Annotated in this window: 107 protein-coding genes and 2 pseudogenes; 53 read left to right on the forward strand and 56 right to left on the reverse strand. The window is 72.4% G+C overall.

The annotated features are described in order from the left end of the window. Positions 1-5: 5 nt before the first annotated feature. Positions 6-443, reverse strand: coding sequence for a gamma-glutamylcyclotransferase (locus tag ABZ924_RS00275; protein WP_007266087.1), 438 nt, complete (start codon positions 441-443; stop codon positions 6-8). A gap of 232 nt (positions 444-675) precedes the next feature. Between ABZ924_RS00275 and ABZ924_RS00280 the strand changes: the two genes are divergently transcribed. Both ABZ924_RS00280 and ABZ924_RS00285 read left to right on the forward strand, forming a co-directional pair. Then, positions 676-2,115 (forward strand): NAD(P)H-quinone dehydrogenase, encoded by a 1,440-nt coding sequence (locus ABZ924_RS00280; RefSeq protein ID WP_361901672.1) that lies wholly within the window; start codon positions 676-678, stop codon positions 2,113-2,115. Between the two features lie 197 nt (positions 2,116-2,312). Continuing rightward, positions 2,313-3,260 (forward strand): DeoR/GlpR family DNA-binding transcription regulator, encoded by a 948-nt coding sequence (locus tag ABZ924_RS00285; RefSeq protein ID WP_361901673.1) that lies wholly within the window; start codon positions 2,313-2,315, stop codon positions 3,258-3,260. A 1,634-nt stretch (positions 3,261-4,894) separates the two neighbouring features. On the opposite strand, the gene ABZ924_RS00290 is transcribed toward ABZ924_RS00285, so the two are convergent. Next, complete coding sequence (locus tag ABZ924_RS00290; RefSeq protein WP_361901675.1) at positions 4,895-6,658, reverse strand: biotin carboxylase N-terminal domain-containing protein; 1,764 nt, start codon at positions 6,656-6,658, stop codon at positions 4,895-4,897. 370 nt (positions 6,659-7,028) lie between these two features. Between ABZ924_RS00290 and ABZ924_RS00295 the strand changes: the two genes are divergently transcribed. Beyond that, positions 7,029-7,457 (forward strand): hypothetical protein, encoded by a 429-nt coding sequence (locus ABZ924_RS00295; RefSeq protein WP_361901677.1) that lies wholly within the window; start codon positions 7,029-7,031, stop codon positions 7,455-7,457. On the opposite strand, the gene ABZ924_RS00300 is transcribed toward ABZ924_RS00295, so the two are convergent. The 4 genes from ABZ924_RS00300 to ABZ924_RS00315 form a co-directional block, all read right to left on the reverse strand. Next, complete coding sequence (locus tag ABZ924_RS00300; RefSeq protein ID WP_361901679.1) at positions 7,438-8,061, reverse strand: nucleoside triphosphate pyrophosphatase; 624 nt, start codon at positions 8,059-8,061, stop codon at positions 7,438-7,440. The genes ABZ924_RS00295 and ABZ924_RS00300 overlap by 20 nt on opposite strands. A gap of 21 nt (positions 8,062-8,082) precedes the next feature. Then, complete coding sequence (locus ABZ924_RS00305) at positions 8,083-8,214, reverse strand: hypothetical protein (protein ID WP_361901681.1); 132 nt, start codon at positions 8,212-8,214, stop codon at positions 8,083-8,085. Between the two features lie 125 nt (positions 8,215-8,339). After that, positions 8,340-8,552: an acyl-CoA carboxylase epsilon subunit gene (locus tag ABZ924_RS00310; RefSeq protein ID WP_361902335.1), complete on the reverse strand. Its 213-nt coding sequence runs from the start codon at positions 8,550-8,552 to the stop codon at positions 8,340-8,342. Between the two features lie 20 nt (positions 8,553-8,572). Further along, positions 8,573-10,171, reverse strand: coding sequence for an acyl-CoA carboxylase subunit beta (locus ABZ924_RS00315; protein WP_361901683.1), 1,599 nt, complete (start codon positions 10,169-10,171; stop codon positions 8,573-8,575). 131 nt (positions 10,172-10,302) lie between these two features. On the opposite strand from ABZ924_RS00315, the gene ABZ924_RS00320 reads away from it, so the two are divergent. The 5 genes from ABZ924_RS00320 (at position 10,303) to hutH (ending at position 16,539) form a co-directional block, all read left to right on the forward strand. Next, positions 10,303-11,181: a biotin--[acetyl-CoA-carboxylase] ligase gene (locus tag ABZ924_RS00320; RefSeq protein ID WP_361901685.1), complete on the forward strand. Its 879-nt coding sequence runs from the start codon at positions 10,303-10,305 to the stop codon at positions 11,179-11,181. Between the two features lie 170 nt (positions 11,182-11,351). Continuing rightward, positions 11,352-12,506 carry an adenylate/guanylate cyclase domain-containing protein gene (locus tag ABZ924_RS00325; protein ID WP_361901686.1) on the forward strand — a complete coding sequence of 385 codons (1,155 nt, stop codon included), beginning with the start codon at positions 11,352-11,354 and terminating at the stop codon, positions 12,504-12,506. A 24-nt stretch (positions 12,507-12,530) separates the two neighbouring features. Continuing rightward, positions 12,531-13,325, forward strand: a complete 795-nt coding sequence (locus ABZ924_RS00330) for an enoyl-CoA hydratase-related protein (protein ID WP_361901688.1) — start codon at positions 12,531-12,533, stop codon at positions 13,323-13,325. 420 nt (positions 13,326-13,745) lie between these two features. After that, positions 13,746-14,861: a GGDEF domain-containing protein gene (locus ABZ924_RS00335; protein WP_361901690.1), complete on the forward strand. Its 1,116-nt coding sequence runs from the start codon at positions 13,746-13,748 to the stop codon at positions 14,859-14,861. A gap of 136 nt (positions 14,862-14,997) precedes the next feature. Further along, positions 14,998-16,539 (forward strand): histidine ammonia-lyase, encoded by a 1,542-nt coding sequence (hutH, locus tag ABZ924_RS00340; protein ID WP_361902338.1) that lies wholly within the window; start codon positions 14,998-15,000, stop codon positions 16,537-16,539. A gap of 706 nt (positions 16,540-17,245) precedes the next feature. Here hutH and ABZ924_RS00345 read toward each other — a convergent pair. Beyond that, positions 17,246-17,560: a hypothetical protein gene (locus ABZ924_RS00345; RefSeq protein WP_361901692.1), complete on the reverse strand. Its 315-nt coding sequence runs from the start codon at positions 17,558-17,560 to the stop codon at positions 17,246-17,248. A gap of 146 nt (positions 17,561-17,706) precedes the next feature. Between ABZ924_RS00345 and ABZ924_RS00350 the strand changes: the two genes are divergently transcribed. The 3 genes from ABZ924_RS00350 (at position 17,707) to ABZ924_RS00360 (ending at position 20,567) form a co-directional block, all read left to right on the forward strand. Beyond that, the gene (locus ABZ924_RS00350) at positions 17,707-18,009 is read left to right on the forward strand and encodes a hypothetical protein (RefSeq protein ID WP_361901694.1); all 303 of its coding nucleotides are present in this window, start codon (positions 17,707-17,709) and stop codon (positions 18,007-18,009) included. A gap of 123 nt (positions 18,010-18,132) precedes the next feature. Then, positions 18,133-19,398: an Ig-like domain-containing protein gene (locus ABZ924_RS00355; protein ID WP_361901696.1), complete on the forward strand. Its 1,266-nt coding sequence runs from the start codon at positions 18,133-18,135 to the stop codon at positions 19,396-19,398. A gap of 134 nt (positions 19,399-19,532) precedes the next feature. Beyond that, positions 19,533-20,567, forward strand: coding sequence for a GNAT family N-acetyltransferase (locus ABZ924_RS00360; protein WP_361901697.1), 1,035 nt, complete (start codon positions 19,533-19,535; stop codon positions 20,565-20,567). 41 nt (positions 20,568-20,608) lie between these two features. On the opposite strand, the gene ABZ924_RS00365 is transcribed toward ABZ924_RS00360, so the two are convergent. The 7 genes from ABZ924_RS00365 to ABZ924_RS00395 form a co-directional block, all read right to left on the reverse strand. Then, positions 20,609-21,433, reverse strand: coding sequence for a class I SAM-dependent methyltransferase (locus ABZ924_RS00365; protein WP_361901698.1), 825 nt, complete (start codon positions 21,431-21,433; stop codon positions 20,609-20,611). A 265-nt stretch (positions 21,434-21,698) separates the two neighbouring features. Beyond that, positions 21,699-22,586, reverse strand: a complete 888-nt coding sequence (locus tag ABZ924_RS00370; protein ID WP_361901700.1) for a DUF2637 domain-containing protein — start codon at positions 22,584-22,586, stop codon at positions 21,699-21,701. Then, complete coding sequence (locus tag ABZ924_RS00375; protein ID WP_361901702.1) at positions 22,579-22,827, reverse strand: hypothetical protein; 249 nt, start codon at positions 22,825-22,827, stop codon at positions 22,579-22,581. The genes ABZ924_RS00370 and ABZ924_RS00375 overlap by 8 nt, the downstream gene beginning before the upstream one ends. Before the next feature lie 236 nt (positions 22,828-23,063). Further along, positions 23,064-23,729, reverse strand: coding sequence for a peptide-methionine (S)-S-oxide reductase MsrA (msrA, locus tag ABZ924_RS00380; RefSeq protein ID WP_361901703.1), 666 nt, complete (start codon positions 23,727-23,729; stop codon positions 23,064-23,066). A 108-nt stretch (positions 23,730-23,837) separates the two neighbouring features. Next, positions 23,838-24,998 carry a hypothetical protein gene (locus ABZ924_RS00385; RefSeq protein WP_361901704.1) on the reverse strand — a complete coding sequence of 387 codons (1,161 nt, stop codon included), beginning with the start codon at positions 24,996-24,998 and terminating at the stop codon, positions 23,838-23,840. After that, entirely contained in the window at positions 24,995-26,602 is a 1,608-nt protein-coding gene (locus tag ABZ924_RS00390) for a M48 family metallopeptidase (RefSeq protein WP_361901706.1), read from the reverse strand. Before ABZ924_RS00390 ends, ABZ924_RS00385 begins: the two co-directional genes overlap by 4 nt. Positions 26,603-26,991: 389 nt before the next feature. Beyond that, positions 26,992-28,098, reverse strand: a complete 1,107-nt coding sequence (locus ABZ924_RS00395) for a hypothetical protein (protein ID WP_361901707.1) — start codon at positions 28,096-28,098, stop codon at positions 26,992-26,994. Between the two features lie 91 nt (positions 28,099-28,189). Here ABZ924_RS00395 and ABZ924_RS00400 point away from each other — a divergent pair, with 91 nt between their 5' ends. After that, the gene (locus ABZ924_RS00400; protein ID WP_361901709.1) at positions 28,190-29,347 is read left to right on the forward strand and encodes a cystathionine gamma-synthase; all 1,158 of its coding nucleotides are present in this window, start codon (positions 28,190-28,192) and stop codon (positions 29,345-29,347) included. 34 nt (positions 29,348-29,381) lie between these two features. On the opposite strand, the gene ABZ924_RS00405 is transcribed toward ABZ924_RS00400, so the two are convergent. From ABZ924_RS00405 to ABZ924_RS00415, 3 genes are all read right to left on the reverse strand, one after another. Continuing rightward, complete coding sequence (locus tag ABZ924_RS00405; protein ID WP_361901711.1) at positions 29,382-29,633, reverse strand: hypothetical protein; 252 nt, start codon at positions 29,631-29,633, stop codon at positions 29,382-29,384. Next, positions 29,630-30,097, reverse strand: a complete 468-nt coding sequence (locus ABZ924_RS00410; RefSeq protein ID WP_361901713.1) for a sigma factor-like helix-turn-helix DNA-binding protein — start codon at positions 30,095-30,097, stop codon at positions 29,630-29,632. Before ABZ924_RS00410 ends, ABZ924_RS00405 begins: the two co-directional genes overlap by 4 nt. Before the next feature lie 81 nt (positions 30,098-30,178). Next, entirely contained in the window at positions 30,179-30,700 is a 522-nt protein-coding gene (locus ABZ924_RS00415; RefSeq protein WP_361901715.1) for a MarR family transcriptional regulator, read from the reverse strand. A gap of 278 nt (positions 30,701-30,978) precedes the next feature. Here ABZ924_RS00415 and ilvA point away from each other — a divergent pair, with 278 nt between their 5' ends. Beyond that, complete coding sequence (gene ilvA, locus ABZ924_RS00420) at positions 30,979-32,232, forward strand: threonine ammonia-lyase (protein ID WP_361901716.1); 1,254 nt, start codon at positions 30,979-30,981, stop codon at positions 32,230-32,232. 95 nt (positions 32,233-32,327) lie between these two features. Here ilvA and greA read toward each other — a convergent pair whose 3' ends face one another. Further along, on the reverse strand, positions 32,328-32,825 hold the full coding sequence (gene greA / locus ABZ924_RS00425) for a transcription elongation factor GreA (protein ID WP_361901718.1): 498 nt from the start codon (positions 32,823-32,825) through the stop codon (positions 32,328-32,330). A 200-nt stretch (positions 32,826-33,025) separates the two neighbouring features. After that, positions 33,026-33,502 carry a DUF4307 domain-containing protein gene (locus ABZ924_RS00430; RefSeq protein WP_361901720.1) on the reverse strand — a complete coding sequence of 159 codons (477 nt, stop codon included), beginning with the start codon at positions 33,500-33,502 and terminating at the stop codon, positions 33,026-33,028. A gap of 300 nt (positions 33,503-33,802) precedes the next feature. Between ABZ924_RS00430 and mca the strand changes: the two genes are divergently transcribed. Both mca and ABZ924_RS00440 read left to right on the forward strand, forming a co-directional pair. Next, entirely contained in the window at positions 33,803-34,684 is an 882-nt protein-coding gene (mca, locus tag ABZ924_RS00435; RefSeq protein ID WP_361901722.1) for a mycothiol conjugate amidase Mca, read from the forward strand. Between the two features lie 2 nt (positions 34,685-34,686). Next, positions 34,687-34,911: a hypothetical protein gene (locus tag ABZ924_RS00440; protein ID WP_361901724.1), complete on the forward strand. Its 225-nt coding sequence runs from the start codon at positions 34,687-34,689 to the stop codon at positions 34,909-34,911. Positions 34,912-35,627: 716 nt separating this feature from the next. Here ABZ924_RS00440 and ABZ924_RS00445 read toward each other — a convergent pair. Beyond that, positions 35,628-38,912 carry a tetratricopeptide repeat protein gene (locus ABZ924_RS00445; protein WP_361901726.1) on the reverse strand — a complete coding sequence of 1,095 codons (3,285 nt, stop codon included), beginning with the start codon at positions 38,910-38,912 and terminating at the stop codon, positions 35,628-35,630. 239 nt (positions 38,913-39,151) lie between these two features. On the opposite strand from ABZ924_RS00445, the gene ABZ924_RS00450 reads away from it, so the two are divergent. After that, entirely contained in the window at positions 39,152-39,889 is a 738-nt protein-coding gene (locus tag ABZ924_RS00450; RefSeq protein WP_361901728.1) for a DUF4344 domain-containing metallopeptidase, read from the forward strand. 52 nt (positions 39,890-39,941) lie between these two features. Beyond that, complete coding sequence (locus ABZ924_RS00455) at positions 39,942-40,607, forward strand: hypothetical protein (protein ID WP_361901730.1); 666 nt, start codon at positions 39,942-39,944, stop codon at positions 40,605-40,607. Positions 40,608-40,645: 38 nt separating this feature from the next. On the opposite strand, the gene ABZ924_RS00460 is transcribed toward ABZ924_RS00455, so the two are convergent. Together ABZ924_RS00460 and ABZ924_RS00465 are read right to left on the reverse strand one after the other, a co-directional pair. Beyond that, the gene (locus ABZ924_RS00460; protein WP_361901731.1) at positions 40,646-41,053 is read right to left on the reverse strand and encodes a PIN domain-containing protein; all 408 of its coding nucleotides are present in this window, start codon (positions 41,051-41,053) and stop codon (positions 40,646-40,648) included. Beyond that, the gene (locus ABZ924_RS00465) at positions 41,050-41,352 is read right to left on the reverse strand and encodes a hypothetical protein (protein WP_361901733.1); all 303 of its coding nucleotides are present in this window, start codon (positions 41,350-41,352) and stop codon (positions 41,050-41,052) included. The genes ABZ924_RS00460 and ABZ924_RS00465 overlap by 4 nt, the downstream gene beginning before the upstream one ends. A 244-nt stretch (positions 41,353-41,596) precedes the next feature. Here ABZ924_RS00465 and ABZ924_RS00470 point away from each other — a divergent pair, with 244 nt between their 5' ends. From ABZ924_RS00470 to ABZ924_RS00490, 5 genes are all read left to right on the forward strand, one after another. Then, entirely contained in the window at positions 41,597-43,663 is a 2,067-nt protein-coding gene (locus ABZ924_RS00470) for a thioredoxin domain-containing protein (protein WP_361901735.1), read from the forward strand. Between the two features lie 323 nt (positions 43,664-43,986). Further along, complete coding sequence (locus ABZ924_RS00475; RefSeq protein WP_361902341.1) at positions 43,987-45,339, forward strand: glycosyltransferase; 1,353 nt, start codon at positions 43,987-43,989, stop codon at positions 45,337-45,339. Between the two features lie 128 nt (positions 45,340-45,467). After that, the gene (locus tag ABZ924_RS00480) at positions 45,468-47,051 is read left to right on the forward strand and encodes a phospholipid carrier-dependent glycosyltransferase (protein WP_361902344.1); all 1,584 of its coding nucleotides are present in this window, start codon (positions 45,468-45,470) and stop codon (positions 47,049-47,051) included. A gap of 6 nt (positions 47,052-47,057) precedes the next feature. Continuing rightward, on the forward strand, positions 47,058-48,245 hold the full coding sequence (locus tag ABZ924_RS00485; protein WP_361901736.1) for a glycosyltransferase family 2 protein: 1,188 nt from the start codon (positions 47,058-47,060) through the stop codon (positions 48,243-48,245). 22 nt (positions 48,246-48,267) lie between these two features. After that, the gene (locus ABZ924_RS00490) at positions 48,268-50,706 is read left to right on the forward strand and encodes a galactose oxidase-like domain-containing protein (protein WP_361901737.1); all 2,439 of its coding nucleotides are present in this window, start codon (positions 48,268-48,270) and stop codon (positions 50,704-50,706) included. Between the two features lie 47 nt (positions 50,707-50,753). On the opposite strand, the gene ABZ924_RS00495 is transcribed toward ABZ924_RS00490, so the two are convergent. Next, the gene (locus ABZ924_RS00495; RefSeq protein WP_361901739.1) at positions 50,754-51,365 is read right to left on the reverse strand and encodes a hypothetical protein; all 612 of its coding nucleotides are present in this window, start codon (positions 51,363-51,365) and stop codon (positions 50,754-50,756) included. A gap of 134 nt (positions 51,366-51,499) precedes the next feature. Further along, on the reverse strand, positions 51,500-52,183 hold the full coding sequence (locus ABZ924_RS00500) for a hemolysin III family protein (RefSeq protein ID WP_361901740.1): 684 nt from the start codon (positions 52,181-52,183) through the stop codon (positions 51,500-51,502). Positions 52,184-52,394: 211 nt separating this feature from the next. Between ABZ924_RS00500 and ABZ924_RS00505 the strand changes: the two genes are divergently transcribed. Next, entirely contained in the window at positions 52,395-54,221 is a 1,827-nt protein-coding gene (locus tag ABZ924_RS00505) for a phosphoenolpyruvate carboxykinase (GTP) (protein WP_361901742.1), read from the forward strand. A 149-nt stretch (positions 54,222-54,370) separates the two neighbouring features. Here the strand turns inward: ABZ924_RS00505 and ABZ924_RS00510 are convergent, their stop codons facing one another. From ABZ924_RS00510 to ABZ924_RS00525, 4 genes are all read right to left on the reverse strand, one after another. After that, positions 54,371-55,015 (reverse strand): hypothetical protein, encoded by a 645-nt coding sequence (locus ABZ924_RS00510; protein WP_361901744.1) that lies wholly within the window; start codon positions 55,013-55,015, stop codon positions 54,371-54,373. Then, positions 55,002-56,579 (reverse strand): VWA domain-containing protein, encoded by a 1,578-nt coding sequence (locus tag ABZ924_RS00515; RefSeq protein ID WP_361901746.1) that lies wholly within the window; start codon positions 56,577-56,579, stop codon positions 55,002-55,004. The genes ABZ924_RS00510 and ABZ924_RS00515 overlap by 14 nt, the downstream gene beginning before the upstream one ends. Positions 56,580-56,734: 155 nt before the next feature. Next, positions 56,735-57,943 (reverse strand): toxic anion resistance protein, encoded by a 1,209-nt coding sequence (locus tag ABZ924_RS00520; protein ID WP_361901748.1) that lies wholly within the window; start codon positions 57,941-57,943, stop codon positions 56,735-56,737. A 14-nt stretch (positions 57,944-57,957) separates the two neighbouring features. Then, positions 57,958-59,037 carry a substrate-binding domain-containing protein gene (locus tag ABZ924_RS00525; protein WP_361901749.1) on the reverse strand — a complete coding sequence of 360 codons (1,080 nt, stop codon included), beginning with the start codon at positions 59,035-59,037 and terminating at the stop codon, positions 57,958-57,960. A 137-nt stretch (positions 59,038-59,174) separates the two neighbouring features. Between ABZ924_RS00525 and ABZ924_RS00530 the strand changes: the two genes are divergently transcribed. After that, on the forward strand, positions 59,175-59,636 hold the full coding sequence (locus ABZ924_RS00530; protein WP_361901750.1) for a hypothetical protein: 462 nt from the start codon (positions 59,175-59,177) through the stop codon (positions 59,634-59,636). A 70-nt stretch (positions 59,637-59,706) separates the two neighbouring features. On the opposite strand, the gene ABZ924_RS00535 is transcribed toward ABZ924_RS00530, so the two are convergent. Together ABZ924_RS00535 and ABZ924_RS00540 are read right to left on the reverse strand one after the other, a co-directional pair. After that, positions 59,707-60,123, reverse strand: a complete 417-nt coding sequence (locus ABZ924_RS00535) for a hypothetical protein (protein ID WP_361901751.1) — start codon at positions 60,121-60,123, stop codon at positions 59,707-59,709. Between the two features lie 145 nt (positions 60,124-60,268). After that, a complete protein-coding gene (locus ABZ924_RS00540; protein WP_361901752.1) occupies positions 60,269-61,480 on the reverse strand; it encodes a pyridoxal phosphate-dependent aminotransferase in 1,212 nt (403 codons plus the stop codon). Between the two features lie 257 nt (positions 61,481-61,737). Between ABZ924_RS00540 and ABZ924_RS00545 the strand changes: the two genes are divergently transcribed. Together ABZ924_RS00545 and ABZ924_RS00550 are read left to right on the forward strand one after the other, a co-directional pair. After that, complete coding sequence (locus ABZ924_RS00545; protein WP_361901754.1) at positions 61,738-62,214, forward strand: macro domain-containing protein; 477 nt, start codon at positions 61,738-61,740, stop codon at positions 62,212-62,214. A gap of 211 nt (positions 62,215-62,425) precedes the next feature. Beyond that, on the forward strand, positions 62,426-62,770 hold the full coding sequence (locus ABZ924_RS00550) for a hypothetical protein (protein ID WP_361901756.1): 345 nt from the start codon (positions 62,426-62,428) through the stop codon (positions 62,768-62,770). 2,156 nt (positions 62,771-64,926) lie between these two features. Here ABZ924_RS00550 and ABZ924_RS00555 read toward each other — a convergent pair. The 7 genes from ABZ924_RS00555 to ABZ924_RS00585 form a co-directional block, all read right to left on the reverse strand. Further along, entirely contained in the window at positions 64,927-65,388 is a 462-nt protein-coding gene (locus ABZ924_RS00555; protein ID WP_361901758.1) for a nitroreductase family deazaflavin-dependent oxidoreductase, read from the reverse strand. A gap of 175 nt (positions 65,389-65,563) precedes the next feature. Next, positions 65,564-65,758 (reverse strand): hypothetical protein, encoded by a 195-nt coding sequence (locus ABZ924_RS00560; RefSeq protein WP_361901759.1) that lies wholly within the window; start codon positions 65,756-65,758, stop codon positions 65,564-65,566. Between the two features lie 95 nt (positions 65,759-65,853). After that, positions 65,854-66,858 carry a YdcF family protein gene (locus tag ABZ924_RS00565; RefSeq protein ID WP_361902347.1) on the reverse strand — a complete coding sequence of 335 codons (1,005 nt, stop codon included), beginning with the start codon at positions 66,856-66,858 and terminating at the stop codon, positions 65,854-65,856. Positions 66,859-67,027: 169 nt separating this feature from the next. Beyond that, the gene (locus tag ABZ924_RS00570; RefSeq protein WP_361901761.1) at positions 67,028-68,599 is read right to left on the reverse strand and encodes a D-aminoacylase; all 1,572 of its coding nucleotides are present in this window, start codon (positions 68,597-68,599) and stop codon (positions 67,028-67,030) included. After that, positions 68,599-69,879 carry an alanine racemase gene (locus tag ABZ924_RS00575; protein ID WP_361901762.1) on the reverse strand — a complete coding sequence of 427 codons (1,281 nt, stop codon included), beginning with the start codon at positions 69,877-69,879 and terminating at the stop codon, positions 68,599-68,601. The genes ABZ924_RS00570 and ABZ924_RS00575 overlap by 1 nt, the downstream gene beginning before the upstream one ends. A 218-nt stretch (positions 69,880-70,097) precedes the next feature. Then, positions 70,098-71,435, reverse strand: coding sequence for a M14 family metallopeptidase (locus ABZ924_RS00580; protein WP_361901764.1), 1,338 nt, complete (start codon positions 71,433-71,435; stop codon positions 70,098-70,100). Between the two features lie 125 nt (positions 71,436-71,560). After that, the gene (locus ABZ924_RS00585) at positions 71,561-73,255 is read right to left on the reverse strand and encodes a glycosyl hydrolase family 18 protein (RefSeq protein ID WP_361901766.1); all 1,695 of its coding nucleotides are present in this window, start codon (positions 73,253-73,255) and stop codon (positions 71,561-71,563) included. A gap of 375 nt (positions 73,256-73,630) precedes the next feature. Between ABZ924_RS00585 and ABZ924_RS00590 the strand changes: the two genes are divergently transcribed. The 15 genes from ABZ924_RS00590 (at position 73,631) to ABZ924_RS00660 (ending at position 86,195) form a co-directional block, all read left to right on the forward strand. Continuing rightward, positions 73,631-74,698: a hypothetical protein gene (locus ABZ924_RS00590; protein WP_361901768.1), complete on the forward strand. Its 1,068-nt coding sequence runs from the start codon at positions 73,631-73,633 to the stop codon at positions 74,696-74,698. A 44-nt stretch (positions 74,699-74,742) separates the two neighbouring features. Continuing rightward, positions 74,743-75,444, forward strand: coding sequence for a Flp pilus assembly protein CpaB (gene cpaB / locus ABZ924_RS00595; RefSeq protein ID WP_361901770.1), 702 nt, complete (start codon positions 74,743-74,745; stop codon positions 75,442-75,444). A 7-nt stretch (positions 75,445-75,451) separates the two neighbouring features. Continuing rightward, a complete protein-coding gene (locus ABZ924_RS00600) occupies positions 75,452-76,786 on the forward strand; it encodes an AAA family ATPase (RefSeq protein WP_361901772.1) in 1,335 nt (444 codons plus the stop codon). A 3-nt stretch (positions 76,787-76,789) separates the two neighbouring features. Beyond that, positions 76,790-77,269: a TadE/TadG family type IV pilus assembly protein gene (locus tag ABZ924_RS00605; RefSeq protein WP_361901774.1), complete on the forward strand. Its 480-nt coding sequence runs from the start codon at positions 76,790-76,792 to the stop codon at positions 77,267-77,269. A gap of 1 nt (position 77,270) precedes the next feature. After that, complete coding sequence (locus ABZ924_RS00610; RefSeq protein ID WP_361901775.1) at positions 77,271-77,864, forward strand: TadE/TadG family type IV pilus assembly protein; 594 nt, start codon at positions 77,271-77,273, stop codon at positions 77,862-77,864. Then, positions 77,861-79,198, forward strand: coding sequence for a CpaF family protein (locus tag ABZ924_RS00615; RefSeq protein ID WP_361901777.1), 1,338 nt, complete (start codon positions 77,861-77,863; stop codon positions 79,196-79,198). The genes ABZ924_RS00610 and ABZ924_RS00615 overlap by 4 nt, the downstream gene beginning before the upstream one ends. After that, complete coding sequence (locus tag ABZ924_RS00620) at positions 79,195-80,133, forward strand: type II secretion system F family protein (RefSeq protein ID WP_361901779.1); 939 nt, start codon at positions 79,195-79,197, stop codon at positions 80,131-80,133. The genes ABZ924_RS00615 and ABZ924_RS00620 overlap by 4 nt, the downstream gene beginning before the upstream one ends. A 25-nt stretch (positions 80,134-80,158) precedes the next feature. Beyond that, positions 80,159-81,049: a DUF5936 domain-containing protein gene (locus tag ABZ924_RS00625; protein ID WP_361902350.1), complete on the forward strand. Its 891-nt coding sequence runs from the start codon at positions 80,159-80,161 to the stop codon at positions 81,047-81,049. 6 nt (positions 81,050-81,055) lie between these two features. Further along, complete coding sequence (locus tag ABZ924_RS00630) at positions 81,056-82,357, forward strand: histidine kinase (RefSeq protein WP_361901781.1); 1,302 nt, start codon at positions 81,056-81,058, stop codon at positions 82,355-82,357. Further along, the gene (locus ABZ924_RS00635) at positions 82,357-83,049 is read left to right on the forward strand and encodes a response regulator transcription factor (RefSeq protein WP_361901782.1); all 693 of its coding nucleotides are present in this window, start codon (positions 82,357-82,359) and stop codon (positions 83,047-83,049) included. The genes ABZ924_RS00630 and ABZ924_RS00635 overlap by 1 nt, the downstream gene beginning before the upstream one ends. Before the next feature lie 110 nt (positions 83,050-83,159). Continuing rightward, complete coding sequence (locus ABZ924_RS00640) at positions 83,160-83,357, forward strand: hypothetical protein (RefSeq protein ID WP_361901784.1); 198 nt, start codon at positions 83,160-83,162, stop codon at positions 83,355-83,357. Further along, entirely contained in the window at positions 83,354-84,001 is a 648-nt protein-coding gene (locus ABZ924_RS00645; protein ID WP_361901785.1) for a pilus assembly protein TadG-related protein, read from the forward strand. The genes ABZ924_RS00640 and ABZ924_RS00645 overlap by 4 nt, the downstream gene beginning before the upstream one ends. A gap of 29 nt (positions 84,002-84,030) precedes the next feature. After that, positions 84,031-84,621, forward strand: coding sequence for a hypothetical protein (locus ABZ924_RS00650; protein WP_361901787.1), 591 nt, complete (start codon positions 84,031-84,033; stop codon positions 84,619-84,621). A gap of 4 nt (positions 84,622-84,625) precedes the next feature. Then, positions 84,626-85,282: an OmpA family protein gene (locus ABZ924_RS00655; protein WP_361901789.1), complete on the forward strand. Its 657-nt coding sequence runs from the start codon at positions 84,626-84,628 to the stop codon at positions 85,280-85,282. A gap of 67 nt (positions 85,283-85,349) precedes the next feature. Further along, positions 85,350-86,195 carry a hypothetical protein gene (locus ABZ924_RS00660; protein ID WP_361901791.1) on the forward strand — a complete coding sequence of 282 codons (846 nt, stop codon included), beginning with the start codon at positions 85,350-85,352 and terminating at the stop codon, positions 86,193-86,195. Between the two features lie 49 nt (positions 86,196-86,244). On the opposite strand, the gene ABZ924_RS00665 is transcribed toward ABZ924_RS00660, so the two are convergent. Next, positions 86,245-86,805 (reverse strand): TetR/AcrR family transcriptional regulator, encoded by a 561-nt coding sequence (locus ABZ924_RS00665; RefSeq protein WP_361901792.1) that lies wholly within the window; start codon positions 86,803-86,805, stop codon positions 86,245-86,247. 108 nt (positions 86,806-86,913) lie between these two features. On the opposite strand from ABZ924_RS00665, the gene ABZ924_RS00670 reads away from it, so the two are divergent. Then, positions 86,914-87,330, forward strand: coding sequence for a nuclear transport factor 2 family protein (locus ABZ924_RS00670; RefSeq protein WP_361901794.1), 417 nt, complete (start codon positions 86,914-86,916; stop codon positions 87,328-87,330). A 115-nt stretch (positions 87,331-87,445) separates the two neighbouring features. Next, a complete protein-coding gene (locus tag ABZ924_RS00675; RefSeq protein ID WP_361901796.1) occupies positions 87,446-88,276 on the forward strand; it encodes an alpha/beta hydrolase in 831 nt (276 codons plus the stop codon). 22 nt (positions 88,277-88,298) lie between these two features. Here the strand turns inward: ABZ924_RS00675 and ABZ924_RS00680 are convergent, their stop codons facing one another. The 3 genes from ABZ924_RS00680 to ABZ924_RS00690 form a co-directional block, all read right to left on the reverse strand. Further along, on the reverse strand, positions 88,299-89,024 hold the full coding sequence (locus ABZ924_RS00680; protein WP_361901798.1) for a YafY family protein: 726 nt from the start codon (positions 89,022-89,024) through the stop codon (positions 88,299-88,301). Positions 89,025-89,034: 10 nt separating this feature from the next. After that, a complete protein-coding gene (locus ABZ924_RS00685) occupies positions 89,035-89,973 on the reverse strand; it encodes an alpha/beta hydrolase (RefSeq protein ID WP_361901799.1) in 939 nt (312 codons plus the stop codon). A 161-nt stretch (positions 89,974-90,134) separates the two neighbouring features. Further along, entirely contained in the window at positions 90,135-90,641 is a 507-nt protein-coding gene (locus ABZ924_RS00690; protein WP_361901801.1) for a hypothetical protein, read from the reverse strand. A 436-nt stretch (positions 90,642-91,077) separates the two neighbouring features. Here ABZ924_RS00690 and ABZ924_RS00695 point away from each other — a divergent pair. After that, a pseudogene (locus ABZ924_RS00695) lies at positions 91,078-91,229 on the forward strand (IS5/IS1182 family transposase); the annotation flags it as partial. 23 nt (positions 91,230-91,252) lie between these two features. Here the strand turns inward: ABZ924_RS00695 and ABZ924_RS00700 are convergent. Next, a complete protein-coding gene (locus ABZ924_RS00700; RefSeq protein WP_361901803.1) occupies positions 91,253-91,663 on the reverse strand; it encodes a VOC family protein in 411 nt (136 codons plus the stop codon). Between the two features lie 240 nt (positions 91,664-91,903). Here ABZ924_RS00700 and ABZ924_RS00705 point away from each other — a divergent pair, with 240 nt between their 5' ends. Continuing rightward, positions 91,904-92,419, forward strand: a complete 516-nt coding sequence (locus ABZ924_RS00705) for an RICIN domain-containing protein (protein WP_361901804.1) — start codon at positions 91,904-91,906, stop codon at positions 92,417-92,419. 15 nt (positions 92,420-92,434) lie between these two features. Here ABZ924_RS00705 and ABZ924_RS00710 read toward each other — a convergent pair whose 3' ends face one another. The 9 genes and pseudogenes from ABZ924_RS00710 to ABZ924_RS00750 form a co-directional block, all read right to left on the reverse strand. Then, the gene (locus ABZ924_RS00710) at positions 92,435-93,028 is read right to left on the reverse strand and encodes an MBL fold metallo-hydrolase (protein ID WP_361901805.1); all 594 of its coding nucleotides are present in this window, start codon (positions 93,026-93,028) and stop codon (positions 92,435-92,437) included. A 93-nt stretch (positions 93,029-93,121) separates the two neighbouring features. Next, the gene (locus tag ABZ924_RS00715; protein WP_361901807.1) at positions 93,122-93,796 is read right to left on the reverse strand and encodes a contact-dependent growth inhibition system immunity protein; all 675 of its coding nucleotides are present in this window, start codon (positions 93,794-93,796) and stop codon (positions 93,122-93,124) included. A gap of 12 nt (positions 93,797-93,808) precedes the next feature. Further along, positions 93,809-94,108 carry an RNase A-like domain-containing protein gene (locus ABZ924_RS00720; protein ID WP_361901809.1) on the reverse strand — a complete coding sequence of 100 codons (300 nt, stop codon included), beginning with the start codon at positions 94,106-94,108 and terminating at the stop codon, positions 93,809-93,811. A 31-nt stretch (positions 94,109-94,139) separates the two neighbouring features. Then, positions 94,140-94,718: a hypothetical protein gene (locus ABZ924_RS00725; RefSeq protein WP_361901811.1), complete on the reverse strand. Its 579-nt coding sequence runs from the start codon at positions 94,716-94,718 to the stop codon at positions 94,140-94,142. Between the two features lie 16 nt (positions 94,719-94,734). Beyond that, positions 94,735-95,310 (reverse strand): hypothetical protein, encoded by a 576-nt coding sequence (locus ABZ924_RS00730; RefSeq protein WP_361901813.1) that lies wholly within the window; start codon positions 95,308-95,310, stop codon positions 94,735-94,737. An 11-nt stretch (positions 95,311-95,321) separates the two neighbouring features. Beyond that, a complete protein-coding gene (locus tag ABZ924_RS00735) occupies positions 95,322-97,031 on the reverse strand; it encodes an RNase A-like domain-containing protein (RefSeq protein WP_361901815.1) in 1,710 nt (569 codons plus the stop codon). Continuing rightward, the gene (locus ABZ924_RS00740) at positions 97,031-97,336 is read right to left on the reverse strand and encodes a WXG100 family type VII secretion target (protein ID WP_361901817.1); all 306 of its coding nucleotides are present in this window, start codon (positions 97,334-97,336) and stop codon (positions 97,031-97,033) included. Before ABZ924_RS00740 ends, ABZ924_RS00735 begins: the two co-directional genes overlap by 1 nt. Before the next feature lie 28 nt (positions 97,337-97,364). Continuing rightward, positions 97,365-97,781 (reverse strand): WXG100 family type VII secretion target, encoded by a 417-nt coding sequence (locus ABZ924_RS00745; RefSeq protein WP_361901818.1) that lies wholly within the window; start codon positions 97,779-97,781, stop codon positions 97,365-97,367. A 196-nt stretch (positions 97,782-97,977) separates the two neighbouring features. Beyond that, positions 97,978-98,176, reverse strand: a pseudogene (locus ABZ924_RS00750) (hypothetical protein). A 118-nt stretch (positions 98,177-98,294) separates the two neighbouring features. On the opposite strand from ABZ924_RS00750, the gene ABZ924_RS00755 reads away from it, so the two are divergent. Continuing rightward, positions 98,295-98,795: a S1 RNA-binding domain-containing protein gene (locus ABZ924_RS00755; protein WP_361901820.1), complete on the forward strand. Its 501-nt coding sequence runs from the start codon at positions 98,295-98,297 to the stop codon at positions 98,793-98,795. Here ABZ924_RS00755 and ABZ924_RS00760 read toward each other — a convergent pair. Then, the gene (locus ABZ924_RS00760) at positions 98,792-98,989 is read right to left on the reverse strand and encodes a hypothetical protein (RefSeq protein WP_361901823.1); all 198 of its coding nucleotides are present in this window, start codon (positions 98,987-98,989) and stop codon (positions 98,792-98,794) included. The two genes, ABZ924_RS00755 and ABZ924_RS00760, sit on opposite strands and share 4 nt — an antisense overlap. Before the next feature lie 8 nt (positions 98,990-98,997). Beyond that, complete coding sequence (locus ABZ924_RS00765) at positions 98,998-99,849, reverse strand: helix-turn-helix transcriptional regulator (RefSeq protein ID WP_361901826.1); 852 nt, start codon at positions 99,847-99,849, stop codon at positions 98,998-99,000. A gap of 352 nt (positions 99,850-100,201) precedes the next feature. Between ABZ924_RS00765 and ABZ924_RS00770 the strand changes: the two genes are divergently transcribed. Both ABZ924_RS00770 and ABZ924_RS00775 read left to right on the forward strand, forming a co-directional pair. Further along, positions 100,202-100,636 (forward strand): ATP-binding protein, encoded by a 435-nt coding sequence (locus ABZ924_RS00770; protein ID WP_361901828.1) that lies wholly within the window; start codon positions 100,202-100,204, stop codon positions 100,634-100,636. 119 nt (positions 100,637-100,755) lie between these two features. Next, positions 100,756-101,322 (forward strand): DUF4352 domain-containing protein, encoded by a 567-nt coding sequence (locus ABZ924_RS00775; protein ID WP_361901830.1) that lies wholly within the window; start codon positions 100,756-100,758, stop codon positions 101,320-101,322. 83 nt (positions 101,323-101,405) lie between these two features. On the opposite strand, the gene ABZ924_RS00780 is transcribed toward ABZ924_RS00775, so the two are convergent. Beyond that, positions 101,406-101,984: a helix-turn-helix domain-containing protein gene (locus ABZ924_RS00780; RefSeq protein WP_361901833.1), complete on the reverse strand. Its 579-nt coding sequence runs from the start codon at positions 101,982-101,984 to the stop codon at positions 101,406-101,408. Between the two features lie 121 nt (positions 101,985-102,105). Between ABZ924_RS00780 and ABZ924_RS00785 the strand changes: the two genes are divergently transcribed. Beyond that, on the forward strand, positions 102,106-103,686 hold the full coding sequence (locus tag ABZ924_RS00785; RefSeq protein ID WP_361901836.1) for an MDR family MFS transporter: 1,581 nt from the start codon (positions 102,106-102,108) through the stop codon (positions 103,684-103,686). A gap of 92 nt (positions 103,687-103,778) precedes the next feature. Here ABZ924_RS00785 and ABZ924_RS00790 read toward each other — a convergent pair whose 3' ends face one another. Further along, the gene (locus ABZ924_RS00790) at positions 103,779-105,635 is read right to left on the reverse strand and encodes a CAP domain-containing protein (RefSeq protein ID WP_361901838.1); all 1,857 of its coding nucleotides are present in this window, start codon (positions 105,633-105,635) and stop codon (positions 103,779-103,781) included. 445 nt (positions 105,636-106,080) lie between these two features. Between ABZ924_RS00790 and ABZ924_RS00795 the strand changes: the two genes are divergently transcribed. From ABZ924_RS00795 to ABZ924_RS00805, 3 genes are all read left to right on the forward strand, one after another. Beyond that, complete coding sequence (locus ABZ924_RS00795; RefSeq protein WP_361902353.1) at positions 106,081-107,031, forward strand: polysaccharide deacetylase family protein; 951 nt, start codon at positions 106,081-106,083, stop codon at positions 107,029-107,031. A 221-nt stretch (positions 107,032-107,252) separates the two neighbouring features. After that, on the forward strand, positions 107,253-108,017 hold the full coding sequence (locus ABZ924_RS00800) for a fibronectin type III domain-containing protein (protein ID WP_361901841.1): 765 nt from the start codon (positions 107,253-107,255) through the stop codon (positions 108,015-108,017). A gap of 83 nt (positions 108,018-108,100) precedes the next feature. Then, the gene (locus ABZ924_RS00805; RefSeq protein WP_361901844.1) at positions 108,101-108,424 is read left to right on the forward strand and encodes a nuclear transport factor 2 family protein; all 324 of its coding nucleotides are present in this window, start codon (positions 108,101-108,103) and stop codon (positions 108,422-108,424) included. A gap of 26 nt (positions 108,425-108,450) precedes the next feature. Here ABZ924_RS00805 and ABZ924_RS00810 read toward each other — a convergent pair whose 3' ends face one another. Continuing rightward, positions 108,451-109,608, reverse strand: a complete 1,158-nt coding sequence (locus tag ABZ924_RS00810) for a serine hydrolase domain-containing protein (RefSeq protein ID WP_361901847.1) — start codon at positions 109,606-109,608, stop codon at positions 108,451-108,453. A gap of 147 nt (positions 109,609-109,755) precedes the next feature. Between ABZ924_RS00810 and ABZ924_RS00815 the strand changes: the two genes are divergently transcribed. Further along, positions 109,756-110,388, forward strand: coding sequence for a hypothetical protein (locus ABZ924_RS00815; protein ID WP_361901849.1), 633 nt, complete (start codon positions 109,756-109,758; stop codon positions 110,386-110,388). Positions 110,389-110,437: the final 49 nt, after the last annotated feature.

Here is a 110,437-nt window from a genome sequence, read left to right on the forward strand (position 1 = left end):
GCGGCTCAGCAGGGGCGCTTGCGCAGTTCCATCACGTAGTCGTGCGGAGCGCCCGCGGACTCGGCTGCGTCGGCGATCTCACCCAGGTAGCGCGCCGAGGGCAGGCCGCCCTCGTAGCCGTTGAGGACGTAGCACCAGGCCGCCTCCTCGCCGTCCAGGGTGTGGACCCGGATGCGCATCCGGCGGTAGATGTCGAGGCCGACGCCCTCCCACCGGTCCATCGAGTCCTCGTCCAGCGGCGCGATGTCGTACAGGGCGACGAAGACCTGCTGGCGGGGCGCCTCGACGATGGTCGCGAGGGCGCCCTCCCAGCCCATCTGCTCGCCGCCGAAGGTCAGCCGCCAGTCGTTGATCCAGCCCGTTCCGCGCAGCGGCGAATGCGGGGCGCGGCGCGTCATCAGCCGCGGGTCGAGGTTGCCGGCGTACGCGGCGTAGAGCGACATGGAGTCGAGGGTACGGGAGGGGCGGCCCGGGACGCGTGCCCGGTGGGTGTACCCCCGGACGGAGTCCTCGCGGGGACCGGTGGAGGGACGTCCGCGGGGTGGCCCCGGGACCGGGGGAGAAGCACCTTGAAGCGTGCGGGACAATGGAGCACGGAATGCATCCCCCGGGGAGACCCCCCGGAAGCCCCGGCCGGGGCGGCGCTCGGCCGGGTAGACGTGAGGCGGAGTTTTCGTGACCCGGATCGTGATCATCGGCGGCGGACCCGGCGGGTATGAGGCGGCCCTCGTGGGGGCCCAGCTCGGCGCGGAGGTGACCGTCGTCGACTGCGACGGCCTCGGCGGCGCCTCGGTCCTGACCGACTGCGTGCCCTCCAAGACGCTCATCGCGACCGCCGAGGTCATGACGAACTTCGACTCCTCCTACGAGGAGCTCGGCATCGTCGTCGCCGACGACACCCCGCCGATCGAGCAGGCCGCCCGCATCATCGGCGTGGACCTCGGCAAGGTGAACCGGCGCGTCAAGCGCCTCGCGCTCGCCCAGTCGCACGACATCACCGCCTCCGTCACCCGGGCCGGCGCCCGCGTCATCCGCGGCCGCGGGCGGCTCGGCGGCCCGCAGGGCATCGACGGCACCCGCGACGTCATCGTCACGGCGGCCGACGGCACGGAGCAGATCCTCACCGCCGAGTGCGTGCTGATCGCCACCGGCGGCACCCCGCGCGAGATCCCCGACGCGATGCCCGACGGCGAGCGCATCCTGAACTGGACCCAGGTCTACGACCTCGACGAGCTCCCCGAGGAGCTCATCGTGGTCGGCTCCGGCGTCACCGGCGCCGAGTTCGCCGGCGCCTACCAGGCCCTCGGCTCGCGCGTCACGCTGATCTCCTCCCGCGACCGCGTGCTGCCGGGCGAGGACCCGGACGCCGCCGCCGTCCTGGAGGACGTCTTCCGCCGCCGCGGGATGAACGTGATCGGCCGCTCCCGCGCCGAGTCCGCCAAGCGCGTCGGCGACCGCGTCGAGGTCACCCTCTCCGACGGCCGCGTCGTCACCGGCACCCACTGCCTGATGGCGGTCGGCGCCGTCCCGAACACCCGGGGCATGAACCTGGAGGAGTCCGGGGTCAAGCTCAAGGAGTCCGGCCACATCTGGACCGACAAGGTCTCGCGCACCTCCTCGCCCGGCGTGTACGCGGCCGGCGACGTGACGGGCGTCTTCGCGCTCGCCTCGGTGGCGGCCATGCAGGGCCGCATCGCGATGTACCACTTCCTCGGCGACGCGGTGACCCCGCTGAACCTCAAGACGGTCTCCTCGAACGTCTTCACCGACCCCGAGATCGCCACCGTCGGCTACACGCAGGCCGACGTCGACGCCGGCCGGATCGACGCCCGCGTGGTGAAGCTGCCGCTGCTGCGCAACGCCCGCGCCAAGATGCAGGGCATCCGGGACGGCTTCGTGAAGCTGTTCTGCCGTCCGGGTACGGGCATCGTGGTGGGCGGCGTGGTCGTCTCCCCGCGCGCGAGCGAACTGATCCACCCCATCTCGATCGCGGTCGACAACAACCTGACCGTCGAGCAGATCGCAAACGCGTTCACGGTGTACCCCTCGCTGTCGGGTTCGATCGCCGAGGTGGCGCGCCAGCTGCACACCCGCAAGGCGGCCGGCGAGGCCTGAGCCGGGCCGGTCCGCCGACAACCTTCCTGCTGGCCAGGAGAGTTGGGGCGGGGTGCGGGCGGACTGCGGGCGAAGGGCGGGATGTTCACGTCCTCGCCCCGCCGCGTATACCACTTGGCACCCCGCCTTATGGACAACTTCGGTATTCCGGCGCAAGGAGCTGAAACCAGACGGTCGCCCGGGTTACTGTCAGTTTCGTGTTCGCTGCAGAACGTCGCCAGTTGATTCTCGAAATGGTGCGGGCCAACGGAGCGGTGTCGCTCCGGGAGCTCGCCCGCGTCGTCCAGACCTCCGAAGTGACCGTACGTCGGGACGTGCGGGCACTGGAGGCAGAAGGACTCCTCGACCGCCGGCACGGCGGTGCGGTACTGCCCGGAGGTTTCACGCGGGAATCCGGGTTTCCGCAAAAGTCCCATCTCGCGACGGCGGAGAAGACCGCCATCGCCGACGTGGCGGCGGGCCTCGTGGAGGAAGGCGAGGCCGTCGTCGTCGGTGCGGGCACCACGACCCAGGAGCTGGCCCGACGGCTGGCCCGGGTGCCGGGCCTGACCGTCGTCACCAACTCCCTCCTGGTCGCCCAGGCGTTGGCCCACGCCAACCGCGTCGAGGTCGTCATGACCGGCGGCACCCTGCGCGGCTCGAACTACGCGCTCGTCGGCAGCGGGGCCGAGCAGTCCCTCCAAGGCCTGCGCGTCTCCCGCGCCTTCCTGTCGGGCAGCGGCCTGACGGCGGAACGGGGCCTCTCGACGTCCAACATGCTGTCCGCCAGCGTGGACCGGGCCCTGGTCCAGGCCGCGGCCGAGGTGGTGGTCCTGGCGGACCACACCAAGCTCGGCACGGACACGATGTTCCAGACGGTCCCGACGGACGTCATGACCCGCCTGGTCACCGACGAGCCCCCCGCGCACGACGACCGCGCGGCCACGGAGCTCCAGGCCCTGGCGGACCAGGGCGTCCAGATCACGGTGGCGGGCACCGCCTCCACCGGCCCGTTGGACGCCATGCAGAGCCGCCGCCCCCGCCGCGAGGCCCCCCTCCCGGTCCAACGCCGCGGCACCCCCACCCCGCAACTCCGCAGCGCCCCCGCCTCCCTCCTGGACCCCCAACAGGACCGCCCCCGAGTAGCCGACCTCCGCCGCCGCTAGCCCTCTCCGGCCCGCGGGCCGGAGAGGCGGCGGGCTCCGGGCTCAGCCCTGCTTCCCCCAGGGCGCTCCGCAACCAGTCGAGCGGCCCCTGCCCAAGAAGTTCATCGGCCAGCCGCTGCCGTTTCTGATTCCGGTTGTGTTGGCGGTTCCGTTGTCGTTGCCGGCCGCTGCGCGGAGCCGTTCCCCTCCCCGCCCCTTCCCGAAACCGGGCTCCGCCCGGACCCGTTCCGCCTCAAACGCCGGCGGGGCTGGGACGGCCACGGCGGGTTTGGGACGGCCACGGCGGGTCTGGGACGGCCCCGGCGGGGCTGGAAGGCCCGGGCGCTCCGTGCCTGGTGCGCTCAAACGCGCGCGGGCTAGAACGGGCAGGGTTCCCCGGGCGGGATCGGAGAAGGGCTGGGGGTTTCCCGTCAGTCCCATCGTCCTTCCGTGTCGTGACGGCCTGTCAAGGGCGCTCCCTACGGTCGCGTCGCTTCGCGATCGCCTACGGCGCCCCTTGACAGACCGCCCCGCCACGGAAAAACGAAGACTGCCGGGAACCCCCCAGAGGAACGGCACGGTCCATGGACAAGGGACGGCCGGATCACAGATGAGGCGGGCGCCCGGGGTTCGCCCATCCGCACCGCCCGCGGAAGAGACCGGCCCCCGCAGACCCTCACGCGCCAGATCGCTACGCGCTCCTCTCGGCTCGGCGTCCTGCGGTCGTCCGTGGCTGGTACCCGCAGCAAATGACGACCAGCAGCCCATCCGGGCCCCGAAAGGCCCCAAGGAGAGCAGCGCTGCGCTCCATTGCGCCTGGGCTGCTCCGGAGGCTTCCCGGTCGTCATCAGGTGCGGACATCAGCCCCCGTGCCGACCCCAGTGTCGGCGGCGGACGGGCCGCGGACGCCAAGAGAGCGGGAGCACGTAGCGATCCGGTGCGCCTGGGTGCTCCGACGGCCTTCCAGTCGTCGTCTGGTGCGGGTATCAGCCCCCGGACGGGCCGCAGACGCTGAGCCGAGAAGAGCGCGTAGCGATCTGGCGCGTGAGCGGCTCCGGGGCCGGGTGGGAAACGGGGCCGGATGCCCGGTGCGGCGAGGCCCGGCCCCCCGTCTGGTCTCTGACGGGGGCGCTCCTCTGTTCGTAGACCCGTGCCGTCCTTTTGGGGGTTTCCCGGCAGTCTTTGTCTTTCCGTGGCGGGACGGCCTGTCAAGGGTCGCCGGAGGCGATCGCGTAGCGACGCGACCGAAGGGAGCGCCCTTGACAGGCCGGCCCGACGCGGAAGGACGATGAGACTGACGGGAAACCCCCAAGGCCTCCCTGATCCCGGTCGGGCGGAACCCCGCTACCCCCCGACCCCGCTTCACCCGGTGATGCGGGTGGCCACAAGTGCCGGAAAGCCTGCTCAGCGCCGTTCCACCCGCTCCCTTCCGCCGGTACTCCAGCCCCGGCGGAGGTCCCGCTCAGGCTGGGCGAGTGATCCGCACCGTGGTGCTCGACGTGGGGGAGACCTCACGCGCGACGACCGCTGACCCGGTCCGCTGCCGGGAGCGGATCCGCCTCTGACGTCCAACGCCGAACGCCGAACGCCGAACGCCGAACGCCGAACGCCGGCGGCTGGGGGTCCAGCCGCCGGCGTTCGGGGTGTTCGGGACGTCAGTCCTTGATCTCGCAGATCGTGGCGCCCGACGTGAGCGAGGCACCGACCTCGGCCGTCAGGCCGACGATCGTGCCCGAGCGGTGGGCGTTCAGCGGCTGCTCCATCTTCATGGCCTCCAGGACCACGACGAGGTCGCCCTCGTTGACCTGCTGGCCCTCCTCGACCGCGACCTTCACGATCGTGCCCTGCATCGGCGAGGCCAGCGTGTCGCCCGAGGCGGCCGGGCCGGACTTCTTCGCCGCGCGGCGCTTCGGCTTCGCGCCGCCCGCGGCGGCCGTCCGGGCCAGGGTCATGCCCAGGGAGGACGGGAGGGAGACCTCCAGGCGCTTGCCGCCGACCTCGACGACGACCGTCTCGCGGCCCGGCTCCTCCTCGGCCTCGTCCGCGGCGGGGGCGGCGAAGGCCGGGATCTCGTTGACGAACTCCGTCTCGATCCAGCGGGTGTGGACCTTGAACGGGGTGCCGTCGGTCGGGGCGAACGCCGGGTCCCTCACCACAGCACGGTGGAAGGGGATGGCCGTGGCCATGCCCTCGACCTCGAACTCCTCCAGCGCACGGGCGGCGCGCTGCAGGGCCTGCTCACGGGTGGCACCGGTGACGATCAGCTTGGCCAGCAGGGAGTCCCACGCCGGGCCGATGACCGAGCCGGACTCCACGCCCGCGTCCAGGCGGACACCGGGGCCGGACGGCGCGTTGAACTTGGTGACGGTGCCGGGCGCGGGCAGGAAGTTGCGGCCCGGGTCCTCGCCGTTGATGCGGAACTCGAAGGAGTGGCCGCGCAGCACCGGGTCGCCGTAGCCGAGCTCCTCGCCGTCGGCGATGCGGAACATCTCGCGGACCAGGTCGATGCCGGCGACCTCCTCGGTCACCGGGTGCTCGACCTGGAGGCGGGTGTTGACCTCGAGGAAGGAGATCGTCCCGTCGACGCCGACCAGGAACTCGACCGTGCCGGCGCCGACGTAGCCGGCCTCCTTCAGGATCGCCTTCGAGGCGGCGTACAGCTCGGCGTTCTGCTCCGCGGAGAGGAACGGCGCCGGGGCCTCCTCGACCAGCTTCTGGTGGCGGCGCTGCAGCGAGCAGTCACGGGTGGAGACGACGACCACGTTGCCGTGGGAGTCGGCCAGGCACTGGGTCTCGACGTGCCGCGGCTTGTCGAGGTAGCGCTCGACGAAGCACTCGCCGCGCCCGAAGGCGGCGACCGCCTCGCGCACCGCGGAGTCGTAGAGCTCCGGCACCTCCTCCAGGGTGCGGGCGACCTTCAGGCCGCGGCCGCCGCCGCCGAAGGCGGCCTTGATCGCGATCGGCAGGCCGTGCTCCTTGGCGAAGGCGACGACCTCCTCGGCGCCCGAGACCGGGTCCGGGGTGCCGGCGACCAGCGGGGCGCCGGCGCGCTGCGCGATGTGGCGGGCGGCGACCTTGTCGCCGAGGTCGCGGATGGCCTGCGGCGGCGGGCCGATCCAGGTCAGGCCCGCGTCGATGACGGCCTGCGCGAATTCGGCGTTCTCGGAGAGGAAGCCGTATCCGGGGTGGATGGCGTCCGCGCCGGAATCGGCGGCGGCCTGCAGGACCTTGGAGATGTCCAGGTAGCTGGCGGCCGGGGTGTCACCGCCCAACGCGAAAGCTTCGTCGGCCGCGCGGACGTGCAGGGCGTCCCGGTCCGGATCGGCGTAGACGGCTACGCTCCCGATTCCGGCATCCCGGCAGGCCCGAGCAACGCGGACAGCGATTTCGCCACGGTTGGCGATGAGCACCTTGCGCACGATGGCTCCCTCCTTGAAACAAGCTGAGTTTAGGGACTGCCCACACGGCCTTTCGACCCTTCCCTAGAGGTGACCTTGCCCACACGGAGTGTGATTCGAGTCCGCCTCGATCGAGGAAAGGCCAAGTGGCGCCCCAGGTCAGGGGGATCCCCGACTGCACAGTAACCCCGTCAGGTAGCCACGGTCTCTGTGCGGCAGGTCAGCGGCCCCCGGCGATTCTTTGTCGATTCCCTACGAACGGCCCACACATTCTTTGCGGGATCGCCGACCGGGGCACCCCCTATAACGAAGCGGTGCACACCCCTTGTCCGTACGTTTACCCGTTAGTAGCCTCCACGACGTCGAACACACGTGGGAGGGGTGGGGCCTCGTGGACGTCGTGCTGCGCAGGGCCGTGGCGGGCCTGGCCTCCGCCGTGGTCGCCGCCGAGGCGCTGCTGCTCGCCCTGGTGCACTTCGTGCTGGGGCGGACCACGCGCAACCAGTCGATGTCGGTCGCGGGCGCCGATCCGGCTGTCATGTCCCTGGCCACGTACGCCATGGGGGCGGCCATCGCCGCGTTCCTGCTCCTGTGCGCGGTCCTGCTCGCCGTGACCGCCGTACGGGACCGGCCGCCCGGCGGCTTCGCCCGCGTCGTGATCGTCACCGCCGCCGTCACCCACGGGGTGCTCGGCGCCCTCGCCGCCGCCCTGGTCGGCTGGGGCGCCTTCGCGGCGACCATGCTGATCCTGTGCCTGCTCGTGCTGACCCTGGCGCTGCACGCGGCCGAGGGGAATTGGCTCAAGCCCACAAGTCGGTGATCGACACGCCCAGTTCGGCCAGCAGCGAGCGCAGCAGCGGCATCGACAGCCCGATGACGTTGCCGTGGTCCCCGTCGATGCCCTCGATGAACGGGGCCGACAGCCCGTCCAGGGTGAACGCCCCGGCCACGTGCAGCGGCTCGCCGCTCGCCACGTACGCCGCCACCTCCGCGTCCGTCGGCTCGCCGAAGCGGACCGTGGTCGAGGCCGTGGCCGAAACCCGCCGCCCCGTCGCCGTGTCGACCACGCAGTGCCCGGTGCGCAGCACGCCGGCCCGCCCGCGCATCGCCTTCCAGCGGGCCGTGGCCTCCTCGGCGTCCGCCGGCTTGCCCAGCGCCTCGCCGTCGAGCTCCAGCACCGAGTCGCAGCCGATCACCAGGGCGCCCGCGGCCTCGTCCAGGGTCGCCACGACCGCCGCCTTGGCCTCGGCCAGCGCCAGGGCCAGCTCGGCCGGGGAGTCCGCCGTGACGGAGTCCTCGTCGAAGTTGCTGACGATCACGTGCGGGGCCAGCCCGGCCTGCCGCAGCAGGTTCAGCCGGGCGGGGGAGGCGGAGGCGAGGACGAGCGCGCGGGCGGGGGCCTGGGAGGCCTGGGCAGCAGTCATGCCCGCCATCGTAGGCGCGGATCAGAAGCCCACGCCCAGGACGTAGACGACCACCAGCATCGCGAGCACGACCACCACGGTCATCCGACGGACCATCGCCTGCGCGTCGCGCATGTCCTTCGGCGGCTCGTTCTCAGGGTCTGACCACAGCATGCCCCGATCCTGGCCCCGGGGACGGCTGCGGCGCCTGAGTACGGGTACTCAGGCGCCGCGGTGGTTTCACGCCGTTTCCGGAACCGTTGCCGGCACCGTTTCCGGCACCGGTCACGCCGCCGTGCTCAGCTCTGGCCGGGCCAGTACGTACGGGCCCACGCCCTCGGCCCCGGCTGCGGCACCGTCCGCCGCGCCACGCGGCCCGGGGCCGCCCACGCGTCGGCCGGCCGCGGAGCGCCCGACGGTGCCGAGGCCAGCACCGCCGCGCGCGCTTGGACCACCGCCAGTGCGGCGGCCAGCTCCTCGGGGGTCGGATTCCCCTTGACGACCTTGATCACCACAGGACTGACCTCCCGGACTAGAGGGGGATGTTGCCGTGCTTCTTCGGCGGGAGGGATTCCCGCTTGGTGCGCAGCTGACGCAGAGCCTTGACGATGTGCGCCCGGGTCTCCGACGGCATGCTCACCGCGTCGATGTAGCCGCGCTCGGCGGCGGTGTACGGGTTGAGCAGCGTGTCCTCGTACTCGGCGATGAGCCGGGCCCGCACGGCCTCGACGTCCTCGCCGGCGGCCTCCGCCTCCGCCAGGGTGCGGCGGTGCAGGATGTTGACCGCGCCCTGCGCGCCCATGACGGCGATCTGGGCGGTCGGCCAGGCCAGGTTGAGGTCGGCGCCGAGGTGCTTGGAGCCCATGACGTCGTAGGCGCCGCCGAAGGCCTTGCGGGTGATGACGGTGATCAGCGGCACGGTGGCCTCGGCGTAGGCGTAGATCAGCTTCGCGCCGCGCCGGATGATGCCGTTGTACTCCTGGTCGGTGCCCGGCAGGAAGCCCGGCACGTCCACGAAGGTCAGCACCGGGACGTTGAAGGCGTCGCAGGTCCGCACGAAGCGGGCGGCCTTCTCGGAGGCGTTGATGTCCAGGCAGCCGGCGAACTGCATCGGCTGGTTGGCCACGATGCCGACCGGGTGGCCCTCGACGCGGCCGAAGCCGGTGAGGATGTTCGGGGCGAACATCGACTGCGTCTCGAGGAACTCGCCGTCGTCGAGGACGTGCTCGATCACCGTGTGCATGTCGTACGGCTGGTTCGCGCTGTCCGGGATCAGCACGTCGAGCTCGCGGTCCGCGTCGGAGACCTCGGTGTCGGCCTCCTCCGGGAAGGCCGGCGGCTCCGAGAGGTTGTTCGACGGCAGGTAGGCCAGCAGGGACTTGACGTACTCGATGGCGTCCTTCTCGTCCCCGGCCATGTGGTGGGCCACGCCCGAGGTGGAGTTGTGCGTGCGGGCGCCGCCCAGCTCCTCGAAGCCGACGTCCTCGCCGGTGACCGTCTTGATGACGTCCGGGCCGGTGATGAACATGTGCGAGGTCTGGTCGACCATGACCGTGAAGTCGGTGATGGCCGGGGAATACACGGCGCCGCCCGCGCAGGGGCCCACGATCAGGCTGATCTGCGGGATCACGCCGGAGGCGTGCACGTTGCGGCGGAAGATCTCGCCGTACATGCCGAGCGCGCTGACGCCCTCCTGGATGCGGGCGCCGCCGGAGTCGTTGATGCCGACGAGCGGGCAGCCGGTCTTCAGCGCGAAGTCCATCACCTTCATGATCTTCTGGCCGTAGACCTCGCCGAGGGCGCCGCCGAAGACGGTGAAGTCCTGGGAGAAGACCGCCACCGGGCGGCCGTCGACCGTGCCGTAGCCGGTGACGACGCCGTCGCCGTAGGGGCGGGTCTTCTCCAGGCCGAAGTTGGTGGAGCGGTGCCGGGCGAACTCGTCCAGCTCCACGAAAGAGCCCTCGTCCAGCAGCAGGGCCACCCGCTCGCGCGCCGTCAGCTTGCCCTTGGCGTGCTGCTTCTCCACCGCCCGCGCGGACCCCGCGTGGGTGGCTTCGTCGATACGGCGCTGCAGATCTGCGATCTTCCCCGCGGTGGTGTGGATGTCGATCGGCTCTGACGGTTGTGACATCGGGGTCGCGGCTCCCTGTGTGGTGTCAACTGCCTGGTCAATTGATTGACTACTGCTGGCTACTCGTGCGTAGCGTATCGGCGGGCATGGCGCTCGGCAGTGCGGCGTTTGACACACCTAATCTGGGTTGCATGACGCCATCCGATGCTTCAGGAGAGGCTTCCTCCGGAGCCTCCGCGAACCGCTGGTCCGACCTCGACCGGCCGCCGCTCAACGCCGGTGCGCTGCGCCAGGCGCTCGTCACCGACGGAGGTCTGTGGACCTCCCTGGAAGTCGTCCCCGCCACCGGGTCCACCAACACCGATCTCGCCGCCCGGGCCGCGGAGCTGCCTGAGGGGGCCGTGCTCGTCGCCGAGGAGCAGACCGCCGGGCGCGGGCGCCTGGAGCGCAGCTGGGTCGCGCCCGCCCGGTCCGGGCTGTTCTTCTCCGTGCTGTTCAAGCCCGGCGGGGCCGTGCCGCAGGAGCAGTGGGGCTGGCTGACCCTGCTGGCCGGGGTGGCCACGGCGGCCGGGGTCTCGCGCGCGGCGGGCGTGGACACCGCCCTCAAGTGGCCCAACGACCTGCTGGTCACCGTGGAAGGCCAGGAGCGCAAGGCCGGCGGCATCCTCGCCGAGCGCGTCGCCGACGGCATCGTCATCGGGATCGGGCTCAACGTCAGCCTGACGGAGCAGGAGCTGCCCGTCCCCGAAGCCGGCTCCCTGCTCCTGGCGAAGGCCGCGGTGACGGACCGCGAGCCCCTGCTGAAGGCCGTACTGCGCTCCCTGGAGCAGTGGTACGGCACCTGGCGGGCGGCCGGCGGCGACCCCGCCGCCAGCGGCCTGCAGGAGGCGTACGCGGCGGAGTGCGCCACCCTCGGCCGGCACGTACGGGCCGAGCTGCCCGGCGGCCGCACCCTCACCGGGACGGCCGAAGCCGTGGACGCGGACGGGCGGCTCGTCGTACGGACCGCCGAGGACGCCCACGAGGCCGTCGGAGCCGGGGACGTGGTGCACCTGCGCTCGGTCCGCTAGCGGCGGCGCCCCGGGCGCCGGGACCGGCCCGGGGCTCCCGCGGAGGGCAGAGGTCGCAGGACTGGGGAGTGAGCTACGGCACACCTGCCGTATGGTTTAGGCGATCCCGGTCCTCACGGCGATCACCGGTTCGCCAGGGCAGTGCGCACGGAATGGACAGGAGGCGGCCCTTGACCGTCGACGACTCAAAGTCCAGCGCGTCCGCCCACGGGCACAGCGGCCCGGGCACGCCGATCGGGCGCGACCAGCACACTCCCCACCACGAGGTGGACCACACGGCCCAGCCGACGGCGGACCCGCTCGCCATCCGGCTGGAGCAGCTGATCCTCGGTGCGGAGCGCCGGTACACCCCGTTCCAGGCGGCCCGCAGCGCGGGCGTGTCCATGGAGCTGGCCTCCCGCTTCTGGCGGGCCATGGGCTTCGCCGACATCGGCCAGGCCCGGGCCCTGACGGAGGCGGACGTCCTGGCGCTGCGCCGGCTCGCCGGCCTGGTGGAGGCGGGGCTGCTGAGCGAGCCCATGGCGGTGCAGGTGGCCCGCTCCACCGGGCAGACCACCGCCCGACTGGCCGAATGGCAGATCGATTCCTTCCTGGAGGGGCTGACCGAGCCGCCGGAGCCGGGCATGACCCGTACGGAGGTCACGTACCCGCTGGTCGAGCTGCTGCTGCCGGAGCTGGAGGAGTTCCTCGTCTACGTGTGGCGGCGGCAGCTCGCGGCCGCCACCGGGCGGGTGGTGCAGGCCGCGGACGACGAGGAGATGGTCGACCGGCGCCTGGCGGTGGGCTTCGCCGACCTGGTGGGCTTCACCCGGCTCACCCGCCGGCTGGAGGAGGAGCAGCTCGGAGAGCTGGTCGAGTCCTTCGAGACCACCTCCGCGGACCTGGTCGCCGCGCACGGCGGCCGACTGATCAAGACCCTCGGAGACGAGGTGCTGTACGTCGCGGACGACGCGGCGACGGCGGCCGAGATCGCGCTGCGGCTGATCGAGACGATGGAGGCCGACCCGCAGATGCCGGAGCTGCGCGTCGGCATCGCCTTCGGGACCGTGACGACCCGGATGGGCGATGTCTTCGGCACCACGGTCAACCTGGCCAGCCGCCTGACCTCCATAGCCCCCAAGGACGCGGTGCTGGTCGACGGCGCCATGGCCGAGGAACTCGGGCGCATGGGTGCGGCGCCGGTGTCGGAGAAGGAGGCCGCGGCCGAGGAGGGCGGCGGCTCGTACCGCTTCGCGCTCCAGCCGATGTGGCAGCGGCCGGTGCGCGGGCTGGGTGTCGTGGAGCCCTGGTCGCTGACGCGGCGGAAGCCTAAGATCCCCGGGTAACGTTCGTTAACCGGGAGGGTTCCTGTGTCGGTGGAGTCGGAGTTCGTCAGCGTACGTCGGCACGGTGAGGACGGGGTCGTCGAGCTGGCCCTGGACCGGCCCAAGGCGATGAACGCGGTGTCCACGGACATGGCGCGGGCCATCGGCGCGGCCTGCGCCGAGCTGGCGGCGGACCACTCGGTCCGGGTGGTCGTGCTCACCTCGACCGCGGAGCGGGCCTTCTGCGTCGGCGCCGACCTCAAGGAGCGCAACTCCTTCTCCGACGCCGAGCTGCTGCGCCAGCGGCCCACCACGCGCGGTGCGTACGGGGGCGTGCTGGAGCTGCCGATGCCGACGATCGCGGCGGTGCACGGCTTCGCCCTCGGCGGCGGCTTCGAGCTGGCCCTGGCCTGCGACGTCATCGTGGCGGACGAGACGGCTGTGGTCGGCCTGCCCGAGGTGTCCGTCGGCGTCATCCCGGGCGGCGGCGGCACGCAGCTGCTGCCGCGGCGCGTGGGCGCGGCCCGCGCGGCCGAGCTGATCTTCACGGCGCGCCGGGTGGAGGCGGCCGAGGCGCTGTCCCTGGGCCTGGTGGACTCCGTGGTCCCGGCCGGCACGGACCGGGACGAGGCGCTGGCGCTGGCCGCCCGGATGGCGGCGAACTCCCCCGTGGGACTGCGGGCGGCCAAGCGGGCGCTTCGGCTGGGGCACGGCATGGACCTCGCGGCGGGCCTGGAGATCGAGGACGCCGCGTGGCGGACGGTGGCCTTCTCCGGCGACCGCGCGGAGGGTGTAGCGGCGTTCAACGAAAAGCGCCGGCCGAACTGGCCGGGGGTCTGACCCCGGCCGGCCGCCGGCCGCCTGCTGCTGCCGCTGCGCGGAGCGAATCCCCTCCCCGCCCCTTCTCCCCCAGCTACCGCTGGGAGGTGCCCCCAGAAACCGTGGCCTGCGGCCCCGGCCCCGCCTGGGGCTCCGCCCCAGACCCCGCGCCTCAAACGCCGGCGGGGCTGGAATTGCCGCGCAGCGGCAAAATCCAGCCCGCGCGGCGTTTGAGCGCACCGGGCGCGGAGCGCACGGAACCGGGTCCGGGCGGAGCCCGCCACGCGGCGGAGCCGCAAATCCGGCACAGCGGGAAGGGGCGGGGAGGGGAACGGCTCCGCGCAGCGGCAGCGGACCCGCGGCAGCCGCAGCCGCGGCGGCGGGCCGCCCGGTATCGCGCCTGCTGTCTCCGAATCGGGCGAAACTCCCTAACCTGGGGTGATGGGAGTCGACGGACGGCTGCGAGCCGTCGTGGGCCTGGCCCAGGCCATGGCCGCCGCGGTCGCGCCGCAGGACAGCGTGCGCGCGGCCGCGCGCGGAGCCCGGCTGGCCATGGACGGCTCGTTCGCCGCCATCTCCGCCTGGGAGCGCGAGCGGGGCCGGCTGAGGGTGCTCGTCAACGAGGGAGAGCGCCGGGCCGACGAGGCCGAGTTCCCCGAGGACGAGTCCTACCCCGTGCACGACTTCCCCGAGATCACCGAGTTCCTGCACGAGCGGTGGGTCGGCGGCGCCGGCCCGCACGCCTGGGTCGAGAGCGCCGGCGGCGGCCGGCCCGGGCGGCGCGGCGAGCAGCTGCGCCGCCGCGGCCGCGGCACCTGCGTCGTCGCGCCGATCGTGCTCAGCGGGCGGGCGTGGGGCGAGCTGTACGTGGCCCGCGACGACGGCCTGCCCGACTTCGACGACGACGACGCCGAGTTCGCGGCCGTCCTGGCCGCCGTCATCGCGGCCGGGCTCGCCCAGAACGACCGGCTGGAGGAGGCCCGGCGGCTCGCCTTCACCGACCCGCTGACCGGGCTGGCCAACCGGCGCGCCGTCGACATGCGACTCGACGAGGCCCTGGAGGAGCATCGCCGGGCCGAGGCCGTCGTCAGCCTGGTCGTGTGCGACCTCAACGGCCTCAAGCGGGTCAACGACACCCTCGGCCACGCCACCGGCGACCGGCTGCTGGAGCGCTTCGGGTCCGTGCTCAGCCTGTGCGGGGCCATGCTGCCCGGCGCGCTCGCCGCCCGGCTCGGCGGCGACGAGTTCTGCCTGGTCAGCGTGGGGCCCGCCGCCGACGAGGTGGTACGGGTGACCGAGGAGCTGTGCCGGCGGGCCGCCGGGCTGGAGCTGGGCGAGGGGGTGGCCTGCGGGGTCGCCTCGACCGGGGACCCGATCGGCCCCGTGAAGTCCTCCCGGCGGCTGTTCCGGCTGGCCGACGCCGCCCAGTACAAGGCCAAGGCGGCGCGCTCGGCGGGGCCCGTCGTCGCCGGCCGGGACACCGCGGTGGTGCGCCTCGCCGACGCCGCGCAGCAGGAGGCGCCGGGCGAGCGGCGCCGCTTCCGGGGCCGGGCATAGGCGCCGCCGGGGCCGTGCAGGGCCGTGCAGGCCGCACGGGGGCGGTCCGGGGGCGGTGCGTGCGCTGCGTAACAGGTGCTCGTGAAAGTCGCTAGTGACATGAAGCGATTCAGTCCGTAGGGTGCTGAATATGGATATGCACACTGTCGTGGTGGGGACGTCCGGGACCACCGCCGAGGACGTCATCGCCGTCGCCCGCGGCAACGCGCGGGTCCAGCTGTCCCCCGAGGCCCTCGACGCCCTCGCCCGCTCCCGCGCGATCGTCGACTCCCTCGCCGCCAAGCCCGAGCCCGTCTACGGGGTGTCCACGGGGTTCGGCGCCCTGGCCTCCCGGCACATCAGCCCCGAGCTGCGCGCCCAGCTCCAGCGCAACATCGTCCGCTCGCACGCCGCCGGCATGGGCCCGCGCGTCGAGCGCGAGGTCGTGCGCGCCCTGATGTTCCTGCGCCTGAAGACCGTCGCCTCCGGTCACACCGGCGTCCGCCCGTCCGTCGCGCAGACCATGGCCGACGTGCTCAACGCGGGCATCACGCCCGTCGTCCACGAGTACGGCTCCCTCGGCTGCTCCGGGGACCTCGCCCCGCTCTCGCACTGTGCGCTCACCCTGATGGGCGAAGGCGATGCCGAGGGCCCCGACGGGGTCGTCCGGCCCGCCGGCGAGCTGCTCGCCGAGGCCGGCATCGAGCCCGTCGAGCTGCGCGAGAAGGAGGGCCTCGCCCTCCTCAACGGCACCGACGGCATGCTCGGCATGCTGGTCATGGCCCTTGCCGACCTCGGCAGGCTGTACACCTCCGCCGACATCACCGCGGCCCTGACGCTCGAGGCCCTGCTCGGCACCGAGAAGGTCCTCGCGCCCGAGCTGCACGCCATCCGCCCCCACCCCGGCCAGGGCGCCTCCGCCGCCAACATGGCCGCCGTCCTGAAGGGATCCGGGCTCACCGGACACTTCCAGGAGGAGTCCGCCCCGCGCGTGCAGGACGCCTACTCGGTGCGCTGCGCCCCGCAGGTCGCCGGCGCCGGGCGCGACACCCTTGCGCACGCCGCCCTCGTCGCCTCCCGCGAGCTGGCCTCCGCCGTCGACAACCCGGTCGTCCTGCCCGACGGCCGCGTGGAGTCCAACGGCAACTTCCACGGCGCCCCCGTCGCCTACGTGCTGGACTTCCTCGCCATCGCGGCCGCCGACCTCGGCTCCATCGCCGAGCGGCGCACCGACCGGCTGCTCGACAAGAACCGCAGCCACGGCCTGCCGCCGTTCCTCGCCGAGGACGCCGGCGTCGACTCCGGCCTGATGATCGCCCAGTACACGCAGGCCGCGCTGGTCAGCGAGATGAAGCGGCTCGCCGTGCCGGCCTCCGCGGACTCCATCCCCTCCTCCGCCATGCAGGAGGACCACGTCTCGATGGGCTGGTCCGCGGCGCGCAAGCTCCGCACCGCCATCGACAACCTGACCCGGATCATCGCGATCGAGCTGTACGCGGCCACCCGGGCCATCGAGCTGCGGCACGGGCTGACCGCCGCCCCGGCCAGCCTTGCCGCGATCGCGGGTACCCGGGAGGCCGGCGTGGCGGGTCCGGGGCCGGACCGCTTCCTCGCGCCCGACCTGGCCGCCGCCGATGCCTTCGTCCGCTCGGGCGGCCTCGTCACCGCGGTCGAGTCCGTGACGGGCCCGCTGGCCTGACGACCCCCCGCCTCGCTCCGCCTGGGGCCGCCTCCGGGAACCTCCCCGGAGGCGGCCCTCCGCCGTATGCGGGCCGCGCGGCCTGTCCGTCGGCCTCGCCAGCCCTCCCGCCGCAGCTCCCGCTTTCGAAGCGGGGGGTGGGCATTTGCAGCCTCGCCGGCGTTTGAGGCGCGGGGTTTGGGGCGGCGCCCCAGGGAACCCGGCTCCGCCGGGCACCGGGCTCTGCCCGGACCCTCCCCCAGACTCCGTCCGGGAGACCCCCACTCAAACGCCGGCGAGGCTGGATGTGCCGGACTCCCGCTACAGACGTCGGCGGGTCATGGATTGGCCGAGCCCCGGCTCAGGTGGCGGCGGAGCCGGCCGGGCTTCTGGGGCTCCGCCCCAGGCCCCGCGCCTCAAGCGCCGGCGGGGCTGAGATTGCCGGGCTCCGGCTTCGAACGCGTTGGCGGCTGGATGTGCCGGACCCCCGGCGCAGGTGGGGGGGGATGGATTGGCCGAGCCCCCGGGCCGGAGGCGGCGGAGCCGGCTGGGCTTCTGGGGCGCCGCCGCAGGCCCCGCGCCTCAAGCGCCGGCGGGGCTCGTTTTGCCGGCCTCCGGGCACGGGCGTCGGCGGAGTCGGCTGCGTTGAGATTGCCGGACTCCCGCTTCGAACGCGTCGGCGGCTGGATGCGCCGCCCCCCCGCTTCGGAGGGCGGCGGGGGCCGGGTCAGGCGTCGTGGGAGTGGCGGACCGAGAAGGTTACCGAGGCCGCGCCCACGATCAGGCAGGCGGTGCCGGCCAGCAGGTACGGCGTGGTGTCGATGCCGCCGGTGTCCGCGAGGCCGAGCACCGGCTCGTCGGAGGTCCCCGTCTCCTGCCCGCCCGCGTCGGCGGCGCCCGAGCCGGCGGTGTTCGCCGCGGCGGGCGCGCCGCGCCCGGCGGAGTCCTCGGGCGCGGTGGCGTTGGCCGAGGGCACGAACCACAGGGCGGCGAGCAGGGTGGTCGCCCCGAGAGCGGTGAGCAGCGGTCGGCGTGCGGTCACGGTGCGATCCCCCTTGCGGAAGCAGCGAATTGGCCGTGTGCGGTGATGCTACGGAAAGGGGCGGGTCGTGGGAAAGTCGGGGCCGGTTCGGGCTTACTCTCCGTCGTATGAACCCTTCTGACACATCACGATATGTACGGCTCCGCGTGGATTTGGTGCTGGAGGTGCCGGACGCCGAGGCCCTGACGGGCGCCGCCCTCGAGCACATCGACGCCGACGAGTTCATGCCGGACGAGGAGCGCAGCCACGCCGAGGCCGCCGTCCGGGAGGACGAATCGGAAGCCCTCGCGTACCTCGTGGACCCCACGGACCTGGTGGCGGAGATCCCCGGAGTGGAGCTCGTACAGGCCTCCTGGAGCAGCGAGCCCGTGGAATACGACCCCGAGTCGCTCGAATGGGACCTCGAAGAGGAAGATGGAGGCTTCGACAGGGAGACCGACAACGCCTGACCGTGGGGTTGCCCACATTCAAACGGAATGTGGAACCGACCGGGCCGTCAATGCGTTGACTGGGGCGAGGCAGGGGGCGTTTTCCCCCTGCCCGGGGACGTGCCCCGGGGGGTTCAGGCAACGATGGAGTGGCGTGTGAGGACGGACAGCAGGCGGCGGCGCAGGTCGATGGCGGCCATATCAGCCGTGCTCGGTGGCGTACTGATGCTCACGGCGTGTAACGGCGGCGGCGACGACAAGGCGAAGGGCGGGGACTCCGGAAAGTCCCAGTCGGACGTCGATGCGGCCGCCGCCAAGGACGCTTCGAAGGCCAAGATAACGATCACGCCGAAGGACGGCGCGACCAACGTCGGCCTGGACTCCACCGCCGTCAGCGTCGCCGAGGGCACCCTCACCGGCGTGGAGCTGAAGACCTCCGAGGGCGCGGCGGTCGCCGGCAAGATAGCCGGCGACGGCAAGAGCTGGAAGCCGGACGCCCCGCTGAAGCGCTCCACGAAGTACGCGCTGGCGGCCACCGCGAAGGACGCGAGCGGCAAGGAGGCCCACGAGAACGCCTCCTTCACCACCGTCTCCCCGGAGAACAGCTTCATCGGCTCGTTCGTTCCGGAGGACGGCCAGACCGTCGGCGTCGGTATGCCGGTCTCGATCACCTTCAACAAGCCGATCAAGGACAAGAAGGCGGTCCAGGCCGCGATCAGCGTCACCTCCAGCTCGAACCAGGAGATCGTCGGCCACTGGTTCGGCGAGCAGCGGCTCGACTTCCGGCCCGAGCAGTACTGGCAGGCCAACTCCACCGTCACCCTGAAGATGACGCTGGACGGCGTGCAGGGCGCCCCGGGCGTCCAGGGCGTGCAGAACCGCACCGCCACCTTCAAGATCGGCCGCAGCCAGGTCTCCACCGTCGACGCCAAGACGAAGAAGATGACCGTCACGCGCGACGGCCAGGTCCTCAAGACCATCCCGATCTCGGCCGGCTCCCCGGCGAACCCGACGTACAACGGGCAGATGGTGATCTCCGAGAAGTTCAAGGAGACCCGGATGGACGGCTCCACCGTCGGCTTCACCGGCAGTGACGGCAAGGGCGAGTACGACATCAAGGACGTCCCGCACGCGATGCGGCTGTCCACCTCCGGCACCTTCATCCACGGCAACTACTGGGGATCGGACTCGATCTTCGGCAGCGTGAACACCAGCCACGGCTGCGTCGGCCTCAACGACGTCAAGGGCGCGGGCGACCCGGACCAGCCGGCGGCCTGGTTCTTCGACAACACGCTCATCGGCGACGTCGTCACGGTGGTCAACTCCCCGGACAAGACCATCAAGCCGGACAACGGCCTCAACGGCTGGAACATGAGCTGGGCGGAGTGGAAGGCCGGCTCGGCCGCCTGACCCCCGGTGCGAACCGAACCCCGATCGGACGGCGGGGAGCCCGAAGCGGCTCCCCGCCGTCCGGCGTTTCCGGGGGCGCAGGGGGGCCGGAAAGTGCGGGGCGCGCCCGGCGCGCCGCGGCCAGGGTCCCGATCATGACCCTTCCGAGCAGCGCCCCCGCGGCGATACGCGCCCTCACCCCGCCCCCGTCCGACGCCGAGGCGGACGCCTGGCGGGATGTTCTGGCCGCCGTGCAGGCCGCCGACCTGCCGCAGCTGCCGCCGCCGTCCCGGGTGGAGGTGTCCGGCCGGATCCAGGCGGCGCCGACCCGCGGCCGCGCCGCGCTCTGGGCCGCCGAGGCCGGTGCCGCGGGTGCCGCCGGCGACGGTGCCGCCCGTGACCGTGCGGCCGGGATGCTCGGGGTCGCCGGGCTGCTCCTGTTCAGCGACGAGGGCAACCGGCACACCGCCTTCCTCGACGTCCTGGCCGTACGCCCCGGGGCGCGCCGGCAGGGCCACGGCACGGCCCTGTGGCAGCGGGTCCGCGAGGCGCTGCTCGCCGACGGCCGGAGCTCGGTCTCCGCCGTGGTCGATCTCGGCGGCCCCGGCCAGGCCTTCGCCGAGTCCCTCGGCTTCACCGAGGCGCTGCGGATGGCGTGGTACGTCCAGGACGTGACCGCCCCCGGGCCGGAGCAGGTACCGCTGCCCCCCGGCTACACGCTGCCGTGCTGGCCCGGACTGGTCCCCGACGCCTGGGCCGAGGCCGCCGCCACCGCGCACGGCGCCATGGAGGACGCCCCGAGCGGAGAGACCGACGAGCTGATCGAGACCTGGACGGCGGGGCGCCTGCACGCCGCCCAGCAGCTGATCCTGGACCGCGGCGGCGCGATCACCACCGTCGCCGCCGCCACCCCGCAGGGCGAGGTCGCCGCGTACACCGAGCTCGTCCTGCCGGACCCCGACGGCCCGCGCGCCATCCAGTACGACACGGTCGTCGTCCCCGGCCACCGCGGCCGCGGCCTCGGCCGCGCGGTCAAGCTCCGCATGCTCGCCGAGGCGGCGGCCCGCCACCCCGCCCTGCGCACCATCGCCACGACCGTCGCCGACGACAACGCCCCGATGCGCGCGGTCAACGAGACGCTCGGCTACCGCCGCGAGCGCGCCGCGGCGGTCTTCCAGCTGAAGCTGTAGCCGCCGGATCCGCTGAACCCGCGCCCGGTGCTGAGGCGGCCTCAGGGCCTCGTGGCCACCAGGGAGTAGAGGAACGGCAGGTGCGTCTGCCCGAACGGGAAGCGGTGCCTGCCGTCCTCGCCCCGGGGCAGCAGCCCCCGGCCGTCGGTGTCGGCTTCGGTGTGCTCGCCGAGGTGCGCGAGGACCAGTCCGGCCCCGGCGGCCGCTGTCACGATCTCCCCGAGGGAGTGCGGGTACTGCACCGCCTCGCGCGCCTCGACGCGCAGCTCGGGATCGGCGTACGTTCCGGTCACCGGTTCCCGCAGGGCCGCCCCGCCGCCGTACGGCCAGTCCGCGACGAGCGGCTCGTAGGAGGCGAAGACCTGGAACAGCGGGTGCAGGTCGACCAGGAGCAGCCGGCCGCCGGGCCGCAGTGCCATGGCCGCACCCCGCATCCAGGCGTCCGGGTCCCCGATCCAGCACAGCACCCCGTACGTGGCCACCGCCAGGTCGAACCGGCCGGCGAGGGAGGCCGGCAGGGCCTGGGTGTCCGCCTCGACGAACTCCGCGGCCAGGCCGGCGCGGGCCGCGAGCTCCCGGGCCCGGTGCACGGCCACGGGGGAGAAGTCCACCCCCGTCACCCGTGCTCCGAGCCGGGCCCAGCTCAGGGTGTCCATGCCGAAGTGGCACTGCAGGTGCAGCAGGTCCAGCCCCCGCACCTCGCCGGCCAGCTCCCGCTCGAGCCCGAGCAGGGTCTGCCGCCCGGCGAGGAACCCCTCGACGTCGTAGAACCGGTCCCCGGGGGTGGTCCCGTGCACCCGGGCCCGCTCGTCCCACACCGCCCGGTTGAGCGCTCCCGCACTGCCGCCTTGCCCCTTGCTGTCCATTCGGCCCAGTGTGCCGACCGCCCCGCCGACGGTCGACCGGGTTTCGGCCCACCCCGCAAGGGCGGCGTCAAGGATCCCGCCGACCGTGAAGATCGCGATCAATTGCCTGAGTATTAGGCCACTCGGGTGATGAGCGCCTTGCTAAATGGATCTTGTCTGGGAAAGAATTCGGAGACATCGGGGAGATCCTTCCTTGACAGGGGAAATCTGTGGCTGTAGCTGCTGAGGAGGGTGGGGTGCGGGGGAAGGGTTTCTCGGGTTTCCTTCAGAACGGCCGCCTGCTCCTCGGAATCGTCGGCCTGTTCGCCTGCGGGGCGGAAGGCGGGGCGGAGGGTTGGATGCGGGGGAGCGCGGTGCGGTGGCGGGGGCTGTTCTTCCGGGGCGGTTTGGTCAAAGTGATGAGGCGGACCAGTTGGTGAAAACAGGCGAGTGACGCCATCTGCGGCAATGCGGCGGCGGCTTCGTCGGTCAGGGTTCTGGGCGCTTGGGCCAGACACAGCAGGACTGCGGTGCCCGAGAAGGTGAGGACCACGAGCCAGGAGTGAAGTGCCCGGCGTTGGTGAAGGGCGGCGCGCAGGATGGACAGGGAGGCGACGGCCCACGGACCGTAGACGAGCAGCGGCCACCAGTCGGCCACGTACGCGGGAGTGCGCAGCTCGGCGATCCGGTGCAGCGGTTCGTAGGCGATGATGCCGCCGAACAGACTGACCAGGGTCACCAGGGCAGCGGCGAGCGTGGCGATGGAGAAGCTGGTCGTCTGTAGCCAGTCGATGACCCATCGCCGTGTTCTGCGGCGCCGGCGGGGCGGGAGGTGCCTCCCCGTCAGTCCGATCGGTGCGATCGTGTCGAGATCCTCACGCGCGAACGGATCGCCGGCTGTCGGCCCGTCGGGGTGGAGGCCGTAGGGGCTCGGCTGCTGTCGCAGAGGCGGGCTGTTGTACTCGGCCGCCATGGTCTCCTGGAGCAGGAAGCCCAGTTCCTCTTCCGGGGTCGGCGACATCTGCGGGATCCCGCCCGGTCGGCCCGGTCCGGGGCGGTCGGGGTCGCCGGGGAGCGTGTCGTAGTGCCCCGTGGGACGCCACGCCTCCGCGCTCGTGGCTGCGTAGAACTCTTCGGGGCTCGTGAAGGGCTCGCCGCTGTGGAAGTCACGCATTTCCGGGAATCCTCACCCCGGCATGGGTCGCCGCCGGTGTCTGAACGATCCTGTTCCAGCAGCGTCGAAAATCGCTCTCGATGCGGTCCATCGCCTCCATGAACTGCTCCAGGGCGGTCGCGGTGGGCGCGGACCGTTCCAGGGGAACGACGTAATTCCCGTCCCAGGGCTCTCCGCTTCCGCCCGTGATCGGCACGGTGGAGAAATCGGCATGTACGTCTGCAGCGATCCTGTCCGTCATATGCCAGATAACGTCGCCGTTGGCAGCGGGATGTGCGGCATACGGGTGAGGTCGATGCTCCGATCGGGGGAGTGCGCGGGATTAAATCTGCTCTACGGATGTCAGCCAGCGACAATCCCCGGCAAATCCCCCCCTCTATTTATCATTTTCTCTTCGCGGCGGGACGGTCCGGGACCGACGGGCTCTCGCCCGGTGAAGCGGCGATGGTTCGATCCCGGACGCTGGGCCGCGGCGGCTCAGGAGTCGGCGCGGGCCACACCGATCGGGCAGGAGACGCCCGTGCCGCCGATACCGCAGTAGCCGGCCGGGTTCTTGTCCAGGTACTGCTGGTGGTACGCCTCGGCGGGCCAGAAGGGGCGGTCCGCGGCCGGCAGGACAGCCGTGGTGATCGGGCCGTAGCCCGAGGAGGTCAGCACCCGCTGGTAGGCGTCGCGGGAGGCCTCGGCCGCGGACTGCTGGGCGGGGGAGTGCGTGTAGACCGCCGAGCGGTACTGGGTGCCCACGTCATTGCCCTGGCGGAAGCCCTGCGTGGGGTCGTGGGACTCCCAGAAGAGCTTCAGCAGCGCGTCGTACGAGACCTGTGCCGGGTCGAAGACCACGCGGACGACCTCCGTATGGCCGGTCAGCCCCGAGCACACCTCCTCGTACGTCGGGTTCTCGGTGTGGCCGCCCTGGTAGCCGACCAGCGTGGTCCACACCCCGGGGGTCTGCCAGAACTTCCGCTCCGCGCCCCAGAAACAGCCCAGCCCGAAGTCCGCGACGTCCAGGTGCTCCGGGTAGGGGCCGGCGAGGGGGTTGCCGAGGACCGTGTGCTCGGGCGGCAGGGAGAACAGGGGCTCCGGACGGCCCTTCAGGGCCTCCTCGGCGGTGGGCAGCTCGGGCGTGCGGCGGAACGGGAACATGGATCGATCGCCTCCTTGGGGTAGGAGGGATAACGGTCGGGGGCGGGGGAGGATTCCCGCCCCCGCCCCCGCCCCCGGCTCGGCCCCCGACGCCGACCGGAGCGCCCGCTACTGCGACTGCAGCGTCACGCGGACCGCCCAGTCGCGCGCGTACAGGTACCGCTGCTTCGGCCGTCCCGCGTACGACCACGGCACCGCGCCGATGTAGCCGTCGATGTGGCGGAACTGCTCGACCGCCTCCGCGTCCCGGTCCTGCCAGAACAGCATCCACGCCAGCATGTGCCGCAGCCTGACCGCCCGCCGGTCGTCCGGCGCGGCCGCGGCCAGGTCGGCGAGGGCGGCGTCGACGGCCGCGACGACCTCCGGCTCCTTGTAGTACTCCTCCGCCCGCAGCTCCTTGACCCACGCCTCGTTCTCGAAGTGCGCGATCAGCGGCAGCAGGGACAGCAGCTCGCCCGGCTCCGCGCCGTCGGCCGCCGTGCGGGCGAAGCCGAGGGCCAGCTCGTGCGAGCCGCGCCACTTCGCCGCCCAGTACTGCAGGGCGCTGGTGTGCGCGCACAGCAGCTTCGGGGCGCGCTCGGTGATCTGCGCCCACAGCTCCTCGTACTGCTCGTGCGGATAGCCCAGCCCCATGGCGATGGGCTGCTCGACCATGTACGGCACCGGGTCCGCCGGGTCGGCGACCTCCTGCGCCTCCTGCGCGGTGCGGCGCGCGGTGAGCAGCAGGTCGTGGAAGAGCCGGAACTGCTCCTGCGTGGTGCGGGCCCCGGACTGGCTGCCGCGCACGTTCCACGCCACCAGGACCGCGGTGTCCGCGTCGACGAGCGCCGCGGTCGGATCGCCCGGCCGGGCCGCCTTCCAGGCCAGCAGCCAGGCGTCGTCCTCGGCGGCCGCCTCGGCGAGGTCGCGGACCCGCGACCAGCGCTCCTCCCAGTCCTTGCCGGCGGCGGCGATCCAGTCGGCGCCCGCCTCCCAGTCGCCGGCCCGGACGGCCGCCAGCGCGGCCTGCTGCCCGGGCAGTACGGGCTGGCCGTGCTCGGTGTCGAGGTCGGCCTCCCCGACGAAGCCGAGCGCGACGACCGCGGCGGCCTTCTCGGCCTCGGCCTGCTCCTCGAGGGCGGCCGTACGGGCCTTGGTGGCCGCGGTCTCGGCCTCCAGGGCGTCCGAGGCGGCGTTCAGCCTGCGCGCCTTGCGGATGAAGTACATGCCGCGCAGCAGTTTCCAGGCACCCGCGAGCAGCAGGACGCCGAAGACGATGAGACCGATCACGGGGCGAGCACCAGCTTCCGCAGCGGCTCGGTGTCGCACTGGTCGGCCGTGGCCGCCTCCAGCGCGGACTTCAGCTGCTGTTCGAAGTCGTCGGAGGGGTAGCGCAGGGCCGCGGAGTCCGACCAGGACAGTTCCCAGCGGGCGCTGTCGCGGGCGGTGAGCTCGACGGTGACCAGCTGGTTCAGGGCCCGCCGGACCACCGGGCGGGCGAACTCGCGGGCGGTGCGGCCGCTGGCCGCGGCCGCCTCCTCGGACTTCGGGAAGCGGTCGGCCACGCGCCAGCGCAGCGCCGGGTCGGCGTCGACGGCGTCCAGGACGGCGCCCAGGCCGCGGGCCGGGTCGGCGCCCTCGGCGGTGAAGGCCGCGCGGATCTCCTCGGAGCCCTGGGAGACGTACCGGGTCATGCTCAGGTGGACGAGCTCGGGCCAGTCCACCCGCGTCAGGGCGAGCGCCTGCGGGGTGAGCACCGCCTGCTCCAGCGCGGCCTGCGCGGCCTCGGGCGCCGACAGCAGCGCCAGCGCCGGGCGGGCGGCCTGAGCGCCGCGGCCGTCGTCGGGCAGGGCCTCGATGCGGGCGACGCGTTCGGCGAGCGCGGGGTGGGAGTCGTACGGCTCGGTGGGCTCGGTCGGCAGGTCGCGGCGCAGCTCGTCCAGCTCCGCGCGGCGGGCGTCGAGGAGGCGGCGCAGCCCGCCGAAGACCTCGCCGGGCGGGGGCAGGAGCTCCGCGCCGACGCCGAGGGTGGCGTAGGAGTCCATGTAGAACTCGTGGGCCGGGCCCAGCGCGTTGAGCTCGCGCAGCGCGGAGGCTGCGGAGTCCCGGCCGGCGACCTCGACGGAGGCCAGGTCGGCGGCGAGCTCCTGGCGGCGGGCGGAGGAGAGGGTGGCCCGCTGGTAGAAGTTCCCGTACGCCACGTAGATCTTGGCCATGGCCCGGTACGTGGCGCCCTGCCCGCTGGTGTCGATCTCCTGGGCGGTCTTGCCCTTGGCGAGGCGCTGGGCGGCCTTCTTCTCCTGGCGGGCGCGCTCCTTGGCCACCTTGGCGTCGGCGCGCTCGTGGAAGTGGCGGATGGTGCGGATGAGCTGGGCGCGGCCGCGGGCGATCAGCGGGGTGAGGCGGGTGTCGAAGTTGGCGTAGTGGCCCATCTCGTGGGCGAGCACGGCGCGCAGCTGCATCTCGTCGAAGCCGGTCATCAGCGGCAGGCCGATGTAGAGGCGGCGGGTGCCGGGGAGCAGGCCGAGCATCCGCGCGTCCTCGCCGACGGCCGCGTTCACGTCGGCGATCAGGACGATCTCGTCGGGGGCGCGGGTGCCGACCTGCGCGGCGACCTCGCGGACGGCCTGCCACAGGGCGGGCTCCTGCGCCTCCGTCACCGGCACGCCGGGGACCGGGTCGCCCTTGGGGGTGCGCAGCATGAACATGCCGCGGACGATCGGGAAGGCGAGGACGGCGGTGACGGCGACCAGCTTGGCGGCGGCGAAGCCGTGGAGGCCGGCGGCGATGATGCCGATGTCGGCGGCCGCCAGGAGGGCGATCAGGACGACGCCGAGCAGATAGAAGCCTGCGAGCAGGACGAGGGCGCGCAGCGCGCGCAGTGAAGCGCCCATGTAGGACAGATCCCCCCGGGGATGACGGTGGTGCGGGTGCAGGTGCGGTGTGCGGTGGTTCACCGGTCGGCCGAGCGGCCACCGGGGGATCATGCGTCCTCCCGGTCACTTACGGCAACCTTATGCGGGGGGCCTGGCCCGATCCGGCCCCGCGCCCGGGCCGTCCGGCCGCTGCCGCTGCCCGCTGGCCGCTGCGCGGAGCCGATTCCCCACCCCGCCCCTTCCCGAAACCGGGGGTTCCGCCCCCAGACCCCCGCGCCTCGAACGCCGGCGGGGCTGAATTCAGCCCCGCCGGCGTTTGAGGCGAAACAGGTCCGGGCGGAGCCCGGTTTCGGGAAGGGGCGGGGTGGGGAACGGGTCCGCGCAGCGGCGGACGGCGGCGGCCGGGGTCAGTTCGGGAGGGTGGCCGGGGAGCCGCCGTTGGCTTCGTAGCCGGCCACGGCCAGGGCGCGGTAGACCGCGTACTGGGCGGCCGGGTCCTCGGCGGTCGACCACGGCAGGGCCCCGACGCACCCGTCAACGTGCCGGACCTGCTCCATGGCCTCCGCCCACCGCCCCATCCCCACCAGGAACCACAGCAGCAGATGCCGCACGTGGGCCAGCATCGGATCGTCGGCCCGAGCCGTACGCACCGCGTACATCGCCCCCTGCACCGCCCGCGTCACCACCGCGCTCTCCCAGAAGTTGGTCAGCACCACCTCCGGGATGTGCGCGTACACCGCGAACAGCGGCAGCGCCGCCAGCAGCGAGCCCCGCGGCGCCCGGGCCGCCGCCGCGTGCGCGAACGCGTCGGCCTTCTCCCGCGAGCCGTGCCACGACTCGCACCAGTAGTGCAGGGCCGCCAGGTGCGCGCCCATGTGGTTCGGCGCGACGTCGATGACCTTCGCCCAGAGCTCGTCGAACTCCGCCTCCGGGTAGGCCAGGCCCCGTGCCACCGCCAGCTCCGTGATGTACGGGACCGGGTCGCCCGGCGCCAGCAGCGCCGCCCTGCGGCAGGCCTCGCGGGCCTCCTCCAGGATGATCCGGTGGTCCTCGGAGCCGACGCCGCCCGACTGCCGCCACGCCTGCTGCACCAGCAGCTCCGCGTGCACCTGCGCCCCGCCCGCGTCCTTGCCGGCCTCCAGCCGCCACGCCTTCAGCCACGGCGCGCCCACCCCGGGCCGCTCCACCAGCTCCAGCGCCGCGGCCCCGCCGAAGGCCTGGACCCGCTGCCAGCGCAGCTCGCCCTCCTTCGCGGTGCCGGCCAGCAGCTGCGAGGCGGCCTGCCAGCGCCCGCTGCTCTGCACGGCGGTGAGGGCGTCCATCAGGTCCTGGTCGGGTCCGGGAACCCGGATGTCGAGCTCCTCCTGCAGGGCGAAGCCGTACGCCGCCGGGTCGGCCGCGTCGGGGCTGTCGGGGGCGGCCAGGCGGATGCCGCCGCCGCGCCGGCGCCGTATCAGCGGACCGAGGGCGGCCACGAGCAGGCCCATCGCGATCAGGAACCAGAGAATCTCCATGCCCACAAGCGAACCAGACGCACCCGCGCAAAGGCCAATGCCCGCGCCCCGTGGGCAACCACCCCGGGCCTGCGGGGATTAGGCTCTGCCCATGAGCGACGACAGCCACGAGCACCAGAGCTTCGAGACCCGCGCGATCCACGCGGGCAACACCGCGGACCCGCTGACCGGCGCGGTCGTGCCCCCGATCTACCAGGTGTCCACGTACAAGCAGGACGGCGTCGGCGGACTGCGCGGCGGATACGAGTACAGCCGCAGCGCCAACCCGACCCGCACCGCCCTGGAGGAGAACCTCGCGGCGCTGGAGGGCGGCCGCCGCGGCCTGGCCTTCGCGTCGGGGCTCGCGGCCGAGGACTGCCTGCTGCGCACGCTGCTCGCGCCGGGCGACCACGTGGTCATCCCGAACGACGCCTACGGCGGCACCTTCCGCCTCTTCGCGAAGGTCGTCTCCCGCTGGGGCGTGGAGTGGTCGGTGGCCGACACCTCCGACCCGGAGTCGGTGCGGGCCGCGCTGACCCCGAAGACGAAGGTCATCTGGGTGGAGACCCCCTCCAACCCGCTGCTCGGCATCACCGACATCGCCGTCGTCGCCGACATCGCGCGCACGGCCGGCGCCAAGCTGGTCGTCGACAACACCTTCGCCTCGCCGTACCTCCAGCAGCCGCTGGCCCTCGGCGCGGACGTCGTCGTGCACTCGCTGACGAAGTACATGGGCGGCCACTCCGACGTCGTCGGCGGCGCCCTGGTCACGGCCGACGCGGCGCTCGGCGAGGAGCTGGCCTACCACCAGAACGCGATGGGCGCGGTCGCCGGCCCCTTCGACTCCTGGATCGTGCTGCGCGGCATCAAGACCCTGGCCGTCCGCATGGACCGGCACGCGGAGAACGCGGCGAAGATCGCCGACATGCTGACCCGCCACCCCAAGGTGCACAAGGTCCTCTACCCGGGCCTGGCCGAGCACCCCGGCCACGAGATCGCCGCCAAGCAGATGCGCAACTTCGGCGGCATGATCTCCTTCCAGGTCACCGGCGGCGAGGAGGCGGCGGTCGAGGTCTGCAACCGCGCCAAGCTGTTCACCCTCGGTGAGTCCCTGGGCGGCGTGGAGTCCCTGATCGAGCACCCGGGCCGCATGACGCACGCCTCGGTGGCCGGCTCGGCCCTGGAGGTCCCCGCGGACCTGGTCCGCCTCTCGGTCGGCATCGAGAACGCCGACGACCTGCTGGCCGACCTGACCCAGGCCCTCGGCTAGTCGCTCGTACGGGACCGGCCGCCGGGCGGTGGACCTACCAGCCCTCCAGGGGCGGGGAGACCTCGCTCGGCGGCACCTCCCAGGGGCGGGTCAGCGAGGCCCACACCGCGAAGGCCACCGCGGCCGCGAACAGCAGCGTCCACCCGGCCCGGCGCCACGCCCGCCGGCGGCGCAGCAGCCGCGTCCCGCGGGCCGCGGCGGCCGCCGCCAGCCCCGCCGGGACCACCGGGTGCGGGCCCTCCATCAGCCGCCGGACCCGGTCCTCCTTGCGGTCCGGGACGCTCATGCGGCATCCCGGGCGCGCATCGCGTCCACCGCCCGGGCGCACAGCTGCCGCACCCGCTCGACCGGCAGCCCCAGCTGGGCGGCCGCGACCTCCTCGGCGACGCCCTCGTACACGCACAGCACCAGCACGAGCCGCTCCAGCGGGCCGAGCGGCGCGAGGATCCCGCGGCCGCCGTGGTGGCGCCAGCCGGTGCGGGCGAAGGCGGCGCACAGCTCCTGGCGGGTGTGGTCGTAGGGGTCGTCGCCGCGCAGCCGGCGCCAGTCGGCGTACGTACGGGCCAGCGCGCCCGCCAGCAGCCGGCGGGCCGCGGGGCAGTCGGCACCCGGGCGGGCACCCGCCCCGGCTCCGGAGCCGGCACGGGGCCCGTCCTCGGCCGTCAGCAGGACCGCGACGTGCAGCAGCCGCCCCGCCGCGCCCGCGACGAAGGCCTCGAACTCGGCGTAGGGCCCCGCTCGGTGGTCCACAGGCCACATAGTGCGGCCAGGGGCACCGCCCCGGTCAAGGGGTCGGACGGCCCCGCGTCCGCCCTGCGTCCCTGCGGCCGCTCAGGAGGCGGGGCCCGCCTCGGCGACGGTGCCCATCAGCTCCGACAGGGAGCTGTTGAACCGGGTCAGCAGCCCGGTGAACGACTCGCGCTCCACCTCGCTCCAGCCCTCGGTGACCCGGGCCATCAGCTCGCGCCGCGAGAGGCGGACCTCCTCCAGCCGGGCCAGCCCGCGCGGGGACAGCGCCAGGACCACGGCCCGCCCGTCCTCCGGGTGCGAGGTCCGCTTGACCAGGCCGGTGTCGACCAGCGGTGCGACCTGCCGGGTCACGGTGGAGGAGTCGATGCCCATGCCGCAGGCGAGGGCCTTGACGCCCATCGGGCCTTCCAGGTCGAGCCGGTTCAGCAGCAGGTACGCGGCGCGGTCCATCGAGTTGCGGGCCTGGCCGACCCCGCCCAGGCGGGTCTGCTCGGCGCGGCGCGCGAAAACGGCCACCTGGTGCTGGAGCGCGTCCAGGAGACCGGCTTCGGCAGGCGCCTCGGCCGCCGTGGGCAGGTCGGAATTGGCCGGGTTGGAAGGCATGGCCGTGAGCTCTCTTCGCGTGGGGCCGACAGGGATTGGGGGACAGAGTACGCGGCCCCGACCCGGCTCGTACGCCGCGTAGGAGAACTGATACGACCGGTCCGGATCTGCCGCGGACCCGGTCCGTACCAAGCTCCCGGGCCCGTCCCGGATGGCGGGATTTCGCCCCTCCCGGAGCGCCCGGAAAGCTCCTGGAGCCGGTGGTGCGGGTGGGACCGGTGGAGCCGGTGGGGCCCGCGCCGTGCTTCGCGCCACGTGCGGCCTGCGAGACTGGCGGCATGAGCTACCGCGTGCCCCAGCCCGTCCCGCAGGTCATCCTCGACGACGTCCGGGGAGCACAGAAGATGCTGTCGGGCGTCTCCCGGGTGACCCCGATGGAGGGCAGCAGGCACCTCTCCGCCCTGGTCGGCTCCCCGGTCCACCTCAAGTGCGAGAACCTCCAGCGCACCGGCTCCTTCAAGCTGCGCGGCGCGTACGTGCGCATCGCCGGCCTGCGCCCCGAGCAGCGGGCCGCCGGCGTCGTCGCCGCCAGCGCCGGCAACCACGCGCAGGGCGTGGCCCTGGCCTCCTCCCTGCTCGGCGTGCACTCCACCGTCTTCATGCCGGTCGGGGCTCCGCTGCCGAAGGTCGCGGCCACCCGGGAGTACGGAGCCGAGGTACGGCTGCACGGCCAAGTCGTCGACGAGACCCTCGCGGCCGCCGAGGACTACGCGGACCGCACCGGCGCGGTGTTCATCCACCCCTTCGACCACCGCGACATCATCGCGGGCCAGGGCACGGTGGGCCTGGAGATCCTCGAGCAGTGCCCGGAGGTGCGCACCATCCTCGTCGGGATCGGCGGCGGCGGCCTCGCGGCGGGCATCGCCACCGCCGTCAAGGCGCTGCGCCCGGACGTGCAGGTGGTCGGGGTGCAGGCGGCGGGCGCGGCCGCGTACCCGCCCTCCCTCAAGGCCGGCCACCCCGTCTCGATCGACGGCCCCGCCACCATGGCGGACGGCATCCGCGTCGGCCGCCCCGGCGACGTCCCCTTCCAGATCATCGGCGAGCTCGTCGACGACGTCCGCACCGTCTCCGAGGACGCCCTCTCCAGCGCGCTGCTGCTGTGCCTGGAGCGGGCCAAGCTGGTCGTCGAGCCGGCCGGCGCCAGCACCGTGGCCGCCCTGCTGAGCGAGCCCGAGCGGTACGGCGGCGGCCCGGTCGTCGCCGTCCTGTCCGGCGGGAACGTCGACCCGCTGCTGCTCCAGCGGATCCTGCGCCACGGCATGGCCGCGGCGGGCCGCTACCTGTCGCTGCGGCTGCGGGTGGCCGACCGGCCGGGGGCGCTGGCGGGGCTGCTGGGCGTTCTGTCGGTGGTCGACGCGAACGTGCTGGACGTGAGCCACGTACGGACCGACCCGCGCCTGGGCCTGACCGAGGTCGAGGTGGAACTGCACCTGGAGACCAAGGGCCGCGAGCACTGCACGGAGGTCGCCCGCGCCCTGCACGCCGCGGGATACACGGTCATGGGCGGCCAGGAGGACGGGCGCGGATAGGCCCGGCAGGCCCGTGCTGCGCGCTGCCCGTAACGGCGGAGCCCCCTGCCGGATCGCTCCGGCAGGGGGCTCCGCCCGCGTTCGGTCAGGGGTGATCAGCCGGTGAAGGGCTTGACGTCGAGGATCCGGACGGACGCCTTCTTGCCGTTCGGCAGCTCGTACTCGGCGTCCTCGCCGATCTTCTTGCCCATCACGCCCGAGCCCAGCGGGGACTGCGGGGAGTAGGTCTCGAAGTCCGCCGACGCGTACTCGCGGGAGGCGAGCAGGAAGGACATCGTGTCGTCCTCGTCGCCGTCGAAGGCGATCGTGACGACGGTGCCCGGGGCGACCTCGCCGTCGGCCGCGGGGGCGGTGCCGACCTTGGCGTTCTCCAGCAGCTGCGTCAGCTGGCGGACGCGCAGCTCCTGCTTGCCCTGCTCCTCCTTGGCCGCGTGGTAACCGCCGTTCTCGCGCAGGTCGCCCTCCTCGCGGGCGGCTGCGATCTTGGTGGCGATCTCCGTGCGTGCGGGACCAGAGAGGTAGTCCAGCTCGGCCTTCAGCTGGTCGTACGCCGCCTGGGTCAGCCAGGTGACGCTCTCGCTCGTCTGGGTCACGGGTGCTCCTCGTCGGTACAGGGGACTACTTGGCCGCCGGTGGCGGGCGAAACCACGAGCCTAACAATTCGGGAAGAAAAGGGGGAGGACACCATGTGTATGAAGTGTGTCATCGGGCCCGTGAGCAGGAAAGGGACAAGATTGCCGACGGGGGTGTCGGCTGGTTCCCGACAGCTCGGGATCCCCGGGGATCCGGGGTGTCAGCCGGCCGAGCCGGGCGAGCCGGCCGAGCCGGCCGAGCCGGCCGAGCCGGCCGAGCCGGCCGAGCCGGGCGAGCCGGCGGGCTGGCAGCCGACCAGCTCGATCATCGTCGCGCGTCCGGTCGTCTTCAGCGACACCATTTCGTCCACGCGCGACGCGCGCTGCGCGAACGTGAAGTCCGCGCGGCCCACCTCGGCGTGGTCGCGGTCCTGGGAGATCAGGGTGCAGACCCCGGTCACCCCGGCGTCCTTGCGTACCTCCAGGTGTACCTTCACCTCGGCGTCCGAGACCACCTGGAACTTGATCACCTCGGCGCTGACGCTCTGACCTGCGACGTAGTCCCAGCCGATCCAGCCGACCACGGCCAGTAGGCCGACGCCGAGCACCGAGCCGACGATCTTCAGCCTGCGGTCCGCGCGCGCGTCCGCCGACCGGCCGTACCGGCCCTCGGGCAGTCCCTCGCGCACCGTGCTCATGATCGTTCCTTCCGGGAGGGCCGGGATCGTCGTTCCCGGTCCGGTCGCCTGCTCACTGGAGCATGACATGCCCCCCGCGCCGGCCGGCAACCGGACCGCCCCGGCCGTGCTCCGTCACCCGCTCGGGTGGGACGGGAGGATCTCGGCCGGCCGCGAGGAGGTACGGCAAAGGCCCGGGCGGCCCGTAGGGCCGTGGGGCAGCGTGAGCGAGGAATCCCCCCTCGTCGTCGGTTGTTGGGGGGAGGAGTCAATATAGAAGCCCGTCCGCCTGTCGTGTGGCATATCAAAGAGGATCCTGTCTTGACCGAGCAGCTTCGACTGATGGCCGTCCATGCCCACCCCGACGACGAGTCGAGCAAGGGCGCGGCCACCATGGCCAAGTACGTGTCCGAGGGGGTGCCCGTCCTGGTCGTGACCTGTACCGGCGGCGAGCGGGGCTCGATCCTCAACCCCAAGCTCCAGGGTGACAAGTACATCGAGGAGAACATCCACGAGGTCCGCGCCAAGGAGATGGACGAGGCGCGCCAGATCCTCGGCATCGAGCAGGAGTGGCTCGGCTACGTCGACTCCGGCCTGCCCGAGGGCGACCCGCTGCCGCCGCTGCCGGAGGGCTGCTTCGCGCTGGAGGACGTCGACGAGGCGGCCGGCCGCCTGGTGAAGAAGATCCGCGCCTTCCGGCCGCAGGTCATCACCACGTACGACGAGAACGGCGGGTACCCGCACCCCGACCACATCATGACCCACAAGATCACGATGGTGGCCTTCGACGGGGCGGCCGACACCGAGAAGTACCCGGAGGCCGAGTTCGGCCCGGCGTACCAGCCGCAGAAGCTGTACTACAACCAGGGCTTCAACAAGCCGCGCACCATCGCCCTGCACGAGGCGCTGCTCTCGCGCGGCATGGAGTCCCCCTACGGGGAGTGGCTGGAGCGGTGGAAGGAGTTCGAGCGCACCGAGCGGACCCTGACCACGCACATCCCGTGCTCGGAGTTCTTCGAGATCCGCGACAAGGCGCTGATCGCGCACCGTACGCAGATCGACCCGGACGGGGGCTGGTTCCGCGTCCCGATGGAGATCCAGAAGGAGGTCTGGCCGACGGAGGAGTACGAGCTCGCCAAGTCGCTCGTCGACACCTCCCTCCCCGAGTCCGACCTCTTTGCGGGCATCCGGGAGAATGCGTAGCCATGAGCGCTACTCAGGCAGCACTGGCCCAGGTCCTTCCGCTGGCGGGTGACACCTTCGACAAGAACAAGGTGACCCCTGGACTGCTGGGGTTCATCGTGTTCGCGGCCCTTGCCCTTGGGGTGTGGGGGCTGATGAAGTCCATGAACCGGCACATGGGCCGGGTCGACTTCCAGGAGGCCCCGGACCCGGCGGCGGGTGCCGCCGACCCGACCACCTCGGCCTGACCGGGGCGGCCCCGGCCGCCACGATCCCGGCCCCGGCCCGCCAGGCGGCACCCCGCCGGGCGGGCCCCCGGCATACCCCGGCCCGTCCCGGCTGTGCCTCGGCCCCCGTGGCCGCCGGGAGGCTCCCGCCTGCCCCGTTCCCGGGCCGGTCCCTGCCATTGCCGCTGCGCGGAGCTGTCCCCTCCCCGCCCCTTCTCCCCCAGCTACCGCTGGGAGGTGCCCCCAGAAACAGTGGCCTGCGGCCCCGGCCCCGCTCCGCCTCAATCGCCGGCGCGGCTCAAAGATCGGGGCTCCGCCCCGGACCCCGCGCCTCAAACGCCGGCGAGGCTGGAGGGTGCCGGCTGCGCTGGATAGTGCCAGCAGGGCTGGATGGTGCGGGCGGAGCTGGAGGTGTCGGCGGGGCTGGGTGGTACCGGCGGGCTGGAATTGCCGCGAAGCGGCAAAATCCAGCCCGCGCGGCGTTTGAGCGCACCGGACGCGGAGCGCCCGGGTCTTTCAGCCCCGCCGGCGTTTGAGGCGCGGGGGTCCGGGGGCGGAGCCCCCGATCTTTGAGCCGCGCCGGCGAGTGAGGCGGAGCGGGGGCCGGGGCCGCAGGCCACTGTTTCTGGGGGCACCTCCCAGCGGTAGCTGGGGGAGACGGGGCGGGGAGGGGACAGGCTCCGCGCAGCGGGCAGAAGGTGGCGGCCGGAGGCGGCCGGCGTGGCGGGCGGGCTGTGTTAGGGGCGGGGTGGCATGGGGACGCCCATGGTTTCGCGGGACCGGAGGGTCGGGGTCAGGCCCAGGCGCCACGCCTGCCAGCCCTCGCCGGGGTCGACACCCCGGGCCAGGACCACCGCGTAGGCGTCCAGCCCGTCCTCCAGGCGGCCGTCCCGCATCGGATGCGGCGCACCGGCGAGGCGGCCCAGCTCGGCCCGGGCCTCCTCCGCACCCCCGCCCCCCGGCACCGCGTACGGCAGCAGCGTGCACCGCAGGAACCGCGCCCAGTCCTCCCCCCGCCGGTCCCCGTACGAGATGAACAGCCGGGCCGCCTCCTCGCACAGTCCCAGCGCCTGCGAGACCCGGTCGTTGCCCGCGTCCACCACCGCCAGCTCCAGGCAGGTCCACGCCTCCCCGTGGGCGAGCCCGATCCGCCGGAAGTCGGCCCGGGCGTCCACGAGCAGCTGCCGGGCGAAGCCGGAGTTCTTCAGGTTGCCGGTCTGTGCGGCCCGCTGGTCGCGGGTCACCCGGCCCGAGTGGTGCCGGGCGTACGCCAGCCCGTATACGTCCCGCATCCGCGAGAACATCGTCCGGGCCCGCTCCAGTTCCCGTACCGCCTGATCGCGCTCGCCCCGCTCCTCCAGCGCCTGCCCGAGGTAGTACAGGGTCCACGCCTCGCCGCGGGCGTCCTCCGCCTCCCGGTGCCGGGCCAGCGCCTCCCGCAGCCGCTCCAGCGCCGGCTCCGGGTCGCCGTCCACCACCCGGGCCCGGCCCAGCTGGGTCAGGGCCCACGCCTCGCCGCGGTCGTCGCGCGTGCGCCCGTACAGCTCGAGGGCGAGCCGCAGCTCCGCCTCCGCCCGCGGCACCTCGCCGAGCCGCAGGTACACCTGGCCCAGCTGGAAGTGCGCCCACGCCTCGCCGTGCACGCTCTCGCTCTCGCGGTGCAGTTCCAGCGACTGCTCCAGCAGCTGCATCGCCTCCGCCAGGTGCGCCCGGTCCCGCTCGACCGCCGCCAGGGCGTGCAGCCCCCAGGCCCGGTCGCCGGCCAGCTTGTCCGGCTCCTGGAGGGCCAGCGCCTCCCGGATCCGGGCCGCCGCCTCCGGCAGCTGGCCCTGGTGGTGCAGGGTGATGCCGAGGGAGATCAGCGCCATGCCGGCGCCCGCGTCCTGCTGCGCCTCGCGGTACTGGTCGACCACCGAGGACAGGGTGGTGCGGGCCTTGTCCAGCTCGCCGAGCTGGCGGGCCGCGATGCCCGTGCGCCACTGCACCGAGCGGACCAGGCGGCCTTGGCCCGGCCGGCCCTGCCCGGCGCGGGCGGCCTCCACGGCCTGGGTGAGCTCGTTGATCTCGCCGAGCCGGTACAGGTCACCGCGCAGCAGGCAGAAGTCGCACAGCGCGCCCAGCAGGTCCAGCACCGCCTGCTGGTCGACGTCGTCATGCGAGTGCCGCAGGGCCGCCGTGATGAAGCTCGACTCCTCGTCCAGCCAGCGCAGCGCCGCGTCCAGCGAGACGAAGCCGTGTCCGCCGAAGTGGTTCGCCCGGGTCGACGTCTTCCCGTCGACCATCCGGATCACGGAGTCCGCGAGCTGCGCGTAGTTGCGGATCAGGCGGCCGTGCGCCGCCGAGGCCTCGGCCCGGTCCTCGTCCGCGGCGAGCCGCGCCGCCGCGTACGAGCGCACCGCGTCGTGCATCCGGAACCGCTCCCCGCGTACGAGGTCCAGCAGGCCGGCGCCGGCCAGCTCGTGCAGCAGCCGCCCGGCCTCCACCCGGTCCGCGTCGATCAGCGCGGCCGCCGCCGACGGGCCGAGGGAGGCCCGCCCGGCCAGCGTGAGCCGCCGCAGCAGGCGCCGCCGTTCCTCGGGCAGCCTCGCATAGGCGGCCCCGAGGGCCCGCTCGACGACACCGCCGCCGGGCGGGGCCGGGTCGTCGGCCTGCACCGCGGCCCCCGCCAGCGGAGCCAGCGCCCGCAGGGCCAGGGGGAGGCCGCCGGCCAGGGGCAGGAGCTCCCGCAGGGCGGTGTCGTCGGAGGCGGGGGCCGGGGCTGCCGCGGCGCCCGGCGCGCTCCCGGCCGGGCTCTCGGCGGCCGCCGCCGCCCGGACCAGCTCCGCCGCCTCCGGGTCGGCCAGCGGCTCCACCGGCAGCTGGTGGACCCAGGCCGGCGCCCCCGGCAGCTCCAGCGGCTCCCGGGCCGTGACCAGCACCAGGCTCTCGGACCGCTCCGGCACCAGCATCCGGACCTGCTCCGCGTCCGCCGCGTCGTCCAGCACCACCGTCACCGGCAGCCCCTGCAGGTGCTGGTGGTACAGCTCGCCCAGGCGCCGTACCTGCTGCTCCGCCGACGCCCCCTCGCGGAACAGCAGCTGCTCGCGGGGCGCGCCGAGCCGGTTCAGCAGGTGCAGCAGCGCCTCCCGGGTCGGCAGCGGGGCCTCGCCGCCGAGGGCGCCGCCGCGCAGGTCCACCACGCACGCGCCGCGGAACTGGTCCTTCAGCGCGTCCGCCGCCCGCAGGGCCAGCGCGGTGCGGCCCACCCCGGGCTCCCCGTGCAGCACCACGACCACGGGCCGGGTCTCCGTGCTGGCCCGGGCGGCCTGCACCCACTGCGCGATCCGGGTCAGCTCGGCGCGCCGGCCGGTGAAGGGGGCGGTCGGCTGCGGCAGGTGCGCGAAGGACTGCTCCAGCACGCTGCGCCGCCGGGCCTCCGTGCTGCGGTCGCCGCCGCGCAGCACCGGCCCGCCGCCCGGCGGCCGCCCCGGCTGGCGCGGCAGCCTGGCCGCGGCGGCCACGGCCCGCTGCTGCTCCAGGAACGGCCGTACGCCGCGGACCTCCAGCGCCGTCAGCCACTGCAGCCTCAGCTGCTCCGGCCCGCCCGGGCGGCCGCGCTCACCGGCCCGGCGGTTCGCGGCGGGCAGGTGCAGGGCGGTCACCTTGGCGACGGTGGCCGCCGCCCCGGCGACGCCGGTGACGGCGCCCGCGGCCAGTGCCGTGCCCGTGGACACGCCCAGCGACAGGTCGGCGCCGACCGCCGCGGCCGCCGCGACCGCGGTCACCAGCAGCGCGGCCGAGGTGTTCTGCCGCCGGAAGGCCTCGCCGAGGGATTCCTCGCCGGCGTCGGCATCGTCCAGGGCCCGTACGTACGCCTCGTACTCCTCGGCGGCGCTCGCGGCGAGCGCGTCCAGCGCCTGGAGCCCGCGTGCCAGCAGCGCCGCCCTGTCGACCGGCACACCCGTCCCGGCAGCCCGCTGGGCCTCCTCGTCCACGGCCCGCTCCAGCAGTCGCTCGGCCTCACCGCGATGGCTGTCCCGCATCGGCATCCCCCTCAAGAGAGCTCCGGCACCGTGCCCCAAGTGTGGGGCGGGACGTGCGTGAGCGCGAGCGAACTTGAGCTAGATCAGAGGGAGTTGACCCCTCTTCGGGCGTCCGCGTGCATATATGTGCGTTCTAGCCTGGCGGAATGAGCCGACACAGCAGACACCGCCCGCACGGCCGACACAGCCGATACGGCCGACACCGGGGAACCCTCCTTCTGCGCACGGCCGTTCTGTCGATGGCGCTGGCCGTCTCGGCCGCCGCCTGCACCGAGTCGTCCCCGTCCCCGTCGCCGTCCCCCTCGGCCCGCGGCTTCGCCGTCCGCCGCACCGAGCCGGACGGCCCGGCCGACGCCGCGGAGGCCCGCCTCCTGCAGGACCGCCGCCTGCCCGAGGCCGTGGCCGCCGCCCTGAACGACCACCTCGACCTCCCGCACCGCGTGACCGTCGTCGCCCTCTCCTGCGCCGGCGAGGGCTCCGGCTACGACCCCGCCACCCGCCGCATCGAGCTCTGCTACGACGACCTCGCCGAGGACCGGGAGCTGTTCGCGTCGGCCGGCCGCGCCCCGGCCGATGACGAGGTGGCCGCGGTGGCCGCCGAAACCCTCTACCACGAGGCCGGCCACGCCCTCGTCGACCTCCTCGGCCTGCCCGTCGGCGGCGACCGCGCCGAGGAGGACGCCGCCGACCGGTTCGCGGCCCTGATGCTGCTGCGCGAGGGCCCGGAGGGCGAGCGCAGGCTACGCACCGCCGCCGAGGCGTACGAGCTCACGGCCGCCGCCGAAGGCCCCGGCGGCCGAGGGCGCGACGAGCACGCGCCGCCCGCCGAGCGCGCCGCCGCGCACCTGTGCCTGCTGTACGGTGCGGCCGCCGGCCGCCATCCCGACCTGGCGGCCCGTACGCAGGGTTGCGCTCCCGACTGGCCCGCGGTGCAGGAGGAGTGGGCGCGCCTGCTGGGGCCGGTGGTGCGTCGCTGACCTCCCGTAGACTCCCGTTTTCAAGATCCAATTGCATGCCCCGGGGGACCTGGTGACGGTACGAGAGATACGCGCGGCGGCCAGGATGGTCGGGCGCCGCACCGCCCTGCGCTACCTCGCGCTCGGAGCCGGCGCGGCACTGGTGTCCGCCTGCACGGGCAAGGACAAGCCCGCCCCCGGCCCCGCCTCCGCGACCGCGACCGCGGCCCCGGGCCCGGCCCTGGCCACCGGGTCCGCTTCGCCCTCCGCCACCGCCCCGCCCTCCGCCTCTCCCGCCTCCGGCGTCGTCGGCCGAGCCTTCGCCGAGTTCGTCAAGGGCGCCTGGACCATCAGCTCCACCCTCCCCGGCGGCGACACCGGCGCCGGCCGCAAGGACACCGGCCGGGCCTCCGTGAACCCGGACGGCACCTGGACCATCGTCTGGACCGGCGTCAACGGCACCTGGAGCGGCCGCTGGTCCCTGCACCGCGGCCGCCTGGACCTCCAGGTCCTCACCGGCCCCAAGCACCTCACCGACCCCGACATCTCCACCTCCTTCGCCGAGAAGGTCCCCGACACCGTGGACGGCCCGGCCTCGCAGCTCCTGAACTGGTTCCCGATGGGCGCCCAGGACGTCTTCGGCCACCTGGACGTCGCCTACAACGGCAAGGACCAGCTGCGCATCCACCACCTCGACCTGCGCGGCAACCTCTCGATCCACATGTGCACCCGCGCCTGACCCCCCGGTCAGTTCGGCCACTTGGCGGCCCCGAGCCGTCACACGTCTTTGACGGTGACCCGATCCCCGCACAGCCTCGACCAGTCGTCACGGTCGGACGTCAGGACGAGGACGGGCGCTGGAGAGCGCAGAGCCAGTGCCGCCACCAGCGCATCGATGGCGTACTCGTGGCCGTGCAGCCCGCCGGCGTCCCGCAGCAACTGCACGGCGGTCAAGGAGTCCGCCTGGCTGACGGGCTCGACCTGCAACCGGGAGAGGACCCACCTCATCCGCGCGAAGTCCGTCTTGCCGTGTACCGCTTCGACCACGGTCAAGGCGGAAACGAGAACCACTACCCCAGCCCGTCTGGCGGCCTCGATACGGGCCACCATCCTGCGCTCGCCGCCCAGGAGCAGAGAGAGCGCCTGGGAGTCGAGTACCAAGGAGCGGGCGGGTGCTTCCTTCACGCAGCATCCCGCCCCGAGCCGGGCCGGTCCGCTCCGTCCCGTCCGGATTCGTCGGGCTCGGCATTCTCGAAGAGTTCGCGCCGCGCAGCCTCGATCTCCTCTTCGGTGAGAACGCCGTGCTCCGCCTCGTGCTCGGCCACGATCTCCGCAAGGCCGTCCATGGCGAGCTGATGCCGGACGGCTTCGGTGATGTAGCCGGAAACCCCCCGGCGCCCTGCGCGCGAGCGGATCTCGGCCACGAGGTCGGTGGGCATGGAAACGGAGATGTTCTCGGTCGTCCCAGCTCGTGTCGGCTTCACCTCACCAGAGTACGACAACGTCTATTACAACATCCGGGTTTCCACGCATCTCCCTTCCCCCGTCTCTTCCGCGTCTTTGCCCGGTCGCTGTGCCACCCCGGACAGGCCGCGCCCCCGCGGTCCGGGGCCGCGCCGCCGCGCATCGCACTCGGCGCAGCCAGGGTGGGCCGCGTGGTCGATCCCGCCGGTGGAGACCGTGTGGCGCAGCATGACGGGCTCGCGGCACCTGAGCGAGGATGGCTCCATGCCGAACCGCCTCGCGAACGAGACCTCGCCCTATCTCCTCCAGCACGCCGACAACCCCGTCGACTGGTGGCCCTGGTCGCCGGAGGCGTTCGCCGAGGCCCGCGAGCGCGGGGTGCCCGTGCTGCTCAGCGTCGGCTACAGCAGCTGCCACTGGTGCCACGTCATGGCGCACGAGTCCTTCGAGGACGAGCTCGCCGCCGCGTACATGAACGAGCACTTCGTGAACATCAAGGTGGACCGCGAGGAGCGGCCCGACGTCGACGCCGTCTACATGGAGGCCGTCCAGGCCGCCACCGGCCAGGGCGGCTGGCCCATGACCGTGTTCCTCACCCCCGACGCCGAGCCCTTCTACTTCGGCACCTACTTCCCGCCGGAGCCCCGGCACGGGATGCCGTCCTTCCTGCAGGTCCTGGAGGGCGTGCGGACCGCCTGGGCGGGCCGCCGCGAGGAGGTGGCCGAGGTCGCGCAGCGGATCGTACGGGACCTGGCCGGGCGGCAGCTGGACTACGGCCGGGCCGGCAGCCCCGGCCCCGAGGAGCTCGCGCAGGCGCTGCTCGGGCTGACCCGGGAGTACGACGCCGTGCGCGGCGGGTTCGGCGGGGCGCCGAAGTTCCCCCCGTCGATGGTTCTGGAGTTCCTGCTGCGCCACCACGCCCGCACCGGGGCCGAGGGCGCCCTGCAGATGGCCGCCGACACCTGCGAGGCCATGGCCCGCGGCGGCATCTACGACCAGCTCGGCGGCGGCTTCGCCCGCTACTCCGTGGACCGCGAGTGGGTCGTCCCGCACTTCGAGAAGATGCTCTACGACAACGCCCTGCTGTGCCGCCTCTACGCGCACCTGTGGCGGGCCACCGGCTCGGACCTCGCCCGGCGCGTCGCGCTGGAGACCGCCGACTTCATGGTGCGCGACCTGCGCACCGCCGAGGGCGGCTTCGCCTCCGCGCTCGACGCCGACAGCGAGGACCCCGACACCGGCAAGCCGGTGGAGGGCGCCTACTACGCGTGGACGCCCGCTCAGCTGGGCGAGGTGCTCGGGGAGGCCGACGGGGCGCTGGCGGCCGCGTACTTCGGGGTGACCGAGGACGGCACCTTCGAACACGGCCGCTCCGTGCTCCAGCTGCCCCAGGACGGGCCGGTCGTGGACGCCGAGCGGATCGCGGACATCCGGCGGCGGCTGCTGGACGCGCGCGCCGAGCGGCCCGCGCCCGGCCGCGACGACAAGGTCGTCGCCGCCTGGAACGGCCTGGCCATCGCCGCCCTCGCCGAGTGCGGGGCCTACTTCGACCGGCCCGACCTGGTCGAGCGGGCCACCGAGGCCGCCGACCTGCTGGTGCGGGTCCACTTCGATGCGGAGGCCGGCCGGGCACCGCGGCTCGGCCGGACCAGCAAGGACGGCCGGGCCGGCGCGAACGCCGGGGTGCTGGAGGACTACGGGGACGTCGCCGAGGGCTTCCTCGCGCTGGCGTCCGTGACCGGCGAGGGGGTCTGGCTGGAATTCGCCGGCTTCCTCGTCGACCTCGTCCTGGACCGGTTCACCGCCGAGGACGGCTCCCTCTACGACACCGCGCACGACGCCGAGCAGCTCATCCGCCGCCCCCAGGACCCCACCGACACCGCGGCCCCCTCCGGCTGGACGGCCGCCGCCGGGGCGCTGCTGTCGTACGCGGCGCACACCGGCTCCGAGGCCCACCGTACGGCGGCCGAGCGGGCGCTCGGGGTGGTCCACGCGCTCGGCCCGCGCGTGCCCCGCTTCATCGGGCACGGGCTCGCGGTCGCCGAGGCGCTGCTGGACGGGCCGCGGGAGGTGGCCGTGGTGGGCCACCCGGACGATCCGGCGCGGGCGCAGCTGCACCGGGCCGCGTTGCTGGGGACGGCTCCCGGGGCGGTGGTGGCGGTCGGGCTGCCGCAGGCGGCGGACGGCAGCGGCGGCGAGTTCCCCCTTTTGGCCGAGCGCACCCTGGTACGCGACCTTCCCACGGCGTATGTGTGTCGGCATTTCGTCTGCGCGCGGCCTACGACGGATCCGGTCGAGCTCGCCGAGCAGTTGGGTGGGGTTCGCCCCTGATTCCGGTGGAGTAGCGTCAATTCCGGTTACCGGTGCGGCACTTGGGAAACGCGTTTTTCATTCGAGCGGCTCCTGAGTGTCATGTTCACTGCCTAGTCTCATGGCTTCGGGAGCCACGGGGGGTGGCTCCGAGACGGCGCACCGGGGGGGGTGCGCCCGAGGGGGAAGCAGGGGCAGGCGGGCCGGGGGGCCGGCCTGATCCCCTGGGGGGTCGGCCGAGCGCGCCGCGGTGCGCTCTCGGCCGCATGGCTGTGGGGGGCAGTGTGGACACCTCTGTGTTCGTTTCCGCGTTCGTCGCCGTGCTGTCGGTCGCGCTGTTCTGGATGGCCGCCTTCACCCTGTGGTGGCAGATGCACGCCTGGCGCACGCCCGAGACGCTGGCCTCGACCCGCTTCGACCGGCCCGACGGCGAGGGCCGCCTCGCCTTCTCGCTGCTCCTGCCCGCCCGGCACGAGCAGGCCGTGCTCCGGCACACCATCGACCGGCTGCTGGAATCGACCCACACCGACTACGAGGTCATCGTCATCGTCGGCCACGACGACCCCGGCACCGCCGCCGTCGCCGAGGCCGCCGCCGCCCGGGCGCCCGAGCGCGTCCGGGTCGTCGTCGACCACAACGAGACCAAGAACAAGCCCAAGGCCCTCAACACCGCCCTCCCGCACTGCCGCGGCGACGTCGTCGGGGTCTTCGACGCCGAGGACCAGGTCCACCCCGAGCTGCTCGCCCACGTCGACCACGCCTTCCGCGCCACCGGCGCCGACGTGGTCCAGGGCGGGGTCCAGCTCATCAACTTCCACTCCAGCTGGTACAGCCTGCGCAACTGCCTGGAGTACTTCTTCTGGTTCCGCTCCCGGCTGCACCTGCACGCGGAGAAGGGGTTCATCCCGCTCGGCGGGAACACCGTCTTCGTCCGCACCGACGTGCTGCGCGAGGCCGGCGGCTGGGACCAGAACTGCCTGGCGGAGGACTGCGACCTGGGCGTGCGGCTGTCGTCGGCCGGCAAGAAGGTGGTCGTCGCGTACGACTCCGACATGGTCACCCGCGAGGAGACGCCCGGCTCGCTGCTGAGCCTGCTCAAGCAGCGCACCCGCTGGAACCAGGGCTTCCTGCAGGTCTACCGGAAGAAGGACTGGCAGCAGCTGCCCGGCCGCGGGCAGCGCTGGCTGGCCCGCTACACGCTGATGACCCCGTTCATGCAGGCGGCGACCGGGGTGATCATCCCGGTCAACGCCGCCGTCGCCCTCTTCCTCGACGTGCCCGTCGGCATTGCGATCATCACCTTCCTGCCGATGATCACCGCGATGGTCACCTTCGTCTTCGAGATCGTCGGGCTGCACGACTTCGGCCGCCAGTACGGGCTGCGCATCCGCCCCGTGCACTACGCCAAGCTCATCGCCGGCGGGCCCTTCTACCAGGTGATGCTGGCCGGCGCGGCGATCCGCGCGGTCTGGCGCGAGCAGCGCGGCCGCAACGAGTGGGAGCTGACCAGCCATACGGGGGCCCACCTGGCCGAGGTCCCCGCCGCGGATGCGGGCGCCACCGCCGCCCCGGCCGCGGCCGCCGCCGCCCCGGCCGCCGCCGGCGCCCTGGCCGCCCCGACCGCCGCGGTCTCCGCGCCCCCCGCAGCCTCCCTTGCCACCGCGTCCACCGCGAGCCGAGAGGAAAGCCACCCGTGACCGCCACCCTGCACCCGGCCGCGGATCCCCATACCGGCACGGCAGCCGCCGGCCCCACCGCCACCGACCCCACCGCCGCCGCCACCACCGAGCCCCGCGTCCCCGCCCCCCGCCGCGGCGGCCTCGGGGTGCGGCCCGCGCCGGCCCGGCCGCCGGTCCGCTTCCGCTCCTCCCGTCCCGACCTGCTGCTCTGCGGCGCCCTGCTGCTCGTGATCATCGCCGTACAGGGCTGGAACATCACCGACTTCCCGACACTGAGCGACGACGAGGGCACCTACCTCGCCCAGGCCTGGGCCGTCCAGCAGGGCGAGGGACTGGCCCACTACACCTACTGGTACGACCACCCGCCGCTCGGCTGGATCCAGATCGCGGCCCTGACCTACCTGCCGTCCCTCGTCGCGCCCGACTGGATGACCGTCGCGCCGATGCGCGTGTCGATGCTCGCCGTGTCCGCCGCGAGCTCGGTGCTGCTCTACGTCCTCGCGCGCCGCCTGTGGCTGCCGCGCTGGGCGTCCGGGCTCGCCATGGCCCTGTTCGGGCTCTCACCGCTCTCCGTGGTCCTGCAGCGGGAGATCTTCCTCGACAACATCGCCGTGATGTGGATGCTGCTGGCGTTCTGCCTGGCCGCCTCCCCGCGCCGGCACCTGTGGCACCACTTCGCGTCCGGACTGGCCGCCGCCACCGCCGTCCTGACCAAGGAGACGATGCTGGTGGTGCTGCCGGCGCTGCTGGTGACGATGTGGCGCCACAGCCACCCCGACACCCGCAAGTTCGCCGTCACCGGAGCCGTCACCGCCTGCGCCCTGATCGGACTCTCGTACCCCCTGTACGCCCTGCTCAACAGCGAACTCCTGCCCGGCGCCGGACACGTCTCCCTCCTCGACGGCATCACCTACCAGATGAGCCGCCCCGGCTCCGGCTTCCTCCTCACACCCGGCTCCGGCTCGAACGGCGTCCTGCGCTCCTGGCTCTACTACGACACCGTCCTGCCGCTCGGCGGACTGGCCGGCGCCCTCCTGCTCCTCGCCGTCCTCCGGCGCTCCGTCACCGCCCGCGCCCTGGCCGGCCCGGCGCTGGCCGCCGCCCTCCTCGCCGCCGTCGCCCTGCGCCCCTCCGGCTACCTGCCGGCGATGTACGTGATCCAGGCGCTGCCGTTCCTCGCGCTGGTCCTCGCCGCCGCGGCGGCCGCCGTCGCCCACGCCGTACTGCGCCGCCGCCGCGGACCCGCCGAGCGCCGGGCCCTCACGTACGGGCGCCGGCTGCTGCTCGGCGCCCTCGCCGTCGCGGCCGCCGCGTACGTCCTGCCGCGCTGGTACGAGGGCGACCGCACCGCGCTCACGGCCGACGCCAACGCCCCGTACCGGCAGGCCGCGGCCTGGCTCGGGCACGAGGTCCCCGACCCGGCGCACACCCGGGTCCTGCTCGACGACGCCCTGTGGCTGGACGCCGTCCACCACGGCTACGAGCCCGGCCTCGGCGCGATCTGGTTCTACAAAGCGGACCTCGACCCGGCGGTCACCAGGACCCTCCCGCACGGCTGGCGCGACATCGACTACGTCGTCTCCTCGCCCACCGTCCGCCGCGACGCCCGCGACCTGCCGAACGTCCGGGCGGCGCTGGAGCATTCGACGGCCGTGGCCGTCTTCGGCTCCGGCGAGGACCGCATCGAGATCCGCCGGACCGACTCCGCCGACCGCCCGAACGGGAGCTGACCCCGCATGACCGACCTGGCCACGTCCCACGTGCGGCAGCCGGCGGAGGAACCCGCCCGCGGCAGCGTCACCCTGATCATCCCGACCTTCAACGAGGCCGCGAACATAGGTGAACTGCTCTCCCGGCTCGCCGACTCCCTCCCCGCCGGCCCGCCCTGCGAGGTCCTCTTCGTCGACGACTCCACGGACGACACCCCGGCCGTGATCGAGAAGGCCGCACCGGCCTGCCCCTTCCCGGTCGCGGTCCTGCACCGGGAGACCGCGCGCGGCGGCCTCGGCGGCGCCGTCGTCGAGGGCATCGCCCGCGCGGAGACCGACTGGATCGTCGTCATGGACGCCGACCTCCAGCACCCGCCCCACCTGGTGCCCGAACTCGTCGGCGAGGGCGAGCGCACCGGCGCCGAACTCGTCGTGGCCTCCCGCTACCTGCCGGGCGGCAGCCGCGCCGGCCTCGCCGGCAGCTACCGCGTTGCCGTCTCGCGCGGCGCGACCTGGCTGGCCAAAGGCCTCTTCCCGCGCGCCCTGCGCGGGATCAGCGACCCGATGAGCGGCTTCTTCGCGATGCGCCGCCGGGTCGTGGCCGCCGACGCCCTCAAACCCCTCGGCTACAAGATCCTGCTGGAGCTGGCCGTGCGCTCCCGCCCCGCGAAGGTCGCCGAGGTGCCGTTCGTCTTCCAGGACCGCCATGCCGGCGCCTCCAAGTCCAGCGCCCGCGAGGGCGTGCGGTTCCTCGCCCACCTCGCCGCGCTGCGGTCCGCGACCCCACTGGCCCGGATGATCGGCTTCGGGCTGATCGGGCTCTCCGGCTTCGTCCCGAACCTGCTCGCGCTGTGGCTGCTCACCCACGCCGGGCTGCACTACCTGCCCGCCGAGATCGCCGCCAACCAGGCCGGCGTGCTGTGGAACTTCCTCCTCATCGAGCTGCTGCTCTTCCGCGACCGGCGCCGGCACCGGCACTGGGCGGACCGCCTAGGCCGCTTCGCCCTGCTCGCCAACGCCGACCTGCTGCTGCGCATCCCGCTGATCGCCCTGTTCGTCGACCGGTTCGCCATGGCCGTGCTGCCCGCCACCGCGCTCGCCCTGGTCACCACCTTCGTCCTGCGGTTCGCGGCCACCGAGGCCCTCGTCTACCTGCCGCGAAGGTCCTCCCGTACCGCCGGCACCTCCCGTACCCCGTACACCACCAGGAGTTGAGCCGCACAGAAGGGAAACGTCCATGCCACGCTCCATTCGGCGGCGGGCCGCCCTGGCCGCCGTCGGGGCGATGACCGCGGGCCTGCTGCTGACCGCACCGCAGCAGGCCACCGCCGGACCGCCCAACCTGCTCACCAACCCCGGATTCGAGACCGCCGGCGCGCCCGGCGCCGACATGCCGTCCTGCTGGGAGAAGTCCGGCTGGGGCGACAACGACTTCTCCTTCACCACCGTCGCCGACGCCCACAGCGGCACCAAGGCCATGCGGGTCTCCCTCACCCGCCGGGTGACCGGCGACCGCAAGGCCCTGGTCACCGAAAACGCCACCTGCGCCCCGACCGTCGTACCGGGCAAGCAGTACGACCTGTCCGCCTGGTACAAGTCGGACACCCCGGACGTGTCGGTGACCGTCTTCCGGCACGACACCACCGCCGGCTGGCAGTACTGGACCGACCTGCAGAACCCGCCGGTCAGCGCCGGCTGGGCGCGCACCGAGGTGCGCACGCCCGCCGTCCCGCCGAACACCGACAAGATCACCTGGGGGCTGTCCGTCTACGGCACGGGCACGCTGACCACCGACGACTACGCCGTCGAGGAGGTCGGCGCGGTCCCGCCGCAGCCCGGCTGCACCGGCACCCCGCAGGAGTGCGCCAAGGGCGCCTGGGAGGTGATCCCGGCGAAGAACCCGGTCCGCTCGATGCACGCCGTCGTCCTGAATGGGGGCACCTCCCAGACGGAGTCTGGGGGAGGCAAGGTGCTGCTCATCGCGGGCTCCGGCAACGACATCTCCCAGTTCAACGCCGGCACCTTCACCTCGGCCGTGTACGACCCCGCGACCGGTAGTTTCAAGACGATCCCGACGCCGGTCGACATGTTCTGCTCCGGCCACGTGCAGCTCTCGGACGGCCGGGTCCTGGTGATGAGCGGCAACAAGGGCTACCCGTCCGCCGACGGCAAGATCGGCTACCAGGGGCTGAAGGACTCGTACCTCTTCGACCCGGCGACCGAGACGTACACGAAGACCAACGACATGAACGGCGGGCACTGGTACCCGTCGGCGACGGTCCTCGGCAACGGCGACGTGATCTCCTTCGGCGGCCTGAAGGAGGACTCCACGGGCAACGTCACCGCGGAGAAGTTCTCGGCGGCGCAGGGCAAGTGGCTGCCGATGAACGAGGTCAACCAGACCTGGTCGTACTGGGGCCTGTACCCGTCGATGATCCTCATGCAGGACGGGCGGCTCTTCTACTCCGGCAGCCACACCTTCGGCAACGGCACCCAGGGCAGCGGCGCCTCGATCTACGACTACGGCGCGAACACGATCACCGACGTGCCCGGCCTGCGCAAGAAGGACGAGCGCGACGAGTCGGCGAGCGTGCTGCTGCCGCCCGCACAGGACCAGCGGGTGCTCACCGTGGGCGGCGGCAACAACGAGACCAACCCGGCGGCGAACCGGCTGACCGACCTGATCGACCTCAAGGCCGCGAACCCCTCCTACCGGGCCGGCCCGGACCTCCCGCAGGGCCTGGTCGACACCGGCGCCGGCAAGCGCCCGCAGGCCGGAGCCGAGGGCAAGATGTACGTCTCGGCCGTCCTGCTGCCCGACGGCAAGGTGCTGGAGACCGGCGGCGGACTCCACGACCGGGCCGACCCGGTGTACGAGGCCTCCTTCTTCGACCCGGTGACCGACACCTACCAGGCGGGCCTGCCGTCCGACCCGATCCCGCGGACGTACCACTCGGGGGCCTTCCTGCTGCCCGACGGGCGCGTGATGACGGTCGGCGACAACCCGGGCAACGGCACGTACAACCACAACGTGTCGATCTACACGCCGCCGTACCTGTTCAAGGGCCCGCGCCCGAAGCTGACCTCGGTGATCGACACGCAGTGGGTGTACGGGGACACGCAGCGGATCACCGTGGACCGGCCGATCGCCAAGGCGGAGCTGATCCGCCCGGCGGCGGTCACCCACTCCTCGGACCCCAACCAGCGGTTCGTGGACCTGCCGATGACGGTGGTCAACAACACCACCGTCGACCTCAACGTCACCAGCAACCCCAACCTGGCGCCGCCCGGCTGGTACATGCTCTTCGGGGTCGACGCGAACGGCATCCCGTCGGTGGCCACCTGGGTGCACCTCGGCGGCCCCTCGGCCCTCGCCGCCACCGGGCAGGAGCCCTCGCCGCACGTCCACGACTTCGCCGACGCCCCGCAGGCGGCGCCGAAGCAGAACCCGCAGCGCCGGGACTCCGTCCCGGTCGCCCCGAGCACCGCCGGCTGCGACCGCCACTACGGCACCGTCAACCAGTGCGTCCCGACGGCCTTCCCGGCGGAGGTGAAGGACACCACCGAGGCCCGCTGCGACTGGCTGGCCGCCCATCACTACCCGGCGCGGATGAAGGTCCACGGCAGCGACCCGCTCCGCCTGGACCCGGACCACGACGGCCGCGCCTGCGGCTAGCAGCAGGGGAGCAGTGGCCAGGCCCGGCCCGTGTCACGTCATGGACGTCACGGGCCGGTCTTGGGCAGGCAGTTCTTCCGGTACGCCTCGTCGTAGGCGGTGTCGTAGCCGACGCGGTAGCCGTTCTGGAAGGCGATGACGAGCGGGTCGGTGCCCGGGGTCAGGTTGGCGTTGGGCCGGGTGTTGTTGCAGGACTTGGCGTCCTGCGCGCCCAGGGTCTCACCGGACTGTTTGCCCAGTGCGAACATGCTCTCCTGCGTCTGCTGCGTGCCCGGGGGCGGCGGCGGGGGCTTCGGCGGCGTCTGCTTGCCGGCGCAGTTCTTGTTGTACGCGGCCGCGTACGCCGTGTCGTAGCCGTACTTCCAGCCCGCGATCTTCCCCTGCTCGAAGACCGTGGGCTTGACCGGGGCCAGCGGCATCGTCCGCCGCGCGCAGAAGGGCTGGCTGCCGTCCACCATGCCGGCGGCGCGGCCCTGCCGCACACCCTCGCGGCAGCCCAGGGTGTACTGGTCGGTCTTGGTGGACAGCTGGTGGCAGATCGTGGGGACGGCCGCCGCGCCGGTGCCCGCCGCGGCGTCCGCGGCCGCCGCGGCGGGCACCGGCGCAAGAGCCAGGATCATGCAGGGAGCGAGCAGGGCCCGGTGCTGCCGGGGCTTCATGACGTACCCTCCGGGACTTCGGTGATCTTCCCCGAGCCGGCCGACTGGCGGACCTTCCCCCGTTCGACGGTACGCCGGGCCGCCCCGGCCCGCGCGGGCGCGCCGACCGGGCCGGCCGCACGGCCTTGCGCTCCCTAGTGCTGGTAGGCGGCGAGCGAGATGCCGACGTAGTGGGCGACGAACGCCGCGAGGGTCAGGGAGTGGAAGACCTCGTGGAAGCCGAAGAAGCGGGGCGAGGGGTTGGGCCGCTTGATCCCGTAGATGACCCCGCCCGCGCTGTACAGCAGGCCCCCGACGATCACCAGGACGAGCACGGCGATGCCGCCGGTGCGCAGGAAGTCGGGCAGGAAGAAGACCGCCGCCCAGCCCATCGCTATGTAGCAGGGCGTGTAGAGCCAGCGCGGGGCGCCGACCCAGAAGACGCGGAAGGCGATCCCGGCCGCGGCCGCGATCCACACGGCCCACAGCAGCGTCCGTCCGGTGGAGGGCGGGAGCAGGAGCACCGTCAGCGGGGTATAGGTCCCCGCGATGATGAGGAAGATGTTGGCGTGGTCGAGCCGGCGCAGGATGGCCTCGCCCCGCGGGCCCCAGGTGCCGCGGTGGTACACGGCGCTGACACCGAAGAGCAGGCAGGCCGTGAGGACGTACACCCCGCAGGCGACGCGCGCCTTGGTCGATTCGGTGAAGGCCATCAGCGCCAGGCCGGCGACGACCACGGCGGGGAACATCCCGGTGTGCAGCCAGCCGCGCATGAGCGGCTTGGCCTCCGGCGCGGCGGCGGCCGGTACGGCTGCGGCGTCAGAAGTCATGGGCGCCATGCTACCTACGGGTCCGTAGGTTTCCGTTAGTGCGCTTTACGGAAGATTGACGGGAGTGGCGATGCTCACGTGAGAGGCCCCCTGGACATATGCGCACATGCACCGGATGATCAGATGAGTGCGGTCGGCACCGGATGAGCGGAGCGCGAAGCGTCCGGGTCGCAGCCCCCACGGGGCATACACCAAACAAACCCCTCAACAAGGAGCAATCGTGGCGCGCGACAACGCGGCTCCCACCACCGTCCCGACGAACCACCAGGCGCTGATCGCCTGGGTTGACGAGATCGCAGCGATCACCCAGCCCGACAGCATCGTGTGGTGCGACGGTTCCGAGGCGGAGTACGAGCGCCTGTGCGAGGAGCTCGTCGCCAAGGGAACGTTCAAGAAGCTCGACGAGACCAAGCGCCCGAACTCGTACTACGCCGCCTCCGACCCCTCCGACGTCGCGCGCGTCGAGGACCGGACCTTCATCTGCTCCGAGAAGGAAGAGGACGCGGGCCCGACCAACCACTGGAAGGCCCCGGCGGAGATGAGGGACATCTTCACCGGCGAGAAGGGGATCTTCCGCGGCTCCATGAAGGGCCGGACGATGTACGTCGTCCCGTTCTGCATGGGCCCCCTCGGCTCCGAGCTTTCCGCGATCGGCGTCGAGATCACCGACTCCGCCTACGTCGCGGTCGCCATGCGCACCATGACCCGCATGGGCAAGGCCGTCCTCGACGAGCTCGGCACCGACGGCTTCTTCGTCAAGGCCGTCCACACCCTCGGCGCTCCGCTCGCCGAGGGCCAGGCCGACGTGCCGTGGCCCTGCAACACCACCAAGTACATCTCGCACTTCCCCGAGACCCGCGAGATCTGGTCCTACGGCTCCGGCTACGGCGGCAACGCCCTGCTCGGCAAGAAGTGCTACGCCCTGCGCATCGCGTCCGTCATGGCCCGCGACGAGGGCTGGCTCGCCGAGCACATGCTGATCCTCAAGCTCACCCCGCCGCAGGGTGAGGCCAAGTACGTGGCGGCCGCGTTCCCGTCCGCCTGTGGCAAGACCAACCTCGCCATGCTGGAGCCCACGATCCCCGGCTGGACGGTCGAGACCATCGGCGACGACATCGCCTGGATGCGCTTCGGCGAGGACGGCCGCCTCTACGCGATCAACCCGGAGGCCGGCTTCTTCGGCGTCGCCCCCGGCACCGGCGAGCACACCAACGCCAACGCCATGAAGACGATGTACGCCAACACCGTCTTCACCAACGTCGCGCTCACCCCCGACGGCGGCGATGTGTGGTGGGAGGGCATGACCGAGGAGCCCCCCGCCCACCTCATCGACTGGAAGGGCAACGCCTGGACCCCGGAGTCCGAGACTCCGGCCGCCCACCCCAACGCCCGCTTCGCCGTCCCGGCCGCCCAGTGCCCGACGATCGCCCCCGAGTGGGAGGACCCCAAGGGCGTCCCGATCTCCGCGATCCTCTTCGGCGGCCGCCGCGCCTCCGCCGTCCCGCTGGTCACCGAGTCCTTCGACTGGAACCACGGCGTCTTCATCGGCTCGAACATCGCCTCCGAGAAGACCGCCGCCGCCGAGGGCAAGGTCGGCGAGCTGCGCCGCGACCCGTTCGCCATGCTGCCGTTCTGCGGCTACAACATGGGCGACTACATGGCCCACTGGATCAAGGTCGGTGCCTCCGCGGACCAGGCCAAGCTCCCGAAGATCTACTACGTGAACTGGTTCCGCAAGAACGACGCGGGCAAGTTCGTCTGGCCCGGCTTCGGCGAGAACAGCCGCGTCCTGAAGTGGATCGTCGGCCGCCTCGACGGCACCGCCGAGGGCGTCGAGACCCCCATCGGCATCCTGCCGACCAAGGCCGCCCTCGACCTCGACGGCCTCGAGATCGCCGACGCGGACCTCGACTTCCTCCTCACCGTCGACAAGGAGGTCTGGCGCGAGGAGGCCGCCCTGGTCCCCGAGCACCTCAACACCTACGGCGACCACACTCCCAAGGAGCTGTGGGACCAGTACCACGCGCTCGTCGAGCGCCTGGGCTGAGCCGGCCGCCCCTTCACGGGGCACCCCGTCAAGGGGCGGGCCCTGAAGAAGGGCCGATGAACGTGGGAGTCCCCGACCAAGCGATTCCCACCGCTGTGGGAGCCCCCGACCAAGCGGCGCCCACCGCAGCCACGGCCTGACACCCCTGGTCAGGAGCGTCCGCGCTCCTCCAGGTAGGTCGTGTGCGTCTGCTGGCGGCGGGCCTCCGTCTCACGGAGGTCCGCCGCCACGCGTTCCGCCTCCTCGTGCAGCAGCGCCAGCTGCCGCTCCAGGTGCCCCTCCGGCGACTCCCCGCCCGGCGTGATCCGCGTCCACCAGCGGGTCCGGTTGTACGTGTCCACGCACTCCGGCACGTCCACCACGATCGCCCGCGACAGCGCGTGCACCGCCTCCGCCTCGCCGGCCAGCACCTCGGCCACCCACCCCGGCTCCAGCAGGGCCCCGTACAGCTCGAGCAGTTCCGCGAGGCGGCCCTCGGCCGGAGCCGGCAGCTCCACCTCCGCCAGGTACTCCTTCAACCGCCCGAACCGCTCGCGCACCTCGTCCAGCCGGTCGGTCGGGTTCCCGGGCGGCGGCGGCGCGGGCGGCTCCGGCGGGGCGAGCAGCGCCCCCGCGCCGTACAGCCCGGCCACGACCGCCGGCCACCAGGTGCCGGCGGCCCCCGTCAGGGTCAGCCCCACTCCGGCCACGCCGCAGGCACAACCAGCCAGGTTCTTCTTCGACTCCAGGTACCGCAGGGCCGCGCTCTTCGACGCCGCCCGCTCCCGGCCCCTGCTCGCTCTACTGGTAGCCACGGATCTCCTCGAAGGCCCCCCGGAGCGACCCGTTGCCGCCCGTCGCGTCGAAGAGCCGCCCGCCGGTCACCTCCGTGATCCGGCTGAGCTCCTTGCGGTCGGAGTCGCCGAAGACGACCGCGAAGACCGGCGTGTGCTTCTGCGCCTCCGGCAGGCCCGCGTAGAACGTCTCGAAGTCCTTCGCCCGGTCCCCGCTCTCCCCGTCCGTCATCAGCACGATCGAGGTGAACGCGTCCGCGTTGCCCTTGCCCAGGTGCTCGTACGCCGCCTTCAGGCTCGCGTACACCGCCGTGCCCCCGTCGGGCGACAGCGACTTCACGTCCCCGCGGATCGCGTCCAGCGCCGGCTGCGGATTGCCCGGCTCGACGACGTGCGTCAGCACCTTCTTCACCTTGTCCCCGAACGGCAGCAAGGTCACCTCCTCGCGGTCCCGGAACCGCTGCCCGGGCCCCGAACTCCCCGTGCCCGTCAGCTCGGTGAGCGCGTCGCGCAGCCGGCCGATCCGGTTCTCCTCCGCCATCGAACCCGAGGTGTCCAGCACGTACACCGTCCGCGAGGGCCTGCGCAGCTCGTTCTCGTAGCTCGCCAGCAGCCCGTCCGCGACCGGCCGGGTCCCCGGGAACGGCAGCTCGCGCCGCTTCTCCGCGTTCAGCCCGGCCGCGGGCGCCACCCCGGCCGCGACCGGCCGGCGCAGCGTCCGCTCCGTGATCGCCTTCTGCGCCTCGCCGCCCCGCAGCCAGTCCGTCAGGGCCCGCCCCGACTCGCGCGCCCCGGCGGGCGCCGAGGTCAGCAGCGTCAGCGGGTAGTGCGCGGTGACCACGCCGTCGCGCGGCCGGATCACCGTCAGGTTCGTCTTCGCGTCCCGGTTCATCGACAGCAGCACGGACTCGTAGTTGATCAGCGCGTCCACGTCGCCGCGCTTGGTGTACGCGGTCGCGAGCCAGCCGGAGGAGCCCGACGTCAGCCGCTGCCCGGCGAAGAACTGCTTCAGCTTCGGCTGGGCCCCCTGCACGTCCGCGTCCGTCAGCGCCGCCTGCGCGCCCGAGAGCCCCGACGCCACCGACACCAGCGCCGAGAAACCCGAGTTGGACCGCACCGGGTCGGTCATCCCGTACGTCAGCTTTCCCGCAGCCACCGCCTCGTGCACGGCCGACCAGGTCACCTCCTCGGGCTTCCAGCCGAGCCGGGCCAGCGCGTCGGGCCGCACACCCAGCGCGACCGGCGAGGACATCACCGGAGTCTCACTGCTGAGCTTCCCGGCGGCCTCGGGCCGCAGCCGCAGGTAGTCGTTGGAGGACAGCCAGATCGCGTCGTACTTGCCGTCGGCCCTGCCGGAGGCAACCTGCTCGGCCGCATCCAGCGTCCCCGACCAGGTCAACTCGACACTCACCCCGGTGGCGGCCTTCGCCGACTTGAGCACCGGCTCCATGTCGGCGAGCTCACTGGACGCCAGCACCCGCAGCTTGCCGTCCTGGTACTTCGACTCGCTGGGCTTGGCAGACCCGTCGGACGTACACCCCGCCACCCCCACCAGGGACAGGAACGCGAGAGACGACGCCAGCAATCTCAGCCTCGCCGACAATCTCAGCCTCGCCGGCGTTTGAGGCGTTGGGGGTACCCCCAGCGGTAGCTGGGGGAGGGTCCGGGGGCGGAGCCCCCGGTTTCGGGAAGGGGCGGGGCGGGGAGAAGCTCCGCGCAGCGGCCACCAACCGGCACGGCTCACAGCGCACCCCCGTCCAGCACCCCGCCGGAGGCACGGGTACGCGCCAGGTACGACGACGCCGCCTCCAGCTCCCCCGTCAGGGACTCCACGGTCGCCGCCATGCTCTCGGCGGCCTGCACCTTGAACGAGTCGATCGCGTCCAGCGTCCGGTAGATCTGCGCGAACGCCGCCCGCAACGTCTCCGCCCCCACCGCCGGATCGGCGGCGATCCGCTGGACCTCCCCGCTCTGCGAGGCCAGCATCTCCGCGTTGCCCCGGATCAGCTCCTCGGTCGTCGACCGCAGCGCCCCCACCTGCTCGACCACCCGCCGCTGGTTGTCCAGCGCCGAGGCCAGCATGACCGCGATCCGCAGCGCCGACACCGTGGTCGTCGCCGCCCGGTCCACGCCCCTGATCAGCTCGTCGTTGGTGCGCCGGACCACGTCCATCGCCAGATAGCCCTGCGCGCACACCGCCAGCTGGGTCAGCAGGTCCTGGTGCTTCTGCCGGACCGGGAAGAGCAGGTCGGCGCGGAGCGCGTCGGCCGCCTCCGGGTCCGTGGCGGAGGCTTGCGCGATCCGCTGCTCCACGGCCGCGTCCAGGGCCTCGGTGAGCACCGCGTACTCCTGGAGCCGGGCCATGGTCTCCCACAGCCGGGTCCGCTCGGTGTGCAGGGCCGCGTTGTCGCGGCGCAGCTCGTCCTGGCCGCCGCGCAGGGCGCCCACGATCCGGTTGAGGGTGGTCTGGGAGGAGGCGTACTTCGCCACGTGGTCGCGGAACCGGTTGCCGCCCGGCAGCTTCGCCAGCAGCTTGCGGGCCCCCTTGGCGGGGGTGTCCCGCGGGTCGAGGTCCTCGACGGTGCGCCGCAGCTCGACCAGCGAGCCCGCCACCCGGGCCTGGGCGTCGCCGCCCCCGCCCGGGCCGCCGGAGCCGGAGGGGCCGAGGGCGCGCACGGCCCGCTCCAGCATCCGGTTGGACTGTTGGGCGGCGGTGCGCATGTCGGCGGCGCCGAGCGCGGTGATCTCGCCGATGCGGCCGGCGAACTCGGGGGAGCGGGCGTCGATCCAGGCCAGGGCGTCGACGTACTCCCCGGCCCGGCGGGCCATCTCGTCGCGGACCCCGTCCTCGAGCGGGACCAGTCCGGCGGCCTGCTCCCGCTTCACGGCGGGCACGGGCTCGGGTGCGTTGAGGACGAGCGGGCCGTCCTCGGGAGGTGACAGTGTCATCGGTGGTGGTCCCCCTAGCCCTTGGCGCGCTCGGCCAGCGCCATGAGGATCTTGACGGTGGGTGCGCTGACCTGGCGGATGCCGGTCAGCTCCGGGTTGAGGTAGGCGCCGTGCGCGGCGGTCGCGGCGGTGAACTCGGGCACGCCGTCCTGCGGCCGGAACCCGTGCTTGACCGCGAGTGCGCGCAGCTTGGGGTCGGTGGCCAGCAGGGTGCCGAGCTCCCTGGCGCTCTCCTTGATCGGGACGAAGGTGTGCGGGGAGTTGACGGTGGTGTCCGGGTAGAGGACGACCATGTCGCCGGGGGCCTGCTTCTGCTGGACCAGGGCCGCCACCTGGGACTCGTACGCGAGGATGAGCGGTTCGCCGCTGCCGCTGATGAAGGCCCGGAACGGGTCGTCGGTGCTCGGCTCCAGGGCGCCCTGGACGGAGATCAGCTTCCGCATCAGGGGCGCGGTCCGCTCGATCGCCGCGTCGTCGGCGACGACCTTGTTGTCGTTGGCGACGTTGGAGGTGGCGGCGAGGAACAGCGCGCCGGAGTTGGAGGTGGCCGGGTCGGTGGTCTTGATGAACACGGTCCCGGTGAGCTCCGCGTACGGGGCGGAGCCGGGCAGCTGCTGCCAGGTGCGGTCCTCGCCGGCGGCCTTGAGGTAGGGGCCCATGAGCAGGGTCCCGGAGTTCTTGCCGGTCATCTTCACCAGGCCGCCGTCGGCGAGGACCTTGGCGGCGTTGGCGCGGGCGATGACGACGAGCGGGGAGAAGAAGGGCTTGGCGGTCTGCGCGCCCTTCACCCCGGCCGCGGCCTCGATCTCCGCCGCCGGCTCGCTGCTGCCCGGGAAGGCGAAGTCGTACTTGTCCAGGGCGAGTCGGTCCATCGCCCAGGAGCCGGAGGTCTCGGTCTGTACGGTGTAGCCCTTGTCCTTCAGGGCCTTGACGACGTCGGGATCGCGGAAGTACTCGGACTTCTCCGATCCGATCACGCCATGCACGGTCTTCGTTGCCGTGCCCCCGGTCCCGCCATCTCCTCGGAACGCGACGATGTAGATCACACCGCCGAGGAGGAGGACGGCCAGGGCGATTGCCAGGATGCGTCTCACGGGGGCAGCCTGCTCACGGAAACCCACATTCCACGGCGAGTTGGGTGAACGCCGGGTGACCAAGCGGTCCCACTTCGAAATGCCGTATGAATCGGCGGGTGCTGGCAGCGGGGGCGGCGGGCCGCCAGGATCGTGGCATGGCCGTGAGCGTGAGCGGGAGCGTGGGCGCGTTGAGGTGGCAGGGCTGGCTGGTCGGGCTGGTGGCCCTGGCCGCCGGGCTCGTGTTCGCCCCGTTGGGTCTGTACGTGTGGGCCAGCGGCGGCCCGGGCGGGGCGGGGGCGGCCGGAGCCGGTCCTCCGCGGGCCGCGGTGGAGGACGTACGGGTCAGCGGGTGCCGGGTCGATCCGGTGAGCCGGCGCGTGGTCGCCGCCGTGGAGGTGGCGGGCCGGCCCGGGGGCGTCGGCGCGTACGTCGTCACGGTGGAGTTCCGTGAGAAGGCCGAGGCGGCCCCGGGCGAGCGGGCGGCCCAGGCGCTGGTGAAGGTCCCGGGCGTCGCCCCGGGTGCCACGGAGCGCGGCGAGGCCGTCGGCCCGGTCTGGCCGGCGGCGACGGTGCCGTGGTGCGGCGTGGCGGGGGCGGAGTTCGAGCGGGCGCCGTGACGCGGGCGCAGGCCGGCCGCCCCGGCATGGCGCCCGGTCCGGAGCCTCCGCGGCCCCGGACCGGGGCCGGTCAGAGGCTGCCGGTCGGCTTCGGCAAGGCCAAGGCGGCGGCGTGCGCGTCCATGCGCTCGGCGGCGAGGATCGCGACGGTGGTGTCGGCGCGGGACGCGGCCACGACCAGCGCCCGGCCGGCGAGGTCGTGGGCCCGCTGGTGCAGCTTGGCGGGGTCCGCGGCCGCGGCGTGCGGCGCACGGGCGGGCTCGCTGCCACGCAGGCGCGCCACCTCGGCGGCGATGCGCGCGGCGGCACCGTCGAGGCCCAGCTCGTCGGTGACCGTGAGCAGGGCCGACAGGTGCCCCGCGAGCTGCATGTCCAGCGCCTCGGCGCGGCTGCTGTGCGGGTACCCGCCGGAGTGGTCGGCGTGATGGTCGGAGTGGCGGCCGCCCACACGGTGGACGGCCGGCTTGGTCCGGATCGGCTCGTACATAGGTGGCCTCCTGCGTGTCAGGAGACCATCCTACATTGGATTCGTTCTAAAGTTGTGCTTGATCTTGACTTGAGTCAGGTTGGAGCCCCGCTCGCGGCGGGCGCCGGGTCGCTGACGGCGCGGCTCTACGGCTGGCCGTACGGCTCTACGGCTGGCCGTACCCGTCCAGGAACTTCCCGATGCGTGTCACCGCGTCCGCCAGGTCCTTCGCGTTCGGCAGCGTCACGATGCGGAAGTGGTCCGGCTCGTGCCAGTTGAAGCCCGTACCGTGCACCACCATGATCTTCTCGGCGCGCAGGAGGTCCAGGACCATCTGGCGGTCGTCCTTGATCTTGTAGACGGCCGGGTCGAGCTTCGGGAACAGGTACAGCGCACCCTTCGGCTTCACGCAGGTGACGCCGGGGATCTGCGTCAGCAGGTCGTACGCGGTGTCGCGCTGCTCCAGCAGCCGGCCGCCCGGCAGCACCAGGTCCTCGATCGACTGCCGGCCGCCGAGGGCCGTCGCGACGGCGTGCTGCGAGGGCATGTTGGCGCACAGGCGCATGTTGGCCAGGATCGTCAGGCCCTCGATGTACGAGGCCGCGTGCTTCTTCGGGCCGCAGACCGCCATCCAGCCGGACCGGTACCCGGCGACGCGGTAGTTCTTGGACAGCCCGCTGAAGGTGAGGGTCAGCAGGTCCGGCGCGATCACGGCGGTGTTCGTGTGCGTGGCGCCGTCGTAGAGGATCCGGTCGTAGATCTCGTCGGAGCAGACGATCAGGTTGTGGCGGCGGGCGATGTCCGTCAGGCCGCGCAGCATCTCGTCGTCGTAGACGGCGCCGGTCGGGTTGTTCGGGTTGATGATCACGATCGCGCGGGTGCGGTCGGTGATCTTGCGCTCGATGTCGGCGAGGTCGGGCATCCAGTCGGACTGCTCGTCGCACCGGTAGTGCACGGCGGTGCCGCCGGCGAGGTTCACGGAGGCGGTCCACAGCGGGTAGTCCGGCGCCGGGACGAGCACCTCGTCGCCGTCGTCGAGCAGCGCCTGCATCGACATCTGGATCAGCTCGGAAACGCCGTTGCCGAGGTAGATGTCCTCGACGTCCAGGTCGATGCCCTTGGTCTGGTAGTGCTGCATGACCGCGCGGCGCGCGGAGAGCAGCCCCTTCGCGTCCCCGTAGCCGTGGGCGTTGCCCAGGTTGCGGAGCATGTCCTCGAGGATCTCCGGCGGGCACTCGAAGCCGAAGGCCGCGGGGTTGCCGGTGTTCAGCTTGAGGATGCGATGACCTGCTGCTTCGAGTCGCATGGCCTCTTCGAGCACGGGGCCGCGGATCTCGTAGCAGACATTGGCGAGTTTTGTTGACTGGATCACCTGCATGACGGGAGCTTACGGGCCTGGCGGCGGGCCCGCTGCGGTTTCCCGGCCGTGCCCGGGGAGGTGAAATGCCCCGATTCGCGGGATGGGAGGGTGGCGGCACGGTCCACCCTTGGAAACGGGTGCCGAGCCTGGCCCCGACCTGCGGAATCGTTGGGGTGCGGAGGGTGAGCGTCCGGTCGGTGTTGCGCTCGTCACCTCGGCTGGGGAGCGGGGCGGGGCGGCCGGGGAGTGTCAGTGGCCCTGCCTACCGTGGGCGGATGACACCGCTGCAGATCATCAAAGGGGACGCGACGAGTCCGCAGGCCAAGGGGCCGAAGATCATCGCCCATGTCTGCAACGACATCGGCGGCTGGGGCAAGGGCTTCGTCCTCGCCCTCTCGAAACGCTGGCCCGAGCCCGAGGCCGACTACCGGGCCTGGCACCGGGGGCGCGCCGGCAACGACTTCGGGCTGGGCGCGGTCCGGCTGGTCCGGGTCCGACCGGACACCTGGGTCGCCAACATGGTCGGCCAGCGCGGCATACGCACCGGCAGCGCCGGCGTCCCGATCCGCTACGACGCGGTGGAACGCTGCCTGGCCGCCCTCGCCGACCACGCCGTCGAGCTGGATGCCTCCGTCCACATGCCACGCATCGGCTGCGGCCTGGCGGGCGGCAAGTGGTCCCGCATCGAACCGCTGATCAGGGGGGCGCTGTGCGAGCGGGGGGTGGCGGTGACGGTGTACGACCACGGGTGAGGGGGCCTGGGGATGCGGGGGCTTGGGGATGTGGGGCCTGGGGCTTGGGGACGTGGGGGCTTGGGGTACGTGGCGGCTTGGGGCCGTGGGGGTTGCTCCGTTCAGGCGACGGCGGATCGATTCGGCAGGGGCAGGCCAGTGACCCGGAAGGCGGTGCGCCGGAAAGGTGGCTCCCACACGTTGTTGCTCCTTGTGAAGGGATTCCCTTTCCATGCGTTTTCGCAATGCCGCCGTCGCCGCCTTCGGCGCGCTGACCCTCGCCCTGGCCATCCCCGCCTCCGCGACCGCGGCCACGGGTAACTTCTACTACCTGTACAGCGGCCTGGACGGCCGCCCGCAGGTCGGCGTACTGGAGAACCCGGCCGGCGGGGAGTGCCACACCCTGCCCGAGGTCGCGGACCCGGACGCCAGCTCCCCGGCCCACTCGCCGCGCAACCTGACCAACTCGACGGCGGTGGTCTTCACCGAGCCCGACTGCACGGGCGACTACTACTCCCTCCGCCCGGGCGGCCGCGCAAGCGAACGCCTCCTCCTCCGCTCGGTCGTCTTCGGCTGAGCGCACCGGCTGGCGGCGGGCCCCCGGGCCGGGGCCGGCGGGGGGCTGGCCGGGGCTTCGGGGGGCGGGGGACCGGGCAGGGCGGGACGACTCGGCCGGCCGACCGGAGGCCGAGGGGGCGGCCGTTCCCGGGACGGGACCGGCTGGTCGGGCGGGGGCTGGGAGCGGGCCCGAGGGGCGGGGGCGCGTCTGCTGGGCGGGGGCCTCGTGGGAACGGGGTCACGGTGGGGCGGGGTCGGGGAGTGTCCGGGGGCTTCCCGGCCGCCCATTGTCCTTTCGGTTCGCGCCGGCCCGTCAAGGGCGCTCCTTCGTCGCGTCGCTTCGCGATGTCGCTACGCTCCACCCTTGACAGGCCGACACGAACCGAAATGCCAAAGAGCTGCCGGGAAGCCCCCGAAGGATGGCCAGGGGGTCAAGTCCAGCCCCCACCCTCGTCAGAGAGACCGATCGGGGTCCCGATGTGCAGAATCCTTCCTCCCCGCATTACCACCCCCGCCCGGCACCGGGCACGCGGGAAGGGGCTCCAACCTGCACGCGACTTCAATGAGACGGCTGCCAGGAGCGGGGAGCGCCCCAAATCGCTACGCGCTCCTCTCTTCTCGGCGTCCGGCCGCCGTCTTGGGCTGGTAGCGCACCAGTTCGCTACACGGTCCCGCACGTCTCAGCGTCCGACGGCCGTCTGGGGCTGGTGGGCGCGACAGATCGCTACGTGGCCCTGCTCGTCTCGGCGGCTGACGGCCACCTGTGGCCGGTAGGCGCGACAGATCGCTACACGGTCACTCACGTCTCGGCGGCAGACGACCGTCCGTGGCCGGTGCGCGCATCCGACCGCTACGTGCTGCCTCTTGCTTGGCGTCTGGCCGCCGTCTGGAGCTGTGACGTGGCGGATTGCGTCAGTGCGACACCCGGTCTGGCGGCTGGCCGCCGCCGTCTTGGCCTCATTTGTCGCGCGCCAACTTCCAGCGGACGGTTGGTCGCTGTGGTGAGCGCGCTTGTGCGGCCTCTTGGCGGCTCTTTGGGCGCGGACCGGAGCCGGACGCCGAACTGGCTGATGTGGGCAGCGGTCTGTTGCGCCCTGGCCGCCGTCGGCGGGCAGACGCTGAGGTAGAGGAGCCGCTTGTGTCGTTCGCGGCTTGTGTTTGGCCCCGTACCGGAGCGAGACGTCAATCGGATCGCTGTGGGCAGCGGTCTGTCGCGCCGACAGGGGGCGGACGCCGAGATGTCGGCAGCAGGCGGCGGCCTGACGGGCCCACCAGCCACGGACGGCCGCGAGAGAAGCGGCAGCACGCAGCGATCTGGGGCGTCTCCAGCCACGGACGGTCGTTTGCCGCCGAGAAGTGAGGGATCCAGCGGCGATCTGGTGCACTACCAGCCCTGGACGGCCGTCGGACGCTGAGATGTGGGAGGCCGTATAGCGATCTGTCGCGTCTACCAGCCCCAGGCGGCCGTCGGACGCCGAGAGGAGCAGGGCCACGTAGCGATCTGTCGCGTCTACCAGCCCCAGACGGCCGTCGGACGCCGAGACGTGCGGGACCGTGTAGCGAACTGGTGCGCTACCAGCCCCAGACGACGGCCGGACGCCGAGAAATGAGGAGCGCGTAGCGATCTGGGGCGCTCCCCGCTCCCGGCAGCCATTTTCTCGATGTTTGGTGCAGGGTGGAGCCCCTCGGCTGCGGAGAGGGCCCTTTCAGCGGGCCTTGGGGGCTTGGCTTCCCGCATGCCCGGTGCCGGGCGGGGTGGTGATGTGGGGAGGAAGGATTCTGCACATCGGGACCCGGGCTGCCCTCTCTGACGAGAGTGGAGGCTGGACTTGACCCCCTGGCCATCCTTCGGGGGCTTCCCGGCAGCTCTTTGGCATTTCGGGGTGGGACGGCGGGTCAAGGGTGGCCGAAGGCCATCGCGCAGCGACGCGACCGCAGGGAGCGCCCTTGACGCGCCGGCCCGCACCGAAAGGACAATGGGCGGCCGGGACGCCCCCGGACACTCCCCGACCCCGCCCCACCGTGACCCCGTTCCTGCGAGGCACCGGCCAGCCTTCCCCGGCCCGGCTCCGGGCAGGACCTCCGCTGTCCCCGCCCCGCCCCGCGCCGCCCCGGTCCCGCCCGGCCGAGCCCCGCCCTTTGGGCCCTGCCCCGGCCCGGCCCGCCGCCCCGCCGCTAGCGGTCCGGCCCCGCGCCGCGGTCCAGGATCACCACCGGGATCGTGCGGGGGGACTCCGACTGGTAGTCGTCGAAGGCGGGCCACAGGGCGGTCAGGGCCGGCCAGTACGCCTCGCGCTCGTGCGGGGTGGCCGTGCGGGCCTCGGCGCAGCAGACCGTGCGGCCGATCTGGACCCGGACCTCGGGGTGTGCCGTCAGGTGGCGGTACCAGCAGGGGTGCTCCGGGGCGCCCCAGGCCGCCGCCGCGACGACCAGCCTGCGCTCGTCCTCGGTGTAGATCAGCGGGGTGCGGGCGGTGCGGCCCGTCGCGCGGTCCAAGGTGGTGAGGAGGAGCGTGGGCACGCCGTGCCAGAGGTGGCCGTCCTCTCCGCCGGTCCGCACGTAGTCGCGTACGTGGTCTCGCGCGAGGGGCGGCGCCGGGTCGGCGGGGTGGTCCCAGTCGATGGTGATCGTCTGCATGCTGCCTCCGAGTAACGACCCCCCGGAGGCTTAACGATCCTTCATCCGATCCGGATGCGGCCCCCGCGACACGTCGCGGTACGGCGGATCGTCGCCCCGATCGCGTGCGGGCGGCCGGCCGCTGCGAGTACGGCCGGCCGCCCGGTGGACACTGCCGGTGACCTCGCCCCCTGCCTTACGGGAGGAAGCGCTCGATGACCCTCGGGCCTTCCTTCTCGATCAGTTGCCGGGCCTTCTCGACCCGCTCCGGAGTCGGGTCGGCGCCCGTCGCCATGACGAGGTCCTCGGGGTCGTAAGCCCGCTCGCCGCCCGTGAACAGCTTGGACGACGGAGTGACGGTCTCACGCTGCTGGTCCGATTCACTTCCCATCGGTTACCTCCTGCGTAGGTCCCCCCAGTGCCCCCATACTCCGGCGCCTTCCCCATGAACGCATGTCGGCACACCGAACCCGGCCCGCCGGCGCGCTACGCCGCCAGCGCGCCCAGGACCGCCAGTACGGCGATGGTGGCGCAGACGGTCAGGTTGACCGCCCTGTGCTCCCAGAACACCGCGACGAACTCGCGGATCGTCGCGCTCGGCCAGAAGTAGCGGGCGGTCGCCGAGCCCAGCACCTGGCCGTTCACCCCGGCCCTGCGGGCCGTCATCGCCGCGCGGAAGGCGTGGAAGTTGTTGGTGACGACGACGCACCGGTAGTCCGGGTCGGCGGCCTCCATGATCGCGCGGCTGAACTCGAGGTTCTCCCGCGTCGTGCGGGAGCGGTCCTCCAGCACGATCTGCTCCCGCGGCACCCCCGACGCGATCAGCCAGTCGGCCATCGCCCGCGCCTCCGACAGCTTCTCGTCCGACCCCCGTCCCCCCGAGGCCAGCAGCAGCGGCACCCGGCCGCCGCGCGCCGCCTGCACGTCCTGGATCTGCCGGCCCTTCGCCAGCCGGGACGCCAGCAGCGGCGGCACCCGCTCGCCGTCGATCAGGCCCGAGCCCAGCACCACCACGTAGTCCACGTCCCCGCGGACCCGGATCCGCCCGTACAGGAACGCGTACGCGAGGAAGCAGAGGAAGAGGAACGAGACGTAGCCGACGAGCAGGACCAGCCCCGCGGCGAGGGTGTCCATGGCCCGCGAGCCGTGGCCGGCCACGGTGAGGACCAGGGCGATCAGGGCGAAGATCCCGATGCCGGCGGCGAGGGAGAGGAGGTTGGTGGGGCTGCGCCCCTCCTTGCGGACCATGGTCAGGCCGTTGCCGATCAGGAAGCAGCCCAGCGCGAGCGTGCCGAGCACCGGTACGAGGAGGACCAGCGCCCAGGCGGTGATCGCGAGCGGCCCGGGCAGCGCCGGTATCAGGAACAGCACCCCGAGCGAGGCGGATATGAGGGTCAGCCCCAGCAGGACCGCGTTGCGGAAGCGCCTGCGGTCGGCCCGGACGCTCACCAGGAAGAGGACGAGGAGTACGGCGGCGGGCAGGAACGGGATCGCGATCACGCAGCCATCGTAGGGAGACGGCCCGTCAGGGCGGGAGCGTCCCGCCACATCGGCGGCCCGACGCGCCCGCCCCGTCGGCAGCCCAACCCGCGGGGCACCGGCGGGAGATGGCGACGCCGTCGGCCACCGGCGGGAGATGCCGGCGCGCCCCGCCGCCCCCTCACCGCCCCCCGTGCCGCGTCCTGCGGATGGCGCGGCCCGCCAGGGTGTTCGTGCGGCGGCCGTCGTGCATGACGAAGCGGCCGTCGATCAGGACGTGCGGGATGCCGGCCGGCAGGGTGCGCGGGTTGTCGTACGTGGCCCCGGCCGCCACCGTCGCCGGGTCGAACAGGACGAGGTCGGCGCGGTGGCCCACCCGCACCAGGCCCCGGTCCGGCAGCCGCAGCCGGGCCGCCGGGCGGCCCGCCAGGTGGGCCACGCACTCCTCCAGCGAGAGCACGCGGAGCTCGCGCACGTACCGGCCGAGGTAGTGCGGGAAGGTGCCGTACGCCCGCGGGTGCGGCTTCGCGCCCTGCAGGATCCCGTCGGAGCCGCCGGTGTGGGCGGGGTGGCGGATGACGGCCCGGACGTTCTCCTCGTGCCCGACGTGCTGCAGGACGGTCGTCCCGAGCCGGTCCGCCAGGAGCAGCCGCCGGGCGGCCTCCCAGTCCCGCAGCCGGGTGCCCGCGTACGCGCCGAGCGCCGGGTCCGCCGTGCCCGAGACCTCCACGGCCGTCCAGTCGACGGGGACGCCGTGGCAGCCGTCGGACCCGGTCACCTCCAGCGCGTGCCGGATCCGCTCCGCCTCGGCGTCGTCGCGCAGCCGCGCCAGGGCCGCGTCCGGGCCGCCCTCGCCGGCCCAGCTCGGCAGCAGCGCCGCGAGGGTCGTGCAGCCGGGGGTGTACGGGTAGGTGTCGAGGGTGATGTCGGCGCCGCCGGCCAGCGCCGTGTCGAGCAGGGCGAGCAGCTCGGGGGCCCGGCCCTGGTTCTCGGGGAAGTTCAAGGTGGCGTGCGCGAGGTGCAGCGCGCAGCCCGCCTCCCGCGCCACGGCGACCATCTCGGCGTACGCGGCGAGCGCCCCGCGCCCGTACGAGCGGTGGTGGGGGCAGTAGTAGCCGCCGTAGGCGGCCACCACGCGGCACAGCTCCGTCAGCTCGGCGCCGGAGGCGTACGCGCCGGGGGTGTAGGTGAGCCCCGAGGACATCCCGACCGCGCCCTGTGCGAGCCCCTCGGCGACGAGCGCGCGCATCCGGTCGAGCTCGGCCGGCGTCGCGGGCCGGTCGCCCCAGCCGACCGCGTACGCGCGTACGGTGCCCTGCGGGACGAGGTAGGCGGCGTTGACGGCGATGCCGGCGCTATCGAGCCGGTCGAGGTAGCCGCCGACGCTGCGCCAGGTGAAGTCGGCGTCCTCGCCGGGGCCGTTCCAGCCGGTGATGGCCGCCCGCACGCCCGCCAGGGTGCGGTCGTCGACCGGCGCGTACGAGAGCCCGTCCTGGCCGAGGACCTCCAGGGTGATCCCCTGGGCCGCCTTCGCGCTGTGGTCCGGGTCGCGCAGCAGGGCCAGGTCGCTGTGGGCGTGCATGTCGACGAAGCCGGGGGCCAGCGCCAGGCCGTGCGCGTCGAGGGTGCGCCGCCCGCCGCTGCGGATCCGGCCGATCTCGGCGATCCGGCCCTCGTGGACGCCCACGTCGGCGGTGTACGAGGGCCCGCCCGTGCCGTCGACGACGCGGGCTCCCCGTAGCACCAGGTCCATCAGAAGAAGGTGCGCACGAACTCGGTGACGGTGCCGTCGGCCTCCACGACCGGGATCAGCGGCCACTTCTCGAAGATGGTGCAGGGGTGGGACATGCCGAGCGCGACCCAGTCGCCGACGTCGACCGCGTCGGCGGAGTCGGTCTCCAGCCAGGCGTGCTGGTCGGACAGCTTCACCACGCGCACTCCCTCGGCGGGCCGCTCCTCGCCGGTCAGGGCGTCGCGGACCAGCTCGGCCTCGGGCAGGCCGAGGTCGTAGGCGACGTCGCGCTTGCCGGCGTTGACGAAGGCCTGGGTGGGCGAGGGCCGGGAGACCACCTGGGTCCACAGCCGGAACGCCGGCCGCAGCCCGCCCTCCTGCGGGATCCGGTTGAAGGGGGTGAGGCGGGTGTACCAGCCGTGGTCGTGGGAGACGTACGCGCCGGAGCGCAGCAGCCGCAGCGTGGGCCGGGACAGCTCCGGCAGCTCGGCGAAGACGTCGGCGACGGCGTCGAACCAGGCGGAGCCGCCCGCGCTGACGATGATCTCCTCGAGGTCGGGGCCGAAGCGGCCGGCCTTGTCGAACTCGACGGCCAGGGCGGTCATCCGGCGCAGGTAGGCGTGGACGGACTCCGGGTTCGCGTCCGGCACCTCGGCCTCGTATCCGGCGATGCCGACCAGGCGCAGGGCGGTGGCGTCGGCGACGGCGTCGGCGACCGCCCGGCAGTCGTCGTCGCTGCGGGCGCCGGTGCGGGCGCCCTCGCCGGCGCCGAGCTCGATCACGACGTCGAGGACCGCGGAGTGGTCGCGAAGGGCCCGGTCCATGAGGTGGACGCCGCGTACGGAGTCCACGTAGCAGACGAACCGGAAGTCGGGGTCCGCGGCGAGCTCCTCGGCGACCCAAGCCAGGGCGGCGGGGTCGACGAGCTCGTTGGCGAGGAAGATCCGCTGGATGCCGAAGGCGCGGTAGACGCGGGCCTGGTGGGGGACGGCGGCGGTGATGCCCCAGGCGCCGTGCTCCAGCTGGCGCTCGAACAGCTGCGGCGCCATGCAGGTCTTGCCGTGCGGGGCGAAGGCCAGGTGGTGCCGGGCGGCGTACTCGCCGAGGGCGGTGAGGTTGTGCTCCAGCGCCTCGGCGTCGAGGGTCAGGACGGGGGTGGTGAAGCCGCCGGTGTGCAGGTTCCGGTGCTGGGCCGCGAGGGCGCCCACCGTGAGGGCGGCGCGCTCGGCGTCCGGGGGCAGGCCCTTGAATCGGTGGTCTACCGGCTCGTCGGCGAGCCTGCGGACGGCGTCGCTGCCCATGCGGATCCTCCTCGTATTGCGTTGCATCGCACCGTTGCGTTGATTGTCCGCAACGTCCGTTGCGGGTGGTGCTGGTGCTTCTGCTGTCTAACATCCGCGATGACGACGGGTCAACGTGCCGCGGTTGCAGGCGAGGACAGGGTGTGAGCCACTCGGTGGAGCGGGGCGCCCCCCTGGTGGCGGGGGCGCCCCGGTGTCGCGCGTCCTCTAGGCGGCGGCTACGAGCAGTACTGGGCCGCCTTGCCGATGGAGCGGTACATGCAGTCCGCGTTCTCCAGCAGCTGGAGAACGGCGTCGCGGTTGCGTGCGGTCTCGCGGTCGATGACCTCGTCGGGCGGGTAGAAGCCGCCTCCGCCGCCGGTGTCGGACGGGTACATCTCGAAGGTGTAGGCGAAGATCTTCTGGTTGCCCCACAGCCAGTCGTCGATGGTGCCGTCGGTGATGTACAGGTCGCTGGACTGCTCCGGCGTGTAGCCGTTGCTGTTGGCCATGCTCGTGCCGATGGTCTTGTACACGGCGAGGTCGTCGGCGGTCATGCCGGGCGCCGTGTCGTTGTAGGTCCACCCGAACGGCCACAGCACCAGTTCGCTGTAGGTGTGGAAGTCGATGGCGGCGGTGATCTGCTGCTTGCCGCCGACGACGCGGCTGCGGACGAAGTCCGAGACGACCTTCACCTCGGGCGCGGACTCGGGGGCCGAGCCGCGGTAGGTCTCGGAGCTCTTGCTGCCGCTGGAGCCGCCGCAGCAGCCCCACTTGTAGTTCCAGTTGCGGTTCTCGTCGGTGCCGTACGAGGAGGAGCCGGAGTTCGGCTGCCGGTTCTTGCGCCAGGAGCGGTAGGAGCCGGTGGCGATGTCGTACTCGCCGCCGTCCGGGTTGAGGTCGGGGACGACCCAGATCTCGCGGCTGTTGACGAGGTTGGTGATGCGGGAGTCGGTGCCGTACTTGGAGCCGAACTCGTTGAGCAGGTAGAGCGCCATCTCGACGGTCAGGTGCTCGCGGGCGTGCTGGTGGTGGGTGAAGAGGACCTCGGGCTCGTTCTCGTCCGTCGCGACGTTGTCGCTGATCTTGATGGCGACGATGTCGCGGCCCTGGTACGACTTGCCGATCACCTTCTTGCTCATGATCGAGGGGTACTGGGCGATGCGCTGGTCGATCTCGGCGCTCGCCTCCGCGTAGTTGTGGTACTTCGAGTCCGCGGACGGGAAGTCCATCGGGTTCGCCACGACCCCCCGTTCGGAGCGGTCCGGCGGGCCGGGCAGGGCGGTCAGCTTGTACCCGAGCCCGCGCAGGGTCCTGGCCTGCTGTGCGTCGGCGCTGACGACGACCGAGCGGGCGTCGACCTCGTCGATGGAGACACCCGTACGGAGCAGGGCGGTTCGCTCGGCCGGGGTGGCCGGGCCCTTGATCTCGTACTGGGCGGTCGTGTCGTCGAGGGTGGCCGTCGAGGGGGTGGGCGGCGGGGCCGCCGTCGCGCTGAGGCCGTAGGCGGGTGCGCCGAGAGCGAGAGCGAGCAGGGCCGCCGTGACGGCGGCCCTGCGTCGTGTGTGGAGCCGCATGCGTTCTCCTGGGTGGGGAGTGTGGGGGTAGCCGTGCGGACGCGCACAGCGTGCTCTTATGGCATGTCCCGGTCAAGGGCCGGAATTCGGCCAGATTCCGCGAAGGCCACCCCCACACGTACCGCCTACGGCAGGCTGTGAACCTTCGGACCCACCGCGTTGGACCAAGCGTTCCCCGCCTTGGCGTCCCAGTTGGTCGACCAGGTCATCGCCCCGCGCAGCCCCGGCCAGGTCCGCGCCGGCTTGAAGGACCCGCAGTTCACGCCCCTGGCCAGGCAGTCGAGGGCGTTGTTCACGACGGCCGGCGGTACGTAGCCGCTGCCCGCGCCGCTCGGCGAGGCCGGCACGCCGATGCCCACCTGCGAGGGATCGAGGCCGCCCTCCAGTTGGATGCAGGCCAGCGCGGTGAGGAAGTCCACCGAGCCCTGGGAGTAGACCTTGCCGTCGCAGCCGTTCATCGAGCCGCTGTTGTAGTACTGCATGTTGACGACGGTGAGGATGTCCTTGACGTTCAGGGCCGTCTTGAAGTAGCCGCCCTGCGTCGACTGCATGTCGATCGTCTGCGGGGCCATCGTGAGGACGAGCGAGGGGCCCGCCTTCGCCGACAGCGCGCGCAGCGCCTGGGTCATGTAGGTCGGGTCGAGGCCGTTCTCCAGGTCGATGTCGATGCCGGCGAAGCCGTACTCCTGCATCAGCGCGTACGCCGAGTTCGCCAGGTTCGCCGCGGAGGCCGAGTCGTTCACCGTGATGGTGCCCTTCTCGCCGCCGATCGAGAGGACGACGGACTTGCCGGCCGCCTTCTTCGCGGCGATGTCCGCCTTGAACTGCGCGACGGTGTAGCCGCCGAGTCCGGCCGAGTCGAGGGTGAAGGAGATCGCGCCGGGCGTGGCGGTGGCGTCGGCGAAGGAGACGGCGATGATGTCGTACTGCGACGGGACGTCGGAGATCTTCTGGACGGTCGCGCCGTTGTTGAAGTTCTGCCAGTAGCCGGTCAGGGCGTGCTTGGGCACGGCCGGGTTCGGGTTCGGGTTGCCGCCGCCGGTCGTGGTGCCGGTCACCGGGGCGGACTTCGGGCCCTCGCCCGCCGCGTTGTACGCGCTCACCTGGAAGGAGTACGAGGTGGAGGCGGCCAGCCCGGTGATCCGGGCGGGCGGGGCGGTCACGGTCTGGACGCGGACGCCGTCCTGGTGGACGTAGTAGCCCGCGGCCCCGCTGACCGCGTTCCACGAAAGGGTGAGGGCGTCCGCGCTCTGGCCGGAAACGGCGGCGCCGGCCGGGGCGCCGGGGAGCGAGGGGCCGGGGTCGGTGGGGCCGCCGCCGTCCGGGCCGAAGACGCTGAACTCATCCACGGTGTAGGCCGGCTGGCCGTACCAGCCGTGGGTCCAGACCGTGACCTGGGTGGTGTTCGGGCCGGTGGTGAAGGTCGTGAGGAGCTTCTGCCAGCCGCCGCCCGAGCCGGGGGTCCAGGTGGACACGTCCTGGGTGCCGGTCCCGGTCGCGCCGAGGTACACGTAACTGCCCTGGACCTGCGTGCTGAGGGTGTACGTCGAGTTCGGCTTGACCGTGACGGTCTGGCTGCACTGCGCGTTGTCCTGGCCCGCCGGAGCGGCCCGCAGGGCGGCGGCCCCGGCGTAGACCGGTGAGGGGACGACGGCGCCGCTGCCGGAGCTGCAGTTCCAGTGCACGAGGCCGGACTCGAAGCCGCCGTTGCGGGCGACGTTGATGTCGGCGGCCTCTGCGGTGCCGGTGGCCAGGGCGGTCAGGCCGCCGGCGGTGAGCGTCGCCGCGCCGAGCAGGGCGAGGGAGCGTATGCGGTTCACGTGGGCTCCGTGGGGGGAGGAGGTGGGGAGAGGGAGCGGGGAGGTGAGGGGTGCTCAAGAGGGGTCGGGGCCGTGGGGGGTGGCGTGTGGGGGACCCCGCAGACAAGTTGGTCCAGACCAATCCTGGTGTCAATACTCTTTGCAATCTGGCTTGAACTGATCGGTCGTCCGATCCCGGATGTCCGGGTTTTCCGCAACCTGTGACATGTGCTCCTGGCACAGGAATTCCCAAGGCCCTGACTCCTCGGCAGGGACGCGGATATGGTTCCGGTGCAAGGGGGAAGCGCGCGAGGCGTTTGCGGTCGCGCAGGGTGTGCGCGTACGCGGCGACCGCGTGAACGTGTGTGGCGTACGGGGTGAACAGGGGGATTCGCTGTGCCGATCGCCATTGCCGTCACCAGCGCCGATCTGGTGCTGCCGGCCCCTGACCGGCACACACCGCCGGCCGCCGTCATCGGCCCGCCCGGGCAGCTCGACCTCGAAGGCGCCCTCACCGAGACCAGCGCCCTGCTGGAGCGCCACGGCCACGTCCTGGCCGTCGTCCCGCCCTGGCTGCCGCCCGCCACCGTCCGCCGGATGCACACCGTGCGCGCCATCCTGGAAACCGACCGGATCGCGCTCCTCGACGTCGACCTGCCGCCCCTGGCCACCGCCCTGCTGGTACGCCAGCTGCGCCAGCTCAGCGTCTGCGACTTCAGCCCCGGCGTCGTCGCCGCGTCCGCCCGCCTGCTGTCGCACTACATCCACGCCGGGGCCCTGCTCGGCTCGGTCGCCAAGCTCGACCGGGTCCCGGTCGGACTGAAGGCGCACGCCCGCTCCTGGTCGCCGAGCGCCCAGTTCGCCGTCCTGGCGCACCCGACGCCCGCGGTGCTGCGGCTGACGGGCGGGAGCGGGAGCGGGGGCGTGAGCGCGGGTGCGGGCTCGGGCGCGGGGGCCGGCGCGGGCGGACGGGCCGCCCGCGGGGGCCGGGGCGGCCGGGGCAGCCACGGCGGGCGCGGGCGCGGGTCGCGCGGGGCCGCGGGTACGGCGCTCGCGGCCGGCGCCGGCGGCGCGGGCGGCGCGCTGGACGGGCTGCCGCCCGGGCCCGCCTTCGCCACCCACCTCACCTTCGCGCGCGGCCAGCTCGCCTCCGACTGGGTGACTGCCGAACTGGCCCCCGCCTGGCAGGTCCAGGGCGTCATGGAGAACCCGCTCCCGGCCGACTCGCCCTCCTGGTGGGCCACGCCCAAGCTCGTGGAGTTCGCCGCCGGCATCCCGGACCTGTCCGTCCTCTACCAGCTGGTCGCCTCCGTACGCCGCGACGAGTGCCGATGGTGCGGCCTCGAACTCATCGGCGATCGGTGCGGCTTCTGCTCCGCACCCCTCACCGCGCCGCCCGCCGCAGCGCCGCCGCCGACCGGGGACGCGGCCGCAGGCACCTCCCGCACGCGCGCAAGACACTGACCGACCGGCCCGAACGAACGAAGAACGGCGAGGTAGTACGGCACATGAACTCACGCCAGCGCCGCGGCGTCATCCTGCTGCTCCTGTCGGTCCTGTGCGCCCTCGCGGCGTTCGGCGGGGTCGTCGTGGTGATCGGCGACGTCAACTCCAAGGTCGGGGCCGAGGTCGTCGCGTACCGGGCCAAGGCCGACATCGCCCCGTACAGCCCGCTGTCCGCCGGCCAGTTCGAGGAGGTCAGCATCCCCAAGCGGTGGCTGTCCGGCACCGCCGTCACCGACCTCGGCGCCCTCAAGGACAAGATCGCACTGACCACCCTGCGCAAGGGCTCGCTGCTCCAGTCGGACATGTTCGTCGACAGGCCGCAGCTCCAGCCCGGGGAGCAGGAGATCGCCATCATGATCGACGCGGCGACGGGCGTGGCCGGCAAGATCTACTCGGGGGCCAAGGTCAACATCATCGCCACCTTCAAGGGCGCCAAGGAGTCCGACCCGGCGCGGTCGGTGATCATCGTGGCCAATGCGCGAGTCCTCAACGTCGGCAAGCTCACCGCCCTCGACAAGGACAGCGACCGCAAGGGCCCGGCCGAGGTCGTGCCGATCACCTTCGCCCTGAACACCAAGGACACCCAGCGCGTCGCGTACGCCGAGTCCTTTGCGGAGCACGTACGCCTGGCCCTGGTGGCCCCCGGCACCGACTCCGCGCCCAGCGCGGGCGACCGCACGTACACCCTCGACGGGGACAAGTGAGGCCCGGATGACCACCCGAATCCTCCCCGCGGCCGGCGACCCGGACGCCGCCCGCGCCATCTCCTCCCTCATCGGCCAGCTCCCCGACGCCGAGCCGGCCGCGCCCGTCCCCGACTCCACCACCCTGCTCGACACCCTCGCGCGGCTCGCCGCCGACTCGGTCGACGAGCTGCCCGAGGTGGTCCTCGTCCACGAGCGGATCGGGCCGGTGCCCGCCCTCGACCTGATCCGCGAGGTCGCGCTCCGCTTCCCGGCGGTGGGCGTCGTGCTGCTGTCCTCCGACACGGGCCCCGCGCTGTTCTCCGCCGCGATGGACTCCGGTGCCCGCGGGCTGATCGGGCTGCCGCCCTCCTACGAGGAGCTCGCCGCCCGCGTCCAGGCCGCCGCCCAGTGGTCCGCGGGCGTACGCCGCCACCTGGGGCGCTCCGCCGACGTGTTCACCGGGCCCGGCGGGCGGGTCGTCACCGTCGCCGGGGCCAAGGGCGGGGTCGGCACCACCTTCGCCGCGGTGCAGTTCGCGCTGGCCGCGGCCGCGGCGGGCCGGCGCACCGCGCTGGTCGACATGGACCTCCAGGCCGGCGACGTCGGCTCGTACCTCGACGTGCAGTTCCGGCGGTCCATCGCCGACCTCGCCGGAATCCAGGACATCTCCCCGCGGGTCCTGCAGGACGCCGTGTACGACGACCGGACCGGGCTCGCCCTGCTGCTGGCCCCCGCCGACGGCGAACGCGGCGAGGAGGTCGACGACCGGGCCGCCCGGCACGTCGTCGGGGCCCTGCGCAGCCGGTACGAGCTCGTCGTCATCGACTGCGGCACCCAGGTGACCGGCGCGAACGCGGCCGCGGTGGAGATGGCCGACGTCGCCGTGCTGGTCACCACGCCGGACGTGGTCGCGGTACGGGCCGCCAAGCGGATGGTCCGGATGTGGGAGCGGCTCCAGGTCCGCAAGGCCGAGGACACCGCGCTGGTCGTCAACCGCTGGAGCAAGCACACCGAGATCCAGCCCGCGCTGATCGAGAAGATCACCAAGACGCGGGTGGCGCGGACCCCGGTCCCGGCGGCCTTCAAGGAACTCCAGGGGGTCGTCGACGCGGGGCGCGTGCAGGACCTCGACAACCGCTCCACGGTGAAGCAGGCGCTGTGGACGGTGGCCGGGGAGCTGGGCCTGCTGGCGGCGCGGGAGGAGCCGGCGGCGGCCGCCGCGTCCCTCCCGGGCGGGGGTGCGGGAAGCCCCGGCGCGGCCCTCGCGGTGCGCGCGGCCGGCCCCGTGGCCCGACTCCGCCGCGGCGGCGGCGACCGCGGCGCCGCCGGCCCGTGGCTGCGCCGCGGCCGGGAGGGCTGAGCGGTGCCGCCCGCGAGCAGAGCCGCCCGCCGCGGCCCGGGCGGCCGGGGCGCCCGCCGCGGCCCGGGCGGCCGGGGCGCCCGCCGCGGCCCGGGCCCGCGGGGCGTTCGCCGCGGCCAGGACCTGGCGGCCGCCCCGGGGGACCGCGGCCAGGTCGCCCTGGAGTTCGTCGGGATGGTCCCGCTGATCCTGCTGCTGATCGCGGCGGTCTGGGAGTGCGTCCTGATCGGCTACGCCTTCTCCCTGGCGGGCAACGCCGCGGACGAGGCGGCCCGCGCGGGCGCGGTCAAGGGCGACGGTGCGTGCGCGTCCGCCGCGGCCGAGCACATCGGCGGGGCCTGGACCATGTCCGCCGAGTGCGGCGAGGCGGGCCCGCTCTACAAGGCCACGGTCAAGCTCAACGTCCCGGTGTTCTACCCGGGCCTGGACATCGGCGTCCCCATCACGGGCACGGCCGGCGCGGCGATGGAGAGGGAGGACTGAGATGCCCCACACCCCACCCGTGCCCGGCTTCCCGCCCGGCCGCGGCGCCCCTGCGGACCCGGCCCGCGTGCCCGGCCCGACCGCTGCGCCCGGCTCTCCTTCCGCGCCCGGAGCCGCCGTCGGGCCGGCTCCGTGTTCCCTGCCGGAAGCCGAGCGCCGTGGCGCGGGCGGCCGGGACCGGGTTCAGCTGGTGCAGGGCGGCGCGGATCGCCGGCAACGCCTCGCGGGTCTGCTGCGCTCCGCGCACCGGGACCGCGGGCAGGTGGCGCTCGAGTACATCGGGTTCATTCCGATCCTGCTGTTCGTCGCGCTCTGTGCGATCCAGCTCGGCTGGGTCGCGTACGTGCACGAGCAGGCGGATACGGCTGCGCGGACCGCCGCGCGGGCGGAGGCCCGTAAGCGGGGGTCGGGAGAGGCGGCCGGGCGGGCCGCGGTGCGGGCCGGCCTCGACGCGGACGTCACGGTCGATCCCGGCCGGGACGCGGTCACCGCCACCGTGCGCATCAAGATCAAGTCCATCGTCCCCGGGCTCGGCCTCGACGACGCCACGCGGACCGCCATCATGCCCAACGACGACCCGGAGGTCGGACCATGAGCCTGCGTTCCCGGGTCGCAAGCCCGGACGACCGGCACAGCCCCCGCGAGGACGGCCGCCTGGTGTCCTCGTACCGCGCCAAGCTGCTGGAGGAGATCGACCTCGCCGAGATGTCCGCCCTCGCCCCCGCCGAACGGCGCAGCCGGCTGGAGCGGGTGCTCGGGCACATCATCAGCCGCGAGGGCCCGGTCCTGTCCACCGTCGAGCGGGCCCAGCTGATCCGCCGCGTCGTGGACGAGGCCCTCGGCCTCGGCGTGCTCGAACCGCTCCTGGAGGACGCCTCGATCTCCGAGATCATGGTCAACGGCCCCGACCAGATCTTCGTCGAGCGGGCCGGGCGCGTCGAGCAGCTCCCCCTCCGCTTCGCCTCGCACGAGCAGCTCATGCAGACCATCGAGCGCATCGTCTCCACCGTCAACCGCCGCGTCGACGAGGCCAACCCGATGGTCGACGCCCGCCTGCCCAGCGGAGAGCGCGTCAACGTCATCATCCCGCCGCTCTCGCTCACCGGCGCGACCCTCACCATCCGCCGCTTCCCCCGCGCCTTCACCCTCCACGAGATGATCGGCCTCGGCTCGCTGGACGAGCAGATGCTCCTGCTCCTGTCCGGCCTGGTCCAGTCGAAGATGAACCTGATCGTCTCCGGCGCCACCGGCACCGGCAAGACCACCCTCCTCAACGCCCTCTCCGGCCTCATCCCGGAGGGCGAACGCATCATCACCATCGAGGACTCCGCCGAGCTCCAGCTCCAGCAGGCCCACGTCATCCGGCTCGAATCCCGCCCGCCCAACGTCGAGGGCAAGGGCCAGATCACCATCCGCGACCTCGTCCGCAACAGCCTGCGCATGCGCCCCGACCGCATCATCGTCGGCGAGGTCCGCGGCGGCGAGACCCTCGACATGCTCCAGGCCATGTCCACCGGCCACGACGGCTCCCTCGCCACCGTCCACGCCAACAGCGCCGAGGACGCCCTGATGCGCCTGCAGACCCTCGCCTCCATGTCCGAGGTCGAGGTCCCCTTCGAGGCGCTGCAGGACCAGATCAACAGCGCCGTCAACGTCGTCGTCCAGCTGACCCGGTTCGGCGACGGCTCCCGCCGCGTCACCGAGATCGCCATCCTCGACTCCCACGGCCGCGAACCCTTCCGCATCACCACCGTCTGCCGCTTCGCCGCCCGGCCCATGGGCGCCGACGGCCGCGTCCACGGCCGCTTCGAGTACTTCCCGCTGCCGCGCCGCATCGCGGACCGCCTCTACATGAACAACCAGCCGATCCCGCAGGCCTTCGGCGTCGCCGTGTCGGACGCCCAGCTCGCCACCCGGACAGCCCTGTGAACCCCATCGTCCTCCTCACCCTCGGCGCCACCCTGCTGGCCTGCGTCCTCGTCATCGCGGGCGTGCACGTGTACATGGCCGGCCGGGCGCAGCGCGCCGCCCTCATCGAACGCCTCGTCACCGACGGCGCCCCCGAGCCCGCCGGCCGTCGGCGCCGCTTCCCCGGCGTCGACCGCCGCCTGCGCAGGACCGCGCTCGGCAAGCGGATCGAGGTCAAGCTGGCCGTGACCGGCCTGGACCTCACCCCGGGCGAGTTCTTCGTCTACATGCTGATGGCGGTGGCCGGCATATGGCTGGTGGCCGCCAGCTTCCTCGCCCCCTTCTTCGGCCCCGTCGCCGGCCTGGTCGGCCTGTGGGCGGCCAACGCCTTCCTCAACTGGCAGCGGGCCCGGCGCACCGAGCGGTTCATCAACCAGCTCCCCGAGCTCGCCCGCATCCTCGCCAACGCCACCCAGGCCGGGCTGGCCCTGCGCACGGCCATCGCCATAGCGGCCGAGGAGCTCGAGGCACCGGCCGGCGAGGAACTGTCCCGGGTCGCCGACCGGCTCGCCGTCGGCCACTCCATCGAGGAGTCCCTCGGCGAGATCGCCGAACGGCTCCCGTCCCGCGAGCTCGTCGTCCTCGTCTCGACGCTCGTGCTGTCCGCGCGGGCGGGCGGCGAACTCGTCGGCTCCCTGCGGAACCTGACGGTCACCCTGGAGCAGCGCAAGGAGACCCGGCGCGAGATCCGCACCCAGCTGTCCCAGGTGACCGTGACCGCGTACCTCGTGCCGGCCATCGGGCTCGGCTCGCTGCTCCTGGTGAACCTGATGATGCCCGGCGCGCTGGACCGGATGACCGGCGCGTTCCTCGGCCAGACGGCGGTGCTGGTCGCGCTCGGCCTCTTCACCCTGGGGTTCGTCCTGATCCGCCGCCTGTCGAAGATCGACGTCTGAGGGGGCGGGGACCGACGTGACCGTACTGGCTCTGGGCCTGGCCCTCGCCGTGGGACTCTCCGTCCTCGGCATCTTCCACGGCATCCGCCTCTACCGCGCCGAGACCAAGCTGCCGAGCGACCTCGCGCTCGCCCTGGAGGTCGGCGCCACCCGCACCACCGCCGTCGGCTCCGCCGTCGACCGCCTCGGCATCCGCTGGGCGCCGCTGGTGCTGCGCCTGATGGGCCCCGACCGGGTGGCCCGCAAACGCCGCCAGATCGACATGGCCGGCAACCCGGCCGGCCTCACCATCGACCGCTACGCGGCGCGCCGCGCGGTGTACGGGTTCCTCGGCGGGCTCGGCGCCTTCGCCATGCTGCTCAACGGGCAGCTCGTGCCGGCCCTGCTGATGGTCGCGTTCGGGCTGTTCTGGATCGAGGTCGGGCTGTGGTCGGCGATCCGGATCCGCCGCGACCACATCGAGCGGACCCTGCCCGACTTCCTGGACGTCCTCGCCGTCGTGGTCAGCGCCGGGCTCGGCTTCCGGCAGGCGCTGGACCGGGTGGCGGGCAAGTACGAGGGCCCCTGGTCGGACGAGATCCGCATCACGCTGCAGCAGATGGACATGGGCGTCAGCCGCCGCCAGGCCTTCGACGAGCTGCGCCGGCGCAACGACTCCGAGCAGGTCGCCCAGTTCGTGACCGCGCTGCAGCAGGGCGAGGAGCTCGGCTCCCCGATCGTGGACACGCTGATCGCCATCGCCGAGGACATGCGCCGCACCGACGCGCAGAACGCGCGGCGCCGGGCCGCCCGCGCCGTGCCCAAGGCCACCTTCGCGGTGACCATGTTCATGCTGCCGGGCACGCTGATCCTGCTGGTGTGCGGGTTCGTGTACGGGGCCGACGTCGACTTCGGCGCGATGCTCGGGGGCGGGTGAGCAGCCATGGCTGTACTGGACACGGGCGCCGTCGGGGCGGGCGCGCCGGCGCGGCTCCGGCGGGGGCCGGGCGCGGCGCGGACGCGAGCGCGGGCGGGTCTCGGGGCCGGGGACTCCCTCACCCTGCGGGTGAACGCGCTGCAGTCCCTCTGCCGGCGGGTCTTCGCCTTCCGGATGGTGATGATCGGGCTCGGCGCCCCGCTGGCCCTCGCCGGGACCGCGCGCGGCGGCCCCACGTACCTCGTGGCCGGGGCGATCCTGCTGACCTTCATGTGCTCGTACGCCCTCTTCCGCGACTGGGAGCGCTTCGGGCCGCTGCTGCTGCGCCACCGGTGGCTGCTGGCCTGCGACATGGTGCTGAGCGGGCTGCTGCTGGTCACGGCCGGGCCCGCATCCCCGCTCGGCTTCGTCTCCCTGTGCACGCCGCTGCTGGCCGGGCTGGTGTACGGCTGGCGCGGCTCGGCGGTGTACGCGGCCCTGCAGGCGGTCGCGGTGGCGGCGCTGCCCGGCGGGGCCCTGACCCTGCCGGTGCTGTGCCTGGTGGCCGGCGCGGCCGGATCCTCCCTGCGCGACCTGCTGTTCCGCTTCGGGGCGGCGAGCCAGGCCCTGACCGAGGCGCGGGCGCGGCTCGCGGTGGCCGAGGCGGTGCGCGGTGAACGGGACCGGCTGGCCCGCGAGATGCACGACTCGGTGTCGAAGACCCTGCACGGCCTGGCCCTGGCCGCCGACGCCCTGGCGCGCACCGCCGACCCGGCCGCCGTACGGGCGCAGGCCGAGCTGCTGTCCGGGGCGGCCCGCCGGGCGGTCGCGGAGTCCCGCGAGCTCCTGACCGACCTGCGGCGCGACGTCGAGGCGCCGGGGGTGTCGCTGGCGGGGGAGCTGCGGCGGCTGGTGGCGGGGGATGCGGAGCTGACCATCCGCGGGACCCTGCCGGTGGTCCCGGCCCCGGTGGCCCGCCAACTGCTGGCGGTGGCCGCGGAGGCCCTGGAGAACGCCCGCCGCCACGCGGGGGCGACGCGGATGACGGTGACGGCGTCGGCGTCGGCGTCGGCTGAGGCGTCGGCTGAGGCGGGCGCGGGGCACCTCACCCTCACGGTCGACGACGACGGCCGCGGCCTGCCGCCCCACGGCTCGGCCGCCGACCTGCGGGCGGTCGTCGCCACGGGCCGCTTCGGGCTGCTCGGCATGACGGAACGCGCCGCCGCCATCGGGGCCCGCCTGCACATCGGCCCGCGCCCGGACGGCCCCGGCACCCGCGTCCGCCTGGACCTCCCGCTCGCGGCCCTGACCCCGGAAGGGAGCCCCTGATGCCCCCGCTGCCGCTCCGCGTCCTGATCGCCGACGACAACCCCGTCGTCCGGGCGGGCCTGGCCGCCCTGCTCGCCACCTCGGGGGACATCGAGGTCGCGGCCCAGGCGTCCGACGGCCGCGAGGCCATCGGCCTGACCCGCCGCCACGCCCCGGACGTGGTCCTGCTGGACGTCCGGATGCCGGGCGTGGACGGCATCTCGGCCCTGCCGCACCTGGTCCGGCTGGCGCCGGTCCTGATGCTGACGTACAGCCAGGAGCCGGAAGCGGTCCGCGAGTCCCTCCTGCTGGGCGCGGGCGGCTACCTGGTGCACGGCGAGTTCACGCCGGACGAGCTGGTCCGGGCGGTCCACGACGCCCGCGAGGGCCGGCCCCACTTCACCCCGACGGCGGCGAGCACACTGCTCGCGGAACTCCGCACCTCTTCGCAACCGCAACGAACTGTGGCACAGTCTCCTGAGCGGCTGCACAACTCTGTTCTCTTCGGCCTGAGTTCCAGGGAGGTGGAGGTCATGGATCTGATCGCGTCCGGGATGAGCAACCAGCAGATCGCCGCCGCCTGCTTCATCAGCGAGAAGACGGTGAAGAACCACATCAACCGCATCTTCGCCAAGCTCCAGAGCACCAGCCGCAGCGAGGCGATAGCGCGCTGGCTGGGAACCGCCCGTCCGGGGGTGACGGGACATGGCTAGACGCAGTGCGCAGTGGGTCCGTATTTGGGTCCCGGGACCCTTGGTAACGACCGGTGACTCCCCGTACGGTCCGCAAATCGACAGCGGCACCGGACCGGGAGGGACCCCTCATGAAGCAGAGCACCCTGGCGCGGATGCGGAAGCGCTACGAGGCCACGGGCCGCGACCGCGGCCAGACGGCGTTCGAGTACCTCGGGATCATCCTGGTGGTCGTGGTGATCATCGGCGCCATTGTCGGCACGGGCATCGGTCAGGCCATCACCAACCGGATTGCCACTGCGGTTACATCGATCACCGCGGGGAAGTGATCCGGCGCAGGCTGCGGGACGATCGCGGTCAGGCGTTTCCGATCTACGCGGTCGCGATCGTCGGCCTGCTCTTCGCCGCTCTGGCGTTCTTCGTCGTGGGTCAGGCGGGCGTCACGCGCAGCAATGCGCAGGGTGCGGCTGATGCGGCTGCCCTTGCGGCCGCCGGTGAAGCCAGGGACAACGCCTTTCTGGGGCTCGACTTGCTCAGCCTCAAGCCCGCTGACTGGACGAAGCTCGTCGACGGTGACCTTCTCACCGGGAAAGGGGCATGCGGAAAGGCTGACGAGTTCGCCGCCTTGAACGATGCCACCGCGCAGTGCGAGGCAACCATCCCCCTGGTCACCGTCACGGTGCAAACGAAGGGGTCCGTCGGGCGATCGGTCGTGCCGGGCACGGAGAACGTTCACGGCAAGGCCACCGCCAAGGCGCGGATCAAGCCTCGGTGCTCCCTGCGGTCGGCACCGGTATCCACCCCGCCCGCCCAGACGCCGAATCCGACGCCGGCCCCGAGCCCGAGCCCCTCATCGGGCGCGGGAGGCGTCACGTTCGTCTGCGACGGGAAGCCTCTCACCTTGGATCCGGCGAAACCGGGCCCGCTGACCAACTTGGCGAGGGCGCTCTTCACGGTTCGACTGGTCGACTGACACGTACGCGAGAAAAGGAAGCTGCATAGATGAGCACTCGGCACTCGGCGAAGATCCGCGGGGGAGCGACTGCCGCAGTTGCGGTCGTTTTTGCGATCACGGTGGCGGGTTGCGGTGGAACGGGCGACGACAAGCCCAAGGCGGCCGGGAATCCGCCGTCCTCGAAGTCACAGGCGGACACGTCCAAGCCGCAGGCGCCGGGCGACAGCCCCAAGCCTTCCCCGACGGAGGTGCTGGCCACGGTCAATGGCGAGGCGGGCATGACGCTCACCGTCAATTCGGCGGTCCGTGATGCAGGCGGCTTCCTCACGGTCAGTGGGCAGCTGAAGAACACCGGCAGCCAGGCGTTCGCCAGCACTGCAGCCTGGCGCGGCAATGAACTCAACGGCAGTGGAGCCTCGGTTGCAGGCGTCACGCTCGTCGACAAAGCCGGCAAGAAGCGGTACTACGTGCTGCGGGATACCGAAGGCAGGTGCCTGTGCACCACCGGGCTGACCGTCATCGATGCCGGGCAGTCGGTGCCGTTCTTCGCGCAGTTCCCCGTACCGCCGGCGAGTACGAATCAGGTGGACTTCAACCTGCCCACGTTCGCCACGGCCACCATCAAAATTTCCGGGTGACCCCATGACAAAACGCCACCGCGTAACCGCCGCGACAGCCGTCGCCGGGCTCGTCATTGCCGGCGCCCAACTCCTCGGGGCGACGAGCGCCCACGCCGACGACGTGAAGCCCTCCGTACCCCCCGGCACCGAGCCCTCCGCCGCGGCCCCCGTGCCCATCGACTCCAAGGCTCCCGGGCTCAAGATCCCCCAGGGCGGGACCCTGGCGCCCATCAAGGTGCTCGACATCGCCGAGGTCGTCGAGGACCTCGGCGGTGAGCAGCGCCGTCAGGAGACCAACCAGACGGTCATGATGGCGCTGCAGTCCGAGGTGCTGTTCCCGGAGAACAGCGCGGTGTTCAACGCCGCCGCAGCCGCCCGCATCCAGGCCATCGCCCAGGAGATCAACACCCAGAAGGCCACCCGCATCCGCGTCTTCGGCTTCACCGACGACCAGGGCAGCTACGAGCACGGCAAGGAGCTGTCCAAGCAGCGCGCGGACGCCGTGCAGGCGGAGCTCGCCAAGACCGTCACCGTCCCCGGCGTCATCTACGACGTCCGCGGCTACAGCGAGGACTACCCGATAGCGGACAACAGCACCGAGGAAGGCCGCAAGAAGAACCGCCGCGTGGAGATCACGTTCCCCCGGAGCGCGGGCGGCGGTGCCACCACCGGGGGCTAGGCACGAGGTGCGGTGTCGGGCGGCGCGGGTCAGGCGAGATCCGGGAGGGACGGCCTAGGCTCGGCCCGTGGCACAGCCTGAGCAACGCGCCGAGGGTGCGGGACCGTTCACCACTCGGCTCACCTGGAACCCGTCCGAAGGGCGAAGGGTGGTGTGGGAGTCGCGGCCCGCACGCAGGCGGGGGACGCTGACGGTCCGCGGCCCCGGGGACACGGCCGACCGCTCGTCGCCGGCCGACGACGAGGCCCTCGGCCGCCTCCGCCGGCTCAACGCCGTCGCGTCGGGCGCGTTCGTGATCGGCGGGGTGCTCTTCGCCCTCGGCGCCGCGATCTCCCAGTTCGGTTGGGGCGACGCGGTCGAGAGCGCCTCGGTCTACTTCGTGGGCGGCCTCTTCTTCAACACCGGGGGCTACGTCTCGCTCCTGCAGGTACTGAACGCGCCCCGCCACTCCACCGAGACCGGTGGGCTGGTCACCTCCGACTGGAGGTGGTGGGGGTACGAGCCGATGCGCCTGGACTGGCTGAGCGCGTTCGTCCTCTTCGTCGGGACGCTCGTGTTCGGCGTCAACCTCGTGGACTCCTTCCTGCAAGGGCTCACCACCCGGCAGGTCAACCGGCTGGTCTGGGCTCCGGACGTGATCGGCTGCGTCCTGTTCCTCATCTCGGGACACCTGGCGTCCATCGAGATCTGCCACCGGTTCCGGCCCTGCCTCCGCTCCCGCAGCCTCGGCTGGTGGGTCGTCGCCGTGAACCAGTCGGGGTCGGTGCTCTTCATGGTCTCGGCGCTGGCCGCGTTCACCCGGCCCGCGACCGGAAGCATGGTCAACGCCGACATCGCCAACTGGGGGACGCTGTCCGGAGCCCTGTGCTTCTCGCTCGGCGGCGTACTCCAGGCCTGCGAGCGCCCCCGCTGATCTGAGCCTTCGGGATCTGAGTCTCCGGGATCCGGATCACCGGCTCGGATCACCGGGCGGCGGTGGTGGCCGTCGCAGCCGCCAGGAGTGTCGTGGCCGCCGCCCCCGCCCGCCGGGCCGGCTCGGGGCCGGGGGTGAGGGCGGCCACGGCGGTGGCGCCTTCGACCAGGATCAGCAGCTGCTCCGCGAGCTCCTCGCGCCCCGGGCCCGCGGCCTGGGCCAGCAGCGCCCGCAGCTCCGCCTTGTGCCGCCGTACGACGTCCAGCACCCCGGCGGGTCCGGCCCCCAGCTCCCCGAAGGCGTTCAGGAACGCGCACCCGCGGAACCCCGGCTCCGCGAACCACGCCGCGAGCCACTCGAACACGGCCCCCACCGGATCGTCCGGCGCCGCCTCCACCGCTTCGCGCAGGCTCGCCGTCCACCGCCGGTCGCGCCGCTCCAGGTAGGCCGCGACCAGCGCTTCCTTGGCCGGGAAGACCTTGTACAGCCGCTTGAGCGGTACGCCGGACTCCGCGCGGATGCGGTCCATGCCGACGGCCTGGACGCCCTCGGCGTAGAACAGCGCCTCGGCCGCGTCCAGGAGCCGGGTGCGGGCCTCTTCGTCGTCCATGCGGGCAGCGTAGCCCAGAAGCGCTTGCGCTGAGAACGCTCGTTCTCGTACGGTTCTCGCGTGATCGGAGAACGACCGTTCTCGCTCCCTTCCCGAGAGGCGACGCCCATGACCGCCGTACGCCCGCCCCTGCCGCCCTTCACCGAGGAGTCCGCCCGCGCCAAGGTGCAGGCCGCCGAGGACGCCTGGAACACCCGCGACCCCGAGCGCGTGGCCCTCGCGTACACCGAGGACTCCGTGTGGCGCAATCGCGACCGCTTCCTCACCGGCCGCGCCGAGATCCGTTCCTTCCTCGCCGAGAAGTGGGAGCGCGAGCTCGACTACCGCCTCCGCAAGGAGCTGTGGGCGTACACCGGCAACCGGATCTCCGTCCGCTTCGAGTACGAGTGGCACGACACCGCCGGCCAGTGGTGGCGCAGCCACGGCAACGAGCAGTGGGAGTTCGACGACGACGGCCTGATGCGCCGCCGCGAGGCCAGCATCAACGACGTCGCGATCGAGGAGGCGGACCGCCGCCTGCGCTGACGGCCGGTCCGCCGGTCCCGGGGGCTGGTGCGGACGGGTGAGTCCGCCGCCGCCCGGTGCGGGCCCGCCTCCTGCGCGGTATGTCTTGCGCCGACACCGGCCGGAGGAGACAGGCATGCCACGGGCGCGCGTGAACGGCGTCGAGCTCTTCTACGAGACCGAGGGCCCGGCCGGCGGCGAGCCGCTCGTGCTCGTCCACGGCTCCTGGAGCGACCACCTCGGCTGGGGGCGCGTCCTGCCGCGCCTCGCGCAGACCTACCGGGTCCTGGCGTACGACCGCCGCGGCCACAGCCGCAGCGAGCGCCCGGCCGGCCAGGGCAGCCGGCGCGAGGACGAGGACGACCTGGCCGCGCTGATCGAGATGCTGGGCAGCGGGCCGGTCCACGTCGCCGCGAGCTCCTTCGGTGCCTCGACGACCCTCGGGCTGGCCGCCCGCCGGCCCGAGCTGCTGCGCAGCATCACGGCGCACGAGCCCCCGCTGATGGCAGTCGTGGCCGGCGAGGCGGAGCTCCAGCCGCTGATGGCGCCCATGGAGGCCGCCATCGGCGGCGTCCTGGCCACCCTGCGCTCCGGCGAGCCGGAGACGGCGGCGCGGCGGTTCGTGGAGGACGTCGCCGTCGGGCCGGGGGCGTGGGAGCAGCTGCCGGATCCGGTCCGGCGGACCTTCACCGCCAACGCCCCGACCTTCGCCGACGAGCAGGCGGATCCGGACTGGGCCGACCTCGACCTCGGCAGCCTCGGCGGATTCGCCGGTCCGGTGCTTCTGACCACGGGCGCCGAGAGCCCGCCGTGGTTCCGCGTGATCCGGGACAAGGTCGCGAGCGCGTTCGGCGGCCGGGCCGAGCGGCACACCTTCGAGGGCGCGGGCCACGTACCCCACCTGACCCACCCCGAGGCGTACGTCGACCGCCTCACCGCCTTCGTCGCCGGGCGGGCCGTCGCCTAGATGTGTCGTCCCGGGACAGCCCTCAGGGCGTGTCCCTGGCCGGCGGGGAAGCCGGCGCGAGGGGCTGCACCGCGGCCGCGGCGACCGAGCCGCGCAGCAGTTCCGCCAGGTCGCGGGGGTGCGCCTGCTCGCCGGTGGGGGCCGCCGCCGTGATCCGGTCCAGCCGGAAGCCCCGGCCGGACCGCCGGGCGCGGCACCAGGCGATGAGGTACCAGTGGCCGCCGGCGGTCAGCAGCCCGGCCGGCTCCACCACGCGTTCGGATCCGCGTCCTGCCGCGTCGACGTACTGCAGGCCCAGCACCAGGTTGCCCGCGACGGCCCGCTCCACCGCCGCGCGGACCGCGGAGGGGGTCGGCGCCGGCAGGGCGACGATCCGGGCCGCCAGTGTCCGGGCCGCCGCGGAGGCGGGACCCGTCATCGACGCCGTGAGCTTCTGGTGGGCCGCGCGGGCGGTACCGGCGTAGGGGGCGCCGGTGCCGGCCGCGGCGAGCGCGGCGGTCAGCGCCGCGGCCTCGTCGGCCGTGAGGTGGACGGGGGGCAGGGTCATCGCCGGGTCGATCGTCCAGCCGCCGCCGCGCCCGGGTGTGGTGCGCACCGGGACACCGGACTCCATCAGCGCCTGGAGGTCGCGCTGCGCCGTGCGCGTGCTGACCTCGAACCGTGCGGCGAGCGCGGCGACCGTGACCGGTCGCGGCGCGTTCGCGCGCAGCTCTTCCACCAGCGCATAGAGCCGAGTCGTACGGTTCACGGGGCCGACGCTACCGGCACGCGGCGGCCAGGAACTCCTGCTGGCGCTCCTGTTCCCGCTCGGTGACGGTCAGCGGGAACAGCGTGAAGCCGTGCATCGCACCGGCGACGACGCCGAGCCGTACGGGCGCGCCCGCCGCCTGCCAGCGCGAGGCCAGGAACAGCGAGTCGTCCAGCAGTGGGTCCTCGGTACCGACGACGATCCGGGCGGGCGGCAGGCCGGTCAGGTCGGCGAACAGCGGCGAGAGACCGGGGTCGCGGCGCTGCTCCGGGCCCGTCCCGGGTGTGAACAGCTCGTAGCTGCCCCGGAGGGAGTCGGTGTTGCTCAGCAGCCGCCGGGAGCCGAACGACCGCTGGCTCGGTGTCATCGACAGGTCGTACGGGCCGAAGAGCAGGTTGGCGGCCCGGAACGCGCCGGTGATGCCGTGCCGGTCACGCAGGCGCAGCAGGGTCAGGACGCTCAGGTGGGCGCCGGCCGATTCGCCGCCGATCAGCAGCCGCCGGGTGCCGAACTCGGCTTCGGCGTGGTCGATCAGCCAGCGGGCGGCCGCTTCGCAGTCGTCGGGTCCGGCGGGGAAGGGGTGTTCCGGCGCGAGGCGGTAGTCCACGCTCACGACGGCCAGCCGTGCCTCGACGGCGAGTCGCCACAGCCTCTCGTCCTGGCCGTCGGCGGACCCGAACGCCCAGCCGCCGCCGTGCACGTGCAGGTACACGCCGTCGACGCGGTCCGCCGCGAAGGTCCGCAGCCGCACGCCGCCCGCGACGACACGGTCCCGGCCGTGCGGCAGTCTCACGGGTGGTGTGTCGCCGCCGAGCCGGTTACGGCGCAGTCCGGTCAGCAGGGAGGCGTCGAGGTCCTGCCCGCGGGCCGGACGGTCCGCGGCGGCGGCCTCGAACTGCTCGTTGAACGCCAGGGTCTCGGTGAGGCAGTCCTGATCGGTGATCGTCATGTGTCGACGGTCGCAGCCTTCGGCGACACCACCGTGTCACCCTTTCCCGGTGATCCACGTCACGGCGCGGCGCGCCGGGCGACCTAGGCTCCGCCGTGATCCAAAAGGCACGGCCTGGTCGCCAGCGGCGGTCTTCGAGTTCATCGGCACCCCGGGTCCGCTCAGGACCCCAAGGTGTCGATCTTCGAGTTGGCGAGTCGGATGAGGTCTCTCACGAAGGAGCGGTGGATGGAGAGGACGACGATCGCCGTCGTCTGATGCCCCGTGCGGTGTTCGAACTCGAAGCGGCGGAACGCCATGAGGATCCCCGTCGCATTGGTCTCCTTGACCATCGCGACGTCGCTCCACGCGACGGCGTCCCGGACGCGGCCAAGGATGTCGGTCACGGTCACGCCGTCCTCGCTGAGATAGCACTGGCGGATGCCGAGTAGTCCCGCCGCCCGGCGCCAGGCGAAGGCGAGACCGTAGACCGCCAGGGGGATCGCCACGATGATCACGCCCTTGATGCCGGCGTCCTCTGGCCGCATCACCAGCAGGCTGACGAGTGCCACCAGGCAGAACGTCAGGACGAACCGTCGCCCGAGTTGCCAGAGCACCCCGGGGACGCCGATGACGGAAGCACGACGGTGGAGCGCGCCGAAATCGGGCCCCCGGACCTGCCTTGCCATGCCGAATCCCCACCCCTGTTGCTGCCGACCGGCGTGCTCGCCGGGTCCCGGCGCCACTATCGAGCAGGGCCCGGGCAGCTGGCAAGACGTGCATCGGCATGCCAGGAGCCACTGTCGCGGCGGCCGGTGTCGTCGCGGGATCCAGTGGGGGCCGACGGCAGGTGCCGCCCGCGGTCCCTGCCGGCCACGCCCGGACAGCGGGCCGACTGCACCCAGTTCGAGCCGGTCATGGAGAAGATCCGCGTCCCCCGGACCGGCGCCGGGCGGCCTCCCACACGGCCCGACAGCGTGAGTGCGGATAAGGCAGGCCCACAGCAATCGACGCACGCAGGCCTACCTGCGTAAACGGGGTATCCGTCATGTCATTCCGGAGAAGGCCGACCAGGCGGCCAACCGCGTTGCGCGTGGCTCCCGCGGCGGTCGGCCTCCCGGCCTCGACAAGGAGCGGTACAAGAAGCGCAACGTCGTCGAGCGGGCGATCACAAGCTCAAGGGTTTCCGGGCCGTGGCCACGCGCCACGACAAGCGCGGCCACGTCTTCCTCGGCACCGTCACCCTCGCAGCCATCGTCATATGGCTCCGCTCGTGAACGGAGAGACATCGCCCAGCAAGCTAGTCGCGCTCGGGCCAGACGGGGCCCTGATCGGTCCAGGTGACACCCTTGTTGCGGCAGAGGCAGAAGGGGTGGCCGATGGGGTCGGTGTAGACGCGGAAGCCGTAGCCGTTGGGACCGACGCAGTCCCGCTGCAGGGTCGCGCCGAGGGCCAGGACGCGGCGCTGTTCGGCCTCGATGTCGTCGACTTCGAAGTCGAGGTGGAACTGCTTGGGATGCTCGCCGTCGGGCCACTGCGGGGCGCGGTAGTCCTCTACCGGGGTGAAGGCCAATTCGATCCCGCCGAGCTGGATACCGGCCCAGTGCTCGTTGCTGTCCTCCTTGACCGGGAGCCCCGTCACCTCGGAGTAGAAGGCTGCCAGCTTCATCGCGTCCGGGCAGTCGATGATGAAGTCGGTTAGTCGTAGCATCCCGCGATCTTGCCACAAGATCGAATGAGCCGGACTGTGAAACAGGCCCACGCCGGTCCTGCTGCTGGGTGGTCAACACCGAGCCCTGGCATGCCCCGGTCCGGTTCGAGCCGGCGGTCTTCCCGACATCGCCGTAGCAGTGCGGCAGATCGGATCGGTTTCCGGCCATCCCTTGCCCGAAAACGCTTCGGGTGCTGGATGGCCGGGCCGTGACCGCCCCAGCTGGATGATCATGATGTGGTGAACATTCAGAACATATCGAGGAAGATTGCGACTTCAGCGGCCGCAGCGGCAGCCCTGGTGCTCCTGACCCCCACCGCAGGCCAGGCCGCGAGTTCCGAGAGCACCTACATCCACCTCGTGAACCGCAACAGCGGCCGGTGTCTGGAGATAGACGACAACAGCGGCGAAGCCGGCGCCCGGGTCCAGCAGTGGGCCTGCCTCGGGCAGGAGGCCAGCCAGTGGCACCTGCACCCCAGCGGTCCTGACGGCCACCAGGTCCAGATCCGCAGCCGCCGGCACCCCGACATGTGCCTCGAGGTCGCCCACGGCGGCACGCGCAACGGTGCCAGGGTCCAGACGTGGGGCTGTGTCGACGGCGCCGCCGAGCAGCAGTGGGTCATCGGCGACGGCGTGATCCGCAACCACGCGACCGGCAAGGCGCTCGAGATCGCGGACTCGGACACCGAGGACGGCGCCCGCGCGCAGCAGTGGGAGTACGAGGGCGCGGACACCCAGATCTGGTACGTCGACTGACTCTGACGGGACCGCTCAGCGCGGGGTGCCGGCGGCGGGCTCGAACGGGGCGCCGTGGCCGGGCACGACCAGGTCCGCCGCGGCCAGCACCCGCTCCCGGGAGGTGCGCAGGACCTCACGGTCGGGGGCCACGGGGTCGTCGGCCGGGCCCTCGGCGTGCCACCACAGGTCGCCGGCGAAGGCCACCACGCCCGACTCCGTGCCGGCGAGCAGGGTGATGTCCTCGGGGCTGTGGCCCGGGGTGCGGATGAGCCGGAGGGAGGGGGTGAGCTCGTAGCCCTCGGCGTCCCGGTTCTTCCACTGGTCGCCCCGGTACTCCACCTTGTGGTCGTGCACGGCGGCGCGGCGGAAGAGGCCCACGTTCATGGTGTTGTCCGGGTGGTGGTGGCTGAGCACCACGTCGGTGATGTCGTCGGGCCCGAGGCCCAGTTCGGCGAGCGGGGCGAGGATGTCATCGGTGCTTGCCACCATCCCCGGATCGAAGATCACGTGCCGGCCCGCGTCGGACACGTACGAGACGGTCGCGGCGACCCCGGGCCCGGTGGACCCCACGTAGCCGGTGGTCAGGACCTTGTATGCGGCGCTACGGCCGAGCGGTGCGTCTGTCATGCCCCCATGGTTGTCCGCGCCGCCCGGCCCCACGAGTGGCCTTCCTGCCGCCGATCGCATGATTCGTGCCAACGCGCGGCGCGCGGCCAACCGCTAGGCGTACTCGGCGCGGGGTCCGGCCAACTGCTCCGCCACGACGGCCAGCCAGCCGCTCGGTGCGTACGGGGCCGGCGGATCGACCTCCATGCCGAGCTCGGCGACGCCCACCGCGTAGTCGACCTCTTCCAGGCCGAGGGCGAGCAGTTCGCGCACCTCGCCGACGAGGCGCGCGACGACGGTCGGGTCGGCCGAGCCGGCGTATTCGCGGACGGCGGCTTCGTGGTCTTCGAACTCGCCCGGCATGTCCTGGGAGAACCAGCCGCCCAGGAACTGTCCGAGCTCGGGGAAGCGGGCGTGCCACTCCCAGTGCGTCTCGGGCAGCGCCGCAGGGGGCGGGATCAGGCCCTCCTCGACGCTGCGCCTGATGTGGTCGGCGAGCAGGAGCAGCCACTGCTGGATCTCGGATTCGGGCAGGCCGATGTCCGGGACCGGGTAGAACTCGCCGAGGCGGTGGCGCAGTCGGCCGGGCGGGTTCTGGGCGTACGTGCGCAGCTGCTGCTCGGCCACGGACAGGGCCCAGGGGCGGGTGTGCCAGGTGTGGCGCAGGTAGGCGGTGAGGGCCTGACCGGGCCGGTCGGGGGTGTCGTCGGCGGCGAGGCCGGCGTACGCGCTGATCACCTGGTCGAGCTCGCCGTAGCGGCGGTCGAACTCCAGGGGCTTCATGGACATGGGCCTGTGCCTCTACAAGTAGATCGGGAAGGTGCCGTGCACGACGAAGCCGAGCGGGCTCGCGGGCTCCCGCCGCAGCACCACCCGCGCGGCCCGCACGTCGACGGCCCCGCGCCCGGCGAGTGCCATGGCCTGGATCAGGACGCGGCCGACCGGCTCCTCCCGCGAGGGCCAGGAGGCCTCGATGGCCAGGCGGGGGCGGGTGCCCTGGGCGAGCCAGCGCTGGATGGCCTGCTCGTTGCGGTTGACGACCTGCTGGGTGGCCCACTGGGCGGTTTCCCGGTCGGGGTATGTGGCGGATCTGGTGAGCACGTGGTGTTCCCGGTTCGGCGCGGCGGACGGGTCAGAGGGACTGGAAGTTCCAGAAGACGGCGACTTCGTCGTCGTTCACGGCGATCAGCCCGGCGTCCCAGTCGCACTGGCTGAAGGGGTTCTGCGACCGGGAGGACTGCTTGGTGAAATCGGGTTGGTCGCCCTTCCAGCCGAGGTTGGTGTAGAAGCGGGTGCCGTCCGGGAAGCGAGACAGGATCACGTCGGCCCGGCGTTCCATCTCCGGCCTTCGCTCCGCCCACTCCGGCAACAGGTAGAGGTCTGCGTGGGGTGGGGCTCCGAGCAGGACGAGCAGCGACCGCACCGAGGACCGGGGGAGCTCCTTCACCAGCCCGCGACAGCGTTCTGCGTCCGCGGGTGTGGAGGGTGCCTCCAGCCACGGGAACAGCGGGTCTTCCCGGCGTTCGTCCTCGCCCTCGTAGGGGTCGATGGATGCCCAGCCCCGTGGGTCCCGGGTCTCGAGGCGGATGATCGCGCCGACGTCGAGCCACCATTCGTGGTGCTCGCGCGGAGCGGCGCCGACGAACGTGCAGAGCCACCGGTACAGCTTGAGCGCGTCGGCCCATGCTTTTGCATTCAGATCCTGCTGCATCGACTACCCAACCAGCTCAAATGGACAAGAAGTTCCAGAACACGGCGACTTCGTCGTCGTTCACGGCGATGAGCCCGGCGTCCCAGCCGTAGTGGCTGAAGGGGTCGAGACCACCCCAGACGCCCTGTTCATAGAAGTCAGGGCGGTCGCCTTTCCAGCCGATGTTGGAGTAGAAGCGGGTACTGGCCGGGAAGCGCGACAGGATCACATCCGCCCGGCGTTCCATCTCGGGTCTGCGTTCCTCCCACCGCGAAGCCTTGGCGACGTCCAGGCCGAGTACGCCGAGCAGGACGACCAGTGATCTCGCCGAGGTTCGGGGCAGCTCTCTCACCCTGGGCCGGTAGCGTTCTGCGTCAGTCGGCGTAGAGGGCGTCTCCAGCCACGGGAACAACGGGTCTTCGCGGCGCTCGTCCTCTCCCTCGTAGGGGTCGATGGATTCCCAGCACCGGGGGTCCCGTGTCTCGCGGCGCATGATCGCGCCCACGTCGAGCCACCATTCCTCGTGTTCGCGGCGAGCGACGCCGACGAACGTGCAGAGCCACTCGTACAGCTTGAGTGCGTCCGCCCAAGCCTCCCCGCTGGGATCTGTCATCATTCGCTCCATTATTCAGGCGCCGAGGTGAGGATGACGAAAGGCGGATTGAGATTGGGATCGTACTTGAGCTTGGTGACCACGCCGTAAGCGTTCGCGGCCGGCCTCACGGTCTGGGTGGCGTCATCCACCATGACTGTCCGGCCGGTAACGGTGGGCGCATTGAGCGGCCCCTCGGTCGGGACCGACGGCACCTTGAAGGGCTTGGACGGGGGCTGTGGCGGAGGATTCTTCAGCCAGTCCTGGATTTCCGCGGTGTTCTCGCGGATGCAGTACTGAGTGTATTTTTGCGCCGTATCCATATCCGGGAAGGACGAGGCAGCGAGGACGCCGAACTTTCCGTTCGGGCGCTGCTCGTCCTTGATCCGCTGCAAGAGCTGCTCGTCCGTCTTGCCGACGTGCTTGTCGATGGTGTGGGCGCCGTTGAGTCCCTCGTTCGTCGCCAGGTCCAGCGAGTACATGTACGGGAAGGGGCTCTCCCCGCCGATCTGCCAGCTGTGCTCCTTCTTGAACTCGTTGAGGGAGCGTGCCCCGAAGCCCTGGGCGCGGGCGATCTCCGCCTGGTAGGTCGGTGCGCTGGTGATCGCGATCTCGAGTTCCGGCAGGAGGGCCTTCAGCTTGCCCGCCGCCTCGGTGAACTCCTTGTGGTAGTTCTCGACGGCCGCGTTGCACCCCGCCTTGTCCATGTGGGAGCGGAAGGAGAGGATGATCCGGCCCATGATCCCGCCGACCGCCAGCTTGGTCAGGTTGGTCAGGCTCAGGTCGGTGAGGTCGGAGGCCGTGGCCTTCGCCGCGTTGATGCCGGCCTGGGTGGTGAATTTGCGTGTCTTCTCGCCGACGTCGGAAACGTGCTCCAGGATCTCGGCGATCTTTTCGGCGGATTCCTTGAGCACGTCGACGATGGGGCGCCGCCCGGAGGGCGGGAGGTCCTTGGTGGTCCGCCATTCCCGGCCCCCGGACTGCGTCCGGTTGCCTTGTGCGTCCAGCTGCCGGCCCCACGCCGTGGTGCCCCAGATGGTCTGGCCGAAGGACCGCATGGCCGCCTGCCACTCGCCCTTGTCCTTCGGGTCGGTGATCCCGGCGATGGCGGCGTTGAAGTCGTCCGAGGCCTTCACGGCCTCGGAGCCGAGCTTCTTCCAGGCCTTGGCCATGTCCCGGACCTCGTCGTCCTTGATGCCCGGGGTGATCTCGTGGACCTTGCCGAGGCGGAGGCCGTGCTCGATCGCAGGCCGGATGACGTCCGCGAGGAAGTCGGGGAACTCACCGATGACGCCCGAGATCCACCAGGAGTCGACGTCCTCCCCGGTGCCCGTCCATTTGATGGGGTTGACGGGTCCGTAGCGCGGAGGCTTGTTGATGACCACCGGCTCCGGCTGCCGGGCCGGCTGCGCCCCCTTGCGGCCACTGGCCTCCCACTCGGCCAGTACGTAGCTGTTGGCGGTGTGGTTCAGGCCTACGGAGGCTCCGCCGGCGCTGACCACGCTGCGGCCCCACGCTTCGAGGAACTTCGCCGCCACCTGCATGTAGGCGTCCGCGAACGCGTCCGCGCCGCGGCCGGTCCCGGCGGACTGGTTGTACTTGTTCAGCACGTCGACGAGGACGAACGCCCGCTCGGCATGGGCGAACTGGGCTTCCTTCACCAGGTCGGCCGCATGGTGGACGTGAACCGGCTGGACGTCGAAGCCGCCGTTCGCAGCGGGGGAGGGGGGAGGTGTGCCCATCAGGCGGCCCCCCAGCCGCGCAGCACGGCCCGGTGCGCGGAGGCGTACGTGAGGTGGCCGTTCACGACGATGTCGTGCAGCCAGGCCTGGGTGGCCTGCAGGTCCTGGGCCGACTGGTCCCACTTGTCGAGCTGGTCGACGAAGGTGTGCCGGGCCTCGCCCTCCCAGCCGAGAACGGCCTTCTCGACGCGCCGATAGAGCAGGTCGAGCTGTTCGTTGAGCGTTTTGAGGATCTCCTCCAGATCCACCGCCGCACTCTGCAGCGTCGCGAAGTCGACCGATATATGGTCACCGCTCGACGGCATGAATTCCCCCTGATGCCTCTGGTTCTGTTTACAGATCGGCGATGCGGCTGCGCGGACTCGGCGGCGGCGCGGGCGCGGTGTTGGGCGTGGACAGCTCGTCCGCCTCCGCCTGGACGCCCGCCTCGGACTGGAGCCGCCTGAAGGCGTCCAGGACTTCGAGCTCCTGCGCCGAGAACCCGTCCTTGCTCAGGCGGATCGCCTTGGCCAGGACCTTCATCGTCTGCCGGATGCGGGCGGCGTCCTCGGCCGCGGCCCGGTGCTTGGCCCGGTACGCCTCCGAGGCCGGCCCCTGCCAGCGGGCCTCGATGGCATCCACGATCTCGTCCATGCGGATGAGTTGCTTCTTCAGCACTTCCTGCATTGCGTCGAGATCGCCGGCGAGTTTCTTGAGTTTGTCGCCCTCGACAGCGAGGTCTGCTGCCGCCTCATTCTGTGGTGCGCCCACGGTTTCCCTTCCCCCAGGTCTGCCGTCGCAAGGTCATCTGTTCGACCGTAACAAATGCCGAGCGGGCGTGAACTGATCGGGAACGCACGTGACTTGGCGCGCCATCATGTGCGGAGCCCGCGTTCGGGACGTTGGCGGACGCCCCGCGAGGGCCGTTGCGGTTGCCTCTTGATCGTCCCGTGCCGCTTGCGAGCGGCTAACCCGCCAGGAGGTGGTCGGCCTTGCCGGCCTTGATGTCGCGGATCAGTTGCCGGAGGGCTTCGCCACTGTCCGTGAGGTATTCCGTCTCCTGTCCGGCAGACGGTGATGTAGCTGTTGCCGTCGCCGTCCATGCCGATCCGGTAGCAGGAATTTCCCTCGCCGCAGAACGGTTCTTCCCCCGTGATGTCGGCCATCGTTATCCCCTTCGGATGCTCTGGGCCTCCCGCCCCCGACGTCTCTCCGGTCGCTCCTGGCGCATGCCATGATCTGCCGGTGAGCGAGTACTCCTGGCCCGGGGAGAACGGCAGGGCCGTGCCCGACACGGCCGCGGCCTGGGGCGAGACCGTTCGCGTTCTGCCCGTCGGTACCCCGATCACCGGTGAGGTCGTCGGCCGGCAGCCCTTCGGTGTGTTTCTGTCCATCGACGGCTGCCCCGAAGCCGTGGGCTTGGCCAGGGTCGACAGGATGCCCCGGTGCATGGAGCTGCCGGCCATGGGGCAGCGCGTCACCGGCGAGGTCGTTTGGCACGCCGAGCACAACCGGCAGGTGGGGGTCGTGCTCGGCGAGTGGGCCGAGCACGAAGACCTGCTGCCTCGCTTCCGCGTCGGTCAGGTCGTCGTCGGAAGCGTCACGAAGCTGGCGTCCATCGGAGTCTTCGTGCGCCTCGCCGACTGTGTCGAGGGATTGGTCCCGTTCACCGGGCCGGCTTCGGCCGCGGGGACCTTCTCCGAGGGCCAGGAGGTGTCCGCGCAGGTCGTGGCGGTCGATCATGAGCGCAACCGGATCCTGCTGGCCCTACCGTCACCGGCCTAATCGGCCAGGAGGTGGTCGGCCTTGCCGGCCTTGATGTCCCGGATGAGCTGGCGGAGGGCTTCGCCGCTGTCCGTGAGGTATGCGGCCTCCTGTCCGGCGACGGCGATGTAGCTGTTGCCGTCACCGTCCATGCCGATCCGGTAGCAGCTCGCTCCCTCGCCACAGAACGCGGCTTCCCAGGTGATGTCGGCCATTGGTCCTCTCAAAGTTCGTGGGTCAGACTGCGGATGAAATCCCGTGATGCCTCAGGCGACAGGCTCAGCCGCTCAATCCAGTCCAGCTGGGCTCTGTACTTGGCCAGTTGGGCTTCCGTGTGCAGGAAGTCCGGTCCGTGCGTGCTGTCGATCTGCACGGTGTCGAGCTTTGGGACGGGCCCCTCAAGGTAATTGACGGTTTGCCCCGCACCAGGGAAGCCGCCGGCGCGAAACGGCTGAACGCGCAACATCACGTTGTCCCGTTCCGACATGAGCAGCAAGTGCTCCAGTTGCGCCCGCGCCACCTTGGGTCCGCCGAACTGCATGCGCAGGGCCGCCTCATGGACGAGCGCTACATACTCCGGCGCCTCGTCCCGCTCCAGTACGGCCTGCCGCTCCAGCCTGTGGGCCAGGCGCATGGCGACTTCCTGGTCGGGCAGGGCGGGTACGACGAAGCGGAAGAGGGCGAGGGCGTGATCGCTGGTCTGCAGTAGCCCCGGGATGTGCACCGAATGCGCGCAGCGCATCCGCCACGCGTGCTCCTCCAACTCGGCGATGTCCAGCAGGGCGGCGGGCAGCGTACCCCGGTACCGTTCCCACCAGCCGCGCTTGCGGGGTAGAGCGAGGTCGACGAGCGCGCTGATGTACTGCACGTCGGCGCAATCGCAGTGGCACGCCAGCGAGCGAAGTCGTTCCTCGCTGATGGTGCGGATTCCCTGCTCGATGGCGGAGACCTTTGAGCGGTCGATGCCGAGAAGTCCGGCGGCGGACTCGGCCGACACGCCTGCGGCCAGCCGCATCTTTCGCACCTCGGCGCCAAGGCGCTTCTGCCGTTCCGTGGGCGTCGTCCTGGGTGGCATGGGTGCAGTCTGCCGCGCACAGCCCTTCGCTCACTACCTCGTGGCCCAATCCCGCGACTGAGGTGGTGAATTGCCCACCCCTGGCGCTACAGTACGTAACGCACCGCTCACGCAGCAGAGTTGAAGTGCATCCCCGGGCCGCGCCATGTCCTGCCTCGGGGGCGAGCCACAACTCACCCACTCGCGGAGCCATTCGTGCGCGCCGACCTCACCGCAGCCGCGTATCGCCTTGCCGCCGTGCCTTGTTGAGGAGTCAGCGATGACCATGCCGTCCGCAGCCCGTTTTGCCCTGTGCCCGTCCAGTCCGGCCGTCAGGCCGCCCGCGCCCGATGCGCTCGTATGCAGTCTCAGCGTGCCGGGGGAGGCCGCCAGTGCGCAGATCGGGCGGTCCGCAGTAAGGGCGGCGCTGCACGCGTACGGGCTGGATCCGCTCGTGCCCGCGGCCGTGCAGGTGGCGGGGGAACTGCTGGCCGCCGGGTGGCACTTGGATCCCGGCGGGTCGCTGTACCTGAACCTGCGGTACCGGGAGGACGACCGCCTGCGGCTCACCGTGTACGACGGGCACGCCGCCCACGACCACCCCCGCCTCGCCGCGCACTGCGAGGCCCGGCGGCGGGCGGCGTTGCGGCTCCTGCGGGTGGTCGTGCGGGAGTGCGGCGGGGAGTGGGGGTTCGGGGAGTCCCGGGAGCCGGGCGGCGGGACCCGGACTTGGGTGTCGCTTCCCCGGGCCGGCGCCCTCGGCTACGGCGACCCGGTGGCTGCGCGGTCCGGCGGCCGTCGGGGGTGAGGCCGGCGCGGTCGCCGGTCACGATATGGACACACGGCGGACACGCGCCCCCGCAGCGCTGATGATGCAACGTCATATGATCGCAGTTCTCGGGGGGAAACATGCGTACGCGTATCGCCATGTCCGCAGTCGTCGCAGTCGTCGGCATGGTCACACTGACCGCCTGTCAGGGCGACGGCGAGGTCAAGACCAGCCCCGACAAGGTCGCGGGCTCTGCGGCGCCCAAGGTCGAGGGCAGTGCCTCCGCCGCTCCGGCCAAGGGGGCCCAGAAGGCCGCCGTCGGCGACACCCTGAACCTCAAGGGCCAGGGCAACGGTGAGCAGCTGGCCGTGACGATCAAGAAGTGGGCCGACCCGGCCACGGGCAAGGACGAGTTCAACAAGCCGGAGGACGGCAAGCGGTGGGTGGCCGCCCAGTTCGAGCTGACGAACACCGGGACGGCCGTGTACCAGGACAGCCCGAGCAACGGTGCGCAGGTCGCCGACGAGCAGGGGCAGCGGTTCGAGGCGACGATCGGCGAGATCTCGCAGGGGCCGGAGATGGCGAGCGGGTTGAAGCTCCCGGCGGGGGAGAAGGCGCTGGGCTGGATCGTGTTCGAGGTCCCCAAGGACTCGAAGATCGTCACGCTCCAGTTCGCGATGAACTCGGGCTTCGCCGACCAGACGGGGCAGTGGGCCGTCAAGTAGGGCGGTAGGGGGCTCCCCGGGGAGGTCCGTGGCTCCGTGCCCGGGCTTCCCCGCGGGGCCCCGCGCGGCGACCGTACGGGCCGTCAGGCGTCGTGGTGGGCCTGGGTGATGAGGTCGATCGCGACCTCCAGGGCGGCCAGCCGGGTTTCCTCCGGGTCGGCCTCCACGTGCTGGAGGAACATCATGCCCGCGTGCAGCGTGAACAGGGCGCTGGCGCAGCGGACCTGGTCCGTCAGCGGCCCCTCCTCGTTGCGCAGCAGCTCGACCAGCGTGAACAGGCGCCGCTTGACCGTCTCGCCGATGCTCAGCTCCCGCATCGTCGCCTGGTTCTCCTGCATGAAGCGGTACAGCTGGGCCCCGCCCGCCATGGCCCTGCTGTAGCGGCGCAGCACCTCCTGCTTGGTCTCCAGGGTGCGGGGCTGCTGCTGGGCCCACTCGATCAGCTCGTCGATGGGCCGCGTCAGGTCCTCGAAGACGCTGATGATGATGTCTTCCTTGGTCTTGAAGTGGTAGTAGAGCGCCGCCTTCGTGACCTCGAGCCGCTCCGCGATCTCGCGCAGCGACGTCTTCTCGTACCCCTGCTCGGCGAAGAGCTCCAGCGCGACGTCCTGGATGCGCTGGCGCGTGTTGCCTCGACGCCCCTGCGGACTGCTGCTGGACATGGCTCTCCCCACGAACTTACTTGACGCCCGGCTAGTGCCGGGTCTACCTTCCCCAGTGTAGTGAACTAGCCGGGCGGCAAGTAAGGGTCCGGAGCAGGTGAGAGTCAACGGGGAGCGGAACATGGGCGACAAGGCGATGAAGGCAGGGGCTTCGGAGGAGGTGAAGCCGCGCAGCGTACGCGTCGTCCTGATGGCACTGATGATCGCGATGCTGCTGGCCATGCTCGACAACATGATCATCGGTACGGCGATGCCGACGATCGTGGGCGAGCTCGGCGGGTTGGAGCACCTCAGCTGGGTGGTCACCGCGTACACGCTCGCCACCGCCGCCTCCACCCCCATCTGGGGCAAGCTCGGCGACATGTACGGGCGGAAGGGCTCCTTCCTCACCTCCATCGTGATCTTCCTGATCGGCTCCGTGCTCAGCGGCATGGCCCAGGACATGGGCCAGCTGATCGGCTTCCGCGCGATTCAGGGCCTGGGCGCCGGCGGTCTGATGGTCGGTGTCATGGCGATCATCGGCGACCTGATCCCGCCGCGTGAGCGCGGCAAGTACCAGGGCATGATGGCCGGCGTGATGGCCCTCGCCATGATCGGCGGCCCGCTCGTCGGCGGCACCATCACCGACCACATGGGCTGGCGCTGGTCCTTCTACATCAACCTGCCGCTCGGCGCCGTCGCGCTTGCCATGGTCTCCGCCGTGCTGCACCTGCCGAAGAAGAAGGCCCAGGGCAAGATCGACTACCTGGGTGCGGCCCTGCTGACCCTGGCCATCACCTCCACCGTGCTCGTCACCACCTGGGGCGGCACCGAGTACGCCTGGGGCTCGGCCGAGATCCTCGGCCTGATCGTCGTCGGCGTGCTCGCCATCGGCGCGTTCCTCTTCGCCGAGACCAAGGCCGCCGAGCCGGTCATGCCGCTGCACATCTTCCGCAGCCGCAACTTCACGCTCATGTCGGTGATCGGCTTCCTCGTCGGCTTCGCGATGTTCGGCGGCGTGCTGTACCTGCCGCTGTTCCAGCAGTCCGTCCAGGGCGCCTCCGCCACCAACTCCGGACTGCTGCTCCTGCCGATGCTGCTGTCGATGATGGTCGTCTCGCTGATCGCGGGCCGCATCACCACCAGCACCGGCAAGTACAAGGTCTTCCCGATCGCGGGCGGCGCGCTCATGGTCGTCGGGATGTTCCTGCTCGCGCAGATGGACACCGGCACCACCCGCCTGGTCTCCGGGCTCTACATGGCGATCCTCGGCGCCGGCCTCGGCTTCCTGATGCAGATCACCATGCTGGTCGCGCAGAACAGCGTGGAGATGAAGGACATGGGCGTCGCGTCCTCCTCCGCCACCCTCTTCCGTACGCTCGGCGGCTCCTTCGGCGTCGCGCTCATGGGCTCGCTGTTCACCAGCCGGGTCACCGACACCATGACCGAGCGGCTGGGCCCGCAGGCGGGCGTTGCGGCGGGCTCCGCGCAGCTCGATGCGGCCAGCCTGAAGAAGCTGCCGGAGGCCGTCCGCGAGGCGTACCAGTACGCCGTCGCCGCCGGCACGCACTCCGCGTTCCTGCTCGGCGCGCTCGTCGCCGTCCTGGGCTTCGCGGCCGCCTGGTTCGTCAAGGAGGTCCCGCTGCGGGGCGCGGGCCCGGCCAAGGCCGGAGCCGAGGGCCAGCAGCCGGCCCCGTCCCCCCAGGAGTCCCTGGCCCACTAGCGGATCCGCTCCGCCGAGCGGCTCCCCGCCCGCGTACGCACCCCCCGGCCCCGGCGTCTCGACGCCGGGGCCGGGGGGTTTGGTGTGCCGGATCAGCCGGCGAAGTCCTGGGTGATGTAGACGGTGCCGTCGGCGGCTTGGGCTATGCCGACTCCGACCAGCCGGTAGCTGGCCGTGGGCGGCGGGTTGTAGCTCGCGATGTCGCCGTTGCGGTAGGGGTTGGCGGGATCGTCGGGGTCGCAGCCCATGATGTTGTACTTGTGTCCCCACTTGGACGCCTCGTCGTGGTTCATCCAGTCGTCCATCGCCTTGTCGAAGGTGTCTCCCTTGCCCCAGTGGACGTTCTCGCCCTGGGCTCGGGCAGCCGATGAACCCAGGTCCCGGTGGATCCGTCCCGTGGCCGGGGGGTCGTCCGTGTCCCAGGGCAGCGTGCCGTCGCTGCCCACGTGGCCCCGGTTCGCGGTGCCCTCGGCCGTGAGGTTCGGGTTCTTGGCCAGGTCCTCGCTGTGGGCGCGTGCGGTCTCCGCGAGTTTCGGATCGGTCTTCAAGGGGGCGCAGCCGTACTTCTGGCGTGCGCTGTTGATCTGGTCGAGGAATCGCTGTTGCTCCGAGGGTGCCGGGGGATTCTGCGGGTTCGGCTGAGGTGGGGCGCTTCCGCCGGGCACGGCGGCGCTGTTCGGTGGCGTGATGCTGAACTGGCCGTGCGTGCCCCAGGCGCCGCTTGCGGCGCTGTCCCACCAGTGGGATCTGATGGCGCCGTCGGGGCCCGTCCAGAAGACGTCCAGGTGGTTGTTCCGCTGGGCGACGGCCGAGACGCCTGCGTTCAGGGACGCACTGTTGGGTGGCGTGATGCTGAACTGGCCGTGCGTGCCCCAGGCGCCGTTCGCGCCGCTGTCCCACCAGTGGGACCTGACCGTTCCGTCGGGTCCGATCCAGAAGACGTCCAAGTGGCCGTCGCGCTGCGAGACCGTGGAGATGCCGGCGTTCAGGGACGCGCTGTTGGGCGGGGTGATGTTGAACTGGCCGTGGGTGGACCAGGCGCCGTTTGCCCCGCTGTCCCACCAGTGGGATCGGATGGTGCCGTCGGGTCCGATCCAGAAGACGTCCAGGTGGCCGTTCCGCTGGGAGACGGCGGTGATGGCGGAGTTCGGGGCGGCGCTGTTGGGCGGGGTGATGTCGAACTGGCCGTGGGTGGACCAGGCGCCGTTCGCGCCGCTGTCCCACCAGTGGGATCGGATGGTGGCGTCGGGGCCCACCCAGAAGACGTCCAGGTGGCCGTCCCGCTGCGAGACGGTGGTGATGCCCGCGTTCGGGGCGGCGCTGTTCGGCGGGGTGATGCTGAACGGCTGGTGCTTGGCCCAGGCCCCGCTCGGGTCGCTGTCCCACCAGTTCGACCTGATCGACCCGTCGGGTCCGATCCAGAAGACGTCCAGGTGGCCGTCCCGCTGGGAGACGGCGGTGATGGCCGAGTTCGGGGCGGCACTGTTCGGTGGTGCGATGTCGAACTGGCCGTGGGTGGACCAGGCGCCGTTCGCGCCGCCGTCCCACCAGTGGGACCTGACCGAGCCGTCGGGTCCGATCCAGAAGACGTCCAGGTGACCGTTCCGCTGCGAGACCGCGGCCACGCCCGACTTCAGGGCGGCGCTGTTCGGCGGGGTGATGCTGAACGGCTGGTGCTTGGCCCAGGCCCCGCTCGGGTCGCTGTCCCACCAGTTCGACCTGATCGACCCGTCGGGGCCGACCCAGAAGACGTCCAGGTGGCCGTCCCGCTGGGAAACGGTGCTGATGCCCACCGCTCCGTCGGTATCCGCTGCCGGCGTCTGCCAGGTGCTCGGCCGGATCGGCTGGAGGTTCGTCACGGCCCGCGCGAAGGGGCTTCCCGCCAGAAGGAGCAGCCAGACCGTCGTGAGCGCGAGGACCCAGCGCGTGCTGGGGCAACTCCGGGGCATGTTGCCCCTCCTCAAGGTTGGCGAATGAACCGACGGGGGGACGCCCCCTGCTTTTCCCTCGCCGGTTCCGCGGCATTTCGGAAAGCCGCTGCCCTCCCCAAGAACCACGATGCCGCATGCAGCACAGGCCCGCCCGCCGGGCAGGTTGTTGCCGTTCCGTCACGGAGCTGCGCGGGTCGGGGCGGGTCCGGGCGGGTACGGAATCAGAGCGGCCGGAGCCCGGGGTGGGAGCGGGCGGCCGGGGGCGGCGCGCTGATCCGGTTCGTCTTGGTTTCCCTTGGTTACCTCCCGTATCACATGTGGACTTATTTCGGGATGACCAAGGACCAAGGTCCCTTGACCGGTGATTACGGGGGAAAGGGTGGGAACCCCTTCGCTTCGGTGCACGTCCTGAACCACAGAGTGCAGGCAACCGCCGACGGGGAGTGGGGAGTTCATGGACTTCATGGCGCGCACGCAGAAGCTCGGTACCACCCGGTCCCGGATCGCCGTCGCCGCATCGGCCGTCGCCGTCGCCGCCACCGTCTGGGGCGCCGTGGTGCTCGTGGCCCCGGACCACGCCCCGCGCCCGGACACGTCGCAGGAGCTGGGCGCGGGTGCCGGCCGCGGCACCGGCGGCAGTGGGGGCAGCGGGGGCAGCACCAGCAGCCCTGACACCGGCACCGGCAGCACCGGCACCGGCAGCAGCAGTGGCGGCAGCAGCGAGGACGGCGCCAAGGGCGGCGGGGCCAAGGGCGGCGCCCAGGGCAGCGGTGGCGCGGCGCAGGGGCGGATACCGGACTCCATAGCCCACGCCTCCGAGAGCGGGGGGAACACCGTCAACATCACCATCGACGACGGCCCCGACCCGCAGTGGACCCCGAAGATCCTCGAGGTGCTCGCGCGGCACGACGTCAAGGCGACGTTCTGCATGATCGGCCCCCAGGCAAAGGCCCACCCCGACCTGGTCAAGCGCGTGGTCCAGGGCGGCCACCGGCTCTGCGACCACACCATGAACCACGACACCTCCATGGACAAGAAGCCCGTCGCCTACCAGCAGCAGCAGATCCTGGACGCGAAGCGGCTGATAGAGGAGGCGGCGGGCGGCGGCGCCAAGGTGGAGTACTACCGGGCCCCCGGCGGGGCGTTCACCCCCGACAGCCGGCGCATCGCCGCCGCGAACGGCATGCGCCCGCTCGGCTGGAACGTCGACACGAAGGACTTCCAGAAGCCCGGTACCGCCGCCATCGTCGAGGCGGTCAAGCGGGAGATAGTCAACGGCCCGACCGTCTTGTTCCACGACGGCGGAGGCGACCGCCGCCAGAGCGTCGAGGCGCTCGACCAGGTCCTGGCCTGGCTGAAGGACCAGGGTCGCCCCACCGGCTTCCCGGTCCGGACGGCCCCCGACACGCCCTAGCCGGGGTCGTCCCGGCCAGGGGTGACGCGGTGGGCACACCTCAGTAGTCGAATCGTGTACGCGGAGCGCACGGGCTCCGCTGCCGGCGCTCGGCCCGCCGTGCACGGGCCCTGCCTTCGGGATGCGCCGGAATTGCCCCGGTGGGACCGTGATGGTAGGTGCGGCATCGGTGCACGCCCGCACCGAGTCCGCATGCGCGGGGGAGAACCACGAGGTGTGAGATGAAGCTGCGATATGCCGCAGGGGCTGCAGTGCTGCTGACCCCCGTCCTGTTCGTGGGCATGACGGAGCCCGCTGCTGCGCGCAACACTCACACGATGCTGATCCGGGGAGTGCTCAATGTGCGGGACGCCGGCGGGGAGGTGACCGGAGGAAGTTTCAGCCAGACGGTCGACCTCACGCATGACGCCACGCAAGGAACCTTCCGCTTCTCCCGGTGTGCGGGTGGGGAGACCACGGGCGTCCTCGTCCTCACGCTCTACCTCCACCGCGACGAGACCGTCACTCCCAACGGCACGCTGTCCCTGTACGAAGGGACGCGCTGCAACGACCCCGACCTCGATGGAACGATACGCGTCTCGGAAAGGCCCATCCTCCTGGGCAAGGTCCGGAACGAGAACCTGTTCGTGAAGAACAGGGAGTTCCTGTCGAATGATTCGACCTCGGCGGAATTCTCGATCACGCACAGGGCCGCCGAAGTGGACGTCGGGCGGCCGAACGAGCCTTCGAACGTCGTCGCCACCGCGGTCCCCGTCGGCAACGAGAAGAGCGTCCGAGTGGACTGGGAAGACAACGCCAACAACGAGACGGGTTACGAAGTCCGCAACAGCACCCTCAACCAGAACTTCGGCGTCAACGCCAACACCAAGACCTTCACGGTCCCCCACCTCGACCCGAAGGTCAGGTACTGCTTCCAGGTCCGGGCGGTCGGCGCCAAGGGCCCCTCCGACTGGACCCCCGTGGGCGAGAAGGTGGAGTGCGCCTGAGCCGCTCGGCGCGGCACCGCCTGACACGCTGTCCGCCGGGTGTTCCCTGATCGTGAGCCATCCCGCATCAGGAGGAGTTCCCCTTGACCATCGCCCCCAGCAAGCTGTCCGACCCGGTCGTCAGAGCGCTCGTCGCCGCCGTCAACGCGCACGACAAGGACGCGTTCCTCGGGCTCCTCACCCCGGACGCGACCATGTCCGACGACGGCTCGGACCGCGACCTGCAGGAGTGGATCGACAGGGAGATCTTCGACTCCGGCGGCCACATGGACGTCGTCTCCGAGTCCGACGGGGGCCACACGCTCCTCGTCAACTACCGCAACGACACCTGGGGCGAGATGCGCACCTCCTGGCGGTTCACCGTCAAGAACGACCGCATCAGCCGCTTCGAAACCGGCCAGGCGTAGCCCTTCGGCCGCGGCCGGCCGGCCGGCTACCGCTCGTGCCGCGCGCTGCGAAGCACCGCCGCCGTCAGGCGCTCGTTCTCCGGGGCCGCACCGCCCGGGAAGCCGAACCTGCGGCGCGTGTACCCGTACGCGAGCCCCGTCGCCGGGTCGGCCCAGCCCAGGCCGCCCGCCGCGCCGCTGTGCCCGAAGGCCCGCGGGCCCACCGCGTGCTGGCGCTCGAAGCCCAGCCCGAAGTGGTCCGCCTCCGGCGTGACCCGGTCCGGGCCCGGGGTGTGCGGGCGGGCCACCTCCGCCGCCGTCTCCGGCTCCAGCAGCGCCGGCCGGCCGTCCACCTCCCCGATCGCCGCCGCGTACAGCCCGGCGACCCCGCGCGCCGTGCCGATGCCGCCGGCCGAGGCCGGGCCCAGCGCCTTGACCCGCGGGTGGTTCGCGTACGCCACCAGGTCCATCGGCGGCTCCCGGTGCGCGTTGAACGCGACCGGCAGCAGCTCGGGCATCGCCGCCGCGCCCGCGGCCTGCGCCGCCAGCTGCTCCGGCGTGGGCAGCATGTCCAGCACCGGCTTCCAGCGCCCCTCCAGCTCCGCCGGCAGCCCCATGTACAGGTCCAGGCCGTACGGGGCGCGGATCCGCTCCTCGTACACCTCCTGCAGGGACCGGCCCGTGGCGCGGCGCACCACCTCGCCGGTCAGTGCGCCGATGACGAAGGCGTGGTAGCCGTACGCCGTCCCCGGCTCCCAGTACGGCTTCTGCCCGGCCAGCCGGGCCGCGACCAGCGCGTCGTCGGCGAGCTCGGGGTAGTCGAAGCCCTCGGGGGTGTTGATCAGACCCGCCTGGTGCGAGACCAGCTGCCGCAGCGTGAGCCGCTCCTTGCCGTCCCCGGTGAACTCGGGCCAGTACGCCGACACCGGGCGCTCCAGCTCCAGTACGCCGTCCTGCACGAGCAGGGCCAGCACCAGGTGGGCCGCGCCCTTGGTGACCGAGTAGACCCCGGTGAGGGTGTCGGCGCCGGTGTCCTCGCCGGCCCACAGGTCGACCACGCGGCGCCCGTCGCGGTAGACCGCCAGCTGGGCCTCGGGGGAGTGCCGCTCGGCGGCGACGAAGGCCGCGAACTCCTCCCGTACCGGCTCCCAGCCCGCCGCCACCGTCCCGTTCACCGTCACGTCCTGCCGTGCGCCGCCGCCCATGCCGGCCCCCTGTCCGTCCGCTCCGTGTCGTCGCTCCGGCTCGGGGAACGGAAGACGATCACGTGATATTCCGCCGGGGGTCTCCCGTACGGGTGAAAGCGCACCCGGCGTCGTTCCGGCCCGCCGCGGGCCCCCGTTGGACCGGGCATGAAGCGCACCCGTACCGCCGCTCTCTCCCTCGCTGCCGCCACGGCGGCCGCCCTCGCACCCGCCCTCGGACAGGCCGCCACCGCCGCGGAGGGCACGTACCTCCAGGACCCGGCCGGCGGCGACAAGTCGATGAAGTCGATGTGGACCAAGGACGAGATGCACAAGGTCGAGGCGCAGGTGCGCTTCCACCCCGGCATCCTCTACAAGACGGTCACGCGGCCCGGCCACCCGTCCGCCCCGGACTACGAGCGCCGGGTCGGCGACCCGAAGACGCTGGTCTGGCAGCCCTCGTTCGACTTCGGCTGGGCGGTGTCGGACTCGACGGTGGTGAAGAAGGCCGTGACGGTCAAGGAGGGCCGGCACCCGATCGTGGTGCACGCGGTCCTGCGCTCCGCGGACGGGGCCAAGGCCGTCGAGGTGCACAAGGAGCTGACGGACCAGCCGGCGACCGGGCGCGCCAAGGTGCCGGGCAACAAGCGGATCGCCTGCGACACGGGTGAGTACACGGTGGAGTGGTCCGTCACGCGCAAGGGCTACGGGACGCTCAGGGGCTCGATGCCCTGGAACGCGAGCTGCGAGAACCACCGCACGGCGTTCTCCGCGGAGAACGGCGGGGGCCACGGGGGCTGACGGCGGCCCACGGCGACCGACGGCGACGACGGCCGTTTCGGCAGCGGGG

This window comes from Streptomyces sp. NPDC046876, assembly GCF_040645035.1.
In the GTDB taxonomy this organism is placed as follows: domain Bacteria; phylum Actinomycetota; class Actinomycetes; order Streptomycetales; family Streptomycetaceae; genus Streptomyces.

Excerpts from the sequence above, each read along its gene's own strand:
- ABZ924_RS00275 (WP_007266087.1), bottom strand. The coding sequence starts at position 443 with ATGTCGCTCTACGCCGCGTACGCCGGCAACCTCGACCCGCGGCTGATG.
- ABZ924_RS00300 (WP_361901679.1), bottom strand. The coding sequence starts at position 8,061 with ATGACTGCTGCCCAGGCCTCCCAGGCCCCCGCCCGCGCGCTCGTCCTC.
- ABZ924_RS00305 (WP_361901681.1), bottom strand. The coding sequence starts at position 8,214 with ATGCTGTGGTCAGACCCTGAGAACGAGCCGCCGAAGGACATGCGCGAC.
- ABZ924_RS00315 (WP_361901683.1), bottom strand. The coding sequence starts at position 10,171 with ATGTCACAACCGTCAGAGCCGATCGACATCCACACCACCGCGGGGAAG.
- ABZ924_RS00320 (WP_361901685.1), top strand. The coding sequence starts at position 10,303 with ATGACGCCATCCGATGCTTCAGGAGAGGCTTCCTCCGGAGCCTCCGCG.
- ABZ924_RS00335 (WP_361901690.1), top strand. The coding sequence starts at position 13,746 with ATGGGAGTCGACGGACGGCTGCGAGCCGTCGTGGGCCTGGCCCAGGCC.
- hutH (WP_361902338.1), top strand. The coding sequence starts at position 14,998 with ATGCACACTGTCGTGGTGGGGACGTCCGGGACCACCGCCGAGGACGTC.
- ABZ924_RS00355 (WP_361901696.1), top strand. The coding sequence starts at position 18,133 with ATGGAGTGGCGTGTGAGGACGGACAGCAGGCGGCGGCGCAGGTCGATG.
- ABZ924_RS00360 (WP_361901697.1), top strand. The coding sequence starts at position 19,533 with ATGACCCTTCCGAGCAGCGCCCCCGCGGCGATACGCGCCCTCACCCCG.
- ABZ924_RS00365 (WP_361901698.1), bottom strand. The coding sequence starts at position 21,433 with ATGGACAGCAAGGGGCAAGGCGGCAGTGCGGGAGCGCTCAACCGGGCG.
- ABZ924_RS00370 (WP_361901700.1), bottom strand. The coding sequence starts at position 22,586 with ATGCGTGACTTCCACAGCGGCGAGCCCTTCACGAGCCCCGAAGAGTTC.
- ABZ924_RS00375 (WP_361901702.1), bottom strand. The coding sequence starts at position 22,827 with ATGACGGACAGGATCGCTGCAGACGTACATGCCGATTTCTCCACCGTG.
- msrA (WP_361901703.1), bottom strand. The coding sequence starts at position 23,729 with ATGTTCCCGTTCCGCCGCACGCCCGAGCTGCCCACCGCCGAGGAGGCC.
- ABZ924_RS00390 (WP_361901706.1), bottom strand. The coding sequence starts at position 26,602 with ATGGGCGCTTCACTGCGCGCGCTGCGCGCCCTCGTCCTGCTCGCAGGC.
- ABZ924_RS00395 (WP_361901707.1), bottom strand. The coding sequence starts at position 28,098 with ATGGAGATTCTCTGGTTCCTGATCGCGATGGGCCTGCTCGTGGCCGCC.
- ABZ924_RS00400 (WP_361901709.1), top strand. The coding sequence starts at position 28,190 with ATGAGCGACGACAGCCACGAGCACCAGAGCTTCGAGACCCGCGCGATC.
- ABZ924_RS00405 (WP_361901711.1), bottom strand. The coding sequence starts at position 29,633 with ATGAGCGTCCCGGACCGCAAGGAGGACCGGGTCCGGCGGCTGATGGAG.
- ABZ924_RS00415 (WP_361901715.1), bottom strand. The coding sequence starts at position 30,700 with ATGCCTTCCAACCCGGCCAATTCCGACCTGCCCACGGCGGCCGAGGCG.
- ilvA (WP_361901716.1), top strand. The coding sequence starts at position 30,979 with ATGAGCTACCGCGTGCCCCAGCCCGTCCCGCAGGTCATCCTCGACGAC.
- ABZ924_RS00430 (WP_361901720.1), bottom strand. The coding sequence starts at position 33,502 with ATGAGCACGGTGCGCGAGGGACTGCCCGAGGGCCGGTACGGCCGGTCG.
- ABZ924_RS00440 (WP_361901724.1), top strand. The coding sequence starts at position 34,687 with ATGAGCGCTACTCAGGCAGCACTGGCCCAGGTCCTTCCGCTGGCGGGT.
- ABZ924_RS00445 (WP_361901726.1), bottom strand. The coding sequence starts at position 38,912 with ATGCGGGACAGCCATCGCGGTGAGGCCGAGCGACTGCTGGAGCGGGCC.
- ABZ924_RS00450 (WP_361901728.1), top strand. The coding sequence starts at position 39,152 with ATGGCGCTGGCCGTCTCGGCCGCCGCCTGCACCGAGTCGTCCCCGTCC.
- ABZ924_RS00470 (WP_361901735.1), top strand. The coding sequence starts at position 41,597 with ATGCCGAACCGCCTCGCGAACGAGACCTCGCCCTATCTCCTCCAGCAC.
- ABZ924_RS00475 (WP_361902341.1), top strand. The coding sequence starts at position 43,987 with ATGGCCGCCTTCACCCTGTGGTGGCAGATGCACGCCTGGCGCACGCCC.
- ABZ924_RS00485 (WP_361901736.1), top strand. The coding sequence starts at position 47,058 with ATGACCGACCTGGCCACGTCCCACGTGCGGCAGCCGGCGGAGGAACCC.
- ABZ924_RS00490 (WP_361901737.1), top strand. The coding sequence starts at position 48,268 with ATGCCACGCTCCATTCGGCGGCGGGCCGCCCTGGCCGCCGTCGGGGCG.
- ABZ924_RS00495 (WP_361901739.1), bottom strand. The coding sequence starts at position 51,365 with ATGAAGCCCCGGCAGCACCGGGCCCTGCTCGCTCCCTGCATGATCCTG.
- ABZ924_RS00500 (WP_361901740.1), bottom strand. The coding sequence starts at position 52,183 with ATGGCGCCCATGACTTCTGACGCCGCAGCCGTACCGGCCGCCGCCGCG.
- ABZ924_RS00520 (WP_361901748.1), bottom strand. The coding sequence starts at position 57,943 with ATGACACTGTCACCTCCCGAGGACGGCCCGCTCGTCCTCAACGCACCC.
- ABZ924_RS00530 (WP_361901750.1), top strand. The coding sequence starts at position 59,175 with ATGGCCGTGAGCGTGAGCGGGAGCGTGGGCGCGTTGAGGTGGCAGGGC.
- ABZ924_RS00535 (WP_361901751.1), bottom strand. The coding sequence starts at position 60,123 with ATGTACGAGCCGATCCGGACCAAGCCGGCCGTCCACCGTGTGGGCGGC.
- ABZ924_RS00540 (WP_361901752.1), bottom strand. The coding sequence starts at position 61,480 with ATGCAGGTGATCCAGTCAACAAAACTCGCCAATGTCTGCTACGAGATC.
- ABZ924_RS00545 (WP_361901754.1), top strand. The coding sequence starts at position 61,738 with ATGACACCGCTGCAGATCATCAAAGGGGACGCGACGAGTCCGCAGGCC.
- ABZ924_RS00550 (WP_361901756.1), top strand. The coding sequence starts at position 62,426 with ATGCGTTTTCGCAATGCCGCCGTCGCCGCCTTCGGCGCGCTGACCCTC.
- ABZ924_RS00555 (WP_361901758.1), bottom strand. The coding sequence starts at position 65,388 with ATGCAGACGATCACCATCGACTGGGACCACCCCGCCGACCCGGCGCCG.
- ABZ924_RS00560 (WP_361901759.1), bottom strand. The coding sequence starts at position 65,758 with ATGGGAAGTGAATCGGACCAGCAGCGTGAGACCGTCACTCCGTCGTCC.
- ABZ924_RS00570 (WP_361901761.1), bottom strand. The coding sequence starts at position 68,599 with ATGGACCTGGTGCTACGGGGAGCCCGCGTCGTCGACGGCACGGGCGGG.
- ABZ924_RS00575 (WP_361901762.1), bottom strand. The coding sequence starts at position 69,879 with ATGGGCAGCGACGCCGTCCGCAGGCTCGCCGACGAGCCGGTAGACCAC.
- ABZ924_RS00580 (WP_361901764.1), bottom strand. The coding sequence starts at position 71,435 with ATGCGGCTCCACACACGACGCAGGGCCGCCGTCACGGCGGCCCTGCTC.
- cpaB (WP_361901770.1), top strand. The coding sequence starts at position 74,743 with ATGAACTCACGCCAGCGCCGCGGCGTCATCCTGCTGCTCCTGTCGGTC.
- ABZ924_RS00600 (WP_361901772.1), top strand. The coding sequence starts at position 75,452 with ATGACCACCCGAATCCTCCCCGCGGCCGGCGACCCGGACGCCGCCCGC.
- ABZ924_RS00610 (WP_361901775.1), top strand. The coding sequence starts at position 77,271 with ATGCCCCACACCCCACCCGTGCCCGGCTTCCCGCCCGGCCGCGGCGCC.
- ABZ924_RS00615 (WP_361901777.1), top strand. The coding sequence starts at position 77,861 with ATGAGCCTGCGTTCCCGGGTCGCAAGCCCGGACGACCGGCACAGCCCC.
- ABZ924_RS00630 (WP_361901781.1), top strand. The coding sequence starts at position 81,056 with ATGGCTGTACTGGACACGGGCGCCGTCGGGGCGGGCGCGCCGGCGCGG.
- ABZ924_RS00635 (WP_361901782.1), top strand. The coding sequence starts at position 82,357 with ATGCCCCCGCTGCCGCTCCGCGTCCTGATCGCCGACGACAACCCCGTC.
- ABZ924_RS00640 (WP_361901784.1), top strand. The coding sequence starts at position 83,160 with ATGAAGCAGAGCACCCTGGCGCGGATGCGGAAGCGCTACGAGGCCACG.
- ABZ924_RS00650 (WP_361901787.1), top strand. The coding sequence starts at position 84,031 with ATGAGCACTCGGCACTCGGCGAAGATCCGCGGGGGAGCGACTGCCGCA.
- ABZ924_RS00655 (WP_361901789.1), top strand. The coding sequence starts at position 84,626 with ATGACAAAACGCCACCGCGTAACCGCCGCGACAGCCGTCGCCGGGCTC.
- ABZ924_RS00665 (WP_361901792.1), bottom strand. The coding sequence starts at position 86,805 with ATGGACGACGAAGAGGCCCGCACCCGGCTCCTGGACGCGGCCGAGGCG.
- ABZ924_RS00670 (WP_361901794.1), top strand. The coding sequence starts at position 86,914 with ATGACCGCCGTACGCCCGCCCCTGCCGCCCTTCACCGAGGAGTCCGCC.
- ABZ924_RS00675 (WP_361901796.1), top strand. The coding sequence starts at position 87,446 with ATGCCACGGGCGCGCGTGAACGGCGTCGAGCTCTTCTACGAGACCGAG.
- ABZ924_RS00685 (WP_361901799.1), bottom strand. The coding sequence starts at position 89,973 with ATGACGATCACCGATCAGGACTGCCTCACCGAGACCCTGGCGTTCAAC.
- ABZ924_RS00690 (WP_361901801.1), bottom strand. The coding sequence starts at position 90,641 with ATGGCAAGGCAGGTCCGGGGGCCCGATTTCGGCGCGCTCCACCGTCGT.
- ABZ924_RS00700 (WP_361901803.1), bottom strand. The coding sequence starts at position 91,663 with ATGCTACGACTAACCGACTTCATCATCGACTGCCCGGACGCGATGAAG.
- ABZ924_RS00710 (WP_361901805.1), bottom strand. The coding sequence starts at position 93,028 with ATGACAGACGCACCGCTCGGCCGTAGCGCCGCATACAAGGTCCTGACC.
- ABZ924_RS00715 (WP_361901807.1), bottom strand. The coding sequence starts at position 93,796 with ATGTCCATGAAGCCCCTGGAGTTCGACCGCCGCTACGGCGAGCTCGAC.
- ABZ924_RS00725 (WP_361901811.1), bottom strand. The coding sequence starts at position 94,718 with ATGCAGCAGGATCTGAATGCAAAAGCATGGGCCGACGCGCTCAAGCTG.
- ABZ924_RS00730 (WP_361901813.1), bottom strand. The coding sequence starts at position 95,310 with ATGACAGATCCCAGCGGGGAGGCTTGGGCGGACGCACTCAAGCTGTAC.
- ABZ924_RS00735 (WP_361901815.1), bottom strand. The coding sequence starts at position 97,031 with ATGGGCACACCTCCCCCCTCCCCCGCTGCGAACGGCGGCTTCGACGTC.
- ABZ924_RS00740 (WP_361901817.1), bottom strand. The coding sequence starts at position 97,336 with ATGCCGTCGAGCGGTGACCATATATCGGTCGACTTCGCGACGCTGCAG.
- ABZ924_RS00760 (WP_361901823.1), bottom strand. The coding sequence starts at position 98,989 with ATGGCCGACATCACCTGGGAAGCCGCGTTCTGTGGCGAGGGAGCGAGC.
- ABZ924_RS00765 (WP_361901826.1), bottom strand. The coding sequence starts at position 99,849 with ATGCCACCCAGGACGACGCCCACGGAACGGCAGAAGCGCCTTGGCGCC.
- ABZ924_RS00775 (WP_361901830.1), top strand. The coding sequence starts at position 100,756 with ATGTCCGCAGTCGTCGCAGTCGTCGGCATGGTCACACTGACCGCCTGT.
- ABZ924_RS00780 (WP_361901833.1), bottom strand. The coding sequence starts at position 101,984 with ATGTCCAGCAGCAGTCCGCAGGGGCGTCGAGGCAACACGCGCCAGCGC.
- ABZ924_RS00785 (WP_361901836.1), top strand. The coding sequence starts at position 102,106 with ATGGGCGACAAGGCGATGAAGGCAGGGGCTTCGGAGGAGGTGAAGCCG.
- ABZ924_RS00790 (WP_361901838.1), bottom strand. The coding sequence starts at position 105,635 with ATGCCCCGGAGTTGCCCCAGCACGCGCTGGGTCCTCGCGCTCACGACG.
- ABZ924_RS00795 (WP_361902353.1), top strand. The coding sequence starts at position 106,081 with ATGGCGCGCACGCAGAAGCTCGGTACCACCCGGTCCCGGATCGCCGTC.
- ABZ924_RS00800 (WP_361901841.1), top strand. The coding sequence starts at position 107,253 with ATGAAGCTGCGATATGCCGCAGGGGCTGCAGTGCTGCTGACCCCCGTC.
- ABZ924_RS00810 (WP_361901847.1), bottom strand. The coding sequence starts at position 109,608 with ATGGGCGGCGGCGCACGGCAGGACGTGACGGTGAACGGGACGGTGGCG.
- ABZ924_RS00815 (WP_361901849.1), top strand. The coding sequence starts at position 109,756 with ATGAAGCGCACCCGTACCGCCGCTCTCTCCCTCGCTGCCGCCACGGCG.